The 114,878-nt window shown below is 53.5% G+C and carries 107 protein-coding genes and 1 pseudogene (1 of these 108 running past the window's edge); 62 read left to right on the plus strand and 46 right to left on the minus strand.

Going from position 1 to position 114,878, the window contains the following annotated elements:
* Positions 1 to 190 precede the first annotated feature (190 nt).
* Both ACOTXC_RS08275 and ACOTXC_RS08280 read left to right on the plus strand, forming a co-directional pair.
* Entirely contained in the window at positions 191 to 2,113 is a 1,923-nt protein-coding gene (locus tag ACOTXC_RS08275; protein ID WP_185806755.1) for a hypothetical protein, read from the plus strand.
* 9 nt (positions 2,114 to 2,122) lie between these two features.
* On the plus strand, positions 2,123 to 2,572 hold the full coding sequence (locus ACOTXC_RS08280; protein WP_126490817.1) for a hypothetical protein: 450 nt from the start codon (positions 2,123 to 2,125) through the stop codon (positions 2,570 to 2,572).
* 82 nt (positions 2,573 to 2,654) lie between these two features.
* Here ACOTXC_RS08280 and ACOTXC_RS08285 read toward each other — a convergent pair whose 3' ends face one another.
* The 3 genes from ACOTXC_RS08285 to ACOTXC_RS08295 are packed head-to-tail and all read right to left on the minus strand — an operon-like array spanning position 2,655 to position 5,420.
* Positions 2,655 to 4,127: a glucosyltransferase domain-containing protein gene (locus ACOTXC_RS08285; protein WP_421767562.1), complete on the minus strand. Its 1,473-nt coding sequence runs from the start codon at positions 4,125 to 4,127 to the stop codon at positions 2,655 to 2,657.
* A complete protein-coding gene (locus tag ACOTXC_RS08290) occupies positions 4,117 to 5,061 on the minus strand; it encodes a glycosyltransferase family 2 protein (RefSeq protein ID WP_126490819.1) in 945 nt (314 codons plus the stop codon). Before ACOTXC_RS08290 ends, ACOTXC_RS08285 begins: the two co-directional genes overlap by 11 nt.
* Positions 5,058 to 5,420, minus strand: coding sequence for a GtrA family protein (locus tag ACOTXC_RS08295; protein WP_126490820.1), 363 nt, complete (start codon positions 5,418 to 5,420; stop codon positions 5,058 to 5,060). Before ACOTXC_RS08295 ends, ACOTXC_RS08290 begins: the two co-directional genes overlap by 4 nt.
* Positions 5,421 to 5,532: 112 nt before the next feature.
* Here ACOTXC_RS08295 and ACOTXC_RS08300 point away from each other — a divergent pair, with 112 nt between their 5' ends.
* A complete protein-coding gene (locus ACOTXC_RS08300) occupies positions 5,533 to 5,772 on the plus strand; it encodes a hypothetical protein (protein ID WP_126490659.1) in 240 nt (79 codons plus the stop codon).
* Positions 5,772 to 6,086, plus strand: a complete 315-nt coding sequence (locus ACOTXC_RS08305; RefSeq protein WP_126490660.1) for a hypothetical protein — start codon at positions 5,772 to 5,774, stop codon at positions 6,084 to 6,086. The genes ACOTXC_RS08300 and ACOTXC_RS08305 overlap by 1 nt, the downstream gene beginning before the upstream one ends.
* Before the next feature lie 9 nt (positions 6,087 to 6,095).
* Here ACOTXC_RS08305 and ACOTXC_RS08310 read toward each other — a convergent pair whose 3' ends face one another.
* The 3 genes from ACOTXC_RS08310 to ACOTXC_RS08320 form a co-directional block, all read right to left on the minus strand.
* The gene (locus ACOTXC_RS08310) at positions 6,096 to 6,767 is read right to left on the minus strand and encodes an SOS response-associated peptidase (protein WP_126490661.1); all 672 of its coding nucleotides are present in this window, start codon (positions 6,765 to 6,767) and stop codon (positions 6,096 to 6,098) included.
* Between the two features lie 676 nt (positions 6,768 to 7,443).
* Positions 7,444 to 7,932 carry a hypothetical protein gene (locus ACOTXC_RS08315; protein WP_185806753.1) on the minus strand — a complete coding sequence of 163 codons (489 nt, stop codon included), beginning with the start codon at positions 7,930 to 7,932 and terminating at the stop codon, positions 7,444 to 7,446.
* The gene (locus ACOTXC_RS08320) at positions 7,925 to 8,782 is read right to left on the minus strand and encodes a winged helix-turn-helix domain-containing protein (RefSeq protein ID WP_126490663.1); all 858 of its coding nucleotides are present in this window, start codon (positions 8,780 to 8,782) and stop codon (positions 7,925 to 7,927) included. The genes ACOTXC_RS08315 and ACOTXC_RS08320 overlap by 8 nt, the downstream gene beginning before the upstream one ends.
* A gap of 453 nt (positions 8,783 to 9,235) precedes the next feature.
* On the opposite strand from ACOTXC_RS08320, the gene ACOTXC_RS08325 reads away from it, so the two are divergent.
* The 7 genes from ACOTXC_RS08325 to hha all read left to right on the plus strand — a co-directional run bounded on the left by ACOTXC_RS08325 (position 9,236) and on the right by hha (position 16,106).
* Entirely contained in the window at positions 9,236 to 9,982 is a 747-nt protein-coding gene (locus ACOTXC_RS08325; RefSeq protein ID WP_126490664.1) for an EAL domain-containing protein, read from the plus strand.
* A gap of 13 nt (positions 9,983 to 9,995) precedes the next feature.
* Positions 9,996 to 10,583: a hypothetical protein gene (locus tag ACOTXC_RS08330; RefSeq protein ID WP_126314634.1), complete on the plus strand. Its 588-nt coding sequence runs from the start codon at positions 9,996 to 9,998 to the stop codon at positions 10,581 to 10,583.
* Positions 10,584 to 10,799: 216 nt separating this feature from the next.
* The gene (locus tag ACOTXC_RS08335; protein WP_045622410.1) at positions 10,800 to 11,348 is read left to right on the plus strand and encodes a fimbrial protein; all 549 of its coding nucleotides are present in this window, start codon (positions 10,800 to 10,802) and stop codon (positions 11,346 to 11,348) included.
* A 63-nt stretch (positions 11,349 to 11,411) separates the two neighbouring features.
* Positions 11,412 to 12,125: a fimbrial biogenesis chaperone gene (locus ACOTXC_RS08340; RefSeq protein ID WP_126490665.1), complete on the plus strand. Its 714-nt coding sequence runs from the start codon at positions 11,412 to 11,414 to the stop codon at positions 12,123 to 12,125.
* A 24-nt stretch (positions 12,126 to 12,149) separates the two neighbouring features.
* Positions 12,150 to 14,735 (plus strand): fimbria/pilus outer membrane usher protein, encoded by a 2,586-nt coding sequence (locus ACOTXC_RS08345; protein WP_260472320.1) that lies wholly within the window; start codon positions 12,150 to 12,152, stop codon positions 14,733 to 14,735.
* Positions 14,736 to 14,764: 29 nt separating this feature from the next.
* Entirely contained in the window at positions 14,765 to 15,853 is a 1,089-nt protein-coding gene (locus tag ACOTXC_RS08350) for a fimbrial protein (RefSeq protein ID WP_126490666.1), read from the plus strand.
* Between the two features lie 49 nt (positions 15,854 to 15,902).
* Positions 15,903 to 16,106, plus strand: a complete 204-nt coding sequence (hha, locus tag ACOTXC_RS08355; RefSeq protein ID WP_038415439.1) for a hemolysin expression modulator Hha — start codon at positions 15,903 to 15,905, stop codon at positions 16,104 to 16,106.
* A 366-nt stretch (positions 16,107 to 16,472) separates the two neighbouring features.
* On the opposite strand, the gene ACOTXC_RS08360 is transcribed toward hha, so the two are convergent.
* The 5 genes from ACOTXC_RS08360 to ACOTXC_RS08380 all read right to left on the minus strand — a co-directional run bounded on the left by ACOTXC_RS08360 (position 16,473) and on the right by ACOTXC_RS08380 (position 20,860).
* Positions 16,473 to 16,967, minus strand: a complete 495-nt coding sequence (locus ACOTXC_RS08360; RefSeq protein ID WP_022647183.1) for a DUF523 domain-containing protein — start codon at positions 16,965 to 16,967, stop codon at positions 16,473 to 16,475.
* A 169-nt stretch (positions 16,968 to 17,136) separates the two neighbouring features.
* Positions 17,137 to 17,883, minus strand: a complete 747-nt coding sequence (locus ACOTXC_RS08365; RefSeq protein ID WP_022647184.1) for an SAM-dependent methyltransferase — start codon at positions 17,881 to 17,883, stop codon at positions 17,137 to 17,139.
* A 10-nt stretch (positions 17,884 to 17,893) separates the two neighbouring features.
* Positions 17,894 to 18,151, minus strand: coding sequence for a YjhX family toxin (locus ACOTXC_RS08370; protein WP_048966038.1), 258 nt, complete (start codon positions 18,149 to 18,151; stop codon positions 17,894 to 17,896).
* 259 nt (positions 18,152 to 18,410) lie between these two features.
* A complete protein-coding gene (locus tag ACOTXC_RS08375; RefSeq protein WP_421767563.1) occupies positions 18,411 to 20,348 on the minus strand; it encodes a putative bifunctional diguanylate cyclase/phosphodiesterase in 1,938 nt (645 codons plus the stop codon).
* A 17-nt stretch (positions 20,349 to 20,365) separates the two neighbouring features.
* Positions 20,366 to 20,860 carry a molybdopterin-dependent oxidoreductase gene (locus ACOTXC_RS08380; RefSeq protein ID WP_022647187.1) on the minus strand — a complete coding sequence of 165 codons (495 nt, stop codon included), beginning with the start codon at positions 20,858 to 20,860 and terminating at the stop codon, positions 20,366 to 20,368.
* A gap of 182 nt (positions 20,861 to 21,042) precedes the next feature.
* Here ACOTXC_RS08380 and ACOTXC_RS08385 point away from each other — a divergent pair, with 182 nt between their 5' ends.
* On the plus strand, positions 21,043 to 21,552 hold the full coding sequence (locus ACOTXC_RS08385) for a hypothetical protein (protein ID WP_157508335.1): 510 nt from the start codon (positions 21,043 to 21,045) through the stop codon (positions 21,550 to 21,552).
* 22 nt (positions 21,553 to 21,574) lie between these two features.
* On the opposite strand, the gene ACOTXC_RS08390 is transcribed toward ACOTXC_RS08385, so the two are convergent.
* Positions 21,575 to 23,359, minus strand: coding sequence for a diguanylate cyclase (locus ACOTXC_RS08390; RefSeq protein ID WP_048966040.1), 1,785 nt, complete (start codon positions 23,357 to 23,359; stop codon positions 21,575 to 21,577).
* Between the two features lie 114 nt (positions 23,360 to 23,473).
* A complete protein-coding gene (locus tag ACOTXC_RS08395; protein ID WP_022647190.1) occupies positions 23,474 to 24,583 on the minus strand; it encodes an AI-2E family transporter in 1,110 nt (369 codons plus the stop codon).
* A 158-nt stretch (positions 24,584 to 24,741) separates the two neighbouring features.
* Between ACOTXC_RS08395 and mmuP the strand changes: the two genes are divergently transcribed.
* The 6 genes from mmuP (at position 24,742) to tauD (ending at position 30,696) form a co-directional block, all read left to right on the plus strand.
* Positions 24,742 to 26,142: an S-methylmethionine permease gene (gene mmuP, locus ACOTXC_RS08400; RefSeq protein ID WP_023305550.1), complete on the plus strand. Its 1,401-nt coding sequence runs from the start codon at positions 24,742 to 24,744 to the stop codon at positions 26,140 to 26,142.
* Complete coding sequence (mmuM, locus tag ACOTXC_RS08405; protein WP_126490670.1) at positions 26,129 to 27,061, plus strand: homocysteine S-methyltransferase; 933 nt, start codon at positions 26,129 to 26,131, stop codon at positions 27,059 to 27,061. The genes mmuP and mmuM overlap by 14 nt, the downstream gene beginning before the upstream one ends.
* 222 nt (positions 27,062 to 27,283) lie before the next feature.
* The gene (gene tauA, locus ACOTXC_RS08410) at positions 27,284 to 28,246 is read left to right on the plus strand and encodes a taurine ABC transporter substrate-binding protein (protein WP_023299413.1); all 963 of its coding nucleotides are present in this window, start codon (positions 27,284 to 27,286) and stop codon (positions 28,244 to 28,246) included.
* Between the two features lie 10 nt (positions 28,247 to 28,256).
* Positions 28,257 to 29,024: a taurine ABC transporter ATP-binding subunit gene (gene tauB, locus ACOTXC_RS08415; RefSeq protein WP_022647194.1), complete on the plus strand. Its 768-nt coding sequence runs from the start codon at positions 28,257 to 28,259 to the stop codon at positions 29,022 to 29,024.
* Positions 29,021 to 29,848: a taurine ABC transporter permease TauC gene (gene tauC / locus ACOTXC_RS08420; RefSeq protein WP_421767564.1), complete on the plus strand. Its 828-nt coding sequence runs from the start codon at positions 29,021 to 29,023 to the stop codon at positions 29,846 to 29,848. Before tauB ends, tauC begins: the two co-directional genes overlap by 4 nt.
* A complete protein-coding gene (gene tauD, locus ACOTXC_RS08425; protein WP_023305554.1) occupies positions 29,845 to 30,696 on the plus strand; it encodes a taurine dioxygenase in 852 nt (283 codons plus the stop codon). The genes tauC and tauD overlap by 4 nt, the downstream gene beginning before the upstream one ends.
* 69 nt (positions 30,697 to 30,765) lie before the next feature.
* Here tauD and ACOTXC_RS08430 read toward each other — a convergent pair whose 3' ends face one another.
* Both ACOTXC_RS08430 and hemB read right to left on the minus strand, forming a co-directional pair.
* Positions 30,766 to 32,490, minus strand: a complete 1,725-nt coding sequence (locus tag ACOTXC_RS08430; RefSeq protein WP_421767565.1) for a lysophospholipid acyltransferase family protein — start codon at positions 32,488 to 32,490, stop codon at positions 30,766 to 30,768.
* 125 nt (positions 32,491 to 32,615) lie between these two features.
* On the minus strand, positions 32,616 to 33,590 hold the full coding sequence (hemB, locus tag ACOTXC_RS08435; RefSeq protein WP_003859169.1) for a porphobilinogen synthase: 975 nt from the start codon (positions 33,588 to 33,590) through the stop codon (positions 32,616 to 32,618).
* Between the two features lie 452 nt (positions 33,591 to 34,042).
* Between hemB and ACOTXC_RS08440 the strand changes: the two genes are divergently transcribed.
* Both ACOTXC_RS08440 and ACOTXC_RS08445 read left to right on the plus strand, forming a co-directional pair.
* A complete protein-coding gene (locus ACOTXC_RS08440) occupies positions 34,043 to 36,817 on the plus strand; it encodes an autotransporter outer membrane beta-barrel domain-containing protein (protein ID WP_023305556.1) in 2,775 nt (924 codons plus the stop codon).
* An 87-nt stretch (positions 36,818 to 36,904) separates the two neighbouring features.
* Positions 36,905 to 37,531: a helix-turn-helix domain-containing protein gene (locus ACOTXC_RS08445; protein ID WP_022647199.1), complete on the plus strand. Its 627-nt coding sequence runs from the start codon at positions 36,905 to 36,907 to the stop codon at positions 37,529 to 37,531.
* A gap of 2 nt (positions 37,532 to 37,533) precedes the next feature.
* Here ACOTXC_RS08445 and ampH read toward each other — a convergent pair whose 3' ends face one another.
* Positions 37,534 to 38,694, minus strand: coding sequence for a D-alanyl-D-alanine-carboxypeptidase/endopeptidase AmpH (gene ampH, locus ACOTXC_RS08450; RefSeq protein ID WP_022647200.1), 1,161 nt, complete (start codon positions 38,692 to 38,694; stop codon positions 37,534 to 37,536).
* 204 nt (positions 38,695 to 38,898) lie between these two features.
* On the opposite strand from ampH, the gene ACOTXC_RS08455 reads away from it, so the two are divergent.
* From ACOTXC_RS08455 to ACOTXC_RS08465, 3 genes are all read left to right on the plus strand, one after another.
* On the plus strand, positions 38,899 to 39,432 hold the full coding sequence (locus ACOTXC_RS08455) for an isochorismatase family protein (protein WP_023305557.1): 534 nt from the start codon (positions 38,899 to 38,901) through the stop codon (positions 39,430 to 39,432).
* A gap of 114 nt (positions 39,433 to 39,546) precedes the next feature.
* On the plus strand, positions 39,547 to 40,767 hold the full coding sequence (gene sbmA, locus ACOTXC_RS08460; RefSeq protein ID WP_022647202.1) for a peptide antibiotic transporter SbmA: 1,221 nt from the start codon (positions 39,547 to 39,549) through the stop codon (positions 40,765 to 40,767).
* A gap of 12 nt (positions 40,768 to 40,779) precedes the next feature.
* The gene (locus ACOTXC_RS08465) at positions 40,780 to 41,877 is read left to right on the plus strand and encodes a DUF1615 domain-containing protein (RefSeq protein WP_421767566.1); all 1,098 of its coding nucleotides are present in this window, start codon (positions 40,780 to 40,782) and stop codon (positions 41,875 to 41,877) included.
* Here the strand turns inward: ACOTXC_RS08465 and ACOTXC_RS08470 are convergent, their stop codons facing one another.
* Entirely contained in the window at positions 41,878 to 42,180 is a 303-nt protein-coding gene (locus ACOTXC_RS08470; RefSeq protein ID WP_003859159.1) for a DUF2755 family protein, read from the minus strand.
* Between the two features lie 249 nt (positions 42,181 to 42,429).
* On the opposite strand from ACOTXC_RS08470, the gene ACOTXC_RS08475 reads away from it, so the two are divergent.
* A complete protein-coding gene (locus ACOTXC_RS08475; RefSeq protein ID WP_022647204.1) occupies positions 42,430 to 42,648 on the plus strand; it encodes a DUF2754 domain-containing protein in 219 nt (72 codons plus the stop codon).
* A 3-nt stretch (positions 42,649 to 42,651) separates the two neighbouring features.
* Here the strand turns inward: ACOTXC_RS08475 and ddlA are convergent, their stop codons facing one another.
* Positions 42,652 to 43,749, minus strand: a complete 1,098-nt coding sequence (gene ddlA / locus ACOTXC_RS08480; protein WP_022647205.1) for a D-alanine--D-alanine ligase — start codon at positions 43,747 to 43,749, stop codon at positions 42,652 to 42,654.
* A 104-nt stretch (positions 43,750 to 43,853) separates the two neighbouring features.
* Here ddlA and ACOTXC_RS08485 point away from each other — a divergent pair, with 104 nt between their 5' ends.
* The 5 genes from ACOTXC_RS08485 (at position 43,854) to adrA (ending at position 48,210) form a co-directional block, all read left to right on the plus strand.
* Positions 43,854 to 44,537, plus strand: a complete 684-nt coding sequence (locus tag ACOTXC_RS08485; protein WP_192970629.1) for an extensin family protein — start codon at positions 43,854 to 43,856, stop codon at positions 44,535 to 44,537.
* A gap of 169 nt (positions 44,538 to 44,706) precedes the next feature.
* On the plus strand, positions 44,707 to 45,930 hold the full coding sequence (locus ACOTXC_RS08490) for a multidrug efflux MFS transporter (RefSeq protein WP_023299423.1): 1,224 nt from the start codon (positions 44,707 to 44,709) through the stop codon (positions 45,928 to 45,930).
* Between the two features lie 199 nt (positions 45,931 to 46,129).
* Positions 46,130 to 46,390, plus strand: a complete 261-nt coding sequence (gene iraP / locus ACOTXC_RS08495; RefSeq protein WP_003859148.1) for an anti-adapter protein IraP — start codon at positions 46,130 to 46,132, stop codon at positions 46,388 to 46,390.
* A gap of 293 nt (positions 46,391 to 46,683) precedes the next feature.
* On the plus strand, positions 46,684 to 47,004 hold the full coding sequence (psiF, locus tag ACOTXC_RS08500; RefSeq protein ID WP_022647208.1) for a phosphate starvation-inducible protein PsiF: 321 nt from the start codon (positions 46,684 to 46,686) through the stop codon (positions 47,002 to 47,004).
* A 102-nt stretch (positions 47,005 to 47,106) separates the two neighbouring features.
* Positions 47,107 to 48,210 (plus strand): diguanylate cyclase AdrA, encoded by a 1,104-nt coding sequence (gene adrA / locus ACOTXC_RS08505; RefSeq protein WP_421767567.1) that lies wholly within the window; start codon positions 47,107 to 47,109, stop codon positions 48,208 to 48,210.
* A gap of 16 nt (positions 48,211 to 48,226) precedes the next feature.
* Here the strand turns inward: adrA and proC are convergent, their stop codons facing one another.
* On the minus strand, positions 48,227 to 49,036 hold the full coding sequence (gene proC, locus ACOTXC_RS08510) for a pyrroline-5-carboxylate reductase (protein WP_023305563.1): 810 nt from the start codon (positions 49,034 to 49,036) through the stop codon (positions 48,227 to 48,229).
* 97 nt (positions 49,037 to 49,133) lie between these two features.
* On the opposite strand from proC, the gene ACOTXC_RS08515 reads away from it, so the two are divergent.
* The 5 genes from ACOTXC_RS08515 (at position 49,134) to ppnP (ending at position 51,770) form a co-directional block, all read left to right on the plus strand.
* On the plus strand, positions 49,134 to 49,592 hold the full coding sequence (locus ACOTXC_RS08515; RefSeq protein WP_022647211.1) for a YaiI/YqxD family protein: 459 nt from the start codon (positions 49,134 to 49,136) through the stop codon (positions 49,590 to 49,592).
* Positions 49,593 to 49,736: 144 nt separating this feature from the next.
* Positions 49,737 to 50,261, plus strand: coding sequence for a shikimate kinase AroL (aroL, locus tag ACOTXC_RS08520; protein ID WP_023305564.1), 525 nt, complete (start codon positions 49,737 to 49,739; stop codon positions 50,259 to 50,261).
* 44 nt (positions 50,262 to 50,305) lie between these two features.
* The gene (yaiA, locus tag ACOTXC_RS08525; RefSeq protein WP_023305565.1) at positions 50,306 to 50,497 is read left to right on the plus strand and encodes a protein YaiA; all 192 of its coding nucleotides are present in this window, start codon (positions 50,306 to 50,308) and stop codon (positions 50,495 to 50,497) included.
* A gap of 236 nt (positions 50,498 to 50,733) precedes the next feature.
* Complete coding sequence (locus ACOTXC_RS08530) at positions 50,734 to 51,411, plus strand: AroM family protein (protein ID WP_003859133.1); 678 nt, start codon at positions 50,734 to 50,736, stop codon at positions 51,409 to 51,411.
* Positions 51,412 to 51,482: 71 nt separating this feature from the next.
* The gene (gene ppnP / locus ACOTXC_RS08535; protein WP_003859131.1) at positions 51,483 to 51,770 is read left to right on the plus strand and encodes a pyrimidine/purine nucleoside phosphorylase; all 288 of its coding nucleotides are present in this window, start codon (positions 51,483 to 51,485) and stop codon (positions 51,768 to 51,770) included.
* A 47-nt stretch (positions 51,771 to 51,817) separates the two neighbouring features.
* On the opposite strand, the gene rdgC is transcribed toward ppnP, so the two are convergent.
* Complete coding sequence (rdgC, locus tag ACOTXC_RS08540; protein ID WP_006809928.1) at positions 51,818 to 52,732, minus strand: recombination-associated protein RdgC; 915 nt, start codon at positions 52,730 to 52,732, stop codon at positions 51,818 to 51,820.
* Between the two features lie 123 nt (positions 52,733 to 52,855).
* Here rdgC and mak point away from each other — a divergent pair, with 123 nt between their 5' ends.
* Positions 52,856 to 53,761: a fructokinase gene (mak, locus tag ACOTXC_RS08545; RefSeq protein WP_003859127.1), complete on the plus strand. Its 906-nt coding sequence runs from the start codon at positions 52,856 to 52,858 to the stop codon at positions 53,759 to 53,761.
* A gap of 87 nt (positions 53,762 to 53,848) precedes the next feature.
* Here the strand turns inward: mak and sbcC are convergent, their stop codons facing one another.
* Positions 53,849 to 56,980 (minus strand): exonuclease subunit SbcC, encoded by a 3,132-nt coding sequence (gene sbcC, locus ACOTXC_RS08550; RefSeq protein WP_319855031.1) that lies wholly within the window; start codon positions 56,978 to 56,980, stop codon positions 53,849 to 53,851.
* Positions 56,977 to 58,182 carry an exonuclease subunit SbcD gene (gene sbcD / locus ACOTXC_RS08555; RefSeq protein WP_199008996.1) on the minus strand — a complete coding sequence of 402 codons (1,206 nt, stop codon included), beginning with the start codon at positions 58,180 to 58,182 and terminating at the stop codon, positions 56,977 to 56,979. Before sbcD ends, sbcC begins: the two co-directional genes overlap by 4 nt.
* A 187-nt stretch (positions 58,183 to 58,369) precedes the next feature.
* Here sbcD and phoB point away from each other — a divergent pair, with 187 nt between their 5' ends.
* From phoB to ACOTXC_RS08590, 7 genes are all read left to right on the plus strand, one after another.
* Positions 58,370 to 59,059 carry a phosphate response regulator transcription factor PhoB gene (phoB, locus tag ACOTXC_RS08560; RefSeq protein ID WP_003859122.1) on the plus strand — a complete coding sequence of 230 codons (690 nt, stop codon included), beginning with the start codon at positions 58,370 to 58,372 and terminating at the stop codon, positions 59,057 to 59,059.
* Positions 59,060 to 59,080: 21 nt separating this feature from the next.
* A complete protein-coding gene (phoR, locus tag ACOTXC_RS08565) occupies positions 59,081 to 60,376 on the plus strand; it encodes a phosphate regulon sensor histidine kinase PhoR (RefSeq protein WP_023299433.1) in 1,296 nt (431 codons plus the stop codon).
* A gap of 409 nt (positions 60,377 to 60,785) precedes the next feature.
* Entirely contained in the window at positions 60,786 to 62,105 is a 1,320-nt protein-coding gene (gene brnQ, locus ACOTXC_RS08570; RefSeq protein WP_003859118.1) for a branched-chain amino acid transporter carrier protein BrnQ, read from the plus strand.
* 81 nt (positions 62,106 to 62,186) lie between these two features.
* Positions 62,187 to 63,560: a proline-specific permease ProY gene (proY, locus tag ACOTXC_RS08575; RefSeq protein WP_017383160.1), complete on the plus strand. Its 1,374-nt coding sequence runs from the start codon at positions 62,187 to 62,189 to the stop codon at positions 63,558 to 63,560.
* 600 nt (positions 63,561 to 64,160) lie between these two features.
* Positions 64,161 to 65,978 carry a maltodextrin glucosidase gene (gene malZ, locus ACOTXC_RS08580; protein WP_336196450.1) on the plus strand — a complete coding sequence of 606 codons (1,818 nt, stop codon included), beginning with the start codon at positions 64,161 to 64,163 and terminating at the stop codon, positions 65,976 to 65,978.
* A 90-nt stretch (positions 65,979 to 66,068) separates the two neighbouring features.
* Positions 66,069 to 68,678 carry a DUF2339 domain-containing protein gene (locus tag ACOTXC_RS08585; RefSeq protein ID WP_336196449.1) on the plus strand — a complete coding sequence of 870 codons (2,610 nt, stop codon included), beginning with the start codon at positions 66,069 to 66,071 and terminating at the stop codon, positions 68,676 to 68,678.
* Positions 68,675 to 70,054: a DUF3999 domain-containing protein gene (locus ACOTXC_RS08590; RefSeq protein ID WP_421767568.1), complete on the plus strand. Its 1,380-nt coding sequence runs from the start codon at positions 68,675 to 68,677 to the stop codon at positions 70,052 to 70,054. Before ACOTXC_RS08585 ends, ACOTXC_RS08590 begins: the two co-directional genes overlap by 4 nt.
* Before the next feature lie 48 nt (positions 70,055 to 70,102).
* On the opposite strand, the gene ACOTXC_RS08595 is transcribed toward ACOTXC_RS08590, so the two are convergent.
* Positions 70,103 to 70,705, minus strand: a complete 603-nt coding sequence (locus ACOTXC_RS08595; RefSeq protein WP_003859113.1) for a peroxiredoxin C — start codon at positions 70,703 to 70,705, stop codon at positions 70,103 to 70,105.
* 127 nt (positions 70,706 to 70,832) lie between these two features.
* Positions 70,833 to 71,414: an ACP phosphodiesterase gene (acpH, locus tag ACOTXC_RS08600; RefSeq protein ID WP_022647220.1), complete on the minus strand. Its 582-nt coding sequence runs from the start codon at positions 71,412 to 71,414 to the stop codon at positions 70,833 to 70,835.
* Between the two features lie 92 nt (positions 71,415 to 71,506).
* Here acpH and queA point away from each other — a divergent pair, with 92 nt between their 5' ends.
* From queA to ACOTXC_RS08630, 6 genes and pseudogenes are all read left to right on the plus strand, one after another.
* Positions 71,507 to 72,577, plus strand: coding sequence for a tRNA preQ1(34) S-adenosylmethionine ribosyltransferase-isomerase QueA (queA, locus tag ACOTXC_RS08605; RefSeq protein WP_336196446.1), 1,071 nt, complete (start codon positions 71,507 to 71,509; stop codon positions 72,575 to 72,577).
* 53 nt (positions 72,578 to 72,630) lie between these two features.
* On the plus strand, positions 72,631 to 73,758 hold the full coding sequence (gene tgt, locus ACOTXC_RS08610) for a tRNA guanosine(34) transglycosylase Tgt (RefSeq protein WP_003859110.1): 1,128 nt from the start codon (positions 72,631 to 72,633) through the stop codon (positions 73,756 to 73,758).
* Positions 73,759 to 73,780: 22 nt separating this feature from the next.
* On the plus strand, positions 73,781 to 74,113 hold the full coding sequence (gene yajC / locus ACOTXC_RS08615) for a preprotein translocase subunit YajC (protein WP_003859109.1): 333 nt from the start codon (positions 73,781 to 73,783) through the stop codon (positions 74,111 to 74,113).
* Between the two features lie 27 nt (positions 74,114 to 74,140).
* Entirely contained in the window at positions 74,141 to 75,988 is a 1,848-nt protein-coding gene (gene secD / locus ACOTXC_RS08620; RefSeq protein ID WP_032621613.1) for a protein translocase subunit SecD, read from the plus strand.
* Between the two features lie 10 nt (positions 75,989 to 75,998).
* Positions 75,999 to 76,970: a protein translocase subunit SecF gene (gene secF / locus ACOTXC_RS08625; RefSeq protein ID WP_003859105.1), complete on the plus strand. Its 972-nt coding sequence runs from the start codon at positions 75,999 to 76,001 to the stop codon at positions 76,968 to 76,970.
* 69 nt (positions 76,971 to 77,039) lie between these two features.
* Positions 77,040 to 77,150: pseudogene (locus tag ACOTXC_RS08630) on the plus strand (DNA-binding transcriptional regulator); the annotation flags it as partial.
* A gap of 88 nt (positions 77,151 to 77,238) precedes the next feature.
* Here ACOTXC_RS08630 and ACOTXC_RS08635 read toward each other — a convergent pair.
* Entirely contained in the window at positions 77,239 to 78,123 is an 885-nt protein-coding gene (locus ACOTXC_RS08635) for a nucleoside-specific channel-forming protein Tsx (RefSeq protein ID WP_032621817.1), read from the minus strand.
* Between the two features lie 268 nt (positions 78,124 to 78,391).
* Positions 78,392 to 78,931, minus strand: coding sequence for a DUF3251 domain-containing protein (locus tag ACOTXC_RS08640; protein ID WP_003859100.1), 540 nt, complete (start codon positions 78,929 to 78,931; stop codon positions 78,392 to 78,394).
* Between the two features lie 152 nt (positions 78,932 to 79,083).
* On the opposite strand from ACOTXC_RS08640, the gene nrdR reads away from it, so the two are divergent.
* The 5 genes from nrdR to thiL all read left to right on the plus strand — a co-directional run bounded on the left by nrdR (position 79,084) and on the right by thiL (position 82,689).
* Positions 79,084 to 79,533, plus strand: coding sequence for a transcriptional regulator NrdR (gene nrdR, locus ACOTXC_RS08645; protein WP_003859099.1), 450 nt, complete (start codon positions 79,084 to 79,086; stop codon positions 79,531 to 79,533).
* A 4-nt stretch (positions 79,534 to 79,537) separates the two neighbouring features.
* A complete protein-coding gene (gene ribD / locus ACOTXC_RS08650) occupies positions 79,538 to 80,641 on the plus strand; it encodes a bifunctional diaminohydroxyphosphoribosylaminopyrimidine deaminase/5-amino-6-(5-phosphoribosylamino)uracil reductase RibD (protein WP_163346901.1) in 1,104 nt (367 codons plus the stop codon).
* Between the two features lie 87 nt (positions 80,642 to 80,728).
* Positions 80,729 to 81,199 (plus strand): 6,7-dimethyl-8-ribityllumazine synthase, encoded by a 471-nt coding sequence (ribE, locus tag ACOTXC_RS08655; RefSeq protein WP_003859098.1) that lies wholly within the window; start codon positions 80,729 to 80,731, stop codon positions 81,197 to 81,199.
* Between the two features lie 21 nt (positions 81,200 to 81,220).
* Positions 81,221 to 81,640, plus strand: coding sequence for a transcription antitermination factor NusB (gene nusB / locus ACOTXC_RS08660; protein WP_006809908.1), 420 nt, complete (start codon positions 81,221 to 81,223; stop codon positions 81,638 to 81,640).
* Between the two features lie 77 nt (positions 81,641 to 81,717).
* Positions 81,718 to 82,689: a thiamine-phosphate kinase gene (gene thiL / locus ACOTXC_RS08665; RefSeq protein ID WP_022647226.1), complete on the plus strand. Its 972-nt coding sequence runs from the start codon at positions 81,718 to 81,720 to the stop codon at positions 82,687 to 82,689.
* A gap of 69 nt (positions 82,690 to 82,758) precedes the next feature.
* Here thiL and ACOTXC_RS08670 read toward each other — a convergent pair whose 3' ends face one another.
* The 4 genes from ACOTXC_RS08670 to xseB form a co-directional block, all read right to left on the minus strand.
* Complete coding sequence (locus ACOTXC_RS08670; RefSeq protein WP_022647227.1) at positions 82,759 to 83,733, minus strand: aldo/keto reductase; 975 nt, start codon at positions 83,731 to 83,733, stop codon at positions 82,759 to 82,761.
* 62 nt (positions 83,734 to 83,795) lie between these two features.
* The gene (gene dxs, locus ACOTXC_RS08675; RefSeq protein WP_022647228.1) at positions 83,796 to 85,658 is read right to left on the minus strand and encodes a 1-deoxy-D-xylulose-5-phosphate synthase; all 1,863 of its coding nucleotides are present in this window, start codon (positions 85,656 to 85,658) and stop codon (positions 83,796 to 83,798) included.
* 24 nt (positions 85,659 to 85,682) lie between these two features.
* Positions 85,683 to 86,582, minus strand: coding sequence for a (2E,6E)-farnesyl diphosphate synthase (ispA, locus tag ACOTXC_RS08680; RefSeq protein ID WP_022647229.1), 900 nt, complete (start codon positions 86,580 to 86,582; stop codon positions 85,683 to 85,685).
* Positions 86,583 to 86,825, minus strand: a complete 243-nt coding sequence (gene xseB / locus ACOTXC_RS08685) for an exodeoxyribonuclease VII small subunit (protein ID WP_003859094.1) — start codon at positions 86,823 to 86,825, stop codon at positions 86,583 to 86,585.
* Positions 86,826 to 87,003: 178 nt separating this feature from the next.
* On the opposite strand from xseB, the gene thiI reads away from it, so the two are divergent.
* Positions 87,004 to 88,452: a tRNA uracil 4-sulfurtransferase ThiI gene (gene thiI, locus ACOTXC_RS08690; RefSeq protein ID WP_275062564.1), complete on the plus strand. Its 1,449-nt coding sequence runs from the start codon at positions 87,004 to 87,006 to the stop codon at positions 88,450 to 88,452.
* Between the two features lie 87 nt (positions 88,453 to 88,539).
* Here the strand turns inward: thiI and yajL are convergent, their stop codons facing one another.
* Together yajL and panE are read right to left on the minus strand one after the other, a co-directional pair.
* Entirely contained in the window at positions 88,540 to 89,130 is a 591-nt protein-coding gene (yajL, locus tag ACOTXC_RS08695) for a protein deglycase YajL (RefSeq protein ID WP_022647231.1), read from the minus strand.
* Entirely contained in the window at positions 89,093 to 90,004 is a 912-nt protein-coding gene (gene panE, locus ACOTXC_RS08700) for a 2-dehydropantoate 2-reductase (protein WP_032624757.1), read from the minus strand. Before panE ends, yajL begins: the two co-directional genes overlap by 38 nt.
* 125 nt (positions 90,005 to 90,129) lie before the next feature.
* Between panE and ACOTXC_RS08705 the strand changes: the two genes are divergently transcribed.
* Complete coding sequence (locus ACOTXC_RS08705) at positions 90,130 to 90,621, plus strand: YajQ family cyclic di-GMP-binding protein (RefSeq protein ID WP_022647233.1); 492 nt, start codon at positions 90,130 to 90,132, stop codon at positions 90,619 to 90,621.
* 32 nt (positions 90,622 to 90,653) lie between these two features.
* Here ACOTXC_RS08705 and ACOTXC_RS08710 read toward each other — a convergent pair whose 3' ends face one another.
* The 7 genes from ACOTXC_RS08710 to ACOTXC_RS08740 all read right to left on the minus strand — a co-directional run bounded on the left by ACOTXC_RS08710 (position 90,654) and on the right by ACOTXC_RS08740 (position 98,945).
* Complete coding sequence (locus tag ACOTXC_RS08710) at positions 90,654 to 92,015, minus strand: MFS transporter (protein ID WP_336196439.1); 1,362 nt, start codon at positions 92,013 to 92,015, stop codon at positions 90,654 to 90,656.
* A gap of 114 nt (positions 92,016 to 92,129) precedes the next feature.
* On the minus strand, positions 92,130 to 92,777 hold the full coding sequence (fucA, locus tag ACOTXC_RS08715; RefSeq protein ID WP_017383181.1) for an L-fuculose-phosphate aldolase: 648 nt from the start codon (positions 92,775 to 92,777) through the stop codon (positions 92,130 to 92,132).
* A 28-nt stretch (positions 92,778 to 92,805) separates the two neighbouring features.
* Positions 92,806 to 93,801, minus strand: coding sequence for a LacI family DNA-binding transcriptional regulator (locus ACOTXC_RS08720; protein ID WP_023299444.1), 996 nt, complete (start codon positions 93,799 to 93,801; stop codon positions 92,806 to 92,808).
* Positions 93,802 to 93,861: 60 nt separating this feature from the next.
* A complete protein-coding gene (locus tag ACOTXC_RS08725; RefSeq protein ID WP_336196474.1) occupies positions 93,862 to 95,451 on the minus strand; it encodes an FGGY-family carbohydrate kinase in 1,590 nt (529 codons plus the stop codon).
* An 11-nt stretch (positions 95,452 to 95,462) separates the two neighbouring features.
* Positions 95,463 to 96,413 (minus strand): ABC transporter substrate-binding protein, encoded by a 951-nt coding sequence (locus tag ACOTXC_RS08730; protein WP_000858088.1) that lies wholly within the window; start codon positions 96,411 to 96,413, stop codon positions 95,463 to 95,465.
* Positions 96,414 to 96,459: 46 nt separating this feature from the next.
* Positions 96,460 to 97,443 carry an ABC transporter permease gene (locus tag ACOTXC_RS08735; RefSeq protein ID WP_022647237.1) on the minus strand — a complete coding sequence of 328 codons (984 nt, stop codon included), beginning with the start codon at positions 97,441 to 97,443 and terminating at the stop codon, positions 96,460 to 96,462.
* 2 nt (positions 97,444 to 97,445) lie between these two features.
* Positions 97,446 to 98,945: a sugar ABC transporter ATP-binding protein gene (locus tag ACOTXC_RS08740; protein WP_023299446.1), complete on the minus strand. Its 1,500-nt coding sequence runs from the start codon at positions 98,943 to 98,945 to the stop codon at positions 97,446 to 97,448.
* A gap of 407 nt (positions 98,946 to 99,352) precedes the next feature.
* Here ACOTXC_RS08740 and fucI point away from each other — a divergent pair, with 407 nt between their 5' ends.
* Genes fucI through fucU form a run of 3 tightly spaced genes read left to right on the plus strand, consistent with a single transcriptional unit; the run spans position 99,353 to position 103,005 of the window.
* A complete protein-coding gene (gene fucI / locus ACOTXC_RS08745; RefSeq protein WP_058676958.1) occupies positions 99,353 to 101,131 on the plus strand; it encodes an L-fucose isomerase in 1,779 nt (592 codons plus the stop codon).
* Between the two features lie 49 nt (positions 101,132 to 101,180).
* Positions 101,181 to 102,584: an L-fuculokinase gene (gene fucK, locus ACOTXC_RS08750; protein ID WP_336196436.1), complete on the plus strand. Its 1,404-nt coding sequence runs from the start codon at positions 101,181 to 101,183 to the stop codon at positions 102,582 to 102,584.
* Positions 102,577 to 103,005, plus strand: a complete 429-nt coding sequence (fucU, locus tag ACOTXC_RS08755; RefSeq protein WP_023299449.1) for an L-fucose mutarotase — start codon at positions 102,577 to 102,579, stop codon at positions 103,003 to 103,005. Before fucK ends, fucU begins: the two co-directional genes overlap by 8 nt.
* Positions 103,006 to 103,045: 40 nt before the next feature.
* Here the strand turns inward: fucU and cyoE are convergent, their stop codons facing one another.
* From cyoE to ACOTXC_RS08790, 7 genes are all read right to left on the minus strand, one after another.
* Positions 103,046 to 103,933: a heme o synthase gene (gene cyoE, locus ACOTXC_RS08760; protein WP_022647242.1), complete on the minus strand. Its 888-nt coding sequence runs from the start codon at positions 103,931 to 103,933 to the stop codon at positions 103,046 to 103,048.
* An 11-nt stretch (positions 103,934 to 103,944) separates the two neighbouring features.
* Entirely contained in the window at positions 103,945 to 104,271 is a 327-nt protein-coding gene (locus tag ACOTXC_RS08765) for a cytochrome o ubiquinol oxidase subunit IV (protein ID WP_006809888.1), read from the minus strand.
* On the minus strand, positions 104,271 to 104,885 hold the full coding sequence (locus ACOTXC_RS08770; protein WP_022647243.1) for a cytochrome o ubiquinol oxidase subunit III: 615 nt from the start codon (positions 104,883 to 104,885) through the stop codon (positions 104,271 to 104,273). Before ACOTXC_RS08770 ends, ACOTXC_RS08765 begins: the two co-directional genes overlap by 1 nt.
* Complete coding sequence (gene cyoB, locus ACOTXC_RS08775) at positions 104,875 to 106,866, minus strand: cytochrome o ubiquinol oxidase subunit I (RefSeq protein ID WP_006809887.1); 1,992 nt, start codon at positions 106,864 to 106,866, stop codon at positions 104,875 to 104,877. Before cyoB ends, ACOTXC_RS08770 begins: the two co-directional genes overlap by 11 nt.
* A 16-nt stretch (positions 106,867 to 106,882) precedes the next feature.
* Positions 106,883 to 107,830 (minus strand): cytochrome o ubiquinol oxidase subunit II, encoded by a 948-nt coding sequence (gene cyoA / locus ACOTXC_RS08780; RefSeq protein ID WP_006809886.1) that lies wholly within the window; start codon positions 107,828 to 107,830, stop codon positions 106,883 to 106,885.
* A 478-nt stretch (positions 107,831 to 108,308) separates the two neighbouring features.
* Positions 108,309 to 109,784 carry a muropeptide MFS transporter AmpG gene (ampG, locus tag ACOTXC_RS08785; RefSeq protein ID WP_421767569.1) on the minus strand — a complete coding sequence of 492 codons (1,476 nt, stop codon included), beginning with the start codon at positions 109,782 to 109,784 and terminating at the stop codon, positions 108,309 to 108,311.
* 45 nt (positions 109,785 to 109,829) lie between these two features.
* Complete coding sequence (locus ACOTXC_RS08790) at positions 109,830 to 110,408, minus strand: lipoprotein (protein WP_022647246.1); 579 nt, start codon at positions 110,406 to 110,408, stop codon at positions 109,830 to 109,832.
* A 303-nt stretch (positions 110,409 to 110,711) separates the two neighbouring features.
* On the opposite strand from ACOTXC_RS08790, the gene bolA reads away from it, so the two are divergent.
* The 4 genes from bolA to clpX form a co-directional block, all read left to right on the plus strand.
* The gene (gene bolA, locus ACOTXC_RS08795; protein ID WP_003859051.1) at positions 110,712 to 111,029 is read left to right on the plus strand and encodes a transcriptional regulator BolA; all 318 of its coding nucleotides are present in this window, start codon (positions 110,712 to 110,714) and stop codon (positions 111,027 to 111,029) included.
* A gap of 331 nt (positions 111,030 to 111,360) precedes the next feature.
* Positions 111,361 to 112,659 carry a trigger factor gene (tig, locus tag ACOTXC_RS08800; RefSeq protein WP_006809881.1) on the plus strand — a complete coding sequence of 433 codons (1,299 nt, stop codon included), beginning with the start codon at positions 111,361 to 111,363 and terminating at the stop codon, positions 112,657 to 112,659.
* Positions 112,660 to 112,919: 260 nt separating this feature from the next.
* Positions 112,920 to 113,543 carry an ATP-dependent Clp endopeptidase proteolytic subunit ClpP gene (clpP, locus tag ACOTXC_RS08805; protein WP_006809880.1) on the plus strand — a complete coding sequence of 208 codons (624 nt, stop codon included), beginning with the start codon at positions 112,920 to 112,922 and terminating at the stop codon, positions 113,541 to 113,543.
* Positions 113,544 to 113,670: 127 nt separating this feature from the next.
* On the plus strand, positions 113,671 to 114,878 hold the 5' portion of the coding sequence (gene clpX, locus ACOTXC_RS08810) for an ATP-dependent protease ATP-binding subunit ClpX (RefSeq protein WP_006809879.1). Its footprint extends 67 nt past the window's final position; only the first 1,208 of its 1,275 coding nucleotides appear in the window; the start codon lies at positions 113,671 to 113,673; its stop codon lies off the right edge, out of view.

Raw genomic sequence — 114,878 nt, forward strand, 5'->3', positions numbered from 1 at the left:
CCCGTCGCGCTATCTCATTGCGACAGTTGAGGAGCTGGACAGTCAGCTATGGACGGTCAACAGCATCAAACCGAACACAGATAACACGGTTTCCCTGACCGTCGCGGAATACAGCGACGCCATCTACCAATAAGAACCGTCCCCGACCAACCGAACCCGGCCACCGCGCCGGGTTTTTTATGGAATCAATATGGCTACTACACCTACTAACCTGCCAGTACCGAGCGAATCTCCGTTCGATTTCAAATTCAACATAGGAAAAATCGACGAGGTTGTTACCTCTATGGGGTGGACCTATACCGATCGTTTCGGAAACCAGCACTATACAATTGAGGGGGTACGCTGGTTGGCGCAGCAGGCAGTATCAGCCTTTGGCTATATAACTCTGGATAGCTTCGAAGACGGTAATAACCTTACACTTCCTAACCAGGTTCTGCGCCTTGAAGCGACAGGCGAATACTACCGCTGGGATGGGCCGTTCCCTAAGGACGTGCCAGAGAATTCAACGCCTGATACCACTGGCGGTATTGGTGACGGGAAGTGGGTCAGTGTTGGGGATGCCGCTTTAAGGACAGAGCTAAGCAACGGTAAATACCGCAGTGACGCATTAGCTGTAAAATATGTTCCAGGGGTCGTCATCGATGGCACGACAGATAACCGCGCAGCAGTATACGCTTACACAGGACAAATTTATGTTCCGAAGGGTGTCCAGCTACGCTGTAATTTCCTGCCAGACGATGATGTAACAAAATTCATCGGTGAAGGGAAAATTCTTACTCGCGACCCATGGGGGAACGAGCATGTCTTTGATGTGGGTCTTGCAACCAACGGGACAGATTTTACAGCCCTTGGCACTCTTGCTCAATTTGCAAACAAACAGGGATACCCATCAACGATTGCTGATTGTCATGTCGGTATCATTGGAGATTCTATAACGGACGGAGCTTACAGTTCTGGGTGGACTGCAAACCCTACTGATGCCAGTGGTAATCTGAGCTCAACAAATTACAACCATAATCTTAATGGTGGATCATATTCATGGTTCAGGATATTCACTGACTGCCTAAACATGTTATCTGATAGCACAACAAATATCTTTAAAGGATACAACTGTGCCTCTTCAGGAAAGGCTTTAGCCACAGGTTGGGGGTATGCTAACTTTGATTATGGGTTCTTCCAGAACTCCGCATATGGAAAAACTGCGCCTGATGTTCTTTTCGTTAGCCTCGGATATAATGATAACAGTGAATTACCGACCATCGGGTTTGATCAGTATTTTCACGAATTCGAAAAGATTATAAGAAAAGCATGGGGTTATGGAAGCCCTATTTGCTTTGTTACAATAAACAATAACGATGCACCAAAGGCGTTTCTTGAATCAGCGATAAAGAAACGCATCGAGCGATTATTTCCAAAAGTCGAATTTCTTGACCTATCGATAGCCACAACTGACGCTTACGCAGATATCGGAGCATACTCCATCTCTGACGTAGCAAAACGGGATGGCGGTACTGTATTTGACCAGAGTCATCCTTCGACAATTGGTCACGCATACATCGGTGCTTATGCTGCCAAAGAAGTTTTTAAAGAAAGAGTTTACTTAGCCACAAAAAATAAAAATCTCATCCCAACAACACAACTTTCTTTTATTGGGTTGGGGTATCCATCTGGTTCGAGATATATACCATCTATTGCTACCCTTAGCGGAGGTGATTATCTTGATGCACTTGGTGGGTGGGGTATGATTTCTGTTGCATCTGAAAATGTAACATGCAGATACTTTATATGGAGTGATGTTAGTGATGTGGCAGTGAATGTTTTTGAGCCATTTAACCCTACATACACTACACCTGATAGAACAAATACATATGCAGTAATTCTAAACGATATCCGTAACCCAGCATATATTTCAGGCTCTTTGGCAAGTAATGGTATTGCTTCATTTTCTGGGAAACAAACAACTTACATAGGAACCATTAAAAAAGGTTTAAATATAGTATCAATTTCTTATGGCGGGGCACCATCAAAGCTATTCCCTCCAGGGTTAATGTTCAGGGACCAGATGATGACGTGCTACACTGGCTTTGCATTTGTAAATTTATCTTCCGGATAAGTAAAGGGAATGACTGGAGGTGTTGTAACGGTAAACGATCTTACATTGGGGTATAATTTATCAAGCCATGACGATGAAATTCCAGACATGATTATGGCAACCAAATTGTCTCAAATAAATATAGTTGAACTTGATTCACTGCCTGTTGGTGGTGTGATTATTTTCAACTACAAGCAGAAACAAAAGTCTGGATGCGGTGTGGGTAGATCTTCTTCAGGTGCTTTATCGTTTTACACATTAAGTGGAAATACTTTAACCTCCATAGGTACAGTGACCGCAGATCTATCTGGTAAAGTAAAAGTCATAAAAGGAGGAGATAATATTACGGTATATCCAACAAGCGGGAGTATACAGAGCCAATCCATTAATGGTTATTCTGGTGGTAAAGCTTGCTTAATGAATAACTCGCCCAGTAGCATTACTATTACATTGTCTGGTTTCTTTGCTCGCGGGTACTAGTAAGTATATTATTCCCGCAATAATAAATAAATGAAATTGAGGGCGTATCACATGATAGATACGCCCTTTGTTAACTATCAAATTAACACTTAAGATCTCCAAGTGATATCAATGCATAGGAATCGATATTGTATATTTTTATAAATAAATCTTCGGATGTGGGTTTATAACCACGCTTGCAAAATTCATTCTTTAATTCTTTGCTTAATTTCCTATCAAAAGAGAATTGAATGTTGTTAAAATTATAATTTTGCATTTTTTTTGTAATAGTCCAGTCGTACCCGGGTATAATAATATGCTTGAGGTATGGTTTTGCCAACATTGTATTTTGAACTGATTGTGTATATTTATTGTAACCAAAGACGACTGCGGTGTTTTTATTCCCAGCCATAAGTGAAATTGCATTGTATGCAATAAGATTATCATATTCCTCTTGTTTATTAGTGGCATTTCCATAGGAATATGATAAGGAGAATATTGAAACAAAATAAGTAAAACATGTTAAAATAGAAAGATACTTAACTCGTGAGCTAATATTAAACAAAAGTAATAATATAAAACCACTAGACATGAAGACCCTTGGGAAGGTTGTTGATTCCTTCAAGATTGCCGTTGGTCCAAACGTAATTAAAATTAACAGTACTAATGATAATAGCGTTACAATTAACAGGTGAAAGTTTTTAATTAAATTCTTGTTTTCTTTAGACTGAAATATCAGCACAAGCAAAGAAAGTATAGTAGATGCTAATAATAATAACGCTGGAGCGTGGAATCCTGAGTTAAAAACATCACGCAACATTATGATTATCTTTTCAACATAGGATGATAGATAACTCACAGGGTCTTCAGTATTGAAAATGAGATCGCTTCTCATATTGGAAAAGTTAATTGCTGGCAATATTACCTTACTATAAAAAAGATATGCTACAACAAATGTAATAGAAGACCTTAATATTGTTATAGTTAGTGATGGTAATTTTTTATCATTTGACAAAAAAACGTGGTAACAAGAAACAACTATTGCGCATAGATAAACTGACATCCCAGGTTGATACATACTAAGACAGGAAACTATAAGTAAGACTGCAATAATATCAAATTTCAAGCTTTTATTTGTTGTACAGTAAGCCGCGAATACACAACTAAGCACTGAAAGAGACATTGACATTCCGTCAAATCGGTATGACATGTTTTGCAGAAAAAATGGTGTCATCCAAAGCATGCACGAAATACAGATGGATGGTAGTGTAAATCTATTGCCAGTCATTTTTATCATCAAGTATGATGAATAAGATAACGCCAATAAAGAAATCAGCAGCCCTAACGGAAAAACATCGACTCCTGTTAGTGACTGAGATAGGAAATTATAAGTATAATCAGTTAGTGGTCTGCCTAAATAATACCACCCAGTCAATCCTGATAGAGATCTTTCATTGTCATCAACATAATACGAGTTAGACAATATTAATGGAAAGAAATAAATAATGCTTATAAAAAGCAAAATGTAAAAAGATTTTTTATGGTTAATCTCTCGCTCAAAAATATCAATTCTCACGGCTCCCTCCAATAGCATTTTTTGTGTGTTTTAATAAGTATTTTGGCCTTTGTTTTGTTTCCAAATAAATTCGGCCTATGTATTCACCAAGAACTCCGATTCCTATTAATTGCACGCCGCCAAGAAAAAGTATTGATACAAGAAGAGATGGGTATCCGGGTACGCTATTGCCAAAAATCAATTTATCGACAATCATCCATACACCATAGAGGAATGAAAGTCCAGCTACAAATAACCCAATATACGTCCACATGCGAAGAGGGAAAGTTGAGAAACTAGTAATACCTTCCAATGCAAGATTCCATAACTTCCATCCGTTGAATTTCGAATCACCTGCAACTCGTTCTGCGCGGGCATATTCAACGACATCGGTGCGGCCACCAACCCAACTCAGTACACCCTTCATAAACAGGTTGCGCTCTGGCATGAGCTTAATGTTTTCCACAACATCACGCGACATAAGACGGAAGTCACCAACGTTTTCTTCAATCTTTGGATTGCTGATCTTGTTGTGCAGCTTATAGAACCACTCAGCTGTCTTGCGCTTCAGTCTGCCATCAGTGGAGCGGTCAGAACGCTTGGCAAGAACCATGTCAGCCCCGGCCTGCCATTTCTCTATCAGGTGCGGAATGACTTCGATGGGGTCTTGTAAGTCTACGTCAATCGGGATAATGGCTTCACCGTTTGCGTGGTCAAGTCCAGCGAATAGCGCAGGTTCTTTCCCAAAGTTGCGAGTGAATGACAGTGGAACAACAAGCGGATCGGCAACAGCAAGCGCGTTGATAATTGATTCTGTCGCGTCTTTGCTGCCGTCGTTTATGAAGACTATCTCGACTTCATACTGCTGAAGCCCTTCAAATTCCCGCACCGTTTTATAAAAAATCGGTATCGCGTCTTCTTCGTTGAAGACGGGTACAACCAAAGAAATCTTCATTTCGCATCCCTAAAGACAATGAACTTTGAGTAAACAAAACCTGCTATAAGACTAAACGCGGAGAACCCTACAAGCGTTACAATCGGAGGAGCCCCTATAACATCTGCAATGTAGCCGGTTAATGCAGCCATCAGCCCCATGAAAACAACAAATGCTATGTATCGACCTGAAGTTGCCTGAGCATTAAAAGTCCATTTTGCATTTGCAAAGAAGCTGAAGGTAACAGCAATGCAAAATGCTATTACGTTAGCCAGAGCTTGCCCGACGCCAAAAAAATGAAGTAGAGCACCAAAGCATAACCAATGTAAGGCAGTGTTAATCACGCCAACTGAAACATAACGACTAAATATCTTTAACATTATAAAAATCAGTCAATTCGGAAAGGTCTGAAGTTTAGCACCACTGTGAAACTTGATCGACCCTCATATTTGACGATACTGTATATGCATACAGTTATTTTGTGAGGTGATTATGCCACGCACAGCAGACATACACGCAGCCTTTATTGCGGCCATACAGCTCAACCCTAAGGGCTATCGTTACCCGAGCACAGACGCATTCATAGAGAAATTGCGGGAGTTCAACTGGCACTACACGCGCGAAGAAGCGAATGCCTGGATAGAGCGATACCAAAAAGACTTTGCTGACAAGACGACAGACGGTAGCGATAACAGGTACTGGATCCTGCGTAACATGGGGAGGGTCCAGTAATAGGATTTGCATCACCTGCAAGCGATTATGTCGAGCGCCAACTTTCACCCGAGGTGATTTGCAACATCGGGGCAGAGAGCCGGGTTCTTGAAACTGATTCAGGATTTGCAGTCATTGAGCCAGCAGTGAAAAAAACACCCGGTGATTTACTTATCCTTTGCGACGGTCATACGCAGTTTGCGAAGTTGATGGGCAAGGCGCTCATTACAGATGATGGTGAGGCGATAGAGGGAAACGCACTCGAAGAGGTCGAAGTTCTTGGCCGAGTGACGTTCTTCATCAACCGCGCAATAGATGACGGATTACCGATATGATTACCAGGCTCAAGAAATCGGCTGGATCAGCTCCGGTCCCTGATTCTTAACATTCCCCACGGCACGCGTAACGGCATGCCAGATAAACTTGTCGGCGGGCACTGTCCCGTCGGCAATTATCTCCTCAGCTTCTTTCCCACCTGCATCCTGACGCATCCACTCGCGCGCCGCTTCCGGCGACAGAACCAGTGGCCGACGGTCATGAATATCGACCAGGCCTTTATCTGCGGCTGACGTCACTATCAGAAATCCTTCCGCTTCATCACCGCGCTCGAACGGCGTGCTGCCGATCGCCGCCATGAATATGGGCTGGCCGTCGGCACGGTGAATGAAGTAGGGTTGTTTCTTGTCGCCATCTTTCTTCCATTCGAACCATCCATCCGCAAAACAGATCGCCCGACCATGCTGCCAGAGAGACTTAAACATTCTGCTGGTGGCTGCGGTTTCGACGCGCGCGTTTGTCAGGGGTGCTTTATCCCACCACCCGGGCGCGTAGCCCCAGAACACCGGATCGAGATGTAACTGCTCGTGGCGTTCATTCAGCAGCAGCACTTTGGTGCCGGGCGCCACGTTGTACCGGCCAATTGGTTCCGGGTCATATGCAATGTCGCGATCGCCTTCATCGGCCAGGTAAGCCAGATATTCTTCACGGGTTTGGGCTTGTGCAAAACGTCCACACATAGAAACCTCCAGTCAGTCAGACTGAAAGTATAGGGCAAGAAAAAAGTAGTGCGCGCTAGTTAAGTCTTACAATCGGATCGGTGGTGATTATGGCGGGGAGGGCATAGCCAGTAAACAGGCTGATGAGGATTCTGGAATTGGCTGCGCAAAATTCTGCGTTTCTGGTGATTTGAGGGCGTGACATGTTTGTGCCATGGGTGTGACATATACCCATCGTTAAGTTACTGCATCTTTCAGTTTGTGCCATCAGCATTGTATGTGTGAATGCGGCCAATGCTAGTTAAAACAGTATGTTAAATGTAGTGCTTCTGATTCGTAATGCGAAGGTCGTAGGTTCTACTCCTATTATCGGCACCATTTCAACTTCTCCCGCTATCTCTTTTCGGATTCGTTTGGTTGCAATCTGAAGTTATATTTAAACGCCTAATCGCTTTGGTTTGTCTCCCCGCCTGGTTTGTTATCCGTTCTGTTGTGAACAGGTCGAGAATAACGGCAAGATATGCACAGTGTATTTAGCACAGACATACGTTACGTCGTACCGCAAAGTTATGGAGCAGAACCAGTTGACCGTATTCTGGTTTGAACTCTGCCCTGAGATGTGCATATCACCAACGTTAAGATGGTCATCCGAAAATCACCTTATTTCATATTAAACCGATTAAAGGGCTATAAAATTTTATCTTTTTTTCACACAAATAAATAAAGGAAGAGGAACATCGCCAAAAACAAAGGTATTGAGATATCTTCGAACGGTGAGCCTGTTGTTTTCCAGATCAAACATATCGAAAAGCAGCCCAGAGGCCTCTGTCTCGGTCATGCTGTCCCCGGGGTGAGCTGTTGTCTTCATATCACTCAGGTAAAAATCGCTTTTGTTTCTGCTCAGGACCGTGAATGTTATATCCCGATTAACGAGATGCGTATTGACGGGGGAAGGCTGTCTTGCTGATACCGAAGTACCAAAGATACTGATAATACTTTCAGTACCCGGTCGTATCACCACACTGATGGTTCCATTAAAGAGAAACTCTTGATCGCCCGGTGAATTCATTTGTAAGGTTCCAGAGCAGTTAACATTGCCACTTTTAGTCATGTTACTGATAGTGACAAGGATGCCTGAGAAAAACACAAATAAAGTAATTGTTAATAATTTATATTTTTTATTCATGGCTATATACGCTCTTGCAACTGGATAACTTTTTCTTGTTGCCAGCCTGATAACTGCATCTGCTGATGAATAAACGTCCTGCTTCATCAAAAATCAGGCTGTCTTCCTGCTGAGAGATATAAAAGCTTCCTGGGAGGCAAGGTATTGATTCTCTGGCTATCTTTTCAGTTAAGGTGAGTCTCACGGGGAGCAGTTCATGCGCACTTCTGAAAAACATATATACAGGGCAGCTGTCAATCGTACCGACCTGGTATACCCTGGATACTTTCATCTCATTAGTTTTAAGCTGAATATGATAACAAATAAGTAAGAACATGATTAATGACAATGCATTAAGGCCATGAAACCATACTAATCTTTTACTGTTTTTTGTAATGGAAGTCGTACTGTCCTCTTCAGTGCCTGTATCTGTATTAGTCTCTGTAAGAGACATCCCCTGTTCGACCGTGTCAGGTAGAAAATCATCACTGAATAAACGGGTATCCGGAAGCAACAGGTCTTGTTTTTCTGCTCCGGGTTCGATCATTTTCACTTCTACATCTTTGTTCATCACAAAACCGGTACGTGGAATAGTGATGATGATATCGGCTGTTTCACCAAGTAACTGAAAATTTTTTCTAATCAACGATACATATTGTGTAAGTGTATTGTTGGACGCTTTATAACCGTACTCATCCCATACGCAATTGAGAATTTCTTCACGGGTTAAAGTTGACCCCTGATATCTGATAAATAACGACAGCAACCTTGAGGCCGTTGCTGGAAGAAGGATCGAGTCATAACTCTTACAGTTAGTTAAAGAACACTGAGCGTCATCATAAACAATATTCTCATTGAAAATATAGAGCATAACCCGTCCTTATCCTTCAGGTCTTACCTGCGGAACTTTTACCTGTATGAAATAGTGAAACTGATTTTGGCGCAGATTTTAGCATATTAAACATATCTGTCACGCGAATATGATGGTGTTTTGTTATTTACAATAACTATCATATCAAAATTTAGAATTGTCCTTCCGACATGAATGTTTTATATACATTCTGATAGTTCGTAAAACTCTCTCAATGATGAGCCTTATTTCTATATAAAAGAATAAAAAAATTAATATTGCACATATACTCAGATGAATCATCTGATATTTATATATTTTGCAATATATTATATAAAAAATTAGAAGTCAGAGTTATGATTGTTTCATTGCAGACGGACACGCTGAAGCAAACGAAAGTAAGGATAAACACTGCGATACAGATAAAAGAAGGGTATGAAACATGCTGATAATGAATGATACACTTGAAAAGAAATGTTCTTACATTGTGAAATGGATGTTACGCCTTTCCTTCAGCCTGTTATTAATACTTATGATAACTGTATCGTGGGAGCAGAAATCCTCTGTAGAGTAAAAACAAAAAAAGGATACATACTTAATCAGCTGCATATCGAAGAACTTGAGGTGCCTGAGCGTGCAGATTTTTATGCAAGAGAGCTTTTACTGAAAACGGCAGAACTGTTAAGGAAAAATGACGGCGCAGGCGAAATCCCATCGGGCTTTGTTTTTTCTCTGAATATCACCTGTGGTCAGATAAGCTCTAAAACTATCAGGAATGCGGTAGTGAGGTTTAAGAGTTATTTCAAAACAGATGTGGTGATCCTGCTTGAGATAGTGGAAAGAAATATTACTGACGCGACCAGTGATATTCTGAATGCAATCGCATTCTATAATTCTATCGGAGTGAAGTTCGCTATTGATGATGCTGGGATAAACACTGCTGCAATGAAATTTTTTGGCGTAAGTAATGTTTCAATTCTAAAACTGGATCGCTCGGTTACGCAGATAAAAGAGAACTTTGAACTAATTTACCGGAAGTTAATTGATGGCATCGTAAAAGTATCCTCTCTGTGCGGGGTGCATATTGTTGCGGAAGGGGTGGAAAATCAACATCAGAAAGAGGCTCTGGGAAACGCTGGAATCATACATATGCAAGGGTATTTTTTTTCACGACCTTTATCCGTAGCTGCTTTTTGTGATTTTATGAAACACTACCGCTGACAGGACGGATACCATGACAGTAAAAAAAACAGTTTTTCTCATATCCGATGATTATTTTTACCTTAATGGGTTGGGGTTTTTATTAAAGAATGAAAATAATCTAAATGTTTTTTGTCATTATGTAGATCAAAACCAGCAGGAATGTTTTTCTGATGGTATTCCTTTTGAAAACTATAATGAAAAAAGCATCATTATACTGGCAGTGGATGACTTGCACCTCATCAGGAATTTCGCTGCGCGTTTTAGAACTAATATTGTCTTTTCTCTGAGAACCCTCGGCAAAAGAGAAATGGCGCTTTGTTATAAAGGTTTTCTGGTAATTAACAGATGCCTTTCATCATGGCGGATGTTAGATGTAATTAAGAAGTACGGGAGGGTAAGTTTTATGCCTGGCATATCTCTTACCCAAAAAGAGGAACAGGTGATTTTCAACTATTTTAACTTAACCGGTGCCCAGTTTAGTTCCTTTAAGTATAAAACTGGGGTTAAGAAAATTAGTCATTATAAACGTTCTGCTTATCAGAAAATGTTGGTTAATGGTGATGGGGAAGCTCATTTTGTAGTGAAAGCATTAAGTGAAATTAGAACAGGGATGCTATAACCGCTGTCCCATGGTTTACCTCTGTTTGTTTATTGCCAAAATTCATTTGTTTGAACAGATGAAGTGCTTAATACTGAAAATTAATAACTCAACGCTTTATGTTTTTTTGTAGTGCCTGGTGATTTTCACCATTCTAAGTAAGGGGTTTGATAAGGATGTTTTCACATCTCCTTATTACAACTCTATCGTGTATAAATATGATCTAAGGATATAGACATGAAAAAAAGTGCTATTGCGTTAACGCTGTTTGCTGTTCTGGGTGCAACTGTAAATTCTGCGAATGCTGCATCGACAGGAACCATTACCTTTAATGGTCAACTGACTGCCACTACCTGTGATGCCGTCGTTGATACACAGGGTGCAGATGCAACGGTTATTCTGCCTACCGTTGGTACCAACCAGTTGACTACTGCAGGCCAGACCGCGGGGCGTACGGGATTTAATATTGCCCTGACTAATTGCCAGGGCACTCTGCAAAACGCCTCCGCGTTCTTTGAAGCAGGTCCGACCGTGGATTTAGCCAGCGGACATCTGCTGAATAAGACCGGAACGGCAACCGGCGTCAGCCTGCAGCTGCGTGATGAGTCCTCTGCTACTGGAGGTGTCATTGTGGCGGGTAACGGCAATCAGGCTGCCAACACAACTTATGTTGATGTTTCATCCGGCAGTGCAAATCTGCCTTATTCAGTTGAGTATTTTGCTGATGCTGCAACCACTGCCGGGACAGTTATCAGCCAGGTGGTTTACTCCATTCAGTACATGTAATTCAACGTACTTTATTAATCAGGGGGGCTTCGGCCCCCTTTCAGAGAGAGTGGAATTATGCCTATGCAGCGGAAGCATACCTTTTTTTTTATTCAGACACTGAGTTCACTATGCATGCTTTTTCTGGTGCTGCTTAGCGCGCCCGTGAAAGCCAGTATTGTTATTACCGGTACCCGGGTGATTTACTCTCAGGGCGAGCGCTCTGTCAGTGTGAAACTTAATAATAATGGTAAATCCCCCGTACTTATCCAGAGTTGGGTTGATGATGGCGTTATGGGCAAATCACCAGATACCAGCACTGCCCCCTTTATTGTGACGCCACCGATAAACCGTGTTGATCCCGGCAAAGGTCAGACACTACAGATCAGTTTTACCGGAAAACAGCTTCCTTCAGATAAAGAGTCAGTATTCTGGCTTAACGTGCTTGAAGTGCCAGCACGTAACAGTGCAAAGAAAGATGATAATTTTTTACAAATCGCTTTTCGTACCCGGATAAAACTTTTTTATCGGCCGCAGGCGCTTCAGGGGAAATCCATTGAAGCTCCGGATAAGCTCGAATGGAAAACCGTAGACGGGAAATTACAGGCCATCAATAAAACGCCCTGGAATGTATCTATTTCTGGCGTAAAAGCGAATGGAAAAAAGACCGAAGGGAAAATGATAGCACCTTTTGATGCTGAGTCGTTTCCGTTGCAGGTAAGGCATGGACAAACGATTCACTTTGACGCCGTCAATGATTATGGCGCAGTCACTGCGAAATCTGCTGCTGTTCAATAACGTCTGTTTGACAGGGAATATAACGTGAAAAACCATAATAAATATTTCCGCAAGAGCTTTCTTGCAGCAGCTGTTGCGGGTTTTTGCAGTATATCGCATTCAACTGAAGCAATGGAATACACAGGAGCGCAGCCTGAGAATCCTCTGTCAGAAGTGATACCTGACCCCGGGACCGGGGACGTTGAATTTATCAGTGATGTACTGATGTTACAAAACAATCAACCCGTCGATATCAGCCGCTTTTCAAAGCGCGGTTTTCTTTTACCCGGGAAATATTATGCCTCTATTCGGGTAAATGGGAGTGAAGTAGGGAATGAAAATATCGAGATTAAAACCCGGGCGGATAACTCTGGTTATGTCTGTATAACGCCGGAATTACTGAAAGCGATCCCTCTGGCCTGGGAAAGAATCAATGAGACCGACACAGTGCGACAGCCAAATTCTGATGGCTGCACCGAGATCTTATCTGGCATCCCGAATGCCAGGGTCGAATTCGATGCCGGTGAGCAGGTACTGGATATTACGTTGCCGCAAAAATATGTCCATCGCTCTGCGCGTGGTTTCGTGAACCCGGAACTCTGGGATAGCGGTATACCAGCAGCATTTCTCAGCTATGGCCTCAACGCCTGGACAAGTCAGTCCAGTCATTACGATTATAAATCGTTGTTTGCCTCGCTAAATACCGGATTTAATCTTGGTGCATGGTATTTCCGTCATAATGGCTCTTATTCCTGGTCAGATGACGGGAAAAAGGATTATCAGTCTCTGAACTCGTATGCGCAGCGGGATATTCCGTTCATTAAAGGCCGCTTACTTGTCGGCCAGTCTAATACTACAGGCAGGGTTTTTGACTCACTGCCCTTTTCCGGTATGCAAATTGCCAGCGATGAGCGCATGTATCCGGCTTCGCTGCGGGGTTATGCACCTGAAATCAGGGGGATGGCCAGAACGAATGCGAAAGTCACTGTACGCCAGAACAGCGCCATTATTTACGAAACTACCGTGTCCCCGGGTGAATTCCTCATTAACGATCTTTATCCGACGGGGTTTGGTGGCGATCTGGCCGTGACCGTCCGGGAGGCAGATGGCAATGAAAACTTTTTTCTGGTCCCATATACCGCGATGCCCCAGCTCATTAGACCGGGGTCGTACCGCTATTCCTTTACGGCGGGTAAATTACGCCAGCTCAACCTTAGAGATAAACCAGAGTTTTATGAGGCAACCTGGCAGCACGGACTGTCAAATTACCTGACGGGCTATACTGGCTGGCAACAAAGCGATGGTTATTATGCCGCTCAGGCTGGTATGGCATTAGGAACCCAGGCCGGGGCGATTTCTCTGGATATCACCCAGTCGCATGCCTCTTTTGCGGGCAACCCGAATGCTCAGGAATATAGCCATAAAACGTTATCCGGACAGAGCTACAGACTCAGCTATTCAAAATTCATCCCCCGGACGGGCACCAATCTGACGCTGGCAACCTATCGTTTTTCAACGCAGGGCTATTACGATTTGGCAACAGCCATGATGACAAAAGATATGCTGGCGCGTGGTTACGATGAACAGCGTCTGAAACGTTCCAAAAGCCGCTATACCCTGACTGCCAGCCAGTCTCTTCCAGAAGGCCTGGGACAGTTCTACGCAAGTGCGTCATTACAGAATTACTGGAACAGTAAGGATACCGATAAACAGTTCCAGGTCGGTTACAGTAATAGCTGGAATTCAGTTACTTACGGATTAAATGTCAACCGGACATACACCTGGTACGGCAAAAGCGATACCAGCTGGCTTCTGTCCCTCAGCTTCCCTCTCGGTACTGCCGGAGATACAGACGTTCCATCCGCGCGTCTGGAAACAGGGCGCAACAATGATGATTCATGGTCTGAGGCGGCCTCCCTGTCCGGAACTGCCGGCGAAGACAACCAGTACAGCTATGGGGTAACAGCCCGCAATACCAGCGGCGCAACCGGCAGCAGCCTGTATGTTAACGGGCAGTGGCGGACACCATATACCTATCTTAATGCCAGCAGCAGCGTTGGTAATCACTATCAGAGCCAGTCATTTGGTGCGAATGGGTCCGTGATCCTGCATTCCGGTGGCGCAACCCTCAGCCCTTACACCTCAGATACCTGGGCGTTGATTGAAGCCAGAGGAGCCAAAGGCGCCCGGGTTTCCTCGTACCCTGGTATCAGCATTGATAATGCCGGGTATGCAGCGGTGCCTTATCTGAATGCGTATGAACTGAATGAAGTGGCCATCGATCCAAAGGATGCGACGAATAATGTCGGCTTTGATAGCACGTCACGTAAGGTGGCCCCCTACGCCGGTGCTATTGTAAAGGTTAAATATAATACGCAAACAGGGGTCCCCGTACTGATTTCTGCCCGATGGAAAGGAGAACCAGTCCCCTTCGGCGCTGATGTCAGCAGTGAGAAGGGTAATTATATTGCGATCGTCGGCCAGGCCGGGCAGATATTTGTTCGCCTTGAGCCAGGCACTCATATTCTCAAACTGAAGGCCGGTAATCAGGGGGAGTGCAAAATGAAAGTCATCGTTTCCGAAGAAGATTCAGCAATTAATATGAAGAAAGAGGTCCTGGAATGTTATTGAATGCGGTAGGGTTTCTGTCACGCAGTAGCATGAAAATGTTACTCGCTATTTCATTGTTCATCATGGCGCATTTCCCGTCGGTGGCCTTAGCTGCACCTGTTTGTGACGACACGAATATTGGCCACAAGGAGATAGTATTACCTGGAGGTAGTATTTCACCCGGTGTTGACCTATCCTCGTTGACTACTGTGATAGCCTCTTATTACACTATAACTTCAAATTACAATTATCAGTGTTATGTAACTGGTGGAGATATCGCAACTTATACGCTATATGTTTTTCTTGAACCATTGAGTTCATATGGTAGTTCTTATAATTTGAATATAGGGGTTAATCCAGCTTACAGTGTCGTTGCAATGAATGCTCCGGCATTTGGAGTCGGATTCACTAATTCTCTTTCTTCACCACCAGGCATGGCGGTGACTACAGTTCATTATGTAACAATTCACGGCCCCGCTGGATCTTCTATCATTGGTAATGGTTCTGGCATAGGTATGGGGGCATATTATATAGCATTAGTTAACGGTTCCCTCTTACAGCCAGGCGTTTTATTGGGGAGTGACCTGCCCACCTTCGGCATATACGGCATGATTTATAAGAGTGATGGAACACCCTATGACGGAAAGAAAATAACGATGGGGTCTGTATCTTTTAGCGGCTCAGTTAATATTATTCCGTTTACATGCCAGACACCTGATGTGGTCGTGCCGATGGGAAACTATAAAACAACGGATTTCACCGGTGTGGGAAGTACCAGTCAATGGGTGGATTTCAACATTGAATTAGATAACTGTCCGGGGAATTATCCAGGATATTTTCAGGCAAAAAACCAAATGAGTTTATTGATTAATCCCGTTTATGGCAATCCAACCCCTGATTCATTCAGTCTCAAAGCAGGTACTGGCAGCGCAACGGGGATAGACATGCAGATCCGAAAGCAAAATGATACCAGCTTGATAACAATGGGAACAGCTTTTGATCCTCTGGGCCCCGTAACCGGAAATACGGGAGTGACGCAATTACGCATCCCTCTGCAGGCCAGATATATACAGTCAGGCGGGCAGGTGACTCCTGGTTTGGCGGAGTCAGCGCTAACGTTCACAATAAATTATTATTAGTATGATAAATAATAATTTTTCTCTCATCCATTGAAATTAAAGAGTCGATATGACCAGACAGGAATGGCTTTTACAACTCAGGCGGTGTACATCAAAAGATACGTTAGAAAAACTCATAGATAAAAACACCTATTCTCTTTCCAGTGATGAGCTGGAGACATTTAACTCTGCGGTCGATCATCGACTGGCCGAACTGACAATGGGGAAACTTTACGACAAGGTACCTCCGGAAGTGTGGAAATTTGTGAAATAAAATGCGGGCGTGGCAGGTAGCACAGCGCCTGCGTGACGTTAAGTTATGTCAAACCTGACGGCTGGAAGAGGAGTATCCTTCTCGTCGTCAGGTGGGCTGAATGCTCCATGCACGTTAAATTTTATGACGTTATTGGCCATCCGCAGATAATCACTAGAAAGGTAACAGGATGGCTGAGATGATCATATTTTTAGCAATTTTCATGTGTCTATCCCTGATCTCATCGACATTTCCGCGCTAACGTTTCACCAAATCGATTGCTGCTTAAAATTAATGAGATTCAGAAAGGTTTTGTGAAGCGTGTTTTTCTCAAAAAATGACATAAACGGATTAAGTGAGTTTTGTCCGTAGCTATTTAAAAAGAACTCACTTTTCTTTTTCATCAATCCAGGCAATCAGATCGGCGAGCCTCTTCTCAGAAAATACGGCTATACCATGTTTGGAGAGTAGCGATGCAGCGACACCCATTCCTGACTTACGCTGGCCGCTGAATGAACCGTCATAGATAAATTGACTACCGCATGTTGGGCTGTCGTCGGTTAATAGCGCCGCGGTACAATCTGACTCCTGAGCGGTACGAAGCGCTAATCTGGCGGCGAGCTGATATTGTTCAGTGACATCCTGCCCATTAATTTCAATTATTCTGACCTGCGCCAGCAATGTATCTTTAATTTCAGCAGAAATAATTTCAGCCGGAGGACGGGGCACTGATAAACCGGCGGCCAGTTCTGGACAGAAGATCACAAGGCGTCCTTCTTTCTGCCAGCGCTGCAACTGATCTGACATCTGTGCTTTCTCGCTTCCGTCATAACGTACTTTGAGTCCCGTCAGGCATGCACTTACCAGTATTTTATTGATCATCGTTATCTAATATGACGTAACCCGTATAGCTGTATGTTAACACATTACTTGTATATATCTGTCTCTTAGCGGGGGAATGCTGCGCTGTATCTTTAGTCTGATTGAGAAAAAGCATGATCGTAAACGCCGAATGGCGGTATACCCCCAAGGCTATACCGCCAGCGCCATATTATCGCGCCATTAACGCAAACACCCCCCAGCCAAAGTACTCCCGCGAGTACGTCACATGACGTTCAGGCGCTATCGTCAGCTCCGCCCGAACCTCCTGCGCGAAGTCATCTTCTGGGTTTTCCTCCAGCCAGCGACGCATGGTCATCCATTTTGCGGCTTCGTACCTGTCCCAGCCTTCCTGGTCTGCCAGCACCATTTCAACCAGGTCATAGCCCTGTTGATCGAAAGACGCAACCAGACCGGGCAGAGTGAGAAAGTCTGCAATCGACGAGACGCCGCACGCCTGGGCTGTCTCCTCCGTCGCGGGTACCTGACGCCAGTACGGTTCGCCAATGAGCATTATTCCCCCGGGCTTGAGGCTTTTTGCCAGCAGATCCATCGTCCCGGCTACGCCACCCGCAATCCAGGTTGCGCCAACGCAGGCCGCCACGTCACATTTTTCATTCGCGACATAGCCAGCCGCGTCGTTATGAATGAAATGGACGCGTTCGCTGACGCCGAGTTCCTCTGCGCGCCGCGTGGCCTGCGCGGTGAAGAGCGGGCTCATGTCGATGCCGGTACCGGTGATACCGTAATCACGTGCCCAGGTGCAAAGCATCTCTCCCGAGCCGCTGCCAAGATCGAGAATGCGTGTGCCTCGCTTCATGCGTAACACGCGGCCCAGCGTCGCGTACTTCTCTTGCGTAAAGGGGTTATGAATGCGGTGTTCGCTTTCGCTAACAGTAAAAATACGTGGGATATCCATCATCCTCTCCTTAACGGTTATCGGGCTGGGCGCGGACGTTATTCAGCCCCGTAGTGTTAATGCGGTAGGGCTGACCGTTGACGGATTTGATCAGCTTTTTGGTTTTGAGCTTTTTGAAAACGGCGAGCGTGCAGTCAGCCAGCAGTAGCCCTTCGCGGCTATAGCATTCAACGGCGGTGACGCGGCCAGACGCATCGCGGACGTGCACAATACGGCCACCTTTGGCGAGAACGTGTAAGGTACGTTGTTCCTGACGGGATAAATTCATACTGGAAAACCTGTTTAATCATCATGTGCAAAACGTGCAAACACACAGCGGTGTCCGCATTCGATTTCGGCGCATTGATAATCAGTCCGGCCTGGAAAGGTCGGTAAGCTGATTATCGGATGATTACATTCTCCAGCATCAAAGCCTCGGGTTGAGTTGAAAGGTATTTACGGGGTGAATGATAACACCTGATTTTTATAAGTGAATACCCAGGGGTGAAAAACGTGATCACGGTTGGCATCGGGTTGAGGAGAGGGAATCATTCCAGGCCGCTCTTAATTTTGCTGTCGACCTGAGGCTGTGGTTTGCTGAAAAGATATCCCTGCACAAGCTCGCAACCCAGAGCCTGAAGCCGCTCAAGCTGCTCTTCGGTCTCAACGCCCTCGGCTATAACGCCCATATTAAGGCTCTTAGCCATACCGGTAATAAGCTTCACAATATTAAGCGCATCTTCTTGTGTAGATATCGGATTGACAAAAGATTTATCGATCTTGATTTTATCAAAATTCAGTTCGCTGAGTCTGGAGAGCGACGAATAACCCGTGCCAAAATCATCAATGGAAATTCTTACGCCCAGTGCGCGGAGTTTTTTCAGAATCGCAATGGGGTTATTTCTGTCACTAAAGAGGGATGACTCCGTGACCTCTAACTCAAGACGGTTAGCCGGGAGCCCGGTCTCAGCCAGAACGGTCTGCACCGTATTAATAAATGATTTGCTGCCTAATTGAACAGGCGAGACGTTTACGGAGATCCTGGCCGGAACAGCCCAGGAGACCGCTTCCCTGCAGGCCAGTTTAAGTACGGTTTTACCTATCTCGTTGATCATGCCTGTTTTTTCTGCGGCGAAAATAAAGCTATCCGGGGAAAGCATTCCCTTGACGGGGTGCATCCAGCGAATAAGCGCTTCATAGCCGTAAATTTCCTTGCTGACGGAATTCACAATAGGCTGGTAATAAACAATAAACTCATTGTTTTCTATCGCCCTTGCCATATCATTTTCAAGCGTTCTGCTCTCCTGCAACTTCTGAAGCATTCGCTGACGGAAAACTTTAATCTGCTGTGAGCCTGTCTTTTTGGCTTCATAAAGCGCCAGATCGGCGAACTTATAAAGATAATCAGCACGTCGTTCATTATCTGATAAAACAATACCCACGCAGGTGGCAATTTTTATGAGCTGGTTATTAATCGTATAGGGTTTACTGATATTCTCGCTGATCTCTCTAGCGCGCAAAACGGCTTCGCTTTCGTTTAACCCACTGGCTAAAAAAGCAAACTCGTCTCCGCCTAAACGGTAAAATCTGTCTGAAATATTGCTCATGGCGGTCAATCGCCTGGATACCTGACGTAACAGTAAATCGCCAGCATCATGACCATAGGTATCGTTGACCTCTTTGAATCGGTCTAAATCAAATAACATTACCGTAACGGGAACATGATTTTCTTCGGCCTCAAGATTGAGTTTGCTGAGCTCATCCCAGAAGTACAGACGGTTTTTCATGCCAGTGAGGGAATCATGGTAAACGTCATACTCTAGTTTTGAATTCTGAATCTGTAGGGTCTCCTTGGATAACTGGAGTTCTTCTGCAAGACTTTCAACCTGCCTGTGCGCTTTAAGGATGTTTTTATTTTGATAGATCGTTAAAAAACCCAGGATAATACTCAGAATGATCAGCAGTAAAGAGAGGGCTGAGTAAATATAATACAGGATCTGTATTTTATGGTTGCTACTGTTAATTGTGCTAATGTCTTTCGTTAACGCGCTTGATGAAAGCTGACTGAGTGGAGCATCCAGCAAATGCATGGTATGAAGGTATGTTTTTACATCCGAATGGCTCATTTTTTCGAGGTTAGCATCCAGATACGTAAGGATTTTATCAAGGCTTAACGCGAGGTCATGATGTGCCTGAACGTTTTTAATGTAATGCCCTAAATCCCCCTCCTTAAACAGATCATTCTGGCTTAGCATAATTTCCAGCCGCATCCGGACCTGGTCTATCGTAACGTCATCGGAATCGGTTGCGTACAGACCAAGCCATGATTCAAAGCGGTAATATTCGGATACCAGTTGGGCGACAGACCATGACTCCGTGTAATGAGTCAGTTTTTGGAGCTCCTGCTGTCGATCGTAAACAAGAAAAGCAATATATCCAGTCGTGATAAAAAGAGAAAAAATGATACCAACCAGTATCCTGTTCATTATGTTCTCCTGAACTGCTATTCAATCTTCATTTTGCTGACCTGCCATGCCGATCGCGAATAATATATCTGATTATTTAATTCAGGAAGACTGTCGTAGGGATATACAATGAATGCCGGCCCTTTATCTCGGATGCGCATATATTCACCATTAACCTTCAAAGCGAGTATGGCATTATATTTTTTAAAGTCGCTGAGCGGGATGGCTGTCGCGTAATCATTAAGCGCTATAACATTGACCACGTTACCCTTTGCGCCAATATAATCCATGAGTTTGCTCATTGGAACACCCTCAAACTTTGTGCGGCCATTATACCAGGGGGATGATGTCTGGAAGCTCACCATACCGAGTTTTTCAAGGCTGGCGATATCAAACACGGCTTTTCCACTTTCATTCGTGTTCTCGATATTACCGTAAATCGTTAAAATGGGTTTACCAGCAGGTTTTGGCAACTCACCAGCCAGGGTGACGCTTTGCACTAAAAAGCAGCACAGCATTAGGATTAATCGCATTTCAGCCTCCACGTTTTAACATAAGTATAAGAATTATAATTTAGTTATCCTACTAGTTTATATATTTTATCTCTCCCCACGTTTATCCATCATAATCAGGATGTAAAAACGCCGTCAGTCGGCAGCCACCCGAGCGATGCTTAACCTTCTTACCGCAGACGCATGACAAGGAACCGTCCATCATGAAAAAAGATAGCTATGCCTTTTTAATTCCACTCATCGTTGGCGGGTTAGCGTTGATATTTGGCTTTGTTGTCTGGTCAATCGAGATTTATCGCGTGACATTTCTTACGGCCCTGGGGGAACAGTATCTTGCGGCTGTCACATTGCTGCTGCCGCTGGTGGCGATGGTGATGTTCGCCGCGAAGAGGGCGTTTAAAGACAAAACCCTTGTTGACGTTGTCAAACTTTACCTCGGCCTCATCATCTTCAGCCTGCCGGTTGCCATTTTCGTCATCTTTACCGCGGCCTGGCTACTGAACGGAGAATACTCTGCCTGGAGCCAACCTTACCGGTATGAATCCGGCAGCAGAAATAGCTGTTCGGGGGCGGAAGTCTATGAGCCGGAACTCAAGAGAGAGATCCGCATCTGTTATCCTCAGGGATATTATTTAATCGATGGCACCCTGTACGTGGAAAAGCGGAGTAATTTGCTGGGTATGGTGGTGCTTTGGGCGATCGCGCGATCCTGAACCTGAGGCTCGAATAACCCCTTTAGCCCGCCTCCAGCATCCCAAAGCTGACAATCCGCGAGCGGCCCAGCTCTTTCGCCCGGTACAACGCGACGTCCGCCGCGCGCAGCAGATTATCGCTCTGGGCGTGCTGCGGATAGCTGGCGATCCCGATCGACACATCCACCGGGCCAATCTCCGAAAGCCCGTAGCGCAGCGAAAGCGCATGCACGCCGTTGTAGATCTCCGTTGCAGCGGCGTGCGCTGCTTCCTCATCTGCACCGGTAAGAAGCACCAAAAACTCTTCACCCCCATAGCGGAAGGCCAGCCCGCTATCGTGTACCGCCCGTTGAATAATGGCTGCCACGCTTTTAATCACCAGATCGCCGGCCTCATGACCAAAGCGGTCATTAATGCTCTTGAAGTGATCGATATCGATCATCAGGCAGCTTACCGGCTCCTCGTTACGCACCGCCTGCTTCATTTGAGTACGTAACGTATCTTCCAGATGGTGGCGGTTACGCAGCCCCGTCAAGGGATCGAACAGGGCTTTTTCCAGCAGCGCATCGCGCAGCCGCTGGTTGGCCAGCGCCAGTCCCAGCGCCTCGGCCATCAGTTCCAGATAGGCGCGGGACGGCGCGGTTTCAGGCGTGATGTTCTGGAATGAGAGCAATCCAATCGCCTCGCCCTGAGCAATCAGGGGAACGCACAGCGATTGCTGCGCCTGTGATTCGGGCAGATGATAACAGCCGATATCCGGCTCGCCGTTCACTGGCGGATGGCTTTGACCACGCCGGACGGCCCAGCATTCGTCAGGATGGAACGGCTTTTTATCCCCTTCTGGCGATAGCCATTCGGCCGTACAGCGCATCTGCCACGGCTCGCGTTCCAGAATATACAGGCGCCCTGAAACCCCCGGCGCAATATTGGGTGCAAACAGCTCCGCCACATTCATCACGTCGGCAAAGTTTTCACAGCCCTGCAACCGCTGGGTCATTCGCGCCAGCAGTTCGCGGATGGCCCAGTCAGCATCGCGCTCTTTTTCCAGCCGCTGCCTTGCCAGCCCGTTCTCACGGAAGATGCGGATGGCCTGCGCCATATCACCGATTTCATCAACCTGGGTAAAGTTCGGCGTTTCGACGGCGTAATCCTGCGATGCAAGACGATGAACTACGTCACTCAGACGCACCACCGGACGGAGTACGCGGCGCTTGAGGATGAAAACCATCACAAACAGGAAGAGCAGGGCGGTCAGGCCGACCATCACCTCAGAGGCCGTTCGAAGCGTTTTGGACGTTTTGGTTGCGGCCTGCACGTCGGCAATAATGCGCTTGTCCAGCAGCATGCGAAAGCGTTCGATAGTGTTGTGTGCCCGTTCGAGTTCCAGCTCATAGCTCTTACCAAACAGCAGCGAAACGGCCTGCTGTTCCTCGCCACGGGCGATACCGTCAATGGCTGCCTGCTGTTCATCCTGTAGATCGTCTACAATTTTCAGTCCGTCGTACAGCAGCGCCAGCTCTTCGCCCGATGCCCCCGTATTTTTGAGCTGTCGCAGCGTGTGTTCGATATTCTTCAGCTCGGCTTCTTTCGCCTGATATTTCTCAAGCACCTCGGGCTCTTTTTGGATGACGTAAAGCCGCGCCAGATCGGAGAGCATCCAGGTGTCTGTCTCGATCTCCTCCGTCAGCTGATCGAAGACCTGGCGTTGTTTAACGGCTTCACGTTCGATGTTATCGGCGTGGGAAGCCATCAGCATGACGATGCCGGAGGCAATGGTCAGGCACACCGTGACACCATAAGCCCAGTTCGTGATCGTGGCGATTCGCACCTGTTGGATCCTTCTACGACAAATGTGGAAGAGCGTTCATTTCAGATTATAGAAAACCTCTGATTTATCGCGAAAAAAAAGGCGGCACAGGGCCGCCTCACAGAACGCGTTTCTTTATAGATCCGGAGAATTTCTCCCCTCTTCGATAAAGTCTGCGTCCAGCTCCTCGGCGTTGCCTGCGTGGTCGCGGCCGGAGAAGAGGTTCCAGCAGGCGATAAACAGAGCGGCAATCAGCGGCCCAATCACAAAGCCGTTAATGCCATACAGCTCCATACCGCCGAGCGTGGTGATCAGTATCAGGTAGTCCGGCATTTTGGTGTCTTTGCCCACCAGCAGCGGACGCAACAGGTTGTCCACCAGCCCGACGATAATGACGAAGAAGCCCACAATGAACAGACCCTGCCACAGCTGGTGAGTGGCAAACAGGAAGATGGCGGCGGGAACCCAGACGATGGCCGACCCAACGGCAGGCACCAGGGAGAGAAATGCCATCAGTGCGCCCCACAATACGCTGCCGTCAATACCGACAATAGCAAAGGCGATACCACCGAGCGTGCCCTGAACCACCGCCACGACCGCCGTGCCTTTTACCGTGGCGCGCGACACGCCGACAAACTTAGCGAACAGGTGCTGTTTGACGAAGTCAGACAGCGGCAGCGAGTCGAGGATCTGGCGCACCAGATACGGCCCGTCTTTCAGCAAGAAAAACAGCAGATACAGCATAATGCCAAAGCTGATGGCAAAGCCGAACGTCCCTTTCCCAATCAGGAACGCGCTGCCCGCCAGATACTGCCCGCCCTGTAACGCGACATCGGAGAGTTTTTTCTGGATCTGCGCGGCGTTGGTCAGGTTGTGATCCGCCAGGAAGCCGCTGGCCCAGTCCGGCAGGCGGTTGAAGATACCGGCGATCACTTCCGGGAACTGCGTGTTGTTCTGTTGCAGCCTGGTGTAGACCATGTTCAGTTCCACCGCGAGCGAGGAAAGGATCACCATCAACGGAATAAACACGATCAGGCAGATAATGCCGAGTGTGAGGAGTGAAGCCAGCCCGTTACGATCGCCCAGCGCGGTACGCAGTTTGTTTTTCACCGGGTTGAAAATGATGGTCAGGATCGCGGCCCACAGAATCGCCGAGAAATAGGGAGAAAGCACGTCAAAGAAGGCCCAGGTTACAAGGGCCAGGATGAGAATAAAGAAACCTTTGGTCAGTCCGTTAAATCGCATAGTGAGTCCTGGTGAAGAAGAAACTGTGTCGACTATAGAACTGATTTAAGGATTTACCAATAATTGCGCCGAAGTCGCGCCGGGTGGCTTTTTGTTAACAATCGCGGTATAACACTCCTTCTTTGGATGTTTAGATGTCCATACGTTTAGAAGGTAACATGCAAACACAACAAGAAAACGGGCAACTTAAGCGCACCATGAAAACCCGCCACCTGATTATGCTCTCGCTGGGTGGCGTTATCGGCACAGGGTTATTCTTCAATACCGGATATATCATCTCGACAACCGGCGCGGCGGGCACGCTGCTGGCATATCTTATCGGTGCGCTGGTGGTCTGGCTGGTCATGCAATGTCTGGGCGAACTTTCCGTGGCGATGCCGGAAACCGGCGCGTTTCACGTCTATGCCGCCCGCTATCTCGGTCCGGCGACGGGGTATACCGTGGCGTGGCTCTACTGGCTTACGTGGACAGTGGCGCTGGGATCGAGCTTTACCGCGGCCGGGTTCTGCATGCAGTACTGGTTCCCACAGGTTCCCGTCTGGACGTGGTGCGTTGTCTTTTGCGCTGTGATTTTTGGTCTTAACGTGATTTCCACGCGCTTTTTCGCGGAAGGGGAATTCTGGTTCTCGCTGGTCAAGGTTATCACCATCGTCGCCTTTATTATTCTCGGCGGCGCGGCCATCTTTGGCTTTATCCCGATGGCGGACGGCTCTGCCGCGCCGGGACTAAGCAACATTACCGCCGAAGGCTGGTTCCCGCACGGCGGTCTGCCGATCCTGATGACCATGGTGGCGGTCAACTTTGCCTTCTCAGGTACAGAGCTTATCGGCATCGCGGCAGGGGAAACGGAAAACCCACACAAGGTTATTCCGGTTGCTATTCGCACCACCATCGCCCGGCTCATCATCTTCTTTATTGGCACCGTGTTTGTGCTGGCGGCGCTGATCCCCATGCAGCAGGCTGGCGTGGAGAAAAGTCCGTTTGTGCTGGTGTTTGAAAAGGTCGGCATTCCGTATGCGGCGGATATCTTTAACTTCGTGATCCTGACGGCGATCCTCTCGGCGGCGAACTCGGGTCTGTACGCCTCTGGCCGTATGCTGTGGTCTCTGTCTAACGAGAAAACGCTGCCGCGCTGCTTTGCCCGCGTCAACAAAAACGGCGTGCCGCTGACGGCGCTTTCTGTTTCCATGCTGGGCGGCGTGCTGGCGCTGTTCTCCAGCGTGGTCGCGCCGGATACGGTGTTTGTGGCCCTGTCAGCCATTTCCGGTTTTGCGGTGGTGGCGGTGTGGATTAGCATTTGCGCGTCGCACTTCGTGTTTCGTCGCCGTCACGTGCAGTCCGGCCAGCCGCTATCCGCGTTGCAGTATCGCGCGCCATGGTATCCGCTGGTGCCCGTGCTTGGCTTTATCCTCTGTCTGGTGGCCTGCGTCGGCCTGTGGTTTGACCCCAGCCAGCGTATTGCCCTTTATTGCGGGCTTCCGTTTGTCGCCCTGTGTTATGGTGCGTACTACCTGACCCGAAATCTGACCACGCAGGAGCCTGAACATGTCGCAGAATAATCCGCTTACCGCCCTCCTTGAAAAACAGCCGTTTGTCGTGCTGGATGGGGCGATGGCAACGGAGCTGGAAGCGCGCGGTTGTAACCTTGCCGACAGTCTCTGGTCGGCCAAAGTGCTGATGGAAAATCCGGAGCTGATCCGCGACGTACACCTCGACTACTACCGCGCGGGGGCACAGGTGGCGATCACCGCCAGCTATCAGGCGACACCCGCAGGCTTTGCCGCTCGCGGGCTGGACGAGTCGCAATCCCGGACGCTGATCGGCAAAAGCGTAGAGCTGGCACGCAAAGCGCGCGAAGCGTACCTGGCTGAGAACTCAAATGCAGGCACTTTGCTGGTGGCGGGATCTGTGGGCCCTTACGGCGCGTATCTGGCCGATGGTTCCGAGTATCGCGGCGATTATGTGCGTAGCGCTGAAGAATTTACCGCCTTCCACCGCCCGCGTGTAGAGGCGCTGTTGGATGCGGGCGCGGACCTCCTGGCCTGTGAAACGCTGCCTTCGTTCACTGAGATTAAGGCGCTGGCGGCGTTGCTGACGGCATATCCGCGCGCCCGGGCATGGTTCTCATTTACCCTGCGTGACAGTGAGCACCTGAGCGACGGAACGCCGCTGCGGGATGTTGTTTCTGCGCTGGAAAGCTACCCGCAGGTTGTCGCGCTGGGGATTAACTGTATCGCGCTGGAAAACACCACGGCGGCGCTGACGCATCTGCACAGCCTGACGTCGCTGCCCCTGGTGGTCTATCCGAACTCCGGCGAGCATTACGATGCGGTGAGTAAAACCTGGCATCACCACGGTGAAACGTGCGAGACGCTGGCGGGGTATTTACCGCAGTGGCTGGAAGCAGGCGCGAAGCTGATTGGCGGCTGCTGTCGGACCACGCCGCAGGATATTGCTGCGCTGACGGTTCAGCGCTGAGGCCTTTGCCGGGTGGCGGCTGCGCCTTACCCGGCCTACAAATTGCACGAACCGTAGGCCGGGTAAGCGTAGCGCCACCCTGCGAAACAACCGCACAAAATTCACTATCCTTTCCCGCTTTTTTTCTAAAAACGAATCGTCATTAGCGATTCTTTTTTATTCCTTTATCAAAATTCTCGCGCCGGAAATACTGCCCTTATAACAACAAGGGGAGCAGACGGTATGGCAATTTCATCGCGAATCACGTTACTTGGTGCACTGGCGCTGTGGGCATTTCAGGCGCAGGCGGTGGACGTCACCGTCGCGTATCAGACTTCCGCGGAACCGGCGAAAGTCGCGCAGGCGGATAACACCTTCGCCAAAGCGAGCGGGGCGAACGTCAACTGGCGCAAGTTCGACAGCGGCGCGGCAATTGTGCGGGCGTTAGCCTCGGGCGACGTGCAGATTGGCAACCTGGGTTCCAGCCCGCTGGCGGTGGCCGCCAGCCAGCAGGTGCCGATTGAAGTCTTCCTGCTGGCGTCGCAGCTCGGAAATTCCGAAGCGCTGGTGGTGAAGAAAAGCATCACGAAACCCGAAGATTTGATTGGCAAACGCATCGCGGTGCCGTTTATCTCCACCACGCATTACAGCCTGCTGGCAGCGCTGAAACACTGGGGCATTAAGCCGGGCCAGGTGCAGATCATCAACCTGCAACCTCCAGCGATTATTGCCGCCTGGCAGCGTGGCGACATTGACGGAGCATACGTCTGGGCGCCCGCCGTCAACGAGCTGGAAAAAGACGGCACCGTGCTGACCGACTCCGAAAAAGTGGGGCAATGGGGGGCGCCAACACTTGATGTCTGGGTCGTTCGTAAGGACTTTGCCGAAAAACACCCTGAAGTGGTGAAAGCCTTCGCCAAAAGCGCCATCGAGGCCCAGCAGCCTTACATCAGCAACCCGGATGAATGGCTGAAACAGCCCGCCAACCTGGAGAAACTCTCACGTCTGAGCGGCGTGCCGGAAGCTGACGTGCCGGGGCTGGTGAAAGGCAACACCTATCTGACACCTGCGCAGCAGGTCCAGCAGCTGAACGGGCCGGTGAGCAAAGCGATTGTCGACACTGCGACGTTCCTGAAAGAGCAGGGCAAAGTGCCTGCGGTGGCAGCGGATTACAGCCGGTTCGTGACCGACCGCTTTGTGAAATAAGGGGGCTGCGATGCTGAACATTACAAACCTGTCTGCCGATTACGGCGGCAAACCCGCCCTGAAAGAGATCAACCTGACGCTGGACAGCGGTGAACTGCTGGTCGTACTGGGGCCGTCCGGCTGCGGGAAAACGACGCTGCTGAACCTGATCGCCGGGTTTGTACCGTATCAGCACGGCACGATCCAACTCGAAGGAAAACGGGTAACGGGGCCGGGCGCAGAGCGCGGCGTGGTCTTCCAGAACGAAGGGCTACTTCCGTGGCGAAACGTGCAGGAAAACGTTGCGTTTGGTCTGCAACTGGCCGGCGTAGCGCGTGAACAGCGTCTGAATACGGCGCGCGACATGTTGAAAAAGGTCGGGCTGGAGGGGGCTGAAAAACGCTTTATCTGGCAGCTTTCAGGCGGGCAGCGTCAGCGCGTCGGGATTGCCCGTGCGCTGGCGGCTAACCCTCAGCTGCTGTTGCTGGACGAACCTTTCGGGGCGCTGGATGCCTTTACCCGTGAGCAGATGCAAACCCTGCTGCTGCGCCTGTGGCACGAAACCGGCAAGCAGGTGCTGTTAATCACCCACGATATCGAAGAGGCCGTGTTTATGGCGACGGAGCTGGTGCTGCTCTCACCGGGACCGGGACGCGTGCTGGAGCGTCTGCCGCTTGAGTTTGCCCGGCGCTATGTGGCGGGAGAGCCAGTACGCAGCATTAAATCAGACCCGCTATTTATCGAAAAACGGGAATACATCCTGAGCCGTGTGTTTGAACAGCGGGAGGCGTTCTCATGAGCATTGTCTTCAGTGAAAAAACGCGGCGGACGCGCCGTGCCTTACGCTGGCCGTTCTCTCGCCAGCTCACCTTAAGCGTCAGCACGCTGGTGGTGTTGCTGGCGGTATGGTGGGCGGTTGCCGCGCAGCAGTGGATCAGCCCGCTGTTTCTGCCCCCGCCAGGCCAGGTTCTGGAAAAACTGATCGCCATCGCCGGACCGCAGGGCTTTATGGATGCCACCCTCTGGCAGCATTTAGGCGCCAGTCTGACGCGTATTCTGGTGGCGCTGCTGGCGGCGGTCATTATTGGCGTTCCGGTGGGGATTGCGATGGGACTGAGCCCGACGGTGCGCGGCATTCTCGACCCGCTGATAGAGCTTTACCGTCCCGTACCGCCGCTGGCTTATCTGCCCCTGATGTTGATCTGGTTTGGCATCGGCGAGACGTCAAAGATCTTACTGATATATCTGGCTATTTTTGCGCCGGTAGCAATGTCGGCTCTGGCTGGCGTAAAGAGTGCGCAGCAGGTACGCATACGTGCGGCGCAGTCGCTCGGCGCCAGCCGCGCGCAGGTACTGCTGTTCGTCATTTTACCAGGTGCGCTGCCGGAGATATTGACCGGGTTGCGCATCGGCCTTGGGGTGGGCTGGTCAACGCTGGTGGCGGCAGAGCTGATTGCCGCCACGCGCGGCCTTGGGTTTATGGTGCAGTCGGCGGGAGAGTTCCTGGCGACTGACGTGGTACTGGCAGGGATCGCGGTCATCGCCGCGATCGCCTTTGGATTAGAACTGGGACTGCGCACGCTACAGCGTCGCCTGACGCCCTGGCATGGAGAAATACAATGAGTGAACGTCTGACGATTATCCCGTTGGGGCCGTACATTGGCGCGCAGGTGTCGGGCCTGGACGTAACCCGCCCGCTGAGCGATAACCAGTTTGAGCAGCTGTACCACGCGGTGCTGCGCCATCAGGTGGTGTTCCTGCGCGAGCAGGCCATCACCCCGCAACAGCAGCGCGCGCTGGCCCTGCGTTTTGGCGACCTGCATATCCACCCGGTCTACCCGCATGCGGAAGGGGTGGAGGAAATTATCGTGCTGGACACTCATAACGATAACCCGCCCGATAATGACAACTGGCATACGGATGTTACCTTTATCGACACACCGCCAGCCGGGGCGATTCTGGCAGCAAAACTACTGCCAGAGACCGGCGGCGATACGCTGTGGGCGAGCGGCATTGCGGCGTTTGAGGCGCTCTCCGCGCCGTTCCAGACCTTGCTAAGTGGCCTGCGGGCGGAGCATGATTTTAAAAAATCGTTCCAGGAGTATAAGTACCGTAAAACGGAAGAGGAGCACCAGCGCTGGCTGGATGCGGTCGCAAAACATCCGCCGCTGTTGCACCCGGTGGTGCGTACCCATCCGGTGACCGGCAAGCAGGCGCTGTTTGTGAACGAAGGGTTTACCTCGCGCATTGTGGACGTAACGGAAAAAGAGAGCGAGGCGCTGCTCAGCTTCCTGTTTGCGCATATCACGAAACCGGAGTTTCAGGTGCGCTGGCGCTGGCAGGAGAACGATCTGGCGATCTGGGATAACCGCGTCACGCAGCATTACGCCAATGCGGATTACCTGCCGCAGCGAAGGATTATGCAGCGGGCGACGATTTTGGGGGATAAGCCGTTCTACCGTGCGGTTTGAGCCCCCCACCCTAACCCTCTCCCCAAAGGGGCGAGGGGACTGACCGGTGCGGTTTTCACCCTCTCCCTTTTAGGGAGAGGGCAGGGGTGAGGGTATTAAGTGCGCCTCTATATACCGCTGATAGCGGTTCGCCTTCAGATAACACAGATCCACCAGCACCAGCCCGTCAATACAGTTATTGAACGCCGGATCGCTGCCGAAATCGATAAACTGCACGCCGCCTGGCTCGCATAGCTCGGAATATTGTTTATAAAGCGGCGGAATACCGCAGCCCAGATTGCCGAGCAGGGATTTGAGCTTTGTCAGGTCATCCACGTAATCCACCCCGCTAAATTGCGCCAGCACGTCCGGGAGTGACGCCGGGTAGGGTTGACGCGAGGCGGCTAACGGGTGGCTGGCCGGAAACCAGAGACGATAAAACGCGACCAGCAGATCCCGGGCGGCAGGCGGTAAGCCGCCGGAGATGGATACCGGACCAAACAGGTAACGGTAATGTGGATAGCGCGCCAGATAGGCGCCAATGCCTGACCACAGGTAGTCCAGACCGCGACGTCCCCAGTAGCGCGGCTGTATAAAGCTGCGCCCCAGCTCAATGCCGTGCTCCAGTATGTCCTGCATTTTTTCGTCGTAGTGGAACAGGCTGTAACTGTACAATCCCTCGACGCCGCACTTTTCCACCTGCATGGCCGTTGGCATAAAGCGGTACGCGCCGACAATCTCGAGGTCATCATCATCCCACAGAATAAGGTGCAGATAGTCATCATCGTAGCTGTCGGTATCCCGGCGCTTTCCGCTGCCTTCCTCCACGGCGCGAAAGGCAATCTCGCGCAGTCGCCCCAGCTCGCGCAGCAGAGGCGCCTCTTCCTGCCCGTTGCGCTGCCACAAATAGATGGTTTTACCATCGCTGGTTTTGCCCAGACATTCGGCCTGTGCCAGCTCCCGCTTCAGCGTGGCCCTGTCTTCCGGGCGGGCAATGGCGCACTGGGTTTTAAAGACGCCAGGCAATCCCTTGCCAAGTCGTATCACGTGCTGACGGCACTGCTCGGCCATCTCACGCGATGAAAGGGTAGAGCTAAACCGATCATTCCAGGTAATCTGCTGGCCGATTTTAATCGGCAGCTGGCTGTGACGGCGGCGAAACATCTGTTGCATCAGCAGCAGCAGGGATACCGTCGGCGATACCAGGGTGCTGGCATAAAACAGCAGGCTGTTGTGGGCCTGAATATGTACCGGTAGCAGCGGTACCCGTAGTTTGCTGGCCAGCTTGATAAAGCCCGGATGCCACTTTTTATCGCGGATGCCTTTACGCGTTGGGCGGGAGACTTCGCCCGCCGGGAAGAAGATCAGCACGCCGGCGTTTTGCAGGTGCTGCTCCATCTGCACCAGAGATGCTTTTGCGGTTCTGCCGCCCATATTGTCCACGGGGATAAACAACGAGCTGAGGGGCTCAAGGTGAGACAGCATCCGGTTGGTGACAACCTTGACGTCCCGGCGCACGCGCGAAACGGCGTACAGTAGCGCCAGCCCATCCAGGGTGCCCGTCGGGTGGTTCGCTATCACAATGAGTGGGCCGTGTTCGGGGATTTGTTCGAGGTCTCGGGCGGAAATGGTGCAGAGAATATCAAGGTGTTCAAGAACCTGCTCTACCAAATCCAGCCCTTTCAGGTGACGGTGGCTGGCGGCAAACTGCTGAAATTCGTCTTCGTGGAGCAGTCTTTTTAAAAGACTTTTTTGCCAGGGTGCGGGCCTCGCCTGAGGCCAAAGGTCATCAAGAACGCTGTCGAGACTAAACATTGATCACTCCTCCTGCCGTCTTGCCCAGACAGTAGAAGGAGGAGATGTCGGTTGTATTGCAGTTTAGTGAAGATTCGCGCAGAGAGTAGGCCGGGTATGGCGAAGCCACCCGGCGCTAAAGCGGATTAACGCAGAATTTTCTTCTCAGCCAGATCCAGCGCGAAGTAGCTGAAGATCAGATCCGCGCCCGCGCGTTTGATCGCCCCCAGGCTTTCGAGGATCACTTTCTCTTCGTCGATGGCACCCGCCTGCGCGGCGAATTTGATCATCGCGTACTCGCCGCTCACCTGGTATGCGCCCAGCGGCAGTTCGGTGCGTTCGCGAATGTCGCGCAGGATATCCAGATACGCGCCGGCCGGTTTCACCATCAGACAGTCTGCGCCCTGTGCTTCATCGAGCAGAGATTCACGAATCGCTTCGCGGCGGTTCAGCGGGTTCATCTGATAGGTTTTACGATCGCCTTTCAGCGCCGTGCCCGCTGCTTCACGGAACGGGCCGTAGAAGGAGGAGGCGAATTTGGTGGAGTAGGACATGATGGCGGTGTCGGTAAAGCCTGCCGCATCCAGCGCATGACGAATAGCCTGAACCTGACCATCCATTGCCGCAGAAGGTGCAATGAAATCCGCACCCGCGGCGGCGGCAACCACCGCCTGCTTGCCCAGATTCAGCAGGGTCGCATCGTTGTCCACGCCGTGATCGCACAGCACACCGCAGTGGCCATGAGAGGTGTATTCGCAGAAGCAGGTATCGGACATGACGATCATCTCCGGCACACTCTCTTTGCAGATGCGCGACATGCGTGCCACGAGGCCGTCTTCTTTCCATGCATCACTGCCGGTTGCGTCAGTGTGGTGGGAGATACCGAACGTCATCACCGAGCGGATGCCCGCATTCGCAATGCGTTCGATCTCGCGGGCCAGATGCTTTTCAGGAATGCGCATCACGCCCGGCATCGCGTCGATGGCTTTGTAGTCATCGATCTCTTCTTCAACAAAAATCGGCAACACCAGATCGTTTAAGGTCAGTGTTGTCTCTTCAAACATGGCGCGCAGTGCGGGTGACTTGCGCAGGCGACGGGGACGAGCAATTAAATCGGTCATGGTATGCCTGATGTTTGTGGAACAAAGAGGCTTAGTGTACCTGAAAGCGGAGAGTGGTGTTTTACTAAAGTTGTCTTTTAGATTTTCGAAATCGATTAATATACGCTACATGTATTTTGTATATATTATAAATCTTATTATGGTGTCCAGAGTGGTATGTGATATTGGTGAGGCTTCTATATTGGTTTGGGATTATAAATATAAATGATTTATTGCTTTTTATTATATGTGTCGAAGCAACTAAAGTAGTTTGCAATCAGTTGAATTTATAATATTTATTCATAATGATTGATATTGTCCTGGGTTTATAAGCTTATTTGTCTGAATACGGACTTAATGGAATCATTCATTGAACCTTTTCGAAGTGAAACTGCATAATTCCTTCCGCAATTAAACGTTGCCAAATGATTTGATGGACAAACTTGCTTACGTCCCTGAGGAGGGATGACCCAATGCAAACATGGAAAAAGAAACTGGTTGTATCACAACTTGCATTAGCCTGCACACTGGCTATCGCTTCTCAGGCCAATGCGAAAGATATATCCGGCACGACATATAATACTTTTGGATATGACAATACTGCGTCCACGCCCTGGTATTATGGTTATGCTGACTGGGATTATTCAGATGCCACACATGATGGTGACATTTATCCAGTCATCAATAAATCAACCGTAAACGGAGTTATTTCGACATACTATCTGGATGATGGTGTCAATGGCCGTGCGAACGCGTTGAGTATTTCTAACAGCACCATTAACGGCATGATCACGTCAGAGTGTATGACCACGACGTGTGCAGAAGGCGTGGATACTGACGGCACTACGCATACCCAGTACGATCGTTTTAGCCTGACTGTTGATAACTCCACCATCAACGATACCTACGAGCATTATGCGTATGATGTCGTTAATGGCGATACCACTGAAACGCATTATCTGGACACCTATGGTCTGGGTAACGCCATCACCCTGGATGTTGAGTCTGATATCGTTATTCAGAACAATTCCCACATCGCGGGCATCACGCTGACGCAGGGTTATCAGGAGCTTGATAACACGCCATACGACGGTGTTGAAGGCGTTGCTAACAGCAGCAATATCTTTACCGATACGCTGGTGGTGAAAGACTCTGTGCTGACCTCTGGCGCATACAGCGATCTGGGTACCAGCGGCTTCTACGGTCAAACGGCGAAGCCAAGCGACTACGGTGAAACCAACGCCACGGCTGCGGATGATGCGGCGCTGATCGTTGCTGCCAGTGCGTCTGATAACGCCATGCAGACCACCGCTACCTTCGATCACTCTACCGTTACGGGTGACATTCTTTTCTCCAGCACCTTTGATAACAACTTCTACGAGAATGGCGATCCGGCAACGGATACCACAGAAGATGGCGTCTATAACCCAACCACCAACGGCTGGGATGGTACCGATAAACTGGATGTCACGCTGACCAACGGCAGTAAGTGGGTGGGTGCAGCGCAGTCCAGCGTTGAAGCTATCGGCACTGCGCAGATGTATGGCCAGGGCTACAGCAACGTAGACTGGCACGCATTGTCCCCGAATAGCATCTGGCCTGATTCTACCTTTGACAGCAACGGTCACGTTGCCGGTGAAGAGGTGTATCAGAGCGGCCTGTTCAACGTGGCGCTGGATAACGGTTCCGAGTGGGATACCCGCAAGATCTCCAACATCGATGCACTGACGGTGAACAACCAGTCTCAGGTCAATGTTGAAAACTCCGGCCTGCTGGCAGATTCCATCACCCTGACCAATGCTTCAACCTTGAATATTGGCGACAGCGGTGCCGTGGCAACCGACAGCCTGTATCTGGATAGCTACAGCCGTGCGGCACTGACTGAAGAGACGGCAGAACTGTATGCCAACACCATTACTGTAGACAACGGTGCAGAGCTGGCGCTGGGTCTGGGTCAGGTTGATACGCACAATATGGTGCTGACCGATGGCGGTGTGCTCAACGTTGCCAGCCGCGATTATGTGCTGAACAGCGACCTGAACAACGCACGCTATATCACCAACGATAGCCATAAAGCGGACTACGACTATGGTGTTGTCGCGCTGAACTCTGACGGCCATCTGGCGGTGAACGGTGACGTTGCCGGTAACTATAAAGTGCGCATCGACGATGCGACCGGTGCAGGCTCCGTAGCTGACTACAAAAACAAAGAGATCATTCGCGTCTATGACAATAACGCGGATACCGCTGCCAGCTTTACTGCGGCAAACAAAGCTGATTTAGGTGCATACACCTATCAGGCGCAGCAGAAGGGTGACACCGTTGTTCTCCAGCAGGAAGAGCTGACTGACTACGCCAACATGGCGCTGAGCATTCCTTCTGCTAATACCAACATCTGGAATCTGCAACAGGATACCGTGGGTACCCGTCTGACCAACAGCCGTCATGGCCTGGCAGATAACGGCGGCGCATGGGTGAGCTATTTTGGCGGCAACTTTGACGCGGATAATGGCACCGTTAGCTACGATCAGGACGTAAGCGGCATTATGGTGGGGCTGGATACTCAGATCGACGGTAATAACGCGAAGTGGATTGTCGGTGGTGCGGCTGGTTTCGCGAAGGGTGATATCAGCGATCGTACTGGTCAGGTCGATCAGGACAGCCAGACTGCGATGATCTACGCGTCGGCGAAGTTCATGAACGACATCTTCCTCGACAGCTCCATGAGCTACACCCGCTTCAACAACGACCTCTCTGCTACCATGAGCAACGGTCAGTATGTTGACGGTAATACCACGACTGACGCCGTTGGTTTCGGGATGAAACTGGGCTATGACTGGAAACCAAACCTGTCTGGCTACGTCACGCCTTACGCGGCGATCTCTGGCCTGTTCCAGTCCGGTGATGACTATCAGTTAAGCAACGACATGCGTATCGATGGCCAGTCTTACGACAGTATGCGTTATGAGCTCGGCGTGGATGCAGGTTATACCTTCAACTACGGTGGCGAGCAGGCATTAACCCCTTACTTCAAGCTGGCTTACGTGTATGACGATGCCGACAACAATGCTGATATCAACAATGACAGCATTGACAACGGCGTGGAAGGCTCTGCGGTTCGCGTGGGACTGGGCACTCAGTTCAGCTTCACGAAAAACTTCAGTGCTTACACTGATGCGACTTATCTGGGCGGCGGCGACGTTGACCAGAACTGGGGAGCAAACCTGGGTGTGAAATATACCTGGTAAGAAAAAACGCGGGGGATTTTGCCCCCGCTTTTTTATGTGCTTTAAAAATAATAAAGAACCGACATATACAGATGACTTGAGGTATGCATGAACGTTAATGCGAAACCACTTTCTGAATTAAGCCGGCTCATAAAGTGTCTGGAAGTCGCCGGTACCCCATTTAAAACGGAACCACAACAATTTATAACTACCGGCAATAATGATGATGAACCATTGACATTTGTAATACAATCCGGCCTGACAGTCGTTCACCGTAAATCAGATGAATTACTCGTGGGTATTGCACGGGCACCCTATATTCATGGATTAAGTGCATGGATTAATGACAGCTATCTTGAATATTCCCTGATGGCACAAACACCTTGTACCGGATTTTATTTGCCAGCCTCTACTGCATGCGAAATTATTCAAGAAGCACAACTCTGGCAAGAAGCGTTCTGCTGGCTTTCATGGCTAAATCATTTACTGGGAAAACGTGATATCCAGCTGGTCGGAAATAATTCGTATAGCCAAATTCGGGCGATGCTAATCAATATGGCCGAGTGGGATGACACGCTACGCTCAAAAATTGGTGTGATGAATCATATTCAGCGTAGCACGCGTATATCACGTTCGGTGGTTGCGGAGGTTCTGGCGGCGCTACGTCAGGGGAACTACATCAATATGAGCCGGGGCAAACTGATCAGTATCAACCGTTTGCCCACGGACTATTAAGCTCAGTTAGCGGCCGTAAGTACCTGCGCTTTATTGGCGCTCAGCTCGGCTACAAGGTTATTTACGCCATCACTCATATTCACGAAGCGGGTGTTCGGTGACCGGGTGACCACCACAAAAGCGCCCACGTTTGATTGCGGAATCATCGCCATGTAGGTGATGAATCCGCCACCCCCACCGGTTTTTTGAATAATACCCGGGCGACCATCTTTTGGCGCCATATATACCCAGCCCATGCCGAGGGCATCGGCTTTACCGGGAACATCCATACCAATGACGCGACGTAACTGAGCACGCTGGTAGATGAGCGTCTGCATTCGGTCGGCCTGATTACTGCGCGCGTAAAAATCCGATGAGAGGAACTGTTGCATCCAGCGCATCATGTCGCCAGGCGTAGAGTAAACCCCACCGCTGCCAATGGCTGCCAGCGTGTTATTACACGGGCTGGCCCCTTTTTCCGCCACCATCAGACGCTTGCACTGGTCCGGGGAGGGGGTGTAAGTAGTATCTTTCATCCCGAGCGGACGCGTGATTTGCTCTTCAAAAAGTTGAGGGTAAGGCTTACCTGATGCCGTTGCTAACGCGTCGGCCAGCAGATCAAACGCCAGGTTAGAATAGCCAGCCTGAGAACCCGGGGCCGATTTCAGCGTTGCGGTGCTCAGGTAGTTCCAGCGTTGTTCGCGAGTTGGCCAGACAAAGACAGGGCGATGCGCAGCGCCACCGGGCTGTTCTCGCGGCAGGGCGCTGGTATGGGTCGCCAGGTTCACCAGCCTGATCGGCGTTCCCTGATATGTCGGAACGCGAGCGCCGGGTGGCGCATATTTGCTGAGCGGATCGTCGAGTTTTACCACGCCCTGATCGAGCAATTTCACCAGCATTTCGCTGGTCATCAGCTTGGTTATCGACGCGACACGGATAACGGAATCCAGCTGCGGGCGAACGTTATTTCCCGGTCGTGTTTCACCGAAGCTGCGAAACACCCGCTGGTTACCGTCGATCACGACCAGCGCCATTCCCGTCGCACCACTGCCGTAATAAATAAGGTTCGCATAGCGATCGGCAATGTCAGAGGCCAGAACCGGTGCCGTCAGAGGCTGTGCTGCCTGGGCGGTGGACAGGCTCACCGCACACAGCGCGGCGAAAGAGAGCAGACAACGTTTCAACGAAAAGCATCCATCCAGTGAATAAGGAGAGTTACGGGTAGTTATACTACTAATCGGCGTCGGGCAATCGTCCGATTTGCATAACGATAGCGAGAAAAACGTAACCGTGGGTAAATTTGCACAATTTACTTACGGCCAGACTCCCATTTTGTGACATCGGGCTTATGATAGTCACCAGTTACATTCATTATTGCGGAGAACGGTATGTCTGAAAAGCGTGTGGTTTTGGTGGTTGATATGCAGAATGGGGTGTTTAAGACGCCGCGCCATCAGAGTGAGAAATGTGTCTCACTGATCAATCAGCTTACCCAGGCTGCTGAGGCCGTTATTTTCATACAGCATACTGAAGCTGGCGGGCTAGAGGAGGGGAGCGAAGGGTTTGCATTGCTGCCCGATCTCAACCAGCCGGCAGGGGCGTTTTACGTCACGAAGACCGCTTGCGATGCCTTCTATAACACTTCGCTCGAGGCACTGTTGCGCGAACAGGAGATCGATGAATTTATTATCTGCGGCTGCGCGACGGATTATTGTGTCGATGCCACCTTTAAAAACGGTGTCAGCCGGGGCTACCACATCACGGTTGCGGAGGATGCCCACACCACGGCCAATCGTCCAGCGGCCGATGCCCAGGTTCTGATCGCGCACTATAACGATGTCTGGCGTAACTTCATCGCCCCTGCCAACCCGCCTTCGGTGAAACGCACCGAAACAATTCTTGAAAACTGGAAAGCGAACTAATAATTCACCCGCAGGTCTGACTTTTTTGCCTGAGCCGGGAGGCTGGCCCAGGCAAGGTTTCGTGTGGCGATATGTTAAACACAGCAACAGCCATAACAACAAGAAGGAAGCACAATGTTTAAGTCTTTTTTCCCAAAGCCGGGGCCCTTTTTCCTGTCGGCATTTATTTGGGCACTGCTGGCTGTCATTTTCTGGCAGGCCGGTGGCGGCGCGTGGCTGACCCGTCTTACGGGGGCAACGGGCGACATTCCCATTAGCGCTGCGCGCTTCTGGTCCATGAGCTATCTGCTTTTCTACGCCTATTACATGCTCTGCGTGGGGCTTTTTGCCATGTTCTGGTTTATCTATTCGCCTCACCGCTGGCAATACTGGTCGATTCTCGGCACGTCGTTAATCATCTTTGTCACCTGGTTCCTGGTGGAAGTGGGCGTGGCGGTCAACGCCTGGTATGCGCCGTTTTACGATCTGATCCAGACGGCGCTGAGTTCGCCGCATAAAGTGACCATTAACCAGTTCTACCATGAGGTGGGGATCTTCCTCGGCATCGCCCTCATCGCCGTGGTGATCGGCGTGATGAATAACTTTTTCGTCAGTCACTATGTGTTCCGCTGGCGTACCGCGATGAACGAACACTATATGGCGCACTGGCAGCACCTGCGTCATATCGAAGGTGCCGCACAGCGTGTGCAGGAAGACACCATGCGTTTTGCCTCTACACTGGAAGATATGGGCGTGAGCTTTATTAATGCCATCATGACGCTGATCGCCTTCCTGCCGGTGCTGGTGACGCTCTCATCCCACGTTCCGGAACTGCCGATTGTCGGCCATCTGCCGTACGGCCTGGTCATTGCCGCGATTGTCTGGTCGCTGATGGGAACGGGACTGCTGGCAGTGGTGGGGATCAAGCTGCCGGGGCTGGAATTTAAAAACCAGCGCGTGGAAGCGGCCTACCGTAAAGAGCTGGTGTATGGTGAAGACGATCCCAACCGTGCGTCACCGCCTACCGTGCGTGAGCTGTTTGGCGCCGTACGTCGTAATTACTTCCGCCTCTATTTCCATTACATGTATTTCAATATCGCGCGCATCCTTTATCTTCAGGTTGATAACGTTTTCGGGTTGTTCCTGCTGTTCCCGTCCATCGTTGCGGGTACGATTACACTCGGTCTGATGACCCAGATCACCAACGTTTTTGGTCAGGTTCGCGGTTCGTTCCAGTACCTGATTAGCTCCTGGACTACGCTGGTGGAGCTGATGTCCATCTACAAACGTTTACGCAGTTTCGAGCGTGAGCTGGACGATAAGGATTTGCAGGAAGTCACCCATACATTAGGTTAAAAAGGAATTGCTATGCCATTTGCCGTACCACGTGCATTACCGCTGACGTTACTCGCCGCCGTCGTGCTGGCGGGCTGTGCCGAGAAAGGGACTACCCCGCTCAAAGAAGGGGAGAAGCCCGTTGATGTGGCGAGCGTGGTGCGGCAAAAAATGCCCGCCAGCGTGAAGGATCGCAGTGAGTGGGCTGATGCGCTGGCAACGACCTTCAAAAGTCAGAAGATCGCGCCTACCGAGGAGAAAATCTGCTCGGTGCTGGCGGTGGCGCAGCAGGAATCGATGTATCAGTCAGATCCTGTTGTGCCTGGCCTGAACAAAATCGCCTGGAAGGAGATCGACCGCCGGGCCGAATCGATGCATATCCCGGTTTTCCTGGTACATACCGCCCTTAAAATCACCTCGCCAAACGGGAAAAGCTACAGCGAACGGCTGGATACGGTGAAAACCGAGAGGCAGCTCAGCGCCATTTTCGATGATTTCATCAATATGGTGCCGATGGGGCAGAAGCTGTTTGGCTCGCTGAATCCGGTACATACCGGCGGTCCGATGCAGGTAAGCATCGCATTTGCGGAAAAGCATACCGACGGCTATCCGTGGGAGATCGACGGTACGGTGCGTCAGGAAGTCTTCTCCCTGCGCGGTGGGCTGTGGTTTGGGACGTATCACCTGCTGAATTATCCGGCCAACTACGATAAACCGCTGTATCGTTTTGCCGACTTTAACGCGGGCTGGTATGCCAGCCGAAATGCAGCCTTCCAGAATGCGGTAAGCCGCGCCAGCGGTGTGAAGCTCGCTTTGGATGGCGATCTCATTGCATACGGCAGCAGCGAGGCAGGGTCCACCGAACGGGCAGTGCGAAAAATTTCGACGAAACTGGAGATGAGCAACAGTGACATTCGCCGACAGCTGGAGAAGGGTGACAGCCTGGCGTTTGAGAAAACGGATCTGTATAAGCAGGTTTTCGCGCTTGCAGAGAAGAAAAGTGGAAAGGCACTACCCAGAGCCATTCTGCCAGGCATTCAGCTTGAAAGCCCGAAGATCACGCGTAACCTGACGACCGCATGGTTCGCAAAACGCGTGGACGATCGTCGGGCTCGCTGTATGGGACTGTAATCAGTGGCGGTTGCGCCAGCGCAGCACGAGCGCAATCACGCCCAGAACCATGCTGCCCGCGAGGAAGGGAATGAGCCCGAATACGGTGCTCACGCCTAAACCGATTTCAACGCGCGGGCGGCCGGTATCCTGCACCTGCATCAGATGCTCATACACGCCAGGGGCATGCACCAGCATGTTCAGCAGTTGGGTTCCTGCCCAGAAACAAAACAGAACAAACAGGGCATAGGCAATATTCCCCGCCGTGGAGGTTTTTGGTTGTTTTCCGCCAAAAATCGGTTTCGACAATGTAAAGTCTGCCATAAGACCTCCCGAAAATATCACTCTGTTTTAATACGCGTCGTACAGGGTGAGTGTGACAGGTCATAGCATTTGTCAATATCAGAATCGTGGGAAATTCGGCTCAGGATTTCTCCTGGATTGTCGATTTCTGCATCACGTCACAAATTGATAACATAAGTGAAACTGCGCTGCTTTTCAGAATTTACGTATCCGCCACAGACGGCTTTATCAAACTGTGAGAGGATAGTTTTTTTTTCTGCCGGAGTTGTCATGAAGCTCACTTCCAAACTACGCCGTGACTGGCATTACTACGCCTTTGCGATCGGGCTGATCTTTATACTCAACGGTGTTGTCGGGCTGCTGGGATTTGAAGCGAAGGGCTGGCAAACCTATGCGGTTGGGCTGGTGACCTGGGTAATCAGTTTCTGGCTGGCGGGATTCATTATCCGCCGTCGTCCCGATGAGACGACGGCAGAGAAAGCCGACTAACCGTCAGTTAACAGAGCTTTTCAGGGCGCTGTCAGCGGCGTGACGCTCCAGCGCCAGTTCAATCAGGCGGGTGATCAGTTCCGGATAGCTTATTCCGCTGGCCTGCCACAATTTCGGGTACATGCTGATATTGGTAAAGCCCGGCAGGGTGTTGATTTCGTTAATCACTACCTCGTTATCCGCCGTCAGAAACACATCGACGCGCGCCATCCCACTGCATCCCAGCGCCTGATAGGCTTCAACGGCGATCGCCCGGATCTTGTCGTTAACGTCAGGATCGAGCGCGGCGGGAACCACAACCTGGGCACCTTTGTCGTCAATATATTTGGTGTCGTAGGAGTAGAAGTCGCTATTCAGCACCACTTCACCACAGGTACTCGCCTGCGGGAAGTCGTTACCCAGTACGGCGCACTCAATTTCGCGCCCGTTAATTCCCTGCTCAACCACCACCTTGTGGTCAAACTCAAAGGCCAGACGAACGGCATCGTTAAACTGTGCTTCGCTGGTGACTTTGCTGACGCCGACGGATGAGCCCTGATTCGCCGGTTTCACGAACAGCGGCAGGCCGAGTTGCGCCTGGATCTGCGCGAAGCTGTGTTTATCGCGGTTGGCGCGAGTGAGCGTGACGAACGGTGCAATATTCAGACCGGCGTCGCGCAGCAGACGTTTAGTGACGTCTTTATCCATGCAGGCGGCAGAACCCAGCACATCGGAGCCGACAAACGGCAGGTTCGCCATCCGCAACATGCCTTGCAGGGACCCGTCTTCGCCCAGCGTGCCGTGAACGATAGGGAACACCACGTCAATCTGTGCCAGCGCCTGCGCGTTCCCGGCATCGATAAGCTGTCCCTGTGCCACGCCTGGAACCGTTGCGACGCTGATATCAGAAGGATTAAGGGCGATGCGCGCCGGATCATCAGCGTGTAACAGATACTGGCTGGCATCGTTAACATGCCACTGGCCCTGTTTATCAATGCCCAGCAGCACCACGTCAAAACGGCTTTTATCAATCGCATCAACGATATTTTTAGCCGATTGCAATGACACCTCGTGCTCTGATGATTTTCCCCCAAAGACAATACCTACGCGCTGCTTTGCCATCTCACTCTCTTCCAGTCTGACGAAAAGCCAATAACATACCACGATGCCCGGCGGGTTTCGCGGCCTTCTGCCATAATGTTTTGAGGGATGTTGAAGGGGGGCGCGTGAAAGGAAAAGGTCTGCTTATTCTTATTGTTATTGCCGGGATCGCCACGGTGGGCTACCGCTGGTTGCCGCCGCATTACAACCCTTTCGTGCCGCTTACGCTTGACGATCCGCCTGGAAAAATAACCCAGTTTAAACTCCGGCGCTTAACGCCGCAGGCGTGCGCAAACCTGTTAGCGCAGGCGAATCAACGCCAGCTTATCCGTACCCAGGCGGTCGCTGACAGCGCCGGTGAGTGTCCGCTGAGTAACGTGGTGCGCGTGCGCGATTTTGGCCCGGTCAGCCTGAACGGCAGCTTCCTTGCCAGTTGCCCGCTGGCGTTAAGCTCGGCGCTGTTTGTCAGCCAGCAGGCCCGGCCGCTCACCAAAACCTGGACCGGCAGCGAGCTTACGCGTATTGAACATCTGGGCAGCTTCGCCTGCCGCAATATCTACAGCCGCCCGGATGCGCGGCGCAGCGAACATGCCACGGCGGATGCGCTGGATATCAGCGCTTTCAGGCTGGCAAACGGACAGCGTGTTACCGTCCTCAACGGCTGGAAAGCGGAAAAGACGCAGCCCTGGCTACAGGCGCTGTTGTCGGCAAGCTGCGGCTATTACGGTAACGGTCTGGGGCCGGACTACAATGCCGCCCATGCCAACCATTTCCATCTGGGAATGCGCGGCTATGGCTTATGTCGATGAAGCATAATCTTCCGCCGAAAATTGGATAGATTGTGACTTATCTCACAAATATGATGACTGGGAAGATAAAACACCAAAGTCTGCAAGGCCGCATCTCTGGCGCTATGTCATTGCGCGTAACTTGCTAATCTGTCGGCGAATTCGCCTAAAAATGAAGACTATTTCTGTTATGGAATCCTGGAAAGTTAACCTCATTTCAGTCTGGTTCGGCTGCTTCTTCACCGGACTGGCTATCAGCCAGATATTGCCCTTCCTGCCGCTTTACGTGTCGCAGCTGGGGGTCACTTCCCATGAAGCGCTCTCTATGTGGTCCGGCCTGACGTTCAGCGTGACGTTTCTGGTGTCCGCCATTGTGTCACCGATGTGGGGCAGCCTTGCGGATCGCAAGGGGCGCAAGTTGATGCTGCTCCGCGCCTCGCTGGGGATGGCGATAGCCATTTTGCTCCAGGCCTTCGCCACCAACGTCTGGCAGCTGTTTATTCTGCGGGCGATAATGGGGCTGACCTCCGGGTACATTCCGAATGCCATGGCGCTGGTGGCCTCACAGGTACCGCGCGAGCGGAGCGGCTGGGCACTCAGCACGCTTTCCACGGCCCAGATTAGCGGTGTAATTGGCGGCCCCCTGCTCGGCGGCTTCCTGGCTGACCATGTTGGGCTGCGCGCGGTCTTTATCATTACCGCCATCCTGCTAACGGTCAGCTTTCTGGTCACCCTTTTTCTGATTAAAGAGGGCGGTCGGCCTGTCGTCAGCAAATCAGAACGCCTGAGCGGAAAGGCGGTTTTCGCCTCGCTACCTTATCCTGGCCTGATGATTAGCCTTTTTGTGACAACGATGGTGATCCAGCTCTGTAACGGCTCGGTGGGACCGATTCTGGCGCTGTTTATCAAGTCGATGGCACCGGACAGCAGCAACATTGCTTTTCTGAGCGGGATGATTGCCGCCGTGCCGGGCGTGTCGGCGCTGATGTCCGCTCCGCGTCTGGGGAAACTGGGCGACAGGATCGGTACGGCACGCATTCTGATGGCAACGCTCATCATTGCGGTGATCCTTTTCTTTGCCATGTCGTTCGTCACAACACCGCTTCAGCTCGGGGTGTTGCGCTTCCTGCTTGGCTTCGCGGATGGTGCTATGCTGCCCGCTGTACAGACGCTGCTGGTGAAATATTCCAGTGACCAGGTAACCGGCCGCATTTTTGGCTACAACCAGTCGTTCATGTATTTAGGCAACGTAGCGGGCCCGCTTATTGGCGCCTCGGTCTCGGCGATGGCGGGTTTCCGCTGGGTATTTGCCGCGACGGCGGTGGTGGTGCTTCTTAATATTATTCAACTGGCCTTTGCCTTGCGCCGTCGCCGGCGAATCGCTGAGGCAAAGTCAGCCCGGCAAACACGATAATATATTATTAATTCTTATGATGGCCGCATTTTTATATAACGAAATGCGGCTTCTGTCTTTTAGAAAAACGTTTCGCTTGCGCTCCGAAATATCTTTTTTGGCAGCAATGTCACTTTTGCATAAGATAAAACCAATCCATGCTTTTCATTATTCAGTGAGGGTGTTAATTTCAGGGGAAATCACATAAGGACATAGCACCATGAAAAATCTCATTGCTGAGTTGTTGGTTAAGCTTGCCCAAAAGGAAGAAGAGTCGAAAGAGCTGGTTGCCCAGGTCGAGGCGCTGGAGATCGTTGTGACGGCGCTGTTGCGACAGATGGCAAAACCAGAGCAGGAGGCGTTGATCGACAACGTTGAAGGCGCGCTGGAAAAAGCTCGCCCTGATTCACAGGTGCCTGCAGAGGACGCGGAGCTGCTTCAGCAATACGTAAAGAAGCTTTTAAGGCATCCTCGCAGTTAACCCGCCAGAGGTGAAATGACGTGTCACAGAATTGTCATGCAGGATGCCTGGCGTCGCTCTGTTTTTATTTTTACCCTGTTACCATAGGGAAATTAAAATGAAGCAGAGCACACTTTTCACCGCATTAAACTCGCTCGTAATTACCTCCTCCGTTCCTGCGAAACCGGTTAATAATAATCGCGCTGCGACGGGACTGAAATAACCCTGAATCACGGTGAAAATCATGGTGCAGGGTGGTTTTTTTCCCGTAACGAACCAGACTTAACGTGGAACTTCACATAAAGGATGGTGCAATGAAAACAACAATACTGGTTACCCTGCTCTCTGGCCTGTGTCTGATCGCCTCAGCACATGCGGAAGAGAAAACGTTAACGCCCCAGCAGCAGCGCATGACGACCTGTAACCAACAGGCGACCTCGCAAAGTCTGAAAGGGGATGCCCGTAAAACGTATATGAGCGACTGCCTTAAAAATGGTACGACCAAACCGGGTGAAAAAAGCCTGACCCCGCAGCAGCAAAAAATGCGCGAGTGCAATGCCCAGGCGACACAGCAGATGCTGAAAGGCGACGATCGCAGCAAGTTTATGAGCGCGTGCCTGAAAAAACAGGCGTAGTGCTAATGGGTGAGTCACGGCTGTGGCTCACCCAAAATTTCATACTTTCCCCGCTATCCCCCTCTCTATAATTTGGGAAAATGTTTCAGAATATTCCCAAAAATGATGAATGATGAGTTTTATGACAATCACGAGAACATTCGGGAAGCGTGGTATCAGCAGCTTTCTCAGGATGACTCATACCGTTCCGGTCTGCGATTTGCCCGGCGAATACGGCTGGCACGCATCGTTGGTCTGGCGGCGCTGTTTGTTCCGCTTGCCAGCGTTCTGGTGAGTCAGCTTCTTTCTGGCGTCTGGTGGTTGTTATTGGTGGGCTGGGTCTTTGTCTGGCCCCATCTGGCCTGGCAGCTGGCTTTTCGTTCGACCTGCCCCCACAGCGGTGAAATCGTTAATCTGAAAATCGATGCCATCATTGCTGGCGTCTGGATGGGATTAATAGGGTTCAATGCGCTGCCAACGGCGGCGCTGATCGTGATGATCGGCATGAACATGATGGGATCGGGGGGATGCCGCTTATTTCTGACAGGACTTGCGCTGCTTGCTCTGTCTGCCCTGCTCACCGTGCAATCCACGGGTACTCCTGTGCTATGGACCTCTGAACCGCTGGCGTTGTGGCTGACGCTCCCCGTGCTGGTGGTCTACCCCATGCTGTTTGCCTGGCTCAGCCACCGCACGGCGATCCGGCTGGCAGAGCATAAGCGTCGGCTTGAGCTGATGAGTACCCGCGACGGAATGACCGGCGTGTTCAATCGCCGTCACTGGGAAACGTTGCTGCGTAACGAATTTGAGGCCTGCCGTCGCAGCCATCGACAGGCGACGATACTGCTCATCGATATCGATCACTTCAAGACGATCAACGACACCTGGGGGCATGACGTGGGGGATGAAGCGATTGTCGCCATCACGCGCCAGCTTCAGCTGACCCTGCGCGCAGGCGATTATATTGGCCGCTTCGGGGGAGATGAATTTGCGGTGATCATGTCCGGCACGCCTGCCGAAAACGCGATTGCGGCGATGGCGCGCGTCCATGAAAGGCTGGTCAACATGCCGCTGCACGGAGCACCTATGGCGAGGTTGTGTATCAGCGTTGGGGTTGCCCCCTGGGGGGCGCAGTTCACGCACTATCGTGAATGGCTAAAGGCCGCGGACGTGGCCCTCTATAAAGCCAAAAATGCCGGACGGGGTCGCACCGAAGTGGCCGCCTGACGCCCGGCGTAACGCATCAGGACTTACTCAGCTTCTCTGATTTTTCCATGCATTTTTCCATCGCCTCGATCACGGCGGAGCGGAACCCGCGCTCTTCCAGCACGCGCACGGCTTCAATGGTTGTGCCACCCGGCGAGCACACCATATCTTTCAGTTCGCCCGGATGTTTACCCGTTTCCAGCACCATTTTGGCCGAGCCCATCACCGCCTGCGCCGCAAATTTGTAGGCCTGCGCGCGCGGCATACCGCCAAGTACGGCGGCATCGGCCATGGCTTCGATAAACATAAAGACATACGCCGGGGCAGAACCGCTCACGCCTACCACCGGGTGGATCATCGGTTCGGCAATCACTTCCGCTTCTCCGAAGCAGCGGAAAATGTTCAATACATCCGCCACCTCTTCAGAAGTAACCAGCGCGTTCGGGGTAACGGAGGTCATACCGGCATTCACCAGCGACGGGGTGTTTGGCATGGCGCGAACAATCTTACGGTCGTGCCCCAGCGCGCGGGCGAGCTGGTCGAGGGTCACGCCTGCGGCAATCGACACCACCAGGCTCTCTTTGTTCAGGCTGGAGGTGATCTCGCTCAGGACTTTAATCATGATATTCGGCTTAACGGCGCCAAAGACAATGTCCGCCACCTGAGCCACTTCCTGCGCGCTTTCGGCGGCGTTGATACCATACTCATCACGCAGCGCCGCGACTTTATCCGGGGATGGGGTGAAGACCCAAATCTGCCCCGGCAGCACCTGGCCGCTGGCTATCAGTCCACCGAGGATAGCTTTACCCATGTTTCCGCAGCCGATAAACCCGATTTTCTTATCCATCACGTCTCTCCGTTATTATGCGTTGTTATCTCTCATTGATAGCTTAACAATGAAATGCAGGCGACAATAGTCGCCAGAATCATAATGGGGAGACACTATGGCGATTTGGGTTGATGCGGACGCGTGTCCGAATGTGATTAAAGAGATTTTATTTCGCGCCGCCGAGCGGGTGCAGATGCCGATGACGCTGGTGGCGAACCAGAATATCCGCGTGCCGCCCTCCAGGTTCATTCGTTCTCTGCGCGTGCCGGCCGGGTTCGACGTGGCAGATAATGAGATAGTACGCCTGTGTGACGCAGGAGATCTGGTGATCACGGCGGATATCCCGCTGGCTGCCGACGTGCTGGCGAAGGGGGCCGCGGCGCTTAACCCGCGCGGCGAGCGCTACTCTCCGGCAACGATCCGGGAGAAGCTCACCATGCGTGATTTTATGGATACCCTGCGTTCCAGCGGCGTGCAAACCGGTGGGCCGGACAGCCTGTCGCAGCGCGATCGCCAGCAGTTTGCCGCCGAGCTGGATAAATGGCTGCTGGAAGTGAAGCGCCGCCCGGCGTAGCCCACCTCCGGGCTGTTTTGTGGTACAGTGTGGCTTCCACAGGCTTGTCATTCCGTACCGCTTTGCAGTAAAGTTAGCGCAACATCTTCTGCAATCATTTCTTTACAGCCTTCAGTTATCCGGCAGCAAGGGGAACACCTGGTTATGAACCCACCCATCTTTTTAGTTGGCCCTCGCGGCTGTGGGAAAACCACCGTTGGTCTGGAGCTGGCGCGTCTGTGCCAGAGTCAGTTTGTCGATACTGACCACTGGCTCCAGGAGAATGCCGGTAAGACCATCGCCGATATCGTGGAGAATGAGGGGTGGGAGAGCTTTCGTGCGCGCGAAACGGCCACGCTGGAAGCGGTGACCGCGCCGTCAACCGTGATTGCGACCGGTGGAGGCATTATTCTGGCGCCGTATAACCGCCAGTTTATGCGCGAAAAGGGTGTCGTAATCTACCTTTGTGCCCCGGTTTCTACGCTGGTGGGGCGGCTGGAGGCGTTTCCGGAAGAAGGGCAGCGCCCGGCGCTGACCGCGAAACCGCTGAGTGAAGAGGTCAGCGAGGTCCTCGCCGAACGCGATGCACTGTACCGCGAGGCGGCACACCACGTTGTGGATGCGTCAGCGTCACCCGAGAAAGTTGCGATTCAGATTATTACCGCCCTGCGTTTGGCTTGCGCCAGCTAACAGCCGTCTATACTCATAGCTCAGACATAAAAAAAGGATGAGCTATGCCAACCAGACCTCCCTATCCACGTGAAGCCCGCATCGTTACCGTTGAAAAAGGTAATAGCGATCAGACCGTAACCTGGTACCAGCTGCGTGCCGATCACCCTAAACCTGATTCGCTGATCAGCGAACATGAAACCGAACAGGAAGCGCTGGATGCGAAACGGCGCTATGAGGATCCTGAGAAGTCCTGACAGGAATCCGAATTCGTTACAACCGTGCCTGAATCACACTTTTAACATATCGCTGATGTTAAGCAGCAGTTAATATTTAGTTATTACAGGTGGATTCGGAAAGGCCAGTCGATCTTTACATTACGGTGTAGAGATCCCCTGCTACCCTTGGTGCTGTTTTGTTGAAAAAATGAACAGTGCAGCGTAGTGAGCCTGTACTTGTGTGGCAGTTGTGGTAGTAACGGAAGGCGATCAAAATGAAGGCGACGTTGGCGATCCTCACGATTGGTGTGGTGCCTGTAAGCGAAGTATTACCGCTCTTAACCGAGCATGTCTCTGAACAACAAATTACGCATCTCAGTCTGTTAGGGAAGCTCAGTCGGGAAGAGGTCATGGAAGACTACGCGGTCGGAGAGGGGGAAGATCCCCTGGCAACGTTACTCAGTGACGGTAAACTGGCGCATGTGTCGCGCCAGAAAATTGAGCGCGCGCTACAGGGTGTGATCGAAGTGCTCGACAATCAGGACTATGACGTCATTTTGCTGATGAGCACAGCACCCGTTAAAGGACTCAGCGCGCGTAATGCCATTCTGCTCGAACCGATGCGGATTATCCCCCCGCTGGTGGCGTCAATTGTTGATGGTCATCAGGTGGGCGTGATCGTTCCCGTAGAAGAACTGCTGGATAACCAGACGGTGAAGTGGGCCGCGCTGGAGCACACCCCGTTGTACGCGCTGGCAAACCCGTTCTGGGACAGCGAAGCGAAGCTAATTGCGGCCGGGCAGGAGTTGATCGACAGAGGGGCGGATGTCCTGATGCTGGACTGCCTGGGCTTCCATCAACGGCATCGTGATTTACTGCAAAAGGCGCTGGATGTTCCGGTGCTGCTCTCTAACGTCCTGATGGCGCGCCTGGCGTCAGAATTACTGGTGTAATGATTTTGCGTGACAGGTCATGAGCATGGCCCCTATAGTGGATTTTTCTCAATAAATATAAGGGCCAGTTCATGCTTCAAAGTAACGAATACTTTTCCGGTAAAGTGAAATCCATTGGTTTTACCAGCAGCAGCACTGGCCGCGCCAGTGTCGGCGTCATGGCGGAAGGGGAATACACCTTTGGCACCGCAGAAGCGGAAGAGATGACGGTGGTCAGCGGCGCGCTGAACGTCCTGCTGCCGGGTGAAACGGAGTGGAAAGTCTATAGTGCCGGGCAGGTCTTCAACGTGCCGGGCCACAGCGAGTTCCATTTGCAGGTTGCAGAGCCAACCTCTTATCTGTGCCGCTATCTGAAATAAAAGCATGCCGGGTGGCGCATTCGCTTACCCGGCCTACGTTTTGCCTGTCAACGCTGCGCTTCGCCGCCGAGACCTTCCACCAGGTTCTGGATCAGCGCCGCCAGCTCGCCGGTCATCAGGATAAAGTCTGCGTCAAAGCGCTGAGCATAATCTTCGCGGTCGATATCTTCGTTCTGATCGCGCAGTTCATCGCAGAATTTAAGGCGCTTCACGGAGCCGTCATCACACATCACAAACTGAATGCGCTGCTGCCAGTCGAGTGCCAGTTTAGTCACCACTTTGCCCGCTTCAATGTGCACGGCGATCTCGTCGCTCACCAGATCCTGTTTCTTCGCGCGGATCACGCCGCCATCTTCCAGCAGCGCTTTCAGCTCTGCTTCATCAAGGATCTGGAAGCCCTGCGCGGCAGTCCCGCTGCGCACCCACTCAGTCAGGGTCAGCTCAATCGGCGTCTCCAGTGCCAGCGGTACCACCGGTAATGAGCCAAGGCTCTTACGCAGCAGCGCCAGCGTATCTTCCGCTTTTTTGGCGCTGGCGCAGTCGACCATGATCAGCCCGTTCACGGTGTCGATCCACATCATGGTCTGGCTAAAGCGGCTAAAGGCGCGCGGCAGCAGCGAGTGCAGCACTTCATCCTTCAGTGAATCTTTTTCGGTTTTTTTAAGCTTACGGCCCTGTTCAGCTTCCAGCTTGAAGATCTTCGCTTCGAGCGCCTGCTTCACCACAGGCGTCGGCAGGATCTTCTCTTCTTTGCGGGCGCAAACGATGATTTGCCCCGTGCTGCTGGCGTGGGTCAGCGCATCGCTTTGAGAACCCATTGGCGGAACCCAGCCGGTTTTTGCCATATCCTGGCTACCGCAAGGGGTAAAGGAGTAAGCGGCTAACTGTTTTTCCATCTCTTCTGCACGCAGCGAAACGTCGCGGCTGAGACGGTAAACCATCAAATTTTTGAACCACAGCATGATAATTTCCACGGCCTTGTCGTTAAATCAGCGGGCATGATAACGAATTGTCGCATCGCTTGCATTGCTAATCGGGAAGTGGGCTTCTACTCTGTTGATAATCAAAATAATGAGGAGTGTCTTGTGCGTATTGGGATTGATTTGGGCGGCACCAAAACAGAAGTTATTGCGTTGAGCGAGCAGGGGGAGCAACTGTTTCGCCACCGTCTGCCTACGCCGCGCGATGATTATCACCAGACCATAGAGACGATTGCCCGTCTGGTCGATATGGCAGAGCAGGCAACGGGCGAGACGGGCACGGTCGGGATGGGGATCCCCGGCTCCATTTCGCCGTATACCGGCGTGGTGAAAAATGCCAACTCCACCTGGCTCAACGGTCAGCCGTTTGATAAAGACTTAAGCCAGCGTCTGAACCGGGAAGTGCGTCTGGCAAATGACGCTAACTGCCTGGCGGTCTCTGAGGCCGTAGATGGCGCAGCGGCTGGCGCGCAGACCGTATTTGCGGTCATTATCGGTACCGGCTGCGGGGCGGGCGTGGCCTTCGGTGGGCGCTCGCATATTGGCGGCAACGGCACCGCGGGTGAGTGGGGGCACAACCCGTTACCGTGGATGGACGAAGATGAACTCAAATACCGTGCCGAGGTACCGTGCTACTGTGGCAAGCAGGGCTGTATTGAGACCTTTATTTCCGGCACGGGGTTTGCCACCGATTATCATCGTCTGAGCGGCCAGCCGCTGAAAGGTAACGAGATTATGCGTCTGGTTGAGGAGCAGGATCCGGTGGCTGAACTGGCGCTCAGCCGCTACGAAATGCGGTTGGCTAAATCACTGGCGCATGTGATCAATATCCTCGATCCGGACGTGATTGTGCTGGGCGGCGGCATGAGCAACGTTGACCGGCTGTACGCGACGGTGCCAACGCTGGTGAAACAGTGGGTATTTGGGGGCGAATGCGAAACGCCGATCCGCAAAGCCGTCCATGGAGATTCCAGCGGTGTGCGCGGCGCGGCGTGGCTCTGGCCGGAATAAACGCAAAACGGCAACTTGCGTTGCCGTTTTTGATGTTTGTACCCTCTCCCACAGAGAGAGGGCCAGGGTGAGGGCAACATCCCCCATTTACTGCACCGCAAACTCCCTGTCCAGCCTGCTATACCCCAGCCCGTTGATCTTCTTCACCTTGATCTGCACCGGAATACGTTCTTTCATTGCCTCTACGTGGCTGATCACGCCGATGGTTTTCCCGGTGGCGTTCAGCGCGTCGAGCGCATCCAGCGCGGTGTCCAGCGTTTCGCTGTCGAGTGTGCCGAACCCTTCATCCAGGAAAAGCGAGTCAATGCGCGTTTTGTGACTGACCAGATCGGAAAGCGCTAAAGCCAGCGCCAGACTGACGAGGAAACTTTCCCCGCCGGACAGGGTACGGGTATCGCGTACCGCATCGGCCTGCCAGGTATCAACCACCTCCAGCTCCAGCGCGTCGCTGGCTTTACGCTGAAGCAGATAGCGGCCATGCAGACGGTTGAGCTGCTGGTTGGCAAGCCACACCAGATTATCCAGCGTCAGCCCTTGGGCGAATTTACGGAATTTATCGCCGGTGCTGGAGCCTATCAGCGCATTGAGATAGCCCCAGTCGTCAGCCTGACGCGCCGCCTCCTCAATCTGCTGCATAAGCGCCTGCTGGTGCAGACGGTTATCGGCGTCCTGTTTGAGCTGCTGGCGGATCTCCCCCTGACGCGTGGTGTTTTCACGAAGCAGTTGCGCCAGCTGGTGTAACTGCGCCTGAAGGGTTGCGGCGTCGGTTTCCAGCCCCTCCGGGCGTTGTGCCTGGTGCGCCTGAAGCTGCTGGTTTGCCTGTACGGAGAGCGCCGTGGCCTGCTGGAGCTGGTTCTCCAGCGTCTGCTTTTGTTGTTCAAGCTGGCGGATCGACGCTTCATCCAGCAGGGCGGAGAGAAAAGCCTCCTGACTGGCAAAGCAGCTCGCGGTCAGCGCGGCGCTGAACTGAGCCTGCGACTGCTGAAGCCGTTCACGCTCAAGCGTCTCCTGCTGCTGTAGGGTGGCGAGCTGGCTTTGTAGCGACACGCATTCGTCATGGATGCCGCGCCAGTTCTCAGGGATAACCGCGTCGGCTTCTGCGTCATCAGAATCCGGCAGCGTCTCCAGGATGGGCATCAGGGCGTTAATACGTTCCTGAATCGTACCGTGCTGGGCCTGTTTTTCCTGCCAGCGGGTATATTCAGCTTCGCGTGCGCTCAGCCAGGCGCTTTCGGCCCCTTCATCGGGCACGCTAAGCGACAGCGACTCTAGCGAGGCTGCCAGCGCCTGACGCGTCGCCGTCAGCTGCTGCTGGTACTGGCGCGCCTGATCTTCCTGTTCATTGAGCTGGTTTTGCAGCGTCAGACGCTGGCTAAGCTGATACAGCTGGCGTTCATACTGCTCCTGTTCGCTCATCCAGGGGGCAATATCATCCTGAATATTCAGCGCTATGTTCAGGGAGGCGCAGACCTCCAGCCACTCTTTAGTGAGTGCTTGCTCTTCCTGAGAGAGGGCCTGTACTTCCTCTGTCTCGCGCTGGATCTGTTGGGTGAGCGCATTCACCTGCCCGAGCACCAGCAATCCTTCCTCTTTTAGCGCGGCAACCTCTTTCTCCAGCGCGTCGCGGCGGCGCTGATTGTCGGTCAGTTCAAGCGCCTGATACTGCACAACTGCCGGGTGTTCGCTTGAACCGCAGAGCGGGCAAGGCTTACCCGCTTCGAGCTGTGCACGATAGTTCTCAAGATCCTTGATTGTCGCCTCACGCTCACAGAGCGCTTTCAGGTCGGCATAGTGCTGATTTTTCTCTTTGAACTGCTGACGCCGCAGGATCAGCGTTTCATTGAGCTTAGCCTGCTCAGCCTGCGCTTTCTGCACGCTTTCCGCATTCTGACGCAGCCGTTTTTGCAGCGGCTGATAGCGAGCGTGAAGCGCAGTCAGGCGCTGGCGGAGCGCCCGCGATTGTGCCTGTTGCTCCATTGCCGTCGCGAGATCCTCAGCCGTCAGCGTCAGCGTACTCTCCGGCATCTCAGCCAGTTTCTGACGAAGCTCAGCCATACGCGCTGACTGGGCCACAAGCTGATTTTTATCGCGACTCAGTTGCGTAAAATGCGCCCGCCAGCCGGCAATTTCCTGCCCCCACTGACGGAAACGATCGTGTTCGGTTAGCCACTGCGTCAGTACCGTGTGTTCTGTCCGCAACTGTTCACGGTTGTGCAGCGCACCGTTGCGAATACGCGAGCGCTGCGCCGCTGTGTCGAGTAAGCGAGTATTTACTTCAACAATTCGCGCTGTTGTCTGCGCCAGGCGGGTAGTCTGCTCCTGCTGATACTCCCACAGCGGACGTAGCTGGGCGGCGGGCTGTGCCAGCTGGAGCTTCGCCAGTTGCGGCGCGGCGTCCGTCAGAGCCTGTTGCGCCTGCTGCTGCGAAGCGGCTGCGCGTTGCTGCTCACGCATCAGCTCGTCGTTACGCGTAAGCCACTGAAAATCTTTCTGTTGGCTCTGCTGCTGTGCCAGCAGGTTTTTTTCTTCGTCAGTAAGTGCCTGCAAACTTTGCTGCAAGTGCTGCTGCTGTTCCTCGCTCAGCAGCACAACGCCTGCGGCCTGCGCTTCGCACATCTCCAGCGCGTTGCGTGCCGCTTTGTGTTTTTCAAAAACCATGGCGGAAATGTGGCCGTAAATTTCCGTGCCGGTCAGTTCTTCCAGCAGCTCTGCGCGATCGCTCGGTTTAGCATTCAGGAAGGCGGCAAACTGCCCCTGTGAGAGCAACATCGAGCGGGTAAAGCGACCATAGTCCAGCCCGGTGAGTGCGGCGGTTTGTTCCAGCTTATCCGTGACTTTATCGGCCAGAATTTTGCCGTCTTCGCAGCGGGCCAGCTCAACGCGCGGTGCCTGTAAGTTCCCGTCTGGCTGGTTGCGGGCGCGGTTCTGGCTCCAGAAAGCGCGATAAGCAACGCCTTTGACCTCAAATTCCACTTCAGCCAGGCATTCGGCGGTATCGCGCGTCATCAGGTCGTTTTGTGCCTGAGAGACCTTATTAAGACGCGGTGTTTCGTGGTAAAGCGCCAGGCAGATGGCATCCAGCAGCGTGGTTTTACCCGCGCCGGTTGCGCCGGTGATGGCAAACAGCCCATTGCTGGCGAAAGGCTCCGCGGTGAAATCGATTTTCCACTCACCCTTTAGCGAATTCAGATTTTTCAGACGCAGGCTCAGAATTTTCATGCGTTTTCGTCCTCGTCATTGAGGGAATGCAAGGTATGGGCAAACAGCTCGTTAAGCCTGGTGCGCCTGGCCTCGTCCACTTCTTCATGCGCAAGCCGCCGCGCGAACACCTCTTCAACCCGAAGTTCGCTAAGCGTTTCACGCTGGGCGTTCAGCAGAATTTTCTCGCGCTGCTCGCGGCTGCGACGTACCAGCAGCACCTCCACGGGAAGGTCTTCCGTCAGCGTCTGAATTTTACGCTGCATATCGTACAGGTAGTCATCGGTGGTGATTTCGATATCGAGCCAGACGGGGGGATTAAGCGCTGCGCCGCGCCACTGCTCAAGCTGAGCGGTAATGGCGGCCAGATCGCCTTTCAGCACCGCCAGCGGCTGGGTGACCGGCACCTCAAGCGTCTCAACGGCGCTAAGTTTGCCTTCGGTGAAGCTCACCAGATGCACGGATTTGGCTTTGCCCGTTTCGTCAAAACTGAGGGAAATGGGCGAGCCGCAATAGCGAATATGCTCGCATCCCCCGACGATCTGGGCCCGGTGAATATGCCCGAGGGCAATGTAGTCGGCGGGGGGAAAGTTTTGCGCTGGAAACGCGTCCAGCGTACCGATATAAATCTCGCGCACCGCGTCACTCTTACTGGCCCCGACGGTGGTGAGGTGCCCGGTGGCAACGATAGGAATGGCCTGTTCGCCGCGCAGGGCGCAGGCTTCCGTATGCTGCTGGTGATAATAGCGGGTGATGGCCTGCAACAGATGCTGCTGTTTTTCGCTCCCGGACAGGCCTGCCTGGCTTTGCACGATATCGCGCGGGCGTAAAAACGGAATTGGGCATAGCACTGCGCCCGGCGTGCCGTCACGTTTTTTCAGGATCTGCGGCGCGTGTCCGGCGCTGGCCACCACGGTGGTATTGAGGAACGCCAGAATATCGCGGGATTCATTCAGCGTCGCGACCGAGTCATGGTTTCCGGCGACAATCACCAGGTGACAACCGGTTTGCTGGAGGTTGACCACAAAACGGTTGTACAGCTCACGCGCATAGCTCGGCGGCGATCCGGTATCAAAAATGTCGCCCGCCACAATAATTGCGTCCACCTCGTGAGCCTGAGCCGTCTCCAGCAGCCAGTTCAGGAACGCGTCATGTTCCGCGGCGCGGCTTTTGCTGTAAAAATTTTGACCCAGGTGCCAGTCTGAGGTGTGAAGTATGCGCATAAGAGATCCGTGGCAATAATAAGAAAGCAGGATTATAAACGTTCGGGGAACGGAAAATAACCGCTGTAATAAAACAACAGTTTGCTATTTATCGTGGTAATGTTTTTCATAAATCTGTCATAAATCTGACGCATAATGACGCCGCATTACAGACTTGTAACTTAAATACGATAAGACAGGGCAAAGTATGGCGAGACGTATTCTGGTCGTAGAAGATGAAGCTCCGATCCGTGAAATGGTGTGCTTCGTGCTTGAACAAAATGGCTTCCAGCCGGTTGAAGCGGAAGATTATGACAGCGCGGTGAACCAGCTGAATGAACCCTGGCCCGATCTGATCCTGCTGGACTGGATGCTGCCTGGCGGTTCAGGATTGCAGTTTATCAAGCATATCAAACGCGAGGCGATGACCCGCGATATCCCGGTGGTGATGCTGACGGCCCGCGGTGAGGAAGAGGATCGCGTGCGCGGTCTGGAAACCGGCGCGGACGATTACATCACCAAACCGTTCTCCCCGAAAGAGCTGGTGGCGCGTATCAAAGCCGTGATGCGCCGTATTTCACCGATGGCGGTGGAAGAGGTGATTGAGATGCAGGGCCTGAGCCTGGATCCTACCTCACACCGGGTCATGACCGGTGAAAATCCCCTCGATATGGGCCCCACCGAATTTAAACTCCTGCACTTCTTTATGACCCACCCGGAGCGCGTTTACAGCCGCGAACAGTTGCTGAATAACGTCTGGGGAACTAACGTCTATGTCGAAGACCGAACGGTTGACGTCCATATTCGCCGCCTGCGTAAAGCACTGGAACTGAGCGGCCACGATCGCATGGTACAGACGGTCCGCGGCACGGGTTATCGCTTCTCGACCCGTTTCTGAACAATGACAGGAGTGTGACGCGTGCTGGAACGTCTGTCATGGAAAAGGCTCGTCTTTGAACTGATCTTATGCTGTATTCCGGCCCTCATTCTGGGGGCTATTTTTGGCTATCTGCCGTGGTTTTTACTGGTGGCCGTGACGGGGTTGCTCGTCTGGCATTTCTGGAATTTACTGCGTCTTTCCTGGTGGCTGTGGGTCGACAGAAGTATGACACCCCCGCCGGGAAGCGGGAGCTGGGAACCGCTACTCTACGGCCTGCACCAGATGCAGATGCGTAATAAAAAGCGCCGTCGTGAGCTGGGAAGCCTGATAAAACGCTTTCGCAGCGGCGCGGAGTCGCTGCCGGACGCAGTGATCCTGACGACGGAAGAAGGGACCATCTTCTGGTGCAATGGCCTCGCACAGCAGCTGTTGGGCCTGCGCTGGCCGGATGATAACGGTCAGAACATCCTCAACCTTCTGCGCTATCCCGAGTTCACGCTGTATCTGAAAACGCGTGATTTTAGTCGTCCGCACAATTTGAAGCTCAATAACGGCCGCCATCTTGAAATTCGCGTGATGCCCTACAGCGATCGGCAGTGGCTGATGGTGGCGCGGGATGTCACCCAGATGCATCAGCTTGAGGGCGCAAGACGTAACTTCTTTGCCAACGTCAGCCACGAGCTGCGTACGCCGTTGACGGTGCTTCAGGGCTATCTGGAGATGATGCAGGAGCAAACGCTTGAGGGGGCGCCGCGTGAGAAAGCGCTGCATACCATGCGGGAACAGACGTTCCGCATGGAAGGGCTGGTCAAACAGCTACTAACGCTTTCAAAAATTGAGGCTGCCCCGTCGCTGGCGCTAAACGACATCATTGATGTGCCGATGATGCTGCGAGTGGTGGAGCGCGAAGCCCAAACGCTGAGCCATAATCAACACACCCTGAGTTTTGATGTTGATAACACGCTGAAAGTGCTCGGCAGTGAAGATGAGCTGCGAAGCGCTATCTCAAACCTGGTCTATAACGCCGTGAATCATACCCCGACAGGGACGCATATCGCGGTGCGGTGGCAGCATACTCCGGCAGGGGCTGAGTTTAGCGTCGAGGACAACGGGCCGGGGATTGGGCCTGAACACCTCCCGCGTCTCACCGAACGGTTCTACCGGGTGGATAAGGCGCGCTCGCGGCAGACCGGCGGGAGCGGACTGGGGCTGGCAATTGTGAAGCATGCCGTCAGCCACCACGAAAGCCGGCTCAATATCGAAAGCACCCTGGGTAAGGGCACGCGCTTTAGCTTCGTGATTCCGGAACGATTAATTGCCAAAAAAAGTGCCTGACAGCGTGTGTGTCAGGCTACCTTTCCACGGGCCAGCGATTGCTGGCCCGTTTGCTTTGCAGTCAAGCGAAACGCGAGTGAATATTATACGGCTGGTGCTTTTTTGTTCGCATGATTAGCCATGAGTTTTTCTTATACATGGCATATTATTTTGGTCTGGATTTTCATGCTGGCATATTGTTCTGGTTTTACGATCCCTTCTTGCCTTTAAACGTTATAAGCGTTTAAATTGCCCCCCATATACTGTCAGACCGACTGTATTTGCGTGGTAAATCGAAAAACTATTCTTCGCCACGCCTGGACGGGAGCATATCCCGCTGAAATTGAGCAAATTTTCCGCTGTATCGTCCCGTCAGGGATGGCGAAAATCTCAACGTATTCAACACCACATCCACAGGCAGTAAGGTTTTATGACCCATCACTTGAAATCGCGTGACATTATCGCGCTGGGCTTTATGACATTTGCGCTGTTCGTTGGCGCAGGTAACATCATTTTTCCTCCAATGGTTGGCTTACAGGCGGGTGAACACGTCTGGACGGCTGCGTTTGGCTTCCTGCTTACTGCCGTGGGCCTGCCGGTACTGACCGTTATCGCGCTGGCGAAAGTCGGTGGCGGTGTGGACAGCCTCAGCACCCCGATTGGCAAAGTGGCTGGCGTTCTGCTGGCAACCGTCTGCTATCTGGCCGTTGGCCCGCTGTTCGCGACCCCGCGTACGGCGACCGTCTCCTTTGAAGTGGGTATTGCCCCGCTGACCGGTGACGGCGCGATGCCGCTGTTTATTTACAGCCTCATTTACTTCGCCATCGTGATTCTGGTTTCTCTCTATCCGGGCAAACTGCTGGATACTGTGGGTAACTTCCTGGCACCGCTGAAAATTGTGGCGCTGATTGTGCTGGCGGTTGCGGCCATCGTCTGGCCTGCGGGGCCCATCAGCTCCGCGATGGACGCCTACCAGAACGCGGCGTTCTCAAACGGTTTCGTGAACGGCTATCTGACGATGGATACGCTTGGCGCGATGGTGTTTGGTATCGTTATCGTTAACGCCGCGCGTTCCCGCGGGGTGACCGAAGCGCGTCTGCTGACTCGCTACACCATCTGGGCTGGCCTGATGGCCGGTGTCGGCCTGACGCTGCTGTATCTGGCGCTGTTCCGTCTGGGTTCAGATAGCGCAACGCTGGTCGATCAGAGCGCAAACGGCGCGGCGATCCTGCATGCTTACGTGCAGCACACCTTTGGTGGTGCAGGCAGCATGCTGCTGGCGGCGCTGATTTTCCTGGCCTGTCTGGTGACGGCGGTGGGTCTGACCTGCGCCTGCGCGGAGTTCTTCGCTCAGTATCTGCCGCTTTCTTACCGCACGCTGGTGTTTATCCTCGGCATCTTCTCCATGGCGGTGTCAAACCTCGGTCTGAGCCACCTGATTCAGGTCTCAATTCCGGTGCTGACGGCGATATATCCGCCATGTATCGTGCTGGTAGTGCTGAGCTTCACCCGTCCGTGGTGGCATAACTCCACGCGAATTATTGCGCCAGCCATGTTTATCAGCCTGATTTTTGGTATCCTTGACGGGATCAAAGCATCAGCATTTGCAGAAATCCTGCCAGCCTGGACACAGCGTCTGCCGCTGTCCGAGCAGGGCCTGGCCTGGCTGATGCCTTCCGTTGTAGCGCTGGTTCTGGCGATTATCTGGGACCGTGCGGCAGGGCGTCAGGTGACATCCAACGCCCATTAATCAACGGCAACAAATTGTTTAACCACGGGGCTTAAGGCCCCGTGGTTTTTTGTTTTTTTCGTGTTGAATGGCAAGATTTTAATGGAAAGCACTAACAAACTTAAACGTGGATTGAGCACCCGCCACATCCGCTTTATGGCGCTGGGCTCGGCTATCGGTACCGGTCTTTTTTATGGCTCGGCAGATGCCATCAAAATGGCCGGTCCAAGCGTTCTGCTGGCCTACATCATCGGCGGCGTGGCGGCGTATATCATCATGCGCGCCCTTGGCGAAATGTCGGTTCACAACCCCTCTGCCAGTTCCTTCTCCCGCTACGCGCAGGAAAATTTAGGCCCGCTGGCCGGGTTTATCACCGGCTGGACCTACTGCTTCGAAATCCTGATTGTTGCCATTGCCGATGTGACGGCGTTTGGTATCTATATGGGGGTCTGGTTCCCCGCCGTGCCGCACTGGATCTGGGTGCTGAGCGTGGTGCTGATTATCTGCGCCGTTAACCTGATGAGCGTGAAGGTGTTTGGCGAGCTGGAGTTCTGGTTCTCCTTCTTCAAGGTCGCGACCATTATCATCATGATCCTCGCCGGTTTCGGCATTATCATCTGGGGTATCGGCAACGGTGGACAGCCAACCGGCATTCACAACCTGTGGAGCAACGGCGGCTTCTTTAGCAACGGCTGGCTCGGGATGGTCATGTCGCTCCAGATGGTCATGTTCGCCTATGGCGGAATCGAGATTATCGGCATCACCGCCGGGGAAGCAAAAGATCCGGAGAAGTCTATTCCGCGCGCCATCAACTCGGTGCCGATGCGCATCCTGGTGTTCTACGTGGGCACGCTGTTTGTGATTATGTCCATCTACCCGTGGAACCAGGTGGGCACCAACGGCAGCCCGTTTGTCCTGACTTTCCAGCATATGGGCATTGCGTTTGCCGCCAGCATTCTCAACTTTGTGGTGCTGACCGCCTCGCTGTCGGCCATCAACAGTGACGTGTTCGGCGTGGGCCGTATGCTGCACGGCATGGCGGAGCAGGGCAGTGCGCCGAAGGTGTTTGCCAAAACGTCGCGTCGCGGTACCCCGTGGGTAACGGTGCTGGTCATGACCGTGGCGCTGCTGTTCTCGGTCTACCTGAACTACATTATGCCGGAGAACGTCTTCCTGGTGATTGCGTCGCTGGCGACCTTTGCGACGGTGTGGGTGTGGATCATGATCCTGCTGTCGCAGATTGCGTTCCGTCGCCGCCTGTCGCCAGAAGAGGCCAAAGCGCTGAAGTTTAAAGTGCCGGGCGGCGTGCCAACGACCATTGTCGGTCTCATCTTCCTGGTCTTCATCATTGGCCTGATTGGTTATCACCCGGATACCCGTATTTCCCTGTACGTGGGCTTCGCGTGGATCGTCCTGCTGCTGGTGGGCTGGATGTTTAAATGTCGCCGCGATCGTCAGCTGGCGGAAGCACAGTAACATTCTTTTCCCCTCTCCCCGTGGGCTGAGGGTTCCCCACAAATTAATGCGAGCACTGATCAATCCCCTCGCCCCTCCGGGGAGAGGGTTAGGGTGAGGGGAACATAAGGCGGTGGTGGTCATTCCGTTCACTTTATGTTCCTTGCTACTCTGTAACGACATGACCGGTGAACGTGCCAGGGTGGCTCAGTCGCCACCACCCTGGCGACCCGGGCTCCCGGCGGTAAATCGCCGCTTCGCGGTGCCCTCGGCTTATTCCTTCCGGCTTATCGGGTACGGGCGGAGGCAACGTCCCTGTAAAGCCGCCCTCTCGGCGCATCCCTGCGCCTCGCCCCGGCCGGAAGGCAAACGCCTCAGCGATTTACAGCCGGACCAGGGCATCGCTGACAGCCCTCAGTCATTTAGAAAGCAACTTTATTGCTTCTGCATAAAAAAATTACTGGGGATCCCTCAGCCCCGTGGGAGAGGGTTAGGGTGAGGGCATCAGGCCGCACTGATGCCTCCTCCCCCGTCCTCCTCCCCCAATAAATCCCATCATGGTGAGCTATCCTTAACAACCCTGTGGCAAGGTGACGTCAATTTCATCAAAGGGGATTCGTGATGTTAAACGCCTGGCACCTTCCGGTTGCCCCATTTGTTAAGCAAAACAAAGACAACCTTGTGATTACGCTCTGGCTGGCAGGGGAAAATCAGCCTGAACGTGTGACCCTGCGCGCCGAAGTGGATAACGAAGAGACATCGCTGAAAATGCACAAGGTGCGCAGCCAGCCTCAGCCGGGTATTACGGCGTGGCGGGCGAATATCGATTTGCGCAGCGGACAGCCGCGTCGCCGCTACGGCTTCAAGCTGCTGTGGAACAACCGCCAGTTGTGGTTTACCCCGCAGGGCTTCAGCCGTTTCCCTCCGGCCAGGCTGGAGCAGTTTGCCGTGGATCACCCGGATAACGGCCCGCAGTGGGTTAACGATCAGGTCTTTTACCAGATTTTCCCGGACCGCTTTGCGCGCAGTGAAAAGCGCACCGCCGACCAGGACAAGGTTTATTACCATCATGCGGTCGGTCACGACATCATTCTGAAAAAATGGGACGAGCCGCTGACCGCCCAGGCGGGGGGATCGACCTTTTACGGCGGCGATCTCGACGGTATCAGCGAAAAACTGCCGTACCTGAAAAAGCTTGGCGTGACGGCGCTGTACCTGAACCCGGTGTTTAAAGCGCCAAGCGTTCACAAATACGATACGCAGGACTACCGCCACGTTGACGAGCAGTTTGGCGGTGACGAGGCGCTGCTGCGGCTGCGCCACAACACGCAAAAAGAGGGTATGCGCCTGATCCTTGATGGCGTGTTCAATCACAGCGGTGATTCTCATGCGTGGTTCGACCGTCACAATCAGTCGATGGGCGGCGCATGCCATAATCCGGATTCCCCCCAGCGTGACTGGTACATTTTTGACGAGAATGGCCGCGCCCTGGACTGGCTGGGCTACCCGAGCCTGCCGAAGCTCGATTTCCAGTCGTCAACGCTTGTGAATGAAATCTACGGCGGCGAAAACAGCATCGTGCGCCACTGGCTGAAAGCGCCGTGGAATATGGACGGCTGGCGGCTGGACGTGGTGCATATGCTGGGTGAAGCAGGCGGGGCGCGGAATAACCTTCAGCATGTCGCCGCCATTACCCGGTCGGCAAAAGCGGCCCGGTCGGAAGCATTCGTCTTCGGGGAGCACTTTGGCGACGCGCGTCAGTGGTTGCAGGCAGATGCAGAAGACGCGTCGATGAATTATCGCGGCTTCACCTTCCCGCTGTGGGGCTTCCTCGCTAACACCGATATCTCTTACGATCCGCAGCATATTGACGCCAAAACCTGCATGGCGTGGATGGAGAACTATCGCGCTGGCCTGTCTCATCAGCAGCAGCTTCGGATGTTTAACCAGCTCGACAGCCACGATACCGCGCGCTTTAAATCGCTGCTGGGTAAAGATGTGGCGCGTCTGCCGCTGGCGGTGACCTGGCTTTTCACCTGGCCGGGCGTGCCGTGCATCTATTACGGAGATGAAGTGGGGCTGGACGGTAACAACGATCCGTTCTGCCGCAAAACCTTCCCATGGGAGCCTGAAAAGCAGGATCAGAATCTGTTCAGCCTGTACCAGCGTATGGCGACACTACGCAAGCAGAGCCAGGCCCTGCGCTACGGGGGCTGTCAGGTGATGTACGCCCAAGATAATGTGGTGGTGTTTGTCCGCGTCTACAACCAGCAGCGCGTGCTGGTGGCGATCAACCGGGGTGAGGCGTGTGAAGTGGTGCTGGAAGATTCACCGCTGCTGGCCGGTAAAACGTGGAAGAGCAAAGAGGGGAAAGCGACGTTACAGGAGAACGTGCTCACGCTGCCGGCGATCTCCGCTACGGTCTGGTTCGGCAGCTAAGCGCAGGCAGCATGGTTTTCACCTTTTAGATGGCGCAAATGCAACTACTTGTGTCAATCTTAACGGATCTTTTACGGTGAAGGTGGAAACATGGACGAGCTTTACATCCTTGGCTGTTTGTTCCTGGTTTTTGCGCTGGTCGTGGCCCCCGTGCTTGCGGTGATAGGCTTTAATCGAAGCACGGCGGCGCGGCAGGAGATCGCCCGGCTTCGCCAGCGCATTGAGGCGCTTGAGCAGCACGGTGTAGCTGAGAAAGCGCCGGAGCCGGTGCAGACCGCCGCGCCAGTGGAGACACCAGCGCCGGTGCCAGAGGCCGTTAACGCACCTGTCGATCCCTGGCGTCCCGAACCGCCCGTCACTGAAGCAGAACCTGCGCCTGTCCCGGCGGCAAAATGGCCTTCCGCCTTTGGCGGCATCCTGTCCTCGCTGACGCGCTGGTTTATGCAGGGCAATCCGCTGGCAAAACTGGGGATTGTACTGCTCTTCCTCGGCCTCTCTTTCCTGCTGCGCTATACCGTTGAACATTCACTGTTTCCGCTTGAGCTGCGTCTTGCCGCCACGGCGCTGTTTGCCATGGGTCTGCTGGCCGTTGGATGGCGGCTGCGGCACAGGCAGCGGATCTACGCGCTGATCCTCCAGGGCGGGGCGACCGGCGTGCTTTACCTGACCGTCTTTGGCGCATTCCGGCTGTGGCAGATGCTGCCGATGACGCTGGCGTTTGCGCTGCTGGTGGTGATTTGCGCGGCGAGCGTCGGGCTGGCCGTGCTGCAAAAGGCGCTGAGCCTTGCCATGCTGGCGAGCCTGGGCGGATATCTTGCGCCGCTGCTCCTGTCTACCGGGGGCGGTAGCTTTGTGGCGCTGTTCTCCTTCTATCTTCTGCTCTCCACCGGCATTCTCGTCATCAGCATCTGGCAGCACTGGCGCGAGCTCAACCTGCTCGGGCTGTTCTTCACGTTTGGCGTTGGCGGAGTGTGGGGGCTGAGCGACTACCAGCCTGAAAACTATGTTATCTGTCAGCTGTTCCTGATTGCCAATACGCTTATTTTTGGCGTGTTTAGCGTAGCGCTGTCGCTGCGGGCGCAGGAAAAAGGCAAACAGATTATTGACGGCGTACTGCTGTTTGCACCGCCGCTGATTGGTTTTGGGATGCAGTACGGCATGACGTCGCACTGGACGTACGGCCCGGCGCTCAGCGCGCTGGGTTATGGTGCGTTTTATCTCTCACTGGCGTTCCTCGCGCTGCGACGTTACCCCTCCATTGGGCGACCACTGATTATGGCGGCGCTGGCGATTGGCGGCGGGTTTGCCACGCTTGCCATTCCGCTGGCGCTTTCGGCGCGCTGGACGGCGATGGCCTGGGCGCTGGAGGGGCTGGGTATCCTCTGGCTGGGCGTGCAACAGCAGCAGCGGCGTATGAGCTATAGCGGGACGGCGCTGCTGGGGCTGGCGCTCGGCAGCGCGATATGGGCGCAGATGGACGGCGTCACCTCCCTGAGTCTGCTGCTTATTTTCGCAGTGCTCAGTCTTTGCTGGCTGGCTGCGGCCTGGCTGTGGCAGAAAATCGTGCTGTCGGGCAGTTGGGCGCTGTTGGTCGGTGGGCTGCTGTTCTGGTTAGTGGCGCAACTTGGTGCGTCGCAACTGATCCTCAAGAAAGAATTATCGGTTCTGGCGGGCGTGCTGGCGCTGACGGCGGTGTCGGCCTGGGGATGGCGGCAGGCTGCCGCTCGTCTGGCATGGCGGGAGCTGGATGCCAGCAAATGGCTGCTGTGGCCGGTGATGCTGCTGATGGTGCTTTATCAGGTCTGGCAACAGCAGATGCTGGCAGCCGGCTGGGCAAATCTGGCCTGGGCTATTGCGCTGCCTGCCGCCCTGATGATGCTGCGGCGCGACGAAGATAAACTTCTTCCGCGCATCGCAATGGGGCTGCATCTGTCGCTGTTGTGGATGATTTTACTCGCCATGGCCGCCGAGCTTTACTGGTTTGCCCGCTCCCTGCCATGGGGCATGGCGGCCTGGGGAAGCGGCATTGCGATGGCTGTCGGCGGTGGGGTGATTATGGCGCTCTCCGCGGCCGTACGGCGTCGCGGGTGGCCGTTCCGGGTATGGCCTGCGCTCTACGCCTGCCTTGCCGTGATCCCTGTGGTTGTGGCGCTGGTGGTATTGCTGGTCGTGACCAATTTCCAGGACGGGGTAGTCTATCGACAGACCTGGCTGCCGCTGGTGAACCCGCTTGAGGAAGGGGCGGCGTTCGCGCTGCTGGGGCTGGTGGTGTTTTATCGGGCAGTGGATCGCCACTATCCGGCATCGCTTGCGCAGTCCCGACCGTGGTCCGCCGTTGTGCTGATGGCGCTTGGCTTCTGGTGGCTCAACGGCGCGCTGCTGCGCGCGCTGGCGTGGTACGGCGAGGTGGCCTGGAACATGGAGTCGCTGTGGCATTCGCGGCTTATCCAGACCACCTTTGCCCTGTTCTGGATGTTCTGCGCGCTGGTGGTCATGATCCGCGCCACCCGTCAGGCCTCCCGTCAGCAGTGGCTTGGCGGTGCGGCGCTGCTGGGGGTGGTCATGCTCAAACTGATGCTGGTGGACAGCGCGGGCGGTGGCGGCCTGGCGCGTGCTGTCGCGTTTATTGGCGTGGCGATCCTGGTCCTGATTGTGGGCTATTTCTCGCCGCTACCGCCTAAAGCAGGAGAAGAAAAATGAAATGGATGAAATCGGTTGTTTGTGCGGCACTGCTGGCCGTGGCCGGTCCGGCATTCAGCGAGGGCGCGCCGGTGGAATCCCCGCGGGATTATGCCTATGGCCTGTCCCTTGATACCTCTGCCTCTTCGCCGTGGTATCGGGTCATGCTGCCGCTGGCGGTTTATCAGCAGAGCACATCGCCCGATCTGCGCGACGTGCGCGTGTTTAATCAGTCGGGCGAGCCGGTACCGTTCAGCCTGGTTACCACGACGCGTCCGCAGCCGGCACCGACCACCACGGCGCTGCGCCTCTTTGCGCTTAACGCCTCGCCGGGTGGGGAAGAGGGCAGTGGCGATAAAATTATGTTACGTGCCAGAAACGGCGTGGAGATTGTGCTGGAAGGGCAACACGGGGCGGCTGCCGGACAGCACTATCTGCTGACCCTGCCGGAAAACGCGACGCAGGTTCCGCTCTCTCAGCTCCAGCTTTTCTGGGACACGCCGCAGGGCTCGTGGCAGGGGACGGCATCGGTCTATTACAGCGAGGATCTGAAAAACTGGTATACCCTGCGCGAAGAGATGCCCCTGCTGGACGTGATGAGTGGACAGGATCGCCTGAAGCTCGACCGCATCGATACCGATCTGGTGTTATCTCCTGAGGCGAATCGCTATCTGCTGCTGGTGCTGAACACGGGGCGTTCAGCCCTGACGTTAACCGGCGTCAACGCGATTAACGCTCCTGCGCAGACGGAATCAGAGCACATTAGCCTGGCGGGAGAGGGGGAGCGGCTATCCGATAGCGAAGCCGTGTGGCGCTGGACGCATCCGCAGCCTCTGAGTGCGATCGCCTTCATGCTGAATGGCGACGGTGTTCTCCCGGCAGAAATAGCCTGGCGGGGGGCGGACAAGGATCGGTGGCATACGCTGAAAAAAGAGGTGATCTACCAGCTCGGCGGCAAAACGTCTGAACCTGTTCCGCTCCCGGGCGGGCTGGTCGAGGCGGTAAAAATCAAGACCTTCAATGCGCGTTTGCCAGAGAACCTGCCGGGCGTGATCGGGCAACGCGTGCGCTATGATCTGGTGTTCAACGCGCAGGGGAAGGGGCCGTATCTGCTTGCGTGGGGGAACGGGGCTGCGAAACCGGCAAGCGTGGAGACGGATATGCTGATCCCGACCGAACTGCGTAAAACCTACGCTCTGGCAGCCCTGCCGATGGCGGATACGCTGGAACCTGTCCCGCTGGGCGGCGAGGCGCGTTTAACCGCGACGTCTGCGGCTGAGCAGGAAAGCAGAATGAAAACGCTGATGGTCTGGGGCGTACTGATCGTCGGGGTGATGGTGCTTGCGGGTATGGCATGGCGCATCTGGCGCGAGGTCAAAAAAGACGGCGCAGCATAAGCTATAAAAAAACCCGCGTAGTCGCGGGTTTTTCGTAAACCGTGCCGATTACAGGCTGGATACGTTCTCAGACAGGTATTTAGCTACGCCGTCAGGGGAAGCCGCCATACCTTCTTTACCTTTTTCCCACTGAGCGGGGCACACTTCACCGTGCTCTTCGTGGAACTGGAGCGCGTCAACCATGCGCAGCATTTCGTCAATGTTACGACCCAGCGGCAGATCGTTCACAACCTGGTGACGAACGATGCCGTTCGCGTCGATCAGGAAAGAACCACGCAGCGCAACGCCAGCGTCCGGATGTTCGATACCGTAAGCCTGCTGGATTTCACGTTTGATGTCCGCAACCATCGCGTATTTCACCGCACCGATGCCGCCGTTTTCTACAGGGGTGTTACGCCATGCGTTGTGTACAAATTCAGAGTCGAAGGAGACGCCAACCACTTCCACGCCACGCTTCTGGAATTCTTCGTAACGTTTGTCGAACGCGATCAGCTCAGACGGGCAAACGAAAGTGAAGTCCATTGGCCAGAAGAACAGAACGGTCGCTTTACCGTTGGTGTGCTGTTTGAAGTTGAAGTTTTCAACGATTTCACCGTTGCCCAGAACGGCGGCAGCTGTAAAATCCGGAGCCGGACGAGTTACCAGAACCATATGATTCTCCTGTAGATACTAAGGTTATTTGGAACGCAACGCGGGCCAGTATAGAGGCAGCGCGGGAATAAGACAAAGAGGTGGTAACAATCGTTCCACCAGCTTTTACCTATCAATCGAACCGGCATCACAGTTCTTTATTTTTCGCCTGCGCCATCATGCGCGGGTAGAACTGCCAGAAGCGCGTTTCCAGCGCGTCATAATGTTTGTCCAGGTCGTGCCAGGAGTCGCGCAGCGCGTCCAGACGCGGTCGACGGCTGGCCATGCCGTTGAGCACGTTCTGAATGAAATCCATCTCGCGGTAACGCTCCAGCCAGCGTTCAGACCACAGATAGTTATTCAGATTCACAAAGCGCGGTGGGGAGTCCGGCAAAATGATCGACACCTGCGCGTGGGCGTAGCGCACAAACTCAGGCAGCGACATATCAGGCGACAGCTGGGACCAGTGGCGCGACAGGAAATGATCCCACATGACGTCGAGCGTGATCGGCGCCACGCGTCGCGTTTCGGGGCGGAACCAGGCTTTGGCTTCCGTCACTTCCGGCAGGTTATCGGTCAGCACGTCGATGCGGCGGTGCATAAAAATCCCGTCGATAACCTCGGGGGAATAATCTTCCGCGGGGTTGCCGCGTACGAAATCGGCCAGCAAATTGCCGGAGAGGGAGCTGTCCGCGAGGTGAGCGAGATGCAGGTGAGCGAGAAAATTCATGCGTTTTATTCGTCCGGTGGCGGCTAGTTGTTGCAGCAAAAGGGTGTGAGCACTAGACTATGCCGCCTGTTTTTAAGTCACGAGTATACGTCATGCGCGTCGCCGATTTCTCCTTTGAACTACCTGAATCCCTGATTGCTCACTACCCCATGCCTGAGCGTAGCAGCTGTCGCTTGCTGTCACTGGACGGGCCAACGGGCGCGCTGACGCACGGTACTTTCACCGATCTGCTCGACAAGCTCAACCCTGGCGATCTGCTGGTCTTTAACAATACCCGCGTGATCCCAGCGCGTCTGTTTGGCCGTAAAGCCAGCGGTGGCAAGATTGAGGTGCTGGTCGAACGTATGCTCGATGATAAACGTATTCTGGCACATATTCGCGCATCCAAAGCGCCGAAGCCGGGCGCTGAACTGCTGCTGGGTGATGACGAGAGCATCAAAGCGACCATGACCGCGCGTCACGACACGCTGTTCGAGGTGGAGTTTAACGACGAGCGCACGGTGCTTGATATCCTCAACGCCATCGGCCACATGCCGCTGCCGCCGTACATTGAACGCCCGGATGAAGAAGCCGACCGCGAGCTGTATCAGACCGTCTACAGCCAGAAGCCTGGCGCAGTGGCGGCGCCAACGGCGGGCCTGCACTTTGATGAACCGCTGCTGGAAAAGTTGCGCGCCAAGGGTATTGAGATGGCCTTCGTGACGCTGCACGTCGGCGCGGGGACGTTCCAGCCGGTGCGCGTGGACAGCATCGAAGACCACATCATGCACTCTGAGTATGCCGAAGTGCCGCAGGAGGTGGTTGATGCGGTGCTGGCGGCGAAAGCGCGCGGTAGCCGCGTCGTGGCCGTCGGTACAACGTCGGTACGTTCCCTTGAGAGCGCTGCGCAGGCCGCGAAAAAAGAGCTGATTGAGCCCTTCTTTGGCGATACGCAGATCTTTATCTACCCGGGCTATCAGTACAAAGTCATTGATGCGCTGGTGACCAACTTCCATCTGCCTGAATCGACGCTGATTATGCTGGTCTCCGCGTTTGCGGGGTATCAGCATACGATGAACGCCTACAAGTCTGCGGTAGAACAAAAATATCGCTTTTTTAGCTACGGTGACGCGATGTTTATCACGTACAATCCGCAGGCTTTGAATGAGCGTGTCGGGGAATAAGTCCGCGGCACCGTGTTACAACGTTGGACTGTTTTTCTGACGTCGGAGAAAAAATGAAATTTGAACTCGATACCACCGATGGCCGCGCGCGTCGCGGTCGCCTGGTGTTTGATCGCGGCGTGGTAGAAACCCCCGCGTTTATGCCTGTGGGCACGTACGGCACCGTAAAAGGAATGACGCCGGAAGAAGTTGAAGCCACTGGCGCACAGATTATTCTCGGCAACACCTTCCACCTGTGGCTGCGTCCAGGCCAGGAGATCATGAAGCTCCACGGCGACCTGCACGACTTCATGCAGTGGAAAGGCCCCATCCTCACCGACTCCGGCGGTTTCCAGGTCTTCAGCCTGGGCGATATCCGTAAGATCACCGAGCAGGGCGTACACTTCCGTAACCCGATCAACGGCGATCCAATCTTCCTCGATCCGGAAAAGTCTATGGAGATTCAGTACGATCTCGGCTCCGATATCGTGATGATCTTCGACGAATGTACGCCATACCCGGCGGACTGGGACTATGCCAAACGTTCCATGGAGATGTCCCTGCGTTGGGCGAAGCGTAGCCGCGACCGTTTTGACTCCCTGCAAAACAAAAATGCGCTGTTCGGCATTATCCAGGGCAGCGTTTACGAAGATTTACGCGATATCTCGGTTAAAGGTCTGGTAGAGATAGGCTTTGATGGCTACGCTGTCGGCGGTTTGGCTGTGGGTGAGCCGAAGGAAGATATGCACCGTATTCTGGAGCATGTCTGCCCGCAAATCCCGGCGGATAAACCAAGATACCTGATGGGTGTGGGTAAACCAGAAGATCTGGTGGAAGGCGTACGTCGCGGCATTGATATGTTCGACTGCGTTATGCCAACCCGAAACGCACGTAACGGTCATCTGTTCGTTACCGATGGCGTGGTGAAAATCCGTAACGCGAAGCATAAGAGTGACACCAGCCCGCTCGATTCCGAGTGCGATTGCTATACCTGTCGCAATTATTCTCGCGCGTATCTGCATCATCTCGATCGTTGCAACGAGATTTTGGGGGCGCGTCTCAATACCATTCATAATCTTCGTTATTATCAGCGCTTAATGGCTGGTTTACGTAAGGCTATCGAAGAGGGTAAATTAGAGAGCTTCGTGACCGATTTCTACCAACGTCAGGGGCGGGATGTTCCACCGTTGAACGTTGATTAATTTTAATAATGAGGGAATTTGAATGAGCTTTTTTATTTCTGATGCGGTAGCAGCAACGGGTGCACCAGCGCAGGGCAGCCCGATGTCTCTGATTCTGATGCTGGTTGTGTTCGGTCTGATCTTCTACTTCATGATCCTGCGTCCACAGCAGAAGCGTACTAAAGAGCACAAAAACCTGATGAACTCCATCGCGAAGGGCGATGAAGTCCTGACCAATGGTGGCCTGGTGGGTCGCGTAACCAAAGTAGCGGAAAACGGCTACATTGCTATCGCCCTGAACGACACCACTGAAGTGGTTATCAAACGTGACTTCGTAGCTGCCGTTCTGCCGAAAGGCACCATGAAGGCGCTGTAATCCCAACTTTTCCCAAAGGGAACTGCCGTGTTAAACCGTTATCCTTTGTGGAAGTACATCATGCTGGTCGTCGTGATTATCGTCGGCCTGCTGTACGCGCTTCCCAACCTGTATGGTGAGGATCCGGCCGTTCAAATCACTGGCGCGCGCGGTGTCGCCGCCAGTGAGCAAACGCTGATCCAGGTCCAGAAAACGTTACAAGAAGAAAAAATTACCGCTAAGTCTGTGGCACTGGAAGAGGGCGCAATTCTTGCTCGCTTCGACACCACCGACACGCAGCTCCGCGCACGTGAAGCGCTGATGGGCGTGCTGGGTGATAAATATGTCGTGGCGCTTAACCTTGCTCCTGCAACCCCACGCTGGCTGGCTGCGCTGAACGCAGAGCCAATGAAACTGGGTCTTGACCTGCGTGGCGGCGTTCACTTCCTGATGGAAGTGGATATGGATACCGCGCTCGGCAAGCTACAGGAACAGAATATCGACAGCCTGCGCAGCGATCTGCGCGATAAAGGCATTCCGTACACCACCGTACGTAAAGAAGATAACTACGGCATGAGCATCACGTTCCGCGACAGCGCGGCACGCGATCAGGCTGTGACCTATCTGTCTCAACGTCACCGCGATCTGGTGATCACCTCTCAGGGCAGCAACCAGCTGCGTGCGGTAATGACCGACGCGCGTCTGAGTGAAGCACGTGAGTACGCCGTTCAGCAGAACATTAACATTCTGCGTAACCGTGTAAACCAGCTGGGCGTGGCTGAGCCACTGGTACAGCGTCAGGGTGCTGACCGTATCGTGGTCGAACTGCCAGGTATCCAGGATACCGCCCGTGCGAAAGAGATTCTGGGCGCGACGGCGACTCTGGAGTTCCGTCTGGTTAACGCCAACGTTGACCAGGCTGCTGCGGCTTCAGGCCGTGTGCCGGGCGATTCCGAAGTGAAACAGACCCGCGAAGGCCAGCCGGTTGTGCTGTACAAACGCGTGATCCTGACCGGTGACCATATCACCGACTCCACTTCAAGCCAGGATGAGTACAACCAGCCGCAGGTTAACATCTCGCTGGACAGCGCAGGTGGCAACATCATGTCTAACTTCACCAAGGACAACATCGGCAAGCCGATGGCGACCCTGTTCGTGGAGTACAAAGACAGCGGTAAGAAAGATGCCAATGGCCGTGCTGTGCTGGTGAAAGAGGAAGAGGTGATTAACATCGCCAACATCCAGTCTCGTCTGGGTAACAGCTTCCGTATTACCGGTATCAGCAACCCGAACGAAGCGCGTCAGCTCTCTCTGCTGCTGCGTGCCGGTGCGCTGATTGCGCCAATTCAGATTGTTGAAGAGCGTACCATCGGTCCAACCCTGGGTATGCAGAACATCAAGCAGGGTCTGGAAGCGTGTCTGGCCGGTCTGGCGGTGTCCATCATCTTCATGATCTTCTTCTATAAGAAGTTCGGCCTGATTGCGACCTCCGCGCTGATTGCCAACCTGGTGCTGATCATCGGTATCATGTCCCTGCTGCCGGGGGCGACGCTAACCATGCCGGGTATCGCGGGTATCGTTCTAACCCTTGCGGTGGCGGTCGACGCCAACGTACTGATAAACGAACGTATTAAAGAAGAGCTGAGCAACGGTCGTTCTGTACAGCAGGCGATTGAAGAAGGCTACAAAGGGGCGTTCAGCTCCATCTTCGATGCGAACGTAACAACACTGATTAAGGTTCTTATCCTGTATGCAGTGGGTACTGGCGCGATCAAAGGCTTTGCGATTACTACCGGTATCGGTGTCGCAACGTCGATGTTTACCGCTATTGTCGGCACCCGTGCCATCGTGAACCTGCTGTACGGCGGCAAGCGCGTCAAAAAGCTGTCTATCTGAGGAGTGCGTTGTGGCACAGGAATATACTGTTGAACAATTGAACCACGGCCGTAAAGTCTGGGACTTTATGCGCTGGGACTACTGGGCCTTCGGCATTTCAGGTTTTCTGCTGATCTTGTCCATCGTCATTATGGGCGTGAAAGGCTTTAACTGGGGTCTGGATTTCACCGGTGGTACGGTGATCGAAATTACCCTGGAAAAACCGGTCGATATGGACCAGATGCGTGAGTCTCTGCAAAAAGCGGGCTTTGAAGAGCCGCTGCTACAGAACTTCGGCAGCAGCCGCGACATCATGGTGCGTATGCCGCCGGTACACGATGCCAACGGCAGCCAGGAGCTGGGCAGCAAGGTCGTTCAGGTTATTAACGAAACGACCAGCCAGGATGCAACGGTTAAGCGTATTGAGTTTGTCGGCCCGAGCGTTGGTGCTGACCTGGCACAGACCGGTGCGATGGCGCTGCTGGTGGCGCTGATCTCGATTCTGATTTACGTCGGTTTCCGCTTTGAGTGGCGACTGGCGGCAGGCGTGGTTATCGCTCTGGCGCACGACGTGGTGATCACCATGGGCATACTGTCTCTCTTCCACATTGAGATTGACCTGACGATTGTGGCATCCCTGATGTCCGTTATCGGTTACTCACTGAACGACAGTATCGTGGTATCTGACCGTATTCGTGAAAACTTCCGTAAGATCCGTCGCGGCACGCCGTACGAAATCTTTAACGTGTCGTTGACCCAGACGCTGCACCGTACGTTGATCACCTCCGGCACCACCCTGATGGTGATCCTGATGCTGTTCCTGTTCGGTGGCCCGGTGCTGGAAGGCTTCTCGCTGACCATGCTGATCGGTGTGTCAATCGGTACGGCCTCGTCTATCTACGTCGCGTCCGCGCTGGCGCTGAAGCTGGGCATGAAGCGCGAGCATCTGATCCAGCAGAAAGTCGAGAAAGAAGGGGCGGATCAGCCGTCCATTCTGCCGTAAGAGTCTATGCGGTATCGAAATCCCGGCCTGCTGGCCGGGATTTTTTTTGTCTACTCCTGACAGTATGCATACCGCTGCTTCCGGCTCGACAGGTGCCTCAATATTGTGCAGACGGAGAGACGCTTTAGCGAAAGTGCGGACAGAGCTCTGGCAGATTTTTTGCGGAAGGTGAAGCAGTAAAAAGCCGGGTGGCGGCTACGCCTTACCCGGCCTACATTCGGATCGTAGGCCCGGCAAGCGCAGCGCCACCGGGCGAAGTCCGCACAGGTTAGAAGTTGTAACCCACGACCAGGTAACCACCCCAACCGGTAGAGCGAACGCTGAAGTCGCCGTTGCCGAAGTTCAGGCTGGCGTCGTCGTTCCACTGGCCACCGTTGTGCCAGTAACGCGCAACAACAGAGTAGTGCCAGTGATCGTAGTTCAGCGCCAGGATGTGGCTGGAGGCGATGGAGTTACTGGTACGAGCATGCTTCCCGTTGTTGTCATAGAAGTTATCGTCGCCCAGGTCTGAACCCCAGTCAAAGTTGGTGAAGCCGATATAGCTCAGGTTACCGCCCCACAGCTGAGTGATTGGCACAAAGTATTTCACTTTGAAACGGTAGCCATCCCACTCGTTCTCATTTGATGCGCCATAGTTCTGCCACTGGTATTTCGCATACACGTTCAGTGACAGGCTCATTGGCAGGCCGGTTTCGATGTCAGTACCCAGACCCATATACCAGGTGCTCTGTTCCTGAGAATCGTTGCGACCCATGTCATAGATGTAGTTGTTCGCGAAGTACCACTCTTTGAACGGACCAAACGCCAGGCTGGTGCCGGTCAGTTTGTCGATAGAGAAACGCGGTTCGATTTCCATGAACAGCGGGGAGCCATTGTTCCAGATACCTTTCGCATCGGAGTTACCGCCGAAGAATACCGGCAGATCGACGTAGCCGTAGAAATCAAACCAGTCTTTCTTGGCAAACGCTTCGTATTCCAGGTAGGTATCGTTGCGGATCTGCGGCCCGAAACGGGTGTGGTAGCTGCCTACCACGTTAACGCTCTGGTGCCACCAGTCGGAAAGATATTGTGGTTTGTCGTTTTCCGCTGCGTTAACAGTGAAAGAGGAGGACAGTGCCAGCACGGCGCCAGCTGCGAGTAATGTTTTTTTCATAATCATGCCACTGATTGAAATTCCCTTCCGGGAGTGAAAAATGCGCGAATTGCGTTTCTAAATATTTCGTGTTTCTGCGGAGCCTATTATAGGAATCCTTGCTCACAAAAATATGTGTTGTTTCACATATCTCTCACATACGTAATCGATTGCGTTCACGTTTGCGTACTTTAAACGGCCGGGATTGTAGCGGCAATCATTTATGTTGCCAATCCATACGAAATGTAAATGTTAGCGGAGTGACATTTCACTCCGCTAAAAGGGCGGGTTATTGCGCGGCAGGTTGAATGTCGTGAATGCGGATAAAGCCCAACTGTTCTGGCGTCAGTCCGCTCAGCTGGAGCGGGATATCAACATCGCTCGGTGCCAGCGTGCTGGCGGGGGCGGTGAAGAGCTGATTCTTCACATTCACCTCCTGATAGCTCTCCGTGGTGCCCTGAATCTGGCCCCACTCTACGGTGCCGCTGAAGGCGGGAAGCGGATCGTTGGATTCACCCTGAATGCGTAATGTTGCGCGCGTACCATCGGCATTCGCTGCAACATTCACCAGAGACATCTTTAGCGTGCCAATCTGGCTGTTCAGACGCGCGGGCGTGTTTGCGCCCGGCAATAAATAAACGCCATTGCTGGATTTGGCATTCAGCGCGTTCTGCTGGGTGATCTTCACGGTTTCTTTATTAAGTTTGTCCATCGCCACATTGAGCGTATTCACGCTTTGTTTCATCTCGCGAACTTCACTTTGCTGTGCGCAGGCGCTGAGAGTGAACAGGCTCCCAACCAGCACTATTTTCAGGTAACGTCTTGTCATTGCGTTTAATTCCTTGAAATCACACATTGCTGCAATGGTAGACAGGATAGTGGCGTCAGGCATAGATCCTTTGTCTCAAAAAGCTCTTCCTTTGTTGTCGGGCCAGTTCAGGGTAAAATAGAAATCAGTTAACCAGATAACAGGGACATCGTATGCATTGCCCATTTTGCTCCGCTGTGGATACCAAAGTCATCGACTCACGTCTTGTAGGCGAAGGGTCTTCCGTGCGTCGTCGTCGGCAGTGTCTGGTGTGCAACGAGCGTTTTACCACCTTCGAGGTGGCAGAGCTGGTAATGCCACGCGTGGTAAAAAGTAACGATGTGCGCGAACCGTTCAATGAAGAAAAACTGCGTAGCGGGATGCTCAAGGCGCTGGAAAAACGGCCCGTCAGCTCCGATGACGTCGAAATGGCGTTAAATCATATTAAATCTTATCTGCGGGGGCTAGGTGAGCGCGAAGTGCCGAGCAAAATGATCGGTAACCTGGTGATGGAACAGCTGAAAAAGCTCGATAAAGTCGCCTATATTCGCTTCGCCTCCGTTTACCGCAGCTTCGAAGACATTAAAGAGTTTGGCGAAGAGATCGCCCGCTTACAGGATTAAGCCTATGCAGGACGAGATGTACATGGCGAGAGCCATGAAGCTGGCGCAGCGCGGTCGGTTTACCACTCACCCTAACCCTAATGTCGGGTGCGTCATTGTTAAAGATGGCGAGATCGTGGGTGAAGGTTTCCACTACCGCGCAGGCGAGCCGCACGCTGAAGTGCATGCCCTGCGCATGGCGGGGGAGAGGGCGCGTGGCGCGACGGCTTACGTGACGCTGGAGCCATGCAGTCATCACGGGCGCACGCCTCCGTGCTGCGAAGCACTGATTGCGGCGGGAGTCTCGCGCGTTGTCGCCGCCATGCAGGATCCTAACCCGCAGGTGGCGGGCCGCGGGCTGTATCGTCTGCAACAGGAAGGGATCGACGTCAGTCACGGCCTGATGATGCAGGATGCCGAAGCCATCAACAAAGGCTTCCTGAAGCGTATGCGCACCGGTTTCCCGTTTATCCAGCTTAAGCTTGGCGCGTCACTGGATGGCCGCACGGCGATGGCGAACGGCGAGAGCCAGTGGATCACCTCGCCACAGGCAAGGCGCGATGTGCAACGTCTGCGCGCACAAAGCCATGCTATTCTCACCAGCAGTGAAACGGTGCTGGCTGACGATCCGGCCCTTACCGTGCGCTGGGATGAGCTGAATGCCGATACCCAGGCGCTCTATCCGCAGGAGAACCTGCGTCAGCCGCTGCGCATTATTATTGATAGCCAGAACCGCGTGACGCCGGAACACCGTATCGTGCAGCAGCCGGGGGAAACCTGGATTGCCCGCACCAAAGAAGATACGCGCGAATGGCCGCAAGGCGTGCGCTGCATTATGGTACCGGAGCACAACGGGCATCTCGATCTGGTGGTGCTGATGATGCTGCTGGGTAAACAGCAGGTCAACAGCATCTGGGTTGAAGCCGGTCCGACGCTCGCCGGCGCGCTGCTCCAGGCAGGGCTGGTGGATGAGCTTCTGGTCTACGTTGCGCCTAAACTGTTAGGTAACGACGCGCGCGGTCTGTTTGTGCTGCCCGGCCTTGAAAAACTGGCCGATGCGCCGCAACTCTCATTCAGCGAGATTCGTCCGGTAGGCCCGGATGTCTGCCTCCATTTAACGACAGCGTAATTGCTCCTGAAATAGGGAAGCAGTGCGCAAAGTATTATGATAAAATCCGCCCCCCTGCGGGGCCAAATGAACCCGTAAAGGAAGAGTATGAACATTATTGAAGCTGCTGTAGCTACCCCGGACGCTCGCGTCGCCATCACCATTGCGCGTTTCAACAACTTCATCAACGACAGCCTGCTGGAAGGTGCGGTTGACGCCCTGAAACGTATCGGCCAGGTTAAAGATGACAACATTACCGTCGTTTGGGTACCAGGTGCTTACGAACTGCCACTGGCAGCGGGCGCGCTGGCGAAAACCGGTAAATACGACGCGGTGATTGCACTGGGTACTGTTATTCGTGGCGGCACTGCGCACTTCGAATACGTTGCGGGCGGTGCAAGCAATGGTCTGGCGCACGTTGCACAGGATGCTGAAATTCCTGTCGCGTTCGGCGTACTGACTACCGAAAGTATTGAACAAGCCATCGAACGTGCTGGCACCAAAGCCGGTAACAAAGGTGCAGAAGCTGCACTGACCGCGCTTGAAATGATCAATGTATTGAAAGCCATCAAGGCCTGATTTTTTTGTAAGGGGAATTCCGTGAAACCTGCTGCTCGTCGCCGCGCCCGTGAATGTGCCGTCCAGGCACTTTACTCCTGGCAGTTGTCCCAGAACGACATCGCTGATGTTGAATACCAGTTCCTGTCAGAACAGGACGTGAAAGACGTTGACGTTCTGTACTTCCGTGAACTGCTGTCGGGAGTGGCGACTAATAGCGCGTATCTCGATGGTCTGATGAAGCCATACCTGTCCCGTCTGCTCGAAGAGCTGGGCCAGGTCGAAAAAGCAGTGTTGCGTATCGCGCTGTTTGAGCTGTCTAAACGTGATGATGTGCCGTACAAAGTGGCCATCAACGAAGCGATCGAACTGGCAAAAACCTTCGGCGCTGAAGACAGCCACAAGTTTGTAAACGGCGTGCTGGATAAAGCCGCACCTGCGATCCGTCCCCACAAAAAGTGATCCGCAAACCGGAGTCTTGCATTGCCTTTTTGGCAGTGCGGCTCCGGTTTTTTCTTTTATTTGCTGAGGCATAACGTATGGCATGCGGCGAATTCTCCCTGATTGCCCGTTATTTCGACCGTGTCAGAACCTCTCGTCTTGATGTTGAAACCGGCATTGGCGATGACTGCGCACTTCTCAATATTCCCGAAAAACAGACGCTGGCAATCAGCACCGACACCTTAGTATGTGGGCGTCACTTCCTGCCCGATATCGATCCTGCCGACCTGGCGTATAAGGCGCTGGCGGTAAACGTTAGCGATCTGGCGGCAATGGGCGCCGACCCGGCCTGGCTGACGCTGGCTCTGACCCTGCCGGAGGTGGATGAAGCCTGGCTTGAAGCCTTCAGCGATGCCCTGTTTGAACAGCTTAATTATTACGATATGCAGCTGATTGGTGGTGATACCACCGCCGGGCCGCTGTCGATGACCCTGGCAATCCACGGCTATGTGCCAGCGGGGCGCGCGCTGAAGCGTTCGGGCGCAAAACCGGGCGACTGGATCTACGTGACCGGTACGCCGGGGGATAGCGCGGCCGGGCTGGCGATCCTTCAGAACCGTTTAGCAGTTGAAGATGCTGACGATGCGGCGTACCTGGTGAAGCGCCACCTGCGGCCCACGCCGCGTATTTTGCACGGTCAGGCGCTGCGCGAGCGGGCCAGTTCTGCTATCGATCTCTCTGACGGGCTGATCTCCGATCTCGGCCATATCCTGAAGGCCAGTGGCGTGGGCGCACGGATCGATCTGGATCTGTTCCCACTGTCAGAGCCGTTGCGTCGCCATGCCGATCCTGAACAGGCGCTGCGCTGGGCACTATCCGGTGGGGAAGATTATGAGCTGTGCTTTACCGTTCCCGAGCTGAATCGCGGGACGCTGGATGTGGCGTTAGCGCATCTGGGGGCGAAATTTACCTGCATCGGGCAGGTGATGCCGGAAAGTGAAGGGCTGCTGTTTGTCCGCGACGGCGCCCCGGTTACGCTTGACTGGAAAGGGTACGATCACTTCGCGTAATTTTGTGCGCTCTGTATTGCCGGGTGGCGCTGCGCTTACCCGGCCTACGGATTTTGTTCCCTGAATTGTTTATTTAAACCCTACCACCGGATGTTGCTGATACGGCGTCTCCAGCTCGGCAATCTGCTCCGGCGTCAACGATAAGTCCACCGCACTCAACAACTCGTCCAGCTGTTCTTCCCGCGATGTGCCCACAATCGGCGCGGCGACACCGCGCTTGCTCAGCAGCCACGCCAGCGCAACCTGTGCGCGCGTTGCACCGATATCGTCGGCGATCCCGGCTAATCGTTCGGCAATCAACGCATCGCTGGCTTCTGTATCGTCATACAGATTTTTACCTACTTCATCCGATACCAGCCGGGCGGTAGTTTCACCCCACGGACGGGTTAACCTTCCGCGCGCCAGCGGGCTCCACGGGATCACCGCCACGCCTTCCTGGTAGCAGAGCGGCAGCATCTCGCGTTCTTCTTCCCGGTAGATCAGGTTGTAGTGATCCTGCATAGTGACAAAGCGCGCCCAGCCATGCTGCGCCTGGAGATCGAGCGCCTGAGCAAACTGTGAGGCATGCATGGACGATGCGCCGATGTAGCGCGCTTTACCGGCTTTCACGACGTCGTTCAACGCTTCAAGCGTCTCTTCGATCGGCGTGTTGTAATCCCAGCGGTGAATTTGCAGCAGGTCGACGTAATCCATATTCAGGCGTCTGAGGCTGTCATCAATGGAGCGCAGGATCTGTGCGCGAGAAAGGCCTTCCGCCAGATCGCCTGACGGGTAATACACTTTGGTGGCGACCACAATCTCATCCCGACGGGCAAAATCTCGCAGGGCGCGGCCCACAATCTCTTCGCTGCTGCCGTCGGAGTAGCTGTTGGCGGTATCGAAGAAGTTGATGCCGCCGTCAATGGCGCGCTTAATGATAGGGCGGCTGCTCTCTTCAGGCAGCGTCCAGGCGTGATTTCCCCGGTCAGGCTCGCCAAACGTCATGCAGCCCAGGCAAAGCCGGGACACCTTGAGGTCTGTTTTTCCTAATGTCGTGTATTGCATGGTTCCGCTCCTGCTGTTTAAACAATACGTTTAAGCATAGCAGGAGCAGAAAAGGGGAGGGATCAGGCCAGCCAGGTGCGGATTTTAGCTTCGATACCGACGGCGTCCAGGCCAATGTCGGCGCGCGCCTCGTCCTGAGTGCCTTGCGGGATGAAGTGGTCCGGCAGGCCGAGATTAAGCACCGGAACGACTTTACGGTTCGCCATCAGCACTTCGTTCACGCCGCTACCCGCGCCACCCATGATGGCGTTCTCTTCCAGCGTGACCAGCACCTCATGGCTTTCCGCCATGCTCAGAATCAGAGATTCATCGAGCGGCTTCACAAATCGCATATCGACGAGCGTCGCATTCAGGGTTTCAGCGACTTTTGCCGCTTCCGGCATCAGCGTACCAAAGTTCAGGATCGCCACTTTTTCACCGCGACGTTTCACCAGACCTTTACCGATGTCCAGTTTTTCCAGCGGCCGTAATTCAACGCCAAGGGCATTGCCGCGTGGATAACGTACCGCACAGGGACCGTCCTGATAGTGGTAACCGGTATACAGCATCTGACGACACTCGTTTTCGTCGCTTGGCGTCATGATCACCATGTCCGGGATGCAGCGCAGGAAGGAGAGGTCAAATGCGCCCTGGTGCGTCTGGCCGTCAGCCCCCACGATGCCCGCACGGTCGATAGCAAACAGCACCGGCAGCTTCTGGATGGCAACGTCATGGATCACCTGATCGTATGCGCGTTGCAGGAAGGTAGAGTAAATCGCTACCACCGGCTTGTAGCCGCCAATCGCCAGGCCCGCTGCGAAGGTCACCGCGTGCTGCTCGGCAATGGCGACGTCGAAATACTGGTCCGGGTATTTTTTGGAAAACTCCACCATGCCGGAGCCTTCACGCATGGCAGGCGTCACCGCCATCAGCGTGTTGTCTTTCGCCGCCGTTTCGCACAGCCAGTCGCCAAAGATTTTTGAGTAGCTCGGCATTCCGCCGCTGCTTTTCGGCAGACAACCGCTGGTATGGTCGAACTTGGGCACCGCGTGGAAGGTGATCGGATCTTTTTCCGCCGGTTCGTAACCACGCCCTTTTTTGGTCATGATATGCAGGAACTGCGGGCCTTTCAGGTCGCGCATGTTTTTAAGCGTCGTCACCAGACCTAACACATCGTGGCCGTCCACCGGGCCAATATAGTTAAAGCCCAGCTCTTCAAACAGCGTACCCGGCACGACCATGCCTTTGATATGTTCTTCGGTACGCTTAAGCAGCTCTTTGATCGGCGGTACGCCCGAGAAGACTTTTTTCCCGCCTTCGCGCAGTGAGGAGTAAAGCTTACCGGACAGCAGCTGCGCCAGATGGTTATTCAGCGCGCCGACGTTCTCGGAGATCGACATTTCGTTATCGTTGAGGATCACCAGCATGTCCGGTTTGATATCGCCCGCGTGGTTCATGGCCTCAAAAGCCATCCCGGCGGTGATCGCCCCGTCACCAATCACGCAGACGGTACGGCGTTGCTTATTCTCTTTTTCGGCGGCAACGGCAATCCCGATGCCTGCGGAAATGGAGGTGGAAGAGTGGCCGACGCTTAACACGTCAAACTCGCTCTCGCCGCGCCACGGGAACGGATGCAGGCCGCCTTTCTGGCGAATGGTGCCAATCTTATCGCGACGTCCGGTCAGAATTTTGTGCGGATAGGCCTGGTGGCCAACATCCCAGATCAGCTGATCGAACGGCGTGTTATAGACGTAATGCAACGCCACGGTCAGCTCAACCGTGCCAAGTCCGGAGGCGAAGTGGCCGCTGGAGCGGCTAACGCTGTCGAGCAGGTAGCGACGCAGCTCGTCACACAGCTTCGGCAGACTCTCTTTCGGCAACAGACGTAACTCCTGAGTGGAGTCAACTAACGCCAGTGTCGGGTATTTGGCAATATCAAAACTCATCAAAGGCTCATCGAGATATATAGTTTATTTATTACGCTGGATTATGTAGTCCGCTAGCGCTTCCAGTGCCGAGGTATCCAGCGATTGCGCGGCCAGCTCATTCAGTGACCGGCGGGCATCGTCTATCAGATCCCGGGCTTTACGTTGGGCATGCTCAAGGCCCAACAGGGCGGGGTAGGTACTTTTGCCAAGCTGCTGATCCGCACCCTGACGTTTTCCCAATGTTGCAGTATCGCCCACCACATCCAGAATGTCATCCTGAACCTGGAATGCCAGACCGATACTTTCTGCGTATCTGTCCAGAATCGGCAGGGCTTTACGCCCGCGTTCACCCGCGCTCAGCGCGCCCAGACGAACGGCTGCCCGAATCAGGGCGCCCGTTTTGTGACGGTGGATGCGCTCCAGCTGTTCCAGAGTTACCTGACGACCTTCAGCCTCTAAATCCAGCGCCTGGCCGCCGCACATCCCGGCGACGCCGCTGGCCATTGCCAGTTCGGACACCATTGCCAGACGATCGCGATCGCTCACTTCAACCATCGGCGCATCGCTCAGAATAGAGAACGCCAGGGTTTGCAGCGCATCACCCGCCAGAATGGCATTCGCTTCGCCGAACTTAATGTGGCAGGTCGGCTGACCGCGACGCAGATCGTCATCGTCCATGGCCGGCAAATCATCGTGGATCAGCGAATAGGCGTGGATACACTCCACGGCGGCTGCCGGGGCGTCCAGCGTGTTATCGCTGATACCGAACATGTTGCCCGTGGCATACACCAGGAACGGACGCAGGCGTTTACCCCCCAAGAGTGCGCCATAGTGCATGGCTTCAACCAGAGGAGTGTTCTGAAAAGGCTGCGGCTCAATGAAACGGCGCAGCGCGTCGTTGGCGCGGATGACGCGCGCCTGAAGCGCGTTGGAAAAATCCATTTACTCGGCGTCCGGTGTGAATGGCGTGGTTTTAGCGTCTTCGCTGTCGGAAAGCAGGATCTGCACACGCTGCTCGGCCTGCTGGAGTTTTACCTGCCCCTGGCGCGCGAGCTGCACGCCGCGTTCAAATTCGTTGAGCGCGTCTTCCAGCGGGAGATCGCCGCTCTCAAGACGGGTAACGATCTGCTCCAGTTCACTCAGCGCAGTTTCGAAACTGGCCGGTGCGTCGTTTTTCTTCGGCATAGTGAATTGACTCTTAAATTTTTCGCCCTGACATGGTAACGGACTCGGGGCAATTATCAAATAACGCGAGTGGCGCGATGGTGGTATACTTGCGCGCCTGGATGCAGCCACGGGTGTGGGCTGCTGTATCATTTTCCACTACAAGCCTTTATAAGCTTGCCTAAGAAACATTGCCGCCATGAAGTTTATCATTAAATTGTTCCCTGAAATCACCATCAAAAGCCAATCCGTGCGTTTGCGCTTTATTAAAATTCTCACCGGGAACATTCGTAACGTATTAAAACACTACGACGAAACGCTCGCCGTGGTGCGTCACTGGGACCACGTTGAAGTCCGCGCGAAAGACGAAAACAAACGTCTTGATATTCGCGACGCGCTGACCCGTATCCCGGGTATTCACCATATTCTGGAAGTGGAAGACGTTCCCTTCACCGATATGCACGATATCTTCGAAAAGGCGCTGGTACAGTACCGCGACCAGATCGAAGGCAAAACCTTCTGCGTGCGCGTGAAGCGTCGTGGTAAACACGAGTTCAGCTCGATTGAAGTCGAGCGCTACGTCGGCGGTGGTCTGAACCAGCACGTTGAAACGGCGCGCGTGCGCCTGACTAACCCGGACGTCACCGTTAACCTTGAGATCGAGAACGATCGTCTGCTGCTGGTTAAGGGTCGTTATGAAGGTATTGGTGGTTTCCCGATCGGCACGCAAGAAGATGTGCTGTCGCTGATCTCGGGCGGCTTCGACTCCGGTGTCTCCAGCTACATGCTGATGCGTCGCGGCTGCCGCGTGCACTACTGCTTCTTCAACCTGGGCGGAGCGGCGCATGAAATCGGCGTACGTCAGGTGGCGCATTACCTGTGGAACCGCTTCGGCAGCTCTCACCGCGTGCGTTTTGTGGCGATCAACTTTGAGCCGGTGGTCGGCGAAATCCTCGAAAAAGTGGACGACGGCCAGATGGGCGTGGTCCTGAAACGTATGATGGTGCGTGCGGCGTCCAAAGTGGCTGAGCGCTACGGCGTGCAGGCGCTGGTCACCGGTGAAGCACTGGGGCAGGTCTCCAGCCAGACGCTGACCAACCTGCGCCTTATCGACAACGTGTCTGATACGCTGATCCTGCGTCCGTTGATCTCTCACGATAAAGAGCACATCATCGATCTGGCGCGTAAAATCGGTACTGAAGATTTTGCCCGCACCATGCCGGAATATTGCGGCGTGATCTCAAAAAGTCCAACCATTAAAGCGGTGAAGGCGAAGATCGAAGCGGAAGAAGAGAACTTCGATTTCAGCATCCTGGAAAAAGTGGTGGCGGAAGCGTCCAACATCGATATCCGTGAGATCGCCCAGCAGACCGAGCAGGACGTGGTTGAGGTGGAGACGGTCAGCGGCTTCGGTGCTAACGATACGATTCTGGATATACGTTCTGTTGATGAGCAGGATGACAAGCCGTTGCAGGTGGAAGGCGTGGAGGTGGTTTCGCTGCCGTTCTACAAGCTGAGCACCCAGTTTGGCGATCTCGACCAGAGCAAAACGTATCTGCTGTGGTGCGAACGTGGGGTCATGAGCCGTTTACAGGCGCTGTACCTGCGCGAGCAGGGCTTCGCGAACGTGAAGGTGTATCGCCCGTAGCCTATTGCCCGGTGGCGCTTCGCTTACCGGGCCTACGGTACCGTACACTTGTAGGCCGGGTAAGGCGTAGCCGCCACCCGGCTTTTTTTACTCGTAGTAGTTATAAATCCCTGCCGCCATCACCAGCGATGACGCCACTTCGTACGCTTTTTCGCGCCCGACCAGCAGGTCAATAATCTTCAGGCCAAAATCAATGGCGGTACCCGGCCCCTGGCTGGTGAGCAGGTTAACGCGCGGATCCCAGACCACGCGTTTATCCACCCACTGGTCTTCCGGAATCGTATCCTTCAGGCCTGGGAAACCGGTCATATTGCCGATGGGGAAAATGTCGTGCGGAACCAGTACCGTACCTGCGGCCGCACAGATTGCCGCGACGATACGCCCGGAAAGATGAAACTGACGAACGGTTTCAACCAGCAGCGGGCTGTCGCGGAAACACTCCGCGCCCTTCAGACCGCCCGGCAGCACGATAATGTCGTAATCACCGTCCGCCACCTGTACAAGCGGTGCATCTGCCAGGATCTTGACCCCACGCGAGCAGGTAATCGCCAGACTTCCGTCGCTGGCGACGCTGGCGGTGGTAACCTTAATACCACCACGTACCATCAAATCAATGGTGGTGACCGCTTCTGTCTCTTCGCTACCAGGGGCGAGGCATACCAGTGCCGATGCGCTCATACTCACTCTCCTTTCGTTTAACTAACTCAAACAGACGACTGTTTTCCGCAACGGTAATGCCGTGTGCCCGGGCGCGTTTTAACAGATAACCGGTAATGTAATCAATTTCGGTATGCCGCATAGCCCGGATATCCTGCAGCATTGAGGAGATATTTTCTGCCGTACTCTCAATGACCTGGTCGACATAATAACGTAAATCAGACTCTGAGGTGTGGTAGCCTTCGCGTTCAATGACGGCGGCAACTTCCCGGCAAATCAGCGCTAACCGATCGGGATGCTGGCGCAGATCACCGTTAGGGCAATCCAGCAGGGCAGTCAGCGGATTGATCGCGCAGTTGACCGCCAGTTTGCGCCACAGTTCTGCGCGAATGTTATTGTGCCAGGCGACGTCAGGCAGCGTGCTTTGCAGGGTATCCGCAAGATAGCTGTAATCGCCGGGCTGTTCACGCGCCGGGCCGATATGGGTGATGCCACTGGCAACATGAATAATGACGTTACCGTCGCGGCGTGCCGCGTGGGTGGTTGTTCCCATCAGCAGCGGTTGCCGGACAGACTTTAGCTCTTCAATGGTACCCATACCGTTGTGAATCAGCAGGACTGGCGTGCTTTCAGGTAATTGGGCGGCCAGGCTTTTCACCGCATCGGAGACCTGCCAGGCCTTCAGCGTGACCAGCAGCAGATCGCTGCTCGCGAGAAATTCCGGATCGTTTGCCGTCAAAGACTCGTTAAAAATTGAACCGTCTGTACCCATCACATTCACACTGCAATAGGGTTGGGGAATTCGCAGCCAGCCCTGAACGTCGTGTCCCTGTTTGCATAGCGCGCTAAGCCAGAGTTGACCAAGGGCGCCGCATCCAAGCACTGTTACTTTCATTGTTCCTCCTCACCTGCAACTGCGCCAGGTGCTAAGACGCTAAGTATAGCGCCATCAGCTAAGCTTCTCGTTATGCCTCGTTGCAGGTATTATGCAACGCAACAAAAATGAAGGGAGAAGAAAAGATGCCATCTTTCGATATTGTTTCTGAAGTTGATCTGCAGGAAGCGCGTAACGGCGTAGATAATGCTATTCGTGAAGTGGAGTCACGTTTCGATTTTCGTGGCGTTGAGGCGACCATTGAACTGAACGACGCGAACAAGACAATCAAAGTCCTGAGTGAGTCTGATTTCCAGGTCAACCAACTGCTGGATATCCTGCGCGCCAAGCTGCTCAAGCGCGGCATAGAAGGGACCTCACTTGATGTACCGGAAGATTTTGTTCACAGCGGCAAAACCTGGTTTGTGGAAGCGAAGCTGAAGCAGGGGATTGAAAGCGCGGTACAGAAAAAAATCGTTAAGCTTATCAAAGACAGCAAGCTGAAAGTGCAGGCGCAGATCCAGGGGGAAGAGATCCGCGTGACCGGAAAATCCCGTGATGACCTGCAATCCGTGATGGCGCTGGTGCGTGGCGGCGATCTCGGTCAGCCATTCCAGTTTAAAAACTTCCGCGATTAAGACAATTATGCCCGGCTAAACCGGGCATTTTTTCAGGCCTTCAGCGCCTGCTCTACCTCAAAGCGGTTAGTCACTTTGCTGTCAATTTTGACATACGCACTGCGCTCTTCCGGGACAATCAGCACTTCGCTCACGCCCTCTGTCGCTTCCAGACGCTGTTGTAACGCGTCACCGATTGCCACGTCATCGGGAATTTCTACCCGCAGGCTACTCACATAGCGCGGCTCTTTCATGGTGCTGGCAACAAACAGCCAGAGCATCGCCAGTAGCGCACCGGCGAGGAACACGGTCTGAGAATCAAAAAGGCCGTCCACCCAGCCGCCGAGGGACCCGCCGATCGCCACGCCGAGAAACTGGCTGGTGGAGTAAATGCCCATCGCGGTGCCTTTGTATCCTGCCGGAGACTCTTTGCTGATAAGCGACGGCAGCAGGGCTTCCATCAGATTAAACGCCAGGAAGAACAGCTGTACGCCTGCGATCAGCTCCCAGAAATGTGGGCCGGCGCCCCACAGCACAATCTCGGCAATCAACAGTAACGCCACGCAGCCCACGAAGACGCGTTTCATTTTGCGCTTCACTTCGGCGTAAATAATGAAGGGCACAACGGAGACAAACGAGATCAGCATTGTGACCAGATAAATTTTCCAGTGCTCTGCCGCCGGGAAACCTGCTGCGGCAAGTTGATCGGGCAGGGCGACAAAGGTGGACATCAGCAGAATGTGCAGGCACATAATGCCGAAGTTCAGCTTAAGCAGGCGCGGCTCGGCGATGACTTTGCTGAAGCAGCCTTTGACCATCCCGGATTCACGGTTCAGGACATGGTTTTTACTGTCCGGCACAACCCACAGCGTGAGTGCGATCCCGATGGTTGCCAGCACGGCTATCATCCAGAACAGGGCGTGCAGGCCGAGTGAATGGGTAATAATCGGCCCCAGCACCATGGCAATGGCAAACGTAACGCCGAAGCTGACGCCAATAAACGCCATGGCTTTGGTGCGGTTTTGCTCGCGGGTTAAATCTGACAGCAGCGCCATCACGGCGGCGGCAATCGCCCCGGAACCTTGCAGGGCGCGGCCAAGAATAATTCCCCAGATGGAGTGGGAGAGGGCAGCGATGATGCTGCCAAGTACAAACACCAGCAGCCCGCCGACAATCAGCGGTTTGCGACCCACGCGGTCGGAGAGCAGGCCAAAGGGGATCTGGAATATCGCCTGCGCCAGGCCGTAGATACCGATCGCCAGACCAATCAGCGCTTCGCTGGCACCCTGTAACGCCATGCCATATGTGGTCAGAACGGGCAGGACCATAAACATGCCAAGCATCCGCAGCGAGAAAACAGTCCCTAAACCCCAGGTCGCACGCAGTTCACCTGGCGTCATTTTATAATCGTTCATTACCACCTCTACCAAAAAGCAGGCCATAGTTTAGGCGGGGTGATAAGTGCGGTAAATAGGTGTTTGTTTAAGAGATATTACGAGGGTGGGATAAAAGCACCCCCGGATAAAAAATTACGCCTCGACGCGCAACCCGTAGCTTTTAAATTTCTCAAGAACAATGGCAATTTCATCGTCACTGAGTACCGGAACGGGATCCACGATCGCCAGCGTGGCCAGGTAGAGTTTTGCCAGCACCTCTACCTCCTGCGCCAGCCACAGTGCCTTCTCAAGATTTTCTTCGCAGGTGATCAGGCCGTGGTGCTGTAATAGCGTTGCTTTGCGATCGCGTAACGCGACCGCGACATGCTCTGACAGCGCGCGCGTCCCGAAGGTCGCGTAAGGCGCGCAGGGAATGGAGTTTCCCCCGGCGGCGGCAATCATATAGTGAATAGCAGGAATGGGGCGGTTGAGTATCGAGACGGCGGTACAGTTAACCGCATGGTTATGGACGACGGCGTTAGCATCCGGGCGGGTCTGATACACAACCTGATGAAAACGCCATTCGCTGGAGGGCAGTTTATCCTCTTCGTGTCGCCCCTGTGCATCGACATAGACGATACTCTCTTCGGTCAGATGCTCGTAGGGAATTCCGGTCGGCGTAATCAGCATACCGTCGCGATAGCGAACGCTGATATTCCCGGCGGTGCCCTGATTTAATCCCATGCGGGTCATCTCAAGGCAGGTGTCGATAATGTCTCTGGCTAATCGGGCTCGTTCCATTTTTTATTCTCCGGGTACAGTTTTATTTTTACTGGCGGGAACGTTTGACCAGCTTCATATCGACTTTCGCCGTCTCGTTGACCGCTTCGCCGTCGATGGCTCGCTGCATCAGTTCAAACGCTTTTTCCGCCCAGGTATCTTCATCCTGCTGCATGGACCAGACGCTGTTAGGCAGGAACCCCAGCATGGGGTGCTCATCGAAGGTGCCAATATTGATGTGTTGAGGCACGGTACCGGTACGCGTCCGCAGGGCTTCGATTGCCCCTTCCAGGACGGGTAACGATGAGGCGATAAACGCCTGCGGAACACCCTGGCTGTCGATAAGCGAATCCATCAGGGCATATCCCCCCTCCGGCGTATTGTCCGGCCCTTCGATGACCCACTCGCGATGGTGAATACCGGCTGTTTTCAGGGCCTGCAAATAGCCGTTCAGACGGTCCGTAATGCTGGGCAGTGCGGTATCGCCCACAAGGAACCAGAGCGGCGTTTTGCACTCTTCCAGCATATTGCGGGCCAGTTCATCCCCCCCAGCCTCGTTATGACTCTCTACCAGCGCGTTGTCAGTAAAGCCAAAATCCCGGTCAAGGAGCACCAGTGGCTTTTGGATCTGCCGCAAATGATGCTGCTGGTTTTCCAGCGTCGAGGGAACGATAAACAAGCCGTCCACGTTGCGCGCCATCAGGGCTTTGACCAGCTTGTTTTCGTAATCCACATCGTTGTAAGTACAGCTGATCATCAGCTGGTAGCCCGAACGGCGGCAGCGCAGTTCGAGTTTCTCGGCGAGCGTTGCAAAGAACACGTTCGAGATGTTGGGTACGATGAGTCCCAGCGTCTCGGTTTTGTTTAGCTTAAGACTGCGCGCCGAATGGTTGAGGGTATAGCCGAAGCGCTCGACGTGTTCATTAATTCGGGACTGTGTTTTCACACTGATCCGATACTGTTCGGCTTTCCCGCTCAGTACCAGCCGCACGGTGGTGACGGATAAATTCAGATCCTTCGCTATCTGTTCAACTGTTTTGGCCATCGCTACGCCTCAATCCTTAACGTACGTAAAAACTGCTGATAAAGCATACGCATCCTGCCATTACATTTCCTGCTGCATCAGGAGATTAAGCGCCTGTTGCTGGGTCCACAGCATCAGGTACGCCTCATATTTTTGCCGGTGAAAGGCCGCGGTTTCCGGCCGACGGGTGATGATATCGCCGGCTTTGACCATTTCCCGGGTGGCGTCGGTAAGCGTTGCCCATGCACCGCTCGCCACAGCGCCGCAAATGGCCGCGCCGAGAGTGACCGCATCTTCTTCGGCTAAAAGGTGAATATTGCAGCCTGTGGCATCGGCATACTCCCGCAGCCAGAGCCGGTTATGAGTAGCTCCACCACAAATGACAATGCGCGACAAGGTGTGCCCATGATGTTTCAGAGTATCCATAATGTGTCGTGTGCCGTAGGCAATGGCCTGTAGCGTAGCCAGATAGAGCCTCGCCAGCCCGCGCTCACCGGTCTCTAATGTCAGACCGACTACGCTGCCCCGGGCATCAGGACGCGAACGCGGCGAGCGGTTGCCGTGGTGATCGGCCAGAATGTGCAGGTTGCGGGTGGGATATTTTTCTTCCTGTTCAAGTGCGGCTACCCAGTCGTTGAGTAATGCCACCGGATGGCATTGCGCCGCTTCTGCTTTTGCAAACAGCTCTGCGCTGACTCCGTGCTCGCGCAACGTCCAGTCGACCAGCGCCCCGGCAGCACTTTGCCCGCCTTCCGTCAACCAGTAGCCCGGCAGCATGGCGCTCCAGTAAGGTCCCCAGACGCCGGGCGTATGGATCTCCGTCTGACTGGCAAGCATATGGCAGTTCGAGGTTCCGCTGATGAGCGCCAGCGTGCCTTCCGGGTGTGAGCCCGTCAGCGCCACGCCACCCGCGTGGGCATCGATCATGCCGCTTGCCACAACCACTTCTTCGGACAAACCCAGAGCTTGCGCTGCCTGCGGGCTAAGTTTCCCGACGCATTCAGCGACGTCCAGAATAGTGCCGGGAATTTTTGTCAGTAAGTTTTCCAGCCCCACCGCTCTGAGCAGCGATTCGCTGAACTGCGCCTTATGCGCAAGGTAGTTCCATTTGCAGGTGAGGGTGCACAGGCTGGCGACGTCCTGGCCCGTCGCTTTCCAGACCAGAAAATCGGCAAGGTCGTAAAAGCGCCAGGCCTGATTCCAGGTTTCAGGATGATGCCGCTGCAACCACAGCAGTTTTGGCAACTCCATCTCGATGCTGACCTCGCCGCCCACGTAGCACAGGGCCGGATCGCGTGTGGCATTGATGTGAACGGTTTCTTCGTGAGCACGATGATCCATCCACATAATGATGTCCTGCGATGCCGGACTGTCCGGGGAGACGCTCAGGCCGTTACCGTCAGCATCCAGCGCGACCAGCGAGCACGTGGCGTCGAAGCCAATCGAACGAATGGCGTCAGGTGAAATCCCAGAGGAGTCGACGGCTTCCCGCACCACCGCACAAACCTGCTGCCAGATTTCCACAGAGGATTGTTCCACGCGCGCATTGCTGGCGTGAAACTGCGAAATCGGACGGGTCGCGAAGCTCAAACGCTCGCCTTGCGCAGAGTAAAGCCCTGCACGAACGCTGGCTGAACCTACATCTACCCCGAGGAAATAGCCGTCACTCATCATGAACTTCCTTATTTTTTACCAAACGGATGCAGCAGTTTATCAATTTCAGGCGTGTTGATATTCTGCGCATTGACATATTTCACTGGAATATCAATTTCTTTGGCCACCGTCTGTCCGGAAATCACCGCGTTCAGCGCTTTTATGCCCTGATAACCAATCTGATAGGCGTCCTGCACCACGAAGCCCTGAATCACACCGTTTTTAAGGAAGTTAATGATGGCTTCGGTGCTGTCAAAACCGATGACTTTTACTTTGCCCTTCAGATTCTGGCTGTCGATAGCGTTCGCAACGCCCAGGGTTGAGCCTTCGTTGGTGGCATAAATACCGGCGATATCCGGGTTGGCCTGAACCATATCAATGGTTTTATCCATCGCTTTTTGCGGGTCGCCATCGCTGTATTGCACCGGCAGTACCTGAATATTCGGGTACTTCTCTTTCATCCGCTCGCTGAACCCTTCAGAGCGCTCAATGGCGGACGTCGTCCCGGCTACGTGAGCGATAATACCCACTTTCCCCTTCTGGCCTACCTGCTCCGCCAGCGCATCCGCAGCCTGTGCGCCCGCCTTACGGTTATTGGTGGCGACAAAGCTGGCCGGGATATCCGAGTTCACGCCCGAGTCGAAGGTCACCACTTTGATCCCCCGGCTGTTGGCGGTTTCGACCAGCGGGGCAAGGGCGTTTGCATCAAGTGCGGCCAGCAACAGGCCGTTTGGCTTTTGTGCCATGGTGTTTTCGACTAACTGGATCTGTTCGGCGATTTGCGTTTCATCGGCAGGGCCAACGTAGCTGGTTTTGTCACCCAACTCTTTTGCGGCAGCTTCCGTTCCCATTTTGACCGTCTGCCAGAATTCGTGCTGGTAACCTTTACTGACCACCGGCAGGTTTAAATCTTTTGCCAGCGCGCTGCTGGACAGGATGGCAACGAGTGACAGGGCGCTCAGGATATGGCTGGTTTTCATTATTTTGCTCCGTTGTAGGGTTGGCAGGGCTTGTTGTATCGAGAACCTAACGCATTCTTTTACGTAACGTGTCCAGGTAGACGGCGGCAACGACGACCACGCCCATCGCCACCATCTGCCAGAACTGGGACACGCCCATGAGATTGAGGCCGTTTTTCAGCACGCTCATAATGAACGCGCCTATGATGGTGCCGCCAATCGTGCCCACGCCGCCCATCAGACTGGTACCGCCGATCACTACCGCCGCGATGGCTTCCAGCTCATAACCCACGCCCACGGTTGGCTGGCCTGAGTTGAGACGAGAGGCGAGGATCACCCCGGCCACGCCGGTTAACAGGCCGCAGAAGGCGTAAACGAAAATTTTCACTCGCTGGACTTTGATCCCGGAAAGGTGTGCCGCCGTTTCATTGCTGCCGACAGCGTAGATATAGCGGCCCATCACCGTTTTCTTCAGGATCCACATGGCGATCAGTGCCACGATGACCAGGTAGAACACCGGATAAGGCAGAACGTCGAACAGGCGACCCTGTGCTAGCAGCTTGAACTGCGGGTAGTCAGAAAAATAAATCGCGCGGCCATCGGTCATCACCATATTGATGCCGCGTACCGACATCATTAAGCCGAGGGTGGCAATAAACGGTGGTATGGTCATTTTGGTGACCAGAAACGCGTTCACATAGCCGCAAAGTCCGCCTGCGAGCACGCCTGCCAGAATACAGACCGGCAACGGCATACCAAACCCGGCGGCGATGCCCACCGCAACCCCTGAGAACGCCACCACCGATCCAAGCGACAGGTCGATCCCGGCGGTAATAATCACAAAGGTCACGCCAATGGCCATGATGCCAATCACCGCCGTTTGCAGGGCGATAGTCATGATATTTTCAGTATTAAAGAAGAACGGAGAGCTGAAGCTGAAAAACAGAACCAGCAATACCAGGCTAAAAAGAGGCGCCAGACGCATCAGGAGCGCTTTATTTATTTTCATCGTATGACTTCCGCTTTGCGGCGATGGAACGGTAACGGACATGATTAATCCTCCAGCGTGGCGTATTGCATGATTTTTTCCTGGGTGGCGTGCTCAGCCGCTATTTCGCCGGCAATGCGGCCGCTGCGCATCACGAGTATGCGGTCGCACATTCCTAATACTTCCGGCAGTTCGGATGAAATCATGATGATCGATTTACCTTTAGCGACAAGGCGATTCATTAATTCGTAGATTTCCAGCTTGGCGCCAACGTCAATTCCCCGGGTTGGCTCATCAAAAATTAAAATATCGGTGTCTTTGCAGACCCAGCGGGCAATAATAATCTTCTGTTGATTACCGCCGCTTAAATTCAGTGCCGCCTGTTCCAGATGTGGCGTTTTTATTCGCAGCGTATCCACCAGTTTCTGGCTGGACTCCCGGCAGCGTTTTTCATCAACATTACCTGCGGCGCCAGCGTAGTCCGGGTAATTGCCGAGCATAATGTTCATCTCAACAGAAAGGCCGAGGGCGAGTCCCTCTTTTTTGCGGTCTTCTGTTAAATAGCTGATGCCTTTCTCAATGGCGTCAGCCACGTCTTTAATACGTGTGGGGGTGCCGTTCAGCGTCAGGGTGCCAGCGTCGATCGCATCGGCGCCAAACAGGGCCCGGCCCAGTTCAGTTCGGCCTGCGCCCATTAAGCCAGCGAGACCGAGGATCTCACCGCGCCAGAGGGTAAAGTTGATGTCATGCAGTACACCATTACGCGTCAGGCCGTTCACCTCCAGCACTTTTTCTCTGCGCTGATGCGGCGGGCGTTTTGGGTAGATGTTATCGAGATTGCGGCCAACCATCATGGCGATAAGCTCGCCGATCTGAACCGTTTCATAATCTACGGTGGCGATGTATTGTCCGTCGCGCATGACGGTCGCGCGATCGGCGATCAGCGCCAGCTCTTCCAGACGGTGCGAGATGTAGACAATCCCCGTGCCCTGAGCCTTGAGCATCCGCGTGACGTCAAACAAACTCTCGATTTCACTTTCGGTCAGCGCGGCGGTGGGTTCATCCATGATTAGCACTTTGGCATTGACCGAAATCGCTTTGGCAATTTCCACCATCTGCTGCTGGGCTACGGTTAATTCACTGACGCGGGCGTCCGGGGCGATTTTTAAATTCAGCGTGTGCAGTATTTTCTCAACCGCCTGTCGCTGGGCGCGTTTATCTAACTGCCAGCGACTATTTTTGCAGAATTCACGGCCAATAAAGATATTCTCTTCCACGGTTAAATCGGGGAAGAGATTAAATTCCTGATGGATAATCGTAATACCTGCATGCTGAGCACTTAGCGGATCGCTGAATGATACGGATTGCCCTTCAAAGCGAATTTCACCGGCATCAGGTTGGTAAACACCGGATAAAATTTTCATCAGCGTCGATTTGCCGGCACCGTTTTCACCTAAGAGGGCATGAACTTCGCCGCAGCGTAAATCGAAATCAACCTGATTCAGCGCCAGCACGCCGGGAAAGCGTTTGGTAATGCACGTCATCTGAATAAGAGTCTCTGACATTGCAAAATTCCTGTGTTGGAAAGGCAATGAATCACAAGCCACAGTGATTTAGTTAATAAGCTAACTCGACTTAGCTTTCGTCCTTAAAAGCTATTTTAGGGTTATAATTTAGCCAAATCATTTGTATTCAAATTGTGACGTCGTGCAAAGGTATTTTGTTATTTGATTGAATTTAAACGATATGTTTAGTTTTTGCTGAATCGTAATACCTGACACTGATCGAATTTTGACCTCTCATCGTGAAACTGCTCACAGATCCTGCACATTTATCTTGTCTCATTTTTAGTGTGAACCCTAAGCTAATTCGAGTTAGCAAATTTCACCACTTTCCGTTCACGGCGCTGCCTGGGCGCTTTTTCACGGCTATGCCCCTGAGACGGATAGGTTAACCAACGTGAGGAAGGGCTATGAAAACGATAAAAGCGTTACCCCGTATTGGCATTCGACCTGTTATTGATGGCCGCCGAATGGGCGTACGCGAGTCTCTGGAAGAGCAGACCATGAACATGGCGAAAGCCACGGCGGCGCTACTCAGTGAAAAATTACGCCACCCCTGCGGTACGCCCGTTGAGTGCGTAATTGCCGATAGCTGCATTGCCGGAATGGCGGAGGCCGCTGCTTGCGAAGAGAAGTTCAGCACGTGCCACGTTGGTCTGACGATCACCGTCACCCCCTGCTGGTGTTACGGGAGTGAAACCATTGATATGGATCCGCTGCGTCCGAAAGCGATCTGGGGCTTTAACGGCACCGAGCGTCCGGGGGCAGTATATCTCGCGGCGGCACTGGCGGCGCATAACCAGAAAGGGATCCCGGCGTTTTCCATATATGGCCACGATGTACAGGATGCGGGCGACGAGACCATCCCGGCAGACGTCGAAGAAAAATTGTTGCGCTTCGCCCGCGCGGGCCTGGCGGTCGCCAGCATGAAGGGGAAAAGTTATCTGTCGGTGGGCGGCGTCTCGATGGGGATTGCGGGCTCGATTGTCGATCACAACTTCTTTGAATCCTGGCTGGGGATGAAGGTGCAGGCGGTGGATATGACCGAACTGCGTCGCCGCATCGATCATAAGATTTACGACGAGCAAGAACTTGAGCTGGCTCTGGACTGGTCGCAAGCACATTTCCGTTTCGGCGAGGATAAAAACGCGGAGCAGTATCGTCGCAATGAACAGGAGAATGCCGCGATCCTGCGGGAGAGTCTGCTGATGGCGATGTGCATCCGCGACATGATGCAGGGTAACCCAAAACTCGCTGCGATGGGCCGCGTGGAGGAATCTCTGGGCTATAACGCCATCGCGTCCGGGTTCCAGGGACAGCGCCACTGGACGGATCAGTATCCAAATGGCGATACCGCAGAGGCGCTGCTGAACAGCTCCTTTGACTGGAACGGTATTCGCCAGCCGTTGGTGGTGGCGACGGAAAATGACAGCCTGAACGGGGTAGCAATGCTGTTTGGACATCTGATGACCGGTACAGCGCAAATCTTTGCCGACGTGCGCACCTACTGGTCGCCAGAGTCGGTTGAGCGTGTTACCGGCCAGAAACTCACTGGACGGGCTGAGCACGGCATTATTCATCTGATCAACTCCGGCTCAGCGGCACTGGACGGTACAGCGGAGCAGAAAGACGCCGAGGGGAAACCGACCCTGAAACCACACTGGGACATTACTGAGCAGGAAGCCAACGCGTGCCTGGCCGCAACCCACTGGTGTCCGGCGGTGCATGAATACTTTCGCGGGGGCGGTTTCTCATCAAACTTCCTCACCCGAGGTGGCGTGCCATTTACCATGACCCGCGTAAACCTCATCAAGGGGGTGGGCCCGGTATTACAGATAGCGGAAGGCTGGAGTGTTGAGCTGCCGGAACAAGTACATGACATTCTGAATAAGCGCACCGATTCAACCTGGCCCACCACCTGGTTTGCCCCACGTCTGACCGGTAAAGGCCCGTTCAGCGACGTCTATTCAGTGATGGCGAACTGGGGGGCTAACCACGGGGTGCTAACCGTCGGGCACGTCGGTGCTGATTTCATCACCCTGGCGTCCATGCTGCGCATTCCCGTGTGCATGCATAACGTACCGGAGGCGCTGATTTATCGGCCGACGGCCTGGGGCGCTCACGGTATGGATCCGGAAGGGCAGGATTACCGCGCCTGTGAAAATTACGGACCGTTATACAAACAATAAGCCGGTTTGCCAGCCTGCTCCGGCGGACTGGCAGCCTGTGGGGACCGCAATGAAAAAATGTTTTCTGGTTCTCGATTGTGGCGCGACGAACGTGCGCGCCATTGCGCTGGATCCTGAAGGTAATATTGTGGCGCGAGCCTCGGTGGCGAACGAAAGCGAAAGTGTCGCTGAAAATCCGGCCTGGCACCAGTGGTCGCTCGACGCCATCATGCAACGTTTTGCCGTCTGTTGTCAGAAAATCAGCGCAGTGCTGAGCAAGCATCAACTGTGCGGAATGATTGTGACGACCTTTGGCGTGGATGGCGCGCTGGTAGATGAGCGCGGAGAACTGCTTTACCCGATCATCAGCTGGAAATGTCCACGAACCGTGCCGGTGATGGAAGCGGTTGCCAGTTTATGCTCCCCGGCTGAACTACAGCAGATCACCGGCGTTGGGCAGTTTAGTTTCAACACGTTGTATAAGCTAGGCTGGCTTCAGGACAACCATCCCGATCTGTTACAGCGTGCTCACGCCTGGCTTTTTATCTCCTCGCTAATCAACCATCGCCTGACCGGAAAAATGACGACCGATCTCACGATGGCCGGTACCAGTCAGATGTTCGATCTGCATCAGCGGTGCTTCAGCGAAACGATCTTAAGCAAGATCGGCGTGCCTCATTCCCTTTTCCCGCCGCTGGTTTCCCCCGGAGAGATGATGGGTGAACTGCAGCCCGACGCTGCATCCAGACTCGGATTGCCTTGCGGTGTGCCGGTGATCTCCGCCGGGCACGATACGCAGTTTGCCCTTTTTGGCGCCGGTGCGGGAATTAATGAGCCGGTTCTCTCTTCGGGAACCTGGGAGATTTTAATGGCGCGCACCTCGCAGGTTGATACCGCTTTACTGGGGCAATACCCGGGCGCGACCTGCGAACTGGATAGCCGGACGGGGCTCTATAATCCGGGAATGCAATATCTGGCGTCTGGCGTACTGGAGTGGATCCGCGCGCTGTTCTGGTCGCCTGATGTCAACTGGGACACTATTCTGGCTCAGGCGGCGGCAATTCCGTACGGGGCGGATGGCGTCACGATGAATACCCAGTTGCTCGATTCTCCGCTCGCTGGCTGGCAGGGCGTTACGCTCACCACCACGCCAGCCCATTTTTACCGCGCAGCCCTGGAAGGACTTACGGTGCATCTGCAAGAAAAACTCCAGGCGCTGGAGGCGATCGCGCAATTTAAGGCGCGTGAACTCCTGCTGGTGGGGGGAGGTAGCCGCAATATGCTGTGGAATCAGCTCAAGTCCAATGCGCTTGGGATCCCGGTGAAGGTTCTTGAAGATGCAGATACGACCGTGCTGGGGGCGTCTTTGTACGGATGGTGGGGCGTCGGAGAAACGGCCAGCGCTGAGGCTGCTCGCGATCGGGTCCACTATCGTTACCGTTATTTCTATCCTGAGGAGCAAAGCCGTGCTTAAAACGATATCCCCACTGATTTCACCCGAGCTGCTGAAAACGCTGGCAGAGATGGGCCATGGTGACGAGATTATTTTTGCAGACGCTCACTTTCCCGCGCACAGCCTGGGGCCAAAGACGATCCGCGCAGATGGCCTGCTCATCAGCGATTTGCTGGCCGCGGTGATACCGCTGTTTGAACTCGATAGCTATGCGCCGCCGCTGGTGATGATGGCCCCTGTCGACGGGGATACGCTCGATATACAGGTAGAAGCACGCTATCGCAACGCACTCTTTGGTGAGGCGGAAGGGGAGGGGATTATGCGTATTGACCGTTATGCGTTTTATGCGCGGGCACAGAAAGCGTACGCCATTGTGGTGACAGGCGAGACAGCGAAATACGGCAATATACTGTTAAAGAAAGGGGTTACGCCGTACCAATAAAAAACGCCGGGTTAAACCCGGCGTTTTCACTTCAGTCTTCTTACCAGACGTACGTCAGCAGGCTTTGTGAATCTGGCACCATGAAGTCTACGGACATCATCACGGACAGGGAGGTGATGGCGACAATCGAGAACACAAACAGCTTGCGTGCCCAGACCTTGTCATCTTCCACTTTGTAACCGCGCAGAGCCATGCCGAGCCACCAGACGCTCACCGCAGCGGCCACCACCAGATATTTATATCCGGCGTAACCGCCCAGAGAGAGCATCAGCGTTGCCACGGCAAAAGCGATGATGTACAGCGTGATGTGGTTTTTGGCAACTGAGATGCCTTTCACGACCGGCAGAACCGGAATGTTCGCTGCCTGATAATCCTTAAAGCGGAAAATCGCGATGGCGTAGGAGTGCGGCATCTGCCACAGGCTAAAGATAGCCAGCAGGATCAGCGCACCGCTGTCGAACTCGTTCGTGACGGCGCAGTAGCCAATCACCGGCGGCGCAGCGCCGGAGAGAGAACCAATCAGCGTGCCGTAGACGGAGTGGCGTTTCATATACAGGCTGTAGACGCCTACATACACCACGAACCCCATCACCCCCAGCCAGCAGGCCAGCGGGTTAGCACCAAACCACAGCAGCATAAAGCCAGCAATACCCAGCAAGGTGGCGTACACCAGCGAGACGGAAGGAGCAATCAGGCCTTTAACCAGCACCCGATTTTTGGTCCTTTCCATCTTCTTGTCGATATCCATGTCGATGTAGTTGTTAAATACACAACCGGACGCAACCACCAGTGACACACCGACCAGCGTGTAGATAAAGAGGGTGTAATCAATGCTGCCTTTAGAGGCCAGCAGGAACCCTCCGATTACGGAGATCAGGTTGCCAAAGATGATGCCTGGTTTCGTGACTTGCAGGTATTGCTTAAACATACTCGCCGCTCTTAGTGAACCATCATGTTGTAGTTAAGGTTCCACATAATCCAGATGGAACCGACTACCAGGATAGCGATGATAATCACGGTAAAGATAAAGGCCGTCATGTTCCAGCCTTCATCGGACTTGGTGTTCATGTGCAGGAAGCAAACCAGATGCACCAGAATCTGAATCACCGCGGTCACCAGGATTGCGCCCAGGATAACCGGCTTAGATGCAGAACCGTTCATCACCATCCAGAACGGGATCACCGTCAGGATGATCGACAGGATGAAACCTGTCATGTAGGTTTTTACGCTGCCGTGGGAAGCGCCATGATCGTTAGAATGACTCATTACATCGCCCCCATCAGATAGACAACAGAGAACACACAGATCCATACCACGTCCAGGAAGTGCCAGAACAGGCTCAGGCACATGATACGGGTACGGTTAGTACTGGTCAGGCCGCGACGGGAGATCTGGAACATCAGCACTGCCATCCAGATCAGACCAGAGGTCACGTGCAGACCGTGGGTGCCGACCAGCGCGAAGAACGCTGACAGGAAGCCACTGCGATCCGGACCAAAGCCTTCCGCAATCAGGTGATGGAATTCATAGATTTCCATCCCGATAAAGCCAGCACCAAACAACCAGGTCAACGCCAGCCAGGAAACAACCTGGCTTTTGTTGTTTTTGTACATGGCGATAGCCGCCATGCCGTAGGTGATGGAGCTGAATAACAGCAGTGCGGTTTCAACCAGAACGAACGGCAGCTCAAAGATGTCCTTACCGGTCGGGCCGCCCGCTGTGCCGTTCACCAGAACGGCATAGGTTGCGAACAGACAGCAGAACAGGATGCAGTCGCTCATCAGGTAGATCCAGAAACCGAAGACTTTCGTCGGTCCTGTATCATGGTGCGCATGTTCATGCGCGTGGGCAGTCGAGTGCGCCAGAGTATCAGTTGCCATTTTTCAGCCCCGCTTTAGAAATCTCGTCAAAATGCTGGTTTTCCAGCTTTTCAACTTCACGGACTGGTACGTAGTAGTCCACGTCCTCGTCAAAGCTCTTCACAATCCAGCTGATTACGATGCCAGCGAAGCCAACAATCGCCATCCACCAGATGTGCCAGATCATTGCGAAACCAAATACCGTTGCGAAGGCGGCAATCACGATGCCCGCACCGCTGTTTTTCGGCATATGGATCTCTTCGTAATGTTCAGGTTGCTTGTACGCTTCACCTTTTTCTTTCATTTCCCAGAATGCGTCACGCTCATGAATGTGCGGCACTACGGCAAAGTTATAGAACGGAGGTGGAGAAGAGGTAGACCACTCCAGCGTACGGCCACCCCACGGGTCACCGGTCAGGTCGCGGTTCAGGTTACGGTCACGGATAGACACGTAGTACTGAATCAGCTGGCACAGGATACCGCAGGCAATCAGCGCGGCGCCGCCCGCTGCAATCATCAGCATCGGATGGAACTGCGGATCGATCTGCTGGCTCAGACGACGGGTCATCCCCATGAAGCCCAGCACGTACAGCGGCATAAACGCCACGAAGAAGCCGATGATCCAGAACCAGAACGCGCGTTTGCCCCATTTTTCGTTCAGGGTGAAACCGAACGCTTTTGGCCACCAGTAGGTCACACCTGCGAAGCAGCCGAAGACGACGCCGCCGATGATAACGTTATGGAAGTGCGCAATCAGGAACAGACTGTTGTGCAGGACAAAGTCAGCGCCCGGAACCGCCAGCAGCACGCCGGTCATCCCACCTACGGAGAAGGTCACGATGAAGCCGATGGTCCACAGCATCGCTGAGTGGAACTGGATACGGCCCTGGTACATGGTGAACAGCCAGTTGAAGATCTTAACCCCGGTCGGGATCGCGATAATCATAGTGGTAATACCGAAGAAGGCGTTTACGTTGGCGCCCGCACCCATGGTGAAGAAGTGGTGCAGCCAGACGATGAACGACAGGACGGTAATACACACGGTTGCCCACACCAGAGAGGTGTAACCAAACAGACGTTTACGCGAGAAGGTTGCCGCGATTTCGGAGAACACACCGAACACCGGCAGAACCAGGATGTACACTTCCGGGTGACCCCAGGCCCAAATCAGGTTGATGTACATCATCATGTTGCCACCCATATCATTCGTGAAGAAATGGGTACCCAGATAGCGATCCAGGGTCAGCAGCGCGATGGTGACGGTCAGAATTGGGAACGACGCGATAATCAGGACGTTGGCGCACAGAGATGCCCAGGTAAATACTGGCATCTTGAACATCGTCATACCTGGTGCACGCATCTTCAGGATGGTCACGAAGAAGTTAATACCGGTCAGGGTGGTACCGACACCGGAGAGCTGAAGCGCCCAAATCCAGTAGTCAACGCCCACGCCCGGACTGTACTCAATTCCCGAAAGTGGCGGGTAGGCCAGCCAGCCGGTCTGAGCAAATTCGCCCACACCCAGTGACAGGTTAACCAGGATAACGCCGACAACGGTGAACCAGAAGCTCAGGTTGTTCAGGAACGGGAACGCAACGTCGCGCGCGCCGATTTGCAGCGGAACGACAACGTTCATCAGACCGATTACCAGCGGCATCGCCACGAAGAAGATCATGATAACGCCGTGAGCGGTAAAGATCTGATCGTAGTGGTGCGGTGGCAGGAATCCGGCTTCGCCCGCAGACGCAAGCGCCTGCTGGCTACGCATCATGATTGCATCCGCAAAGCCACGAATTAACATGACGATACCGACGATGCAGTACATGATGCCGAGTTTTTTGTGGTCAACCGAAGTCAGCCACTCGTTCCACAGGTAGCTCCACTTACCGAAGTAAGTGATCAGGCCAACTAAGGCCGCGCCACCAATGATAATTGCAGCAATCGTAACCATGATAATGGGTTCATGGTACGGCACCGCATCCAATGTCAATTTTCCGAACATTTTCTTCCTCGGCCCCTTAGTGAGCGGTTTCCGCGTGGCTCATGTCCATGCCTTCCATACCCTGGTGCGTGTTGTGCTCGCCTTCAGGCTGGGTCATGTCCATGCTCATGCCGTGATCCATAAATTTGCCAATAACATCTTTGAACAGATTCGGTTTCACGTTAGAGAAGTACTCCACCTTGTTGTATTCGCTAGGTGCAGCCACTTTTTCGAACGCCGCCATGTCAGACATGGTGTTTGGAGACTGCTTCGCTTTTGCAACCCACTGGTCGAAAGTCGCGCGGTCTGGCGTAGCGATAGCTTTGAACTTCATACCCGAGAAGCCCGGGCCACTATAGCTGGCGGAGATACCGTCGTAGGTGCCTGCTTCATTCGCAATCAGATGCAGGTTAGTCTGCATACCGGCCATCGCGTAAATCTGGCTGCCCAGACGTGGGATGAAGAAGGAGTTCATTACGGAGTTGGAGGTCACTTTGAACTGAACCGGAGTGTTCGCCGGGAAGGCGATTTCATTCACGGTAGCAATGCCCTGTTCTGGATAGATGAAGAACCATTTCCAGTCCATGGAGACCACTTCAATGGTAATGGGTTTTTCATCGTGAACCAGCGGTTTGCTCGGCTCAAGTGCGTGAGTGGTTTTCCAGGTCAGTACAGCAAGGAACAGGATGATCAGAATAGGTACCGTCCAGACCACAGCTTCCACTTTATTGGAGTGTGACCAGTTAGGGCTATACTTCGCATCTTTATTGCTCGCACGATACTTCCAGGCGAAACCAACAGCCATCAAGATGGCAGGAATAACCACAATCAACATCAGGCCAAAAGCCGTCAGTATCAATGAACGTTGTTCCAGTCCAATCTGTCCTTTGGGGTCTAGTAGTGCAGAATCGCAGCCACTGAGTAATACAGTGCCTGCGAATAATGACAACCATCCCAAACTTTTATTGTATTTCCTGAGTCTCATTTAACGACCTCAATTCCACGGGAGTCTGGTGGCGTTTAAAGTGTGGGGGCATTTTACGGGAAGGTTACATTACTGTAAACATCATTAGCCCTGTGTCAGGAAGGTGTTACCGGGTTCTGCCGCACATGTCACAAGTGTTGCAAATTATGTCGCGTTTCCAGACGGAAGCCGCACGGAGTGGGCGTTATAACGAAAGGGTGTCCCAGCATACCGCAAAAGGGACAATTGGTATAACCATTGCGAAAAACACACAATTAGTTAACAATTAATTATCAATAAAAAGACAACTAAAAAACGAAAATTCAATGTTTCGAATGCTGAATCGTTTAATGAAAAATAGCGTAGCGAAATAAGCTCCAATAATTTCCGAATGCTATCCCGCACAAAACAACAAATATTTTTTTTGTCGATGGCGGTTATTTCACCGTTATAATTTCGGGCTGTTATTACAACGGGAAATAACCTTTCGCTTTTTACTTCATGTCATCTGCGTCTTTCGTAATGACATGAAATCCAGCATCCCACCCGTCAGGATCCCCGCCAGGGCGAGAAACACACCTGCATCAAGCAGAAGGGTTTCAAAAGGAAGTGACAAGTCGGTAGTCGCATTCATGATGAGCACCGTGAGCCACCCTACCAGGGCAAGACAACCTGCCATTAGCAGACGCAGGGCAAACCGATAGGCAGCGTGATATTCCGTGCGCGGCATGAAGTGTTCCGTCCGCTGGGTATATTCCAGCGTCTGGCGACAGACCAGCAGCAATAAAATCCCCGGCACGGCCGCCACCACCGAGAAGAGATAAAAGGTCGGCCAACCGTAGGCTTCAACAAACCAGCCCGCGACGGGGCCAACGTATACGCGCCCGACGGCGGAAAGGGCAGAGAGCAGCGCAAACTGGGTAGCGGAAAATGACTTATTGCACAGCGTCATCAGCAGGGCGACAAATGCCGCAGTGCCCATACCGCCGCACAGGTTCTCAAAGAATACCGTCGTCCCCATACTGATCATATTCTTGTCGGTGATCGACAGCAGCCAGTAACCGGCATTCGATGCGCCCTGAAGGATGCCAAATATCAGCAGAGCGCGGAACAGCGTCAGGCGCTGCATCAATACGCCGCCGTACAGCGCGCCGACAATCGTGGCAAACAGCCCCAGGGTTTTGTTCACCACGCCGACCTCGCCCGCATCAAACCCGACGCCGCGGATCAGGAAGGTAGTGGTCAGACTCATGGCGAAAGCGTCGCCAAGCTTATAAAGGACAATAAGCAGCAGGATCAGCCAGGCATTATTGCGACCAAAGAAGTCGCGCAGCGGTGCGGCGACGGCCTGCTCCAGCGAGCGTGGAACCGGGATCACATCGCTCGGTTCAGGCGCGAACAGGGTGGCAATAATGCAGGGGATCAGCAGTGCGGCCATCAGCCAGTACATGCCCTGCCAGCCGAGATAGCGGTCAGCAAGCCACAGTGCGAGTCCGCCGGAAACCAGCATACCCAGGCGGTAGCCGAGCACGCTGATTGCCGCACCGGCGCCACGCTCTTCCGCTGGCAGGACGTCCGTTTTCCACGCGTCAAAAACGATGTCCTGCGAGGCGGAGCAGAAGGCGATGACCACCGCAAGCGCGGCCATCCAGCGCAGCTGCGTTGACGGTTCAAGGAAACCCATTGCGGCAATGGCCAGCAACAGCAGCACCTGCGTCATCACTAACCAGCCGCGACGGCGCCCGAGGAACGGTGGGGTATAGCGATCCATCACTGGCGACCACAGGAACTTAAAGACGTAAGCCTGGCCGACGAGCGAGAAGAAACCAATGGTTTTAAGATCGATGTTCTCAACCGTCATCCACGCCTGTAACGTGCCGGAGGTGAGCGCAAGGGGTAAACCGGAGGCGAAACCCAGGATCAGCAGAATAGCTGATTTCGGTTGCTGGAAAATGCGTAAGTAGTGACTGGACATGTTCTTATGAACTGACCCGGTGAAGCACCGGGTCAGTCAGCAGGATTAACGTGCGTTCTGCTTGATGAAGTCGTGAATGCTGGTGTCCTGTGCCATGTCGGCAATGGTGTCAGTCAGCACGCTGTTAACCGCGTTAGCGATATTTTTGTTGGAGGCCTGGAATGCGCCTTCAACGGAATAGCTTGCACGGTAGTTTTTGTTCATCTTGTTGCCGTTCTTCGCGGTAGCGATGATGGAGATATCGGCTTTGGTCGCAATGTTGTAGCGAACGTTACCCTGGGAGACGTCAGCGTACAGGTTGTTCACGATGATTTGCAGATCAACCGCGCCGCTTGGGCCAATCATGTAGCCACGGGAGGTCATCTGTTTTTCCAGTACTTCCTGCAACAGGAAGCGCAGGTCGCGGGAAGCGGTCAGCGTAACCTGCTGGTTGTCGCGAGTCACTTTCGCCAGCGCCTGGTCCTGACGCTGATCGGCGCCATTAATGCTGACCGTCACGCCCATCAGGCTTGGATCCTGCTGAGGCAGGGTAATTTTTGGTGAAACGTCAATGGTCGTCGGCGGGGTTGCGCAACCGGCGAGCATAAAGAGTGCTACCAACGGAAAGAAGATTTTTTTTAACATTTTCGGGTTCTCAACGAATCGTAAGCAAAGAGAGAAAAATTGCCGCCATCATAACATCGCCAACGGCCAGGGGAAGTGGTCAACGCATGTAAATTCATCGCCTTGTCCGAAAACTGACCACCTTTCCGCTTTTCTCTGCCTGTAAGTGACAAAACGTATGAACCTCATAGTGAACTTCATCCGTTTGGATGAGAAAATCAGACGAAAGCTAAATATTTGTTGTCACGGTGTAATGGAACCGGTAAAAGCGGCTAATATTTAAAGGGATGGGTGACATCTTAGCGTTGTCGGAGGAGTGATTTCATGATGATACGTGAACAGATAGAAGAAAAATTAAGGGCAGCGTTCAACCCTGTGTTTCTCGAAGTTGTCGACGAAAGCTATCGTCATAACGTGCCGGCAGGTTCTGAAAGCCACTTCAAAGTGGTTCTGGTCAGCGATCGCTTCACGGGAGAACGTTTCCTGAACCGACACCGCTTGATCTACAGCACCTTGACGGAAGAACTCTCCACAACCGTACATGCGCTGGCGCTGCATACCTACACCATTAAGGAATGGGAAGGGCTGCAGGATACGGTATTCGCATCACCGCCTTGTAGGGGTGCAGGCACCATCGCCTGATAAATCGGATTTGCAACCGCCGGAGTTTTTCCAGTATGTTGCTTACAGATTTCGTCAAAACGGCCTTCGGGCCGTTTTGTTTTGTCTGAGTTTTGAGCGGATGGCGCGTTTTTAAGGCTAAAAATAGCCTTAAAGTGTGAAAAAAGCCGCAGCAACATGCTCCAACCGTTCTCGACTCACCTAAGTGATGCCGCTATAATGCCGCGTCTTATTGAATGTCTTCGGGATGATTCTGGCGACAGGGAATGTGAATCTGCACATAAGAGAGCATCCCGGTATAACAGACAGATTCAGAGTTGACCGAGCACTGTGATTTTTTTGAGGTAACAAGATGCAAGTTTCAGTTGAAACCACTCAAGGCCTTGGCCGCCGTGTAACGATTACTATCGCTGCTGACAGCATCGAAACTGCTGTGAAAAGCGAGCTGGTCAACGTAGCAAAAAAAGTACGTATTGACGGCTTCCGCAAGGGCAAAGTACCAATGAATGTTGTTGCTCAGCGTTATGGCGCTTCCGTGCGTCAGGATGTGCTGGGTGAACTGATGAGCCGCAACTTTATCGACGCGATCATCAAAGAAAAAATCAATCCAGCCGGCGCGCCAAACTACGTTCCAGGTGAATACAAGCAGGGCGAAGACTTCACCTATTCCGTAGAGTTCGAAGTGTACCCGGAAGTTGAGCTGAAAGGTCTGGAATCAATCGAAGTTGAAAAACCGATCGTTTCCGTGACTGACGAAGACGTTGACGGCATGCTGGATACCCTGCGTAAGCAGCAGGCGAACTGGAAAGAGAAAGAAGGCGCTGTTGACGCGGAAGACCGCGTAACCATCGACTTCACCGGTTCAGTAGACGGCGAAGAGTTCGAAGGCGGTAAAGCGTCTGATTTCGTACTGGCGATGGGTCAGGGTCGTATGATCCCAGGCTTCGAAGACGGTATCAAAGGCCACAAAGCAGGCGAAGAGTTCACCATCGACGTGACCTTCCCTGAAGAATACCACGCTGAAAACCTGAAAGGTAAAGCAGCGAAGTTCGTCATCAACCTGAAGAAAGTTGAAGAGCGCGAACTGCCAGAACTGACTGAAGAATTCATCAAGCGTTTCGGCGTGGAAGATGGTTCTGTTGCGGGTCTGCGTGCTGAAGTGCGTAAAAACATGGAGCGCGAGCTGAACGGCGCTGTACGTAACCGCGTGAAGTCTCAGGCGATTGAAGGTCTGGTGAAAGCGAACGACATCGACGTTCCTGCTGCCCTGATCGACAGCGAAATCGACGTTCTGCGCCGTCAGGCTGCACAGCGCTTCGGTGGCAACCAGCAGCAAGCGATGGAACTGCCACGCGAGCTGTTCGAAGAGCAAGCGAAACGTCGCGTTGTTGTTGGCCTGCTGCTGGGCGAAGTGATTCGTACCCACGAGCTGAAAGCTGACGAAGAGCGTGTGAAAGGCCTGATCGAAGAGATGGCTTCTGCATACGAAGATCCATCAGAAGTGATCGAGTTCTACGGTAAGAACAAAGAGCTGATGGACAACATGCGCAACGTTGCACTGGAAGAGCAGGCTGTTGAAGCGGTACTGGCGAAAGCGAAAGTAACCGAAAAAGAGACCTCTTTCACCGAACTGATGAACCAGCAGGCGTAATTTCGCCCCAACGGTTTAAAGTTTGAACAAAAAACCCGTTGCCCTCCGGCGACGGGTTTTTTTTATCACAGCTTTAGTCCTGGAAGGGTGCTAAAACGCCCTTTCAGTGTTAGCGTTACAACAAAACGTTGTTATGCTTGAAATAGGGCATGGCGACCCCCATTAGTATGTAATCACGATGATTGAGACTGGCTGATAATCCGTCCATAAGGTTACAATCAGTACAGCAGGTGTTTTCAATTTTGAACCAGGAGACGGAAATGTCATACAGTGGCGAACGAGATAACTTTGCACCCCATATGGCGCTGGTGCCAATGGTTATTGAACAGACCTCACGCGGTGAGCGATCTTTCGATATCTATTCCCGTCTGCTCAAGGAACGCGTTATCTTTCTGACCGGCCAGGTGGAAGACCATATGGCTAACCTGATCGTGGCGCAGATGCTGTTCCTGGAAGCGGAAAACCCGGAAAAAGACATTTACCTGTACATCAACTCGCCGGGCGGTGTGATTACGGCGGGCATGTCTATTTATGACACCATGCAATTCATCAAGCCGGATGTCAGCACCATCTGTATGGGACAGGCGGCGTCCATGGGGGCTTTCCTGTTAACCGCAGGGGCGAAAGGTAAGCGTTTCTGCCTGCCTAACTCCCGCGTGATGATTCACCAGCCGCTGGGTGGTTACCAGGGCCAGGCGACGGATATTGAAATCCACGCCCGAGAAATTCTGAAAGTAAAAGCGCGCATGAATGAACTTATGGCGCAGCATACGGGTCAACCACTCGAGCAGATCGAGCGCGATACCGAGCGCGATCGCTTCCTGTCTGCACCTGAGGCAGTTGAGTACGGCTTAGTCGACTCCATTTTGACCCATCGTAATTGATGCCCGCGACGCGAGTGTGCCGCTATACTAATTTAGGGCGGCACGTTGCCTGTAAGCAGCTTGCGTCTGAGTATGGCATTTGCGTCGTCATGTGCGGCACATAGAACTTAAAAAGAGGTTTGGACTCATGACAGATAAACGCAAAGATGGTTCGGGCAAACTGCTGTACTGCTCTTTTTGCGGCAAAAGCCAGCATGAAGTGCGTAAACTGATTGCCGGGCCGTCCGTGTATATCTGCGACGAATGCGTCGATTTATGTAACGACATCATTCGCGAAGAGATTAAAGAAGTCGCGCCGCACCGTGAGCGCAGCGCGTTACCAACGCCACACGAGATTCGCCACCACCTGGACGACTATGTCATTGGTCAGGAGCAGGCGAAAAAAGTGCTGGCGGTGGCGGTATACAACCACTACAAGCGTCTGCGTAACGGCGATACCAGCAATGGCGTGGAACTGGGCAAAAGTAACATTCTGCTGATCGGGCCTACGGGTTCCGGTAAAACGTTGCTGGCGGAAACGCTGGCGCGCCTGCTGGATGTTCCGTTCACCATGGCGGATGCCACCACCCTGACCGAAGCCGGTTATGTGGGCGAAGACGTTGAAAATATTATCCAGAAGCTGCTCCAGAAGTGCGATTACGACGTACAGAAAGCCCAGCGCGGGATCGTCTATATCGATGAGATTGACAAAATCTCCCGTAAATCAGACAACCCATCCATCACCCGTGACGTCTCGGGCGAAGGTGTGCAGCAGGCGCTCCTGAAGCTGATTGAAGGTACGGTTGCGGCTGTTCCACCGCAGGGTGGGCGTAAACATCCGCAGCAGGAATTCTTGCAGGTTGATACCTCCAAGATCCTGTTTATCTGTGGTGGTGCGTTTGCAGGCCTGGATAAAGTGATCTCTCACCGTGTGGAAACCGGCTCCGGCATTGGTTTTGGCGCAACGGTGAAAGCTACGTCTGAAAAACCAAACGAAGGCCAGCTGCTGGCGCAGGTTGAACCGGAAGATCTGATCAAATTTGGTTTGATTCCGGAATTTATCGGCCGTCTGCCGGTTGTGGCGACCCTGAACGAACTGAGCGAAGACGCGCTGATTCAGATCCTGAAAGAGCCGAAAAACGCGCTGACCAAGCAGTATCAGGCGCTGTTTAATCTGGAAGGCGTTGAGCTGGAATTCCGTGACGAAGCACTGGACGCGATTGCCAAGAAAGCGATGGCGCGTAAAACCGGTGCCCGTGGCCTGCGTTCTATCGTGGAAGCAGCATTGCTCGACACGATGTACGATCTTCCTTCTATGGAAGATGTCGAAAAAGTCGTGATCGACGAGTCCGTCAT

Origin of the sequence: Enterobacter cloacae complex sp. IR5428 (assembly GCF_049238585.1) — a bacterium.
In the GTDB taxonomy this organism is placed as follows: domain Bacteria; phylum Pseudomonadota; class Gammaproteobacteria; order Enterobacterales; family Enterobacteriaceae; genus Enterobacter; species Enterobacter intestinihominis.

Excerpts from the sequence above, each read along its gene's own strand:
- ACOTXC_RS08275 (WP_185806755.1), top strand. The coding sequence starts at position 191 with ATGGCTACTACACCTACTAACCTGCCAGTACCGAGCGAATCTCCGTTC.
- ACOTXC_RS08280 (WP_126490817.1), top strand. The coding sequence starts at position 2,123 with ATGACTGGAGGTGTTGTAACGGTAAACGATCTTACATTGGGGTATAAT.
- ACOTXC_RS08290 (WP_126490819.1), bottom strand. The coding sequence starts at position 5,061 with ATGAAGATTTCTTTGGTTGTACCCGTCTTCAACGAAGAAGACGCGATA.
- ACOTXC_RS08295 (WP_126490820.1), bottom strand. The coding sequence starts at position 5,420 with ATGTTAAAGATATTTAGTCGTTATGTTTCAGTTGGCGTGATTAACACT.
- ACOTXC_RS08300 (WP_126490659.1), top strand. The coding sequence starts at position 5,533 with ATGCCACGCACAGCAGACATACACGCAGCCTTTATTGCGGCCATACAG.
- ACOTXC_RS08310 (WP_126490661.1), bottom strand. The coding sequence starts at position 6,767 with ATGTGTGGACGTTTTGCACAAGCCCAAACCCGTGAAGAATATCTGGCT.
- ACOTXC_RS08315 (WP_185806753.1), bottom strand. The coding sequence starts at position 7,932 with ATGAATAAAAAATATAAATTATTAACAATTACTTTATTTGTGTTTTTC.
- ACOTXC_RS08320 (WP_126490663.1), bottom strand. The coding sequence starts at position 8,782 with ATGCTCTATATTTTCAATGAGAATATTGTTTATGATGACGCTCAGTGT.
- ACOTXC_RS08325 (WP_126490664.1), top strand. The coding sequence starts at position 9,236 with ATGTTCTTACATTGTGAAATGGATGTTACGCCTTTCCTTCAGCCTGTT.
- ACOTXC_RS08330 (WP_126314634.1), top strand. The coding sequence starts at position 9,996 with ATGACAGTAAAAAAAACAGTTTTTCTCATATCCGATGATTATTTTTAC.
- ACOTXC_RS08335 (WP_045622410.1), top strand. The coding sequence starts at position 10,800 with ATGAAAAAAAGTGCTATTGCGTTAACGCTGTTTGCTGTTCTGGGTGCA.
- ACOTXC_RS08340 (WP_126490665.1), top strand. The coding sequence starts at position 11,412 with ATGCAGCGGAAGCATACCTTTTTTTTTATTCAGACACTGAGTTCACTA.
- ACOTXC_RS08350 (WP_126490666.1), top strand. The coding sequence starts at position 14,765 with ATGAAAATGTTACTCGCTATTTCATTGTTCATCATGGCGCATTTCCCG.
- hha (WP_038415439.1), top strand. The coding sequence starts at position 15,903 with ATGACCAGACAGGAATGGCTTTTACAACTCAGGCGGTGTACATCAAAA.
- ACOTXC_RS08360 (WP_022647183.1), bottom strand. The coding sequence starts at position 16,967 with ATGATCAATAAAATACTGGTAAGTGCATGCCTGACGGGACTCAAAGTA.
- ACOTXC_RS08365 (WP_022647184.1), bottom strand. The coding sequence starts at position 17,883 with ATGGATATCCCACGTATTTTTACTGTTAGCGAAAGCGAACACCGCATT.
- ACOTXC_RS08370 (WP_048966038.1), bottom strand. The coding sequence starts at position 18,151 with ATGAATTTATCCCGTCAGGAACAACGTACCTTACACGTTCTCGCCAAA.
- ACOTXC_RS08375 (WP_421767563.1), bottom strand. The coding sequence starts at position 20,348 with ATGAACAGGATACTGGTTGGTATCATTTTTTCTCTTTTTATCACGACT.
- ACOTXC_RS08380 (WP_022647187.1), bottom strand. The coding sequence starts at position 20,860 with ATGCGATTAATCCTAATGCTGTGCTGCTTTTTAGTGCAAAGCGTCACC.
- ACOTXC_RS08385 (WP_157508335.1), top strand. The coding sequence starts at position 21,043 with ATGAAAAAAGATAGCTATGCCTTTTTAATTCCACTCATCGTTGGCGGG.
- ACOTXC_RS08395 (WP_022647190.1), bottom strand. The coding sequence starts at position 24,583 with ATGCGATTTAACGGACTGACCAAAGGTTTCTTTATTCTCATCCTGGCC.
- mmuP (WP_023305550.1), top strand. The coding sequence starts at position 24,742 with ATGCAAACACAACAAGAAAACGGGCAACTTAAGCGCACCATGAAAACC.
- mmuM (WP_126490670.1), top strand. The coding sequence starts at position 26,129 with ATGTCGCAGAATAATCCGCTTACCGCCCTCCTTGAAAAACAGCCGTTT.
- tauA (WP_023299413.1), top strand. The coding sequence starts at position 27,284 with ATGGCAATTTCATCGCGAATCACGTTACTTGGTGCACTGGCGCTGTGG.
- tauB (WP_022647194.1), top strand. The coding sequence starts at position 28,257 with ATGCTGAACATTACAAACCTGTCTGCCGATTACGGCGGCAAACCCGCC.
- tauC (WP_421767564.1), top strand. The coding sequence starts at position 29,021 with ATGAGCATTGTCTTCAGTGAAAAAACGCGGCGGACGCGCCGTGCCTTA.
- tauD (WP_023305554.1), top strand. The coding sequence starts at position 29,845 with ATGAGTGAACGTCTGACGATTATCCCGTTGGGGCCGTACATTGGCGCG.
- ACOTXC_RS08430 (WP_421767565.1), bottom strand. The coding sequence starts at position 32,490 with ATGTTTAGTCTCGACAGCGTTCTTGATGACCTTTGGCCTCAGGCGAGG.
- hemB (WP_003859169.1), bottom strand. The coding sequence starts at position 33,590 with ATGACCGATTTAATTGCTCGTCCCCGTCGCCTGCGCAAGTCACCCGCA.
- ACOTXC_RS08440 (WP_023305556.1), top strand. The coding sequence starts at position 34,043 with ATGCAAACATGGAAAAAGAAACTGGTTGTATCACAACTTGCATTAGCC.
- ACOTXC_RS08445 (WP_022647199.1), top strand. The coding sequence starts at position 36,905 with ATGAACGTTAATGCGAAACCACTTTCTGAATTAAGCCGGCTCATAAAG.
- ACOTXC_RS08455 (WP_023305557.1), top strand. The coding sequence starts at position 38,899 with ATGTCTGAAAAGCGTGTGGTTTTGGTGGTTGATATGCAGAATGGGGTG.
- sbmA (WP_022647202.1), top strand. The coding sequence starts at position 39,547 with ATGTTTAAGTCTTTTTTCCCAAAGCCGGGGCCCTTTTTCCTGTCGGCA.
- ACOTXC_RS08465 (WP_421767566.1), top strand. The coding sequence starts at position 40,780 with ATGCCATTTGCCGTACCACGTGCATTACCGCTGACGTTACTCGCCGCC.
- ACOTXC_RS08470 (WP_003859159.1), bottom strand. The coding sequence starts at position 42,180 with ATGGCAGACTTTACATTGTCGAAACCGATTTTTGGCGGAAAACAACCA.
- ACOTXC_RS08475 (WP_022647204.1), top strand. The coding sequence starts at position 42,430 with ATGAAGCTCACTTCCAAACTACGCCGTGACTGGCATTACTACGCCTTT.
- ddlA (WP_022647205.1), bottom strand. The coding sequence starts at position 43,749 with ATGGCAAAGCAGCGCGTAGGTATTGTCTTTGGGGGAAAATCATCAGAG.
- ACOTXC_RS08490 (WP_023299423.1), top strand. The coding sequence starts at position 44,707 with ATGGAATCCTGGAAAGTTAACCTCATTTCAGTCTGGTTCGGCTGCTTC.
- iraP (WP_003859148.1), top strand. The coding sequence starts at position 46,130 with ATGAAAAATCTCATTGCTGAGTTGTTGGTTAAGCTTGCCCAAAAGGAA.
- psiF (WP_022647208.1), top strand. The coding sequence starts at position 46,684 with ATGAAAACAACAATACTGGTTACCCTGCTCTCTGGCCTGTGTCTGATC.
- adrA (WP_421767567.1), top strand. The coding sequence starts at position 47,107 with ATGATGAATGATGAGTTTTATGACAATCACGAGAACATTCGGGAAGCG.
- proC (WP_023305563.1), bottom strand. The coding sequence starts at position 49,036 with ATGGATAAGAAAATCGGGTTTATCGGCTGCGGAAACATGGGTAAAGCT.
- ACOTXC_RS08515 (WP_022647211.1), top strand. The coding sequence starts at position 49,134 with ATGGCGATTTGGGTTGATGCGGACGCGTGTCCGAATGTGATTAAAGAG.
- aroL (WP_023305564.1), top strand. The coding sequence starts at position 49,737 with ATGAACCCACCCATCTTTTTAGTTGGCCCTCGCGGCTGTGGGAAAACC.
- yaiA (WP_023305565.1), top strand. The coding sequence starts at position 50,306 with ATGCCAACCAGACCTCCCTATCCACGTGAAGCCCGCATCGTTACCGTT.
- ACOTXC_RS08530 (WP_003859133.1), top strand. The coding sequence starts at position 50,734 with ATGAAGGCGACGTTGGCGATCCTCACGATTGGTGTGGTGCCTGTAAGC.
- ppnP (WP_003859131.1), top strand. The coding sequence starts at position 51,483 with ATGCTTCAAAGTAACGAATACTTTTCCGGTAAAGTGAAATCCATTGGT.
- rdgC (WP_006809928.1), bottom strand. The coding sequence starts at position 52,732 with ATGCTGTGGTTCAAAAATTTGATGGTTTACCGTCTCAGCCGCGACGTT.
- sbcC (WP_319855031.1), bottom strand. The coding sequence starts at position 56,980 with ATGAAAATTCTGAGCCTGCGTCTGAAAAATCTGAATTCGCTAAAGGGT.
- sbcD (WP_199008996.1), bottom strand. The coding sequence starts at position 58,182 with ATGCGCATACTTCACACCTCAGACTGGCACCTGGGTCAAAATTTTTAC.
- phoB (WP_003859122.1), top strand. The coding sequence starts at position 58,370 with ATGGCGAGACGTATTCTGGTCGTAGAAGATGAAGCTCCGATCCGTGAA.
- brnQ (WP_003859118.1), top strand. The coding sequence starts at position 60,786 with ATGACCCATCACTTGAAATCGCGTGACATTATCGCGCTGGGCTTTATG.
- proY (WP_017383160.1), top strand. The coding sequence starts at position 62,187 with ATGGAAAGCACTAACAAACTTAAACGTGGATTGAGCACCCGCCACATC.
- malZ (WP_336196450.1), top strand. The coding sequence starts at position 64,161 with ATGTTAAACGCCTGGCACCTTCCGGTTGCCCCATTTGTTAAGCAAAAC.
- ACOTXC_RS08585 (WP_336196449.1), top strand. The coding sequence starts at position 66,069 with ATGGACGAGCTTTACATCCTTGGCTGTTTGTTCCTGGTTTTTGCGCTG.
- ACOTXC_RS08590 (WP_421767568.1), top strand. The coding sequence starts at position 68,675 with ATGAAATGGATGAAATCGGTTGTTTGTGCGGCACTGCTGGCCGTGGCC.
- ACOTXC_RS08595 (WP_003859113.1), bottom strand. The coding sequence starts at position 70,705 with ATGGTTCTGGTAACTCGTCCGGCTCCGGATTTTACAGCTGCCGCCGTT.
- acpH (WP_022647220.1), bottom strand. The coding sequence starts at position 71,414 with ATGAATTTTCTCGCTCACCTGCATCTCGCTCACCTCGCGGACAGCTCC.
- queA (WP_336196446.1), top strand. The coding sequence starts at position 71,507 with ATGCGCGTCGCCGATTTCTCCTTTGAACTACCTGAATCCCTGATTGCT.
- tgt (WP_003859110.1), top strand. The coding sequence starts at position 72,631 with ATGAAATTTGAACTCGATACCACCGATGGCCGCGCGCGTCGCGGTCGC.
- yajC (WP_003859109.1), top strand. The coding sequence starts at position 73,781 with ATGAGCTTTTTTATTTCTGATGCGGTAGCAGCAACGGGTGCACCAGCG.
- ACOTXC_RS08635 (WP_032621817.1), bottom strand. The coding sequence starts at position 78,123 with ATGAAAAAAACATTACTCGCAGCTGGCGCCGTGCTGGCACTGTCCTCC.
- ACOTXC_RS08640 (WP_003859100.1), bottom strand. The coding sequence starts at position 78,931 with ATGACAAGACGTTACCTGAAAATAGTGCTGGTTGGGAGCCTGTTCACT.
- nrdR (WP_003859099.1), top strand. The coding sequence starts at position 79,084 with ATGCATTGCCCATTTTGCTCCGCTGTGGATACCAAAGTCATCGACTCA.
- ribD (WP_163346901.1), top strand. The coding sequence starts at position 79,538 with ATGCAGGACGAGATGTACATGGCGAGAGCCATGAAGCTGGCGCAGCGC.
- ribE (WP_003859098.1), top strand. The coding sequence starts at position 80,729 with ATGAACATTATTGAAGCTGCTGTAGCTACCCCGGACGCTCGCGTCGCC.
- thiL (WP_022647226.1), top strand. The coding sequence starts at position 81,718 with ATGGCATGCGGCGAATTCTCCCTGATTGCCCGTTATTTCGACCGTGTC.
- ACOTXC_RS08670 (WP_022647227.1), bottom strand. The coding sequence starts at position 83,733 with ATGCAATACACGACATTAGGAAAAACAGACCTCAAGGTGTCCCGGCTT.
- dxs (WP_022647228.1), bottom strand. The coding sequence starts at position 85,658 with ATGAGTTTTGATATTGCCAAATACCCGACACTGGCGTTAGTTGACTCC.
- ispA (WP_022647229.1), bottom strand. The coding sequence starts at position 86,582 with ATGGATTTTTCCAACGCGCTTCAGGCGCGCGTCATCCGCGCCAACGAC.
- xseB (WP_003859094.1), bottom strand. The coding sequence starts at position 86,825 with ATGCCGAAGAAAAACGACGCACCGGCCAGTTTCGAAACTGCGCTGAGT.
- thiI (WP_275062564.1), top strand. The coding sequence starts at position 87,004 with ATGAAGTTTATCATTAAATTGTTCCCTGAAATCACCATCAAAAGCCAA.
- yajL (WP_022647231.1), bottom strand. The coding sequence starts at position 89,130 with ATGAGCGCATCGGCACTGGTATGCCTCGCCCCTGGTAGCGAAGAGACA.
- panE (WP_032624757.1), bottom strand. The coding sequence starts at position 90,004 with ATGAAAGTAACAGTGCTTGGATGCGGCGCCCTTGGTCAACTCTGGCTT.
- ACOTXC_RS08705 (WP_022647233.1), top strand. The coding sequence starts at position 90,130 with ATGCCATCTTTCGATATTGTTTCTGAAGTTGATCTGCAGGAAGCGCGT.
- ACOTXC_RS08710 (WP_336196439.1), bottom strand. The coding sequence starts at position 92,015 with ATGAACGATTATAAAATGACGCCAGGTGAACTGCGTGCGACCTGGGGT.
- fucA (WP_017383181.1), bottom strand. The coding sequence starts at position 92,777 with ATGGAACGAGCCCGATTAGCCAGAGACATTATCGACACCTGCCTTGAG.
- ACOTXC_RS08720 (WP_023299444.1), bottom strand. The coding sequence starts at position 93,801 with ATGGCCAAAACAGTTGAACAGATAGCGAAGGATCTGAATTTATCCGTC.
- ACOTXC_RS08725 (WP_336196474.1), bottom strand. The coding sequence starts at position 95,451 with ATGAGTGACGGCTATTTCCTCGGGGTAGATGTAGGTTCAGCCAGCGTT.
- ACOTXC_RS08730 (WP_000858088.1), bottom strand. The coding sequence starts at position 96,413 with ATGAAAACCAGCCATATCCTGAGCGCCCTGTCACTCGTTGCCATCCTG.
- ACOTXC_RS08735 (WP_022647237.1), bottom strand. The coding sequence starts at position 97,443 with ATGTCCGTTACCGTTCCATCGCCGCAAAGCGGAAGTCATACGATGAAA.
- ACOTXC_RS08740 (WP_023299446.1), bottom strand. The coding sequence starts at position 98,945 with ATGTCAGAGACTCTTATTCAGATGACGTGCATTACCAAACGCTTTCCC.
- fucI (WP_058676958.1), top strand. The coding sequence starts at position 99,353 with ATGAAAACGATAAAAGCGTTACCCCGTATTGGCATTCGACCTGTTATT.
- fucK (WP_336196436.1), top strand. The coding sequence starts at position 101,181 with ATGAAAAAATGTTTTCTGGTTCTCGATTGTGGCGCGACGAACGTGCGC.
- cyoE (WP_022647242.1), bottom strand. The coding sequence starts at position 103,933 with ATGTTTAAGCAATACCTGCAAGTCACGAAACCAGGCATCATCTTTGGC.
- ACOTXC_RS08765 (WP_006809888.1), bottom strand. The coding sequence starts at position 104,271 with ATGAGTCATTCTAACGATCATGGCGCTTCCCACGGCAGCGTAAAAACC.
- ACOTXC_RS08770 (WP_022647243.1), bottom strand. The coding sequence starts at position 104,885 with ATGGCAACTGATACTCTGGCGCACTCGACTGCCCACGCGCATGAACAT.
- cyoB (WP_006809887.1), bottom strand. The coding sequence starts at position 106,866 with ATGTTCGGAAAATTGACATTGGATGCGGTGCCGTACCATGAACCCATT.
- cyoA (WP_006809886.1), bottom strand. The coding sequence starts at position 107,830 with ATGAGACTCAGGAAATACAATAAAAGTTTGGGATGGTTGTCATTATTC.
- ampG (WP_421767569.1), bottom strand. The coding sequence starts at position 109,784 with ATGTCCAGTCACTACTTACGCATTTTCCAGCAACCGAAATCAGCTATT.
- ACOTXC_RS08790 (WP_022647246.1), bottom strand. The coding sequence starts at position 110,408 with ATGTTAAAAAAAATCTTCTTTCCGTTGGTAGCACTCTTTATGCTCGCC.
- bolA (WP_003859051.1), top strand. The coding sequence starts at position 110,712 with ATGATGATACGTGAACAGATAGAAGAAAAATTAAGGGCAGCGTTCAAC.
- tig (WP_006809881.1), top strand. The coding sequence starts at position 111,361 with ATGCAAGTTTCAGTTGAAACCACTCAAGGCCTTGGCCGCCGTGTAACG.
- clpP (WP_006809880.1), top strand. The coding sequence starts at position 112,920 with ATGTCATACAGTGGCGAACGAGATAACTTTGCACCCCATATGGCGCTG.